Annotated in this window: 112 protein-coding genes and 1 tRNA gene (2 of these 113 cut by a window edge); 44 read left to right on the top strand and 69 right to left on the bottom strand. The window is 65.1% G+C overall.

Annotation, left to right across the window (positions count from 1 at the left end):
- Window positions 1-332 carry the 5' portion of a UbiX family flavin prenyltransferase gene (locus tag ACQY8M_RS29130; protein WP_428663298.1) on the bottom strand. 232 nt of this gene lie to the left of the window's left edge, so the window shows 332 of its 564 coding nt (coding positions 1-332); its start codon is at window positions 330-332; the stop codon falls past the left edge of the window.
- Between the two features lie 105 nt (window positions 333-437).
- On the opposite strand from ACQY8M_RS29130, the gene ACQY8M_RS29125 reads away from it, so the two are divergent.
- Window positions 438-611 (top strand): YdcH family protein, encoded by a 174-nt coding sequence (locus tag ACQY8M_RS29125; RefSeq protein ID WP_428663296.1) that lies wholly within the window; start codon window positions 438-440, stop codon window positions 609-611.
- Window positions 612-695: 84 nt separating this feature from the next.
- On the opposite strand, the gene ACQY8M_RS29120 is transcribed toward ACQY8M_RS29125, so the two are convergent.
- Entirely contained in the window at window positions 696-2,060 is a 1,365-nt protein-coding gene (locus tag ACQY8M_RS29120; protein ID WP_428663293.1) for an SrfA family protein, read from the bottom strand.
- A gap of 68 nt (window positions 2,061-2,128) precedes the next feature.
- Complete coding sequence (locus tag ACQY8M_RS29115) at window positions 2,129-3,793, bottom strand: acyl-CoA synthetase (RefSeq protein ID WP_428675534.1); 1,665 nt, start codon at window positions 3,791-3,793, stop codon at window positions 2,129-2,131.
- A gap of 412 nt (window positions 3,794-4,205) precedes the next feature.
- Between ACQY8M_RS29115 and ACQY8M_RS29110 the strand changes: the two genes are divergently transcribed.
- A complete protein-coding gene (locus tag ACQY8M_RS29110; RefSeq protein ID WP_428663291.1) occupies window positions 4,206-5,129 on the top strand; it encodes a Tim44 domain-containing protein in 924 nt (307 codons plus the stop codon).
- Window positions 5,130-5,188: 59 nt separating this feature from the next.
- On the opposite strand, the gene ACQY8M_RS29105 is transcribed toward ACQY8M_RS29110, so the two are convergent.
- The 3 genes from ACQY8M_RS29105 to ACQY8M_RS29095 form a co-directional block, all read right to left on the bottom strand.
- On the bottom strand, window positions 5,189-5,497 hold the full coding sequence (locus tag ACQY8M_RS29105) for a hypothetical protein (RefSeq protein ID WP_428663288.1): 309 nt from the start codon (window positions 5,495-5,497) through the stop codon (window positions 5,189-5,191).
- 5 nt (window positions 5,498-5,502) lie between these two features.
- The gene (locus ACQY8M_RS29100) at window positions 5,503-6,471 is read right to left on the bottom strand and encodes a Bug family tripartite tricarboxylate transporter substrate binding protein (RefSeq protein ID WP_428663286.1); all 969 of its coding nucleotides are present in this window, start codon (window positions 6,469-6,471) and stop codon (window positions 5,503-5,505) included.
- Between the two features lie 99 nt (window positions 6,472-6,570).
- Window positions 6,571-7,086 (bottom strand): hypothetical protein, encoded by a 516-nt coding sequence (locus ACQY8M_RS29095; RefSeq protein WP_428663284.1) that lies wholly within the window; start codon window positions 7,084-7,086, stop codon window positions 6,571-6,573.
- 65 nt (window positions 7,087-7,151) lie between these two features.
- On the opposite strand from ACQY8M_RS29095, the gene ACQY8M_RS29090 reads away from it, so the two are divergent.
- From ACQY8M_RS29090 to ACQY8M_RS29070, 5 genes are all read left to right on the top strand, one after another.
- A complete protein-coding gene (locus ACQY8M_RS29090) occupies window positions 7,152-8,285 on the top strand; it encodes a peptidoglycan DD-metalloendopeptidase family protein (protein WP_428663282.1) in 1,134 nt (377 codons plus the stop codon).
- Between the two features lie 13 nt (window positions 8,286-8,298).
- Complete coding sequence (locus ACQY8M_RS29085) at window positions 8,299-9,318, top strand: tripartite tricarboxylate transporter substrate binding protein (protein WP_428663280.1); 1,020 nt, start codon at window positions 8,299-8,301, stop codon at window positions 9,316-9,318.
- Between the two features lie 13 nt (window positions 9,319-9,331).
- The gene (locus tag ACQY8M_RS29080; protein WP_428663278.1) at window positions 9,332-11,239 is read left to right on the top strand and encodes a propionyl-CoA synthetase; all 1,908 of its coding nucleotides are present in this window, start codon (window positions 9,332-9,334) and stop codon (window positions 11,237-11,239) included.
- Window positions 11,240-11,402: 163 nt separating this feature from the next.
- Window positions 11,403-12,923 carry a 3-hydroxyacyl-CoA dehydrogenase gene (locus ACQY8M_RS29075; protein WP_428663276.1) on the top strand — a complete coding sequence of 507 codons (1,521 nt, stop codon included), beginning with the start codon at window positions 11,403-11,405 and terminating at the stop codon, window positions 12,921-12,923.
- Window positions 12,924-13,102: 179 nt separating this feature from the next.
- Complete coding sequence (locus ACQY8M_RS29070) at window positions 13,103-13,246, top strand: hypothetical protein (protein WP_428663273.1); 144 nt, start codon at window positions 13,103-13,105, stop codon at window positions 13,244-13,246.
- Between the two features lie 9 nt (window positions 13,247-13,255).
- On the opposite strand, the gene ACQY8M_RS29065 is transcribed toward ACQY8M_RS29070, so the two are convergent.
- Window positions 13,256-15,079: a hypothetical protein gene (locus ACQY8M_RS29065; RefSeq protein ID WP_428663271.1), complete on the bottom strand. Its 1,824-nt coding sequence runs from the start codon at window positions 15,077-15,079 to the stop codon at window positions 13,256-13,258.
- Between the two features lie 144 nt (window positions 15,080-15,223).
- On the opposite strand from ACQY8M_RS29065, the gene ACQY8M_RS29060 reads away from it, so the two are divergent.
- The 11 genes from ACQY8M_RS29060 to ACQY8M_RS29010 all read left to right on the top strand — a co-directional run bounded on the left by ACQY8M_RS29060 (window position 15,224) and on the right by ACQY8M_RS29010 (window position 25,719).
- A complete protein-coding gene (locus tag ACQY8M_RS29060) occupies window positions 15,224-15,463 on the top strand; it encodes a hypothetical protein (protein WP_428663269.1) in 240 nt (79 codons plus the stop codon).
- Complete coding sequence (locus ACQY8M_RS29055; RefSeq protein WP_428663266.1) at window positions 15,453-15,755, top strand: type II toxin-antitoxin system RelE/ParE family toxin; 303 nt, start codon at window positions 15,453-15,455, stop codon at window positions 15,753-15,755. The genes ACQY8M_RS29060 and ACQY8M_RS29055 overlap by 11 nt, the downstream gene beginning before the upstream one ends.
- A 178-nt stretch (window positions 15,756-15,933) precedes the next feature.
- A complete protein-coding gene (locus ACQY8M_RS29050; protein ID WP_428675533.1) occupies window positions 15,934-17,037 on the top strand; it encodes an acyl-CoA dehydrogenase family protein in 1,104 nt (367 codons plus the stop codon).
- A gap of 156 nt (window positions 17,038-17,193) precedes the next feature.
- The gene (locus tag ACQY8M_RS29045; protein WP_428663263.1) at window positions 17,194-18,405 is read left to right on the top strand and encodes an acetyl-CoA C-acetyltransferase; all 1,212 of its coding nucleotides are present in this window, start codon (window positions 17,194-17,196) and stop codon (window positions 18,403-18,405) included.
- Window positions 18,406-18,557: 152 nt separating this feature from the next.
- The gene (locus ACQY8M_RS29040) at window positions 18,558-20,804 is read left to right on the top strand and encodes a 3-hydroxyacyl-CoA dehydrogenase NAD-binding domain-containing protein (protein WP_428663261.1); all 2,247 of its coding nucleotides are present in this window, start codon (window positions 18,558-18,560) and stop codon (window positions 20,802-20,804) included.
- 82 nt (window positions 20,805-20,886) lie between these two features.
- Window positions 20,887-21,330 carry a GtrA family protein gene (locus ACQY8M_RS29035; protein ID WP_428663259.1) on the top strand — a complete coding sequence of 148 codons (444 nt, stop codon included), beginning with the start codon at window positions 20,887-20,889 and terminating at the stop codon, window positions 21,328-21,330.
- 40 nt (window positions 21,331-21,370) lie between these two features.
- Window positions 21,371-22,162, top strand: coding sequence for a 2-keto-4-pentenoate hydratase (locus ACQY8M_RS29030; protein ID WP_428663257.1), 792 nt, complete (start codon window positions 21,371-21,373; stop codon window positions 22,160-22,162).
- Between the two features lie 111 nt (window positions 22,163-22,273).
- Window positions 22,274-22,726, top strand: a complete 453-nt coding sequence (locus tag ACQY8M_RS29025; RefSeq protein WP_428663255.1) for an SH3 domain-containing protein — start codon at window positions 22,274-22,276, stop codon at window positions 22,724-22,726.
- Between the two features lie 115 nt (window positions 22,727-22,841).
- On the top strand, window positions 22,842-23,462 hold the full coding sequence (locus ACQY8M_RS29020; RefSeq protein ID WP_428663252.1) for a 2'-5' RNA ligase family protein: 621 nt from the start codon (window positions 22,842-22,844) through the stop codon (window positions 23,460-23,462).
- 194 nt (window positions 23,463-23,656) lie between these two features.
- Window positions 23,657-24,850, top strand: coding sequence for a M20 aminoacylase family protein (locus ACQY8M_RS29015; protein WP_428663250.1), 1,194 nt, complete (start codon window positions 23,657-23,659; stop codon window positions 24,848-24,850).
- An 83-nt stretch (window positions 24,851-24,933) separates the two neighbouring features.
- The gene (locus ACQY8M_RS29010) at window positions 24,934-25,719 is read left to right on the top strand and encodes a DUF6671 family protein (protein ID WP_428663248.1); all 786 of its coding nucleotides are present in this window, start codon (window positions 24,934-24,936) and stop codon (window positions 25,717-25,719) included.
- A 90-nt stretch (window positions 25,720-25,809) separates the two neighbouring features.
- On the opposite strand, the gene ACQY8M_RS29005 is transcribed toward ACQY8M_RS29010, so the two are convergent.
- The 3 genes from ACQY8M_RS29005 to ACQY8M_RS28995 all read right to left on the bottom strand — a co-directional run bounded on the left by ACQY8M_RS29005 (window position 25,810) and on the right by ACQY8M_RS28995 (window position 28,482).
- Window positions 25,810-26,832: a succinylglutamate desuccinylase/aspartoacylase family protein gene (locus ACQY8M_RS29005; protein ID WP_428663245.1), complete on the bottom strand. Its 1,023-nt coding sequence runs from the start codon at window positions 26,830-26,832 to the stop codon at window positions 25,810-25,812.
- Window positions 26,829-27,605: a creatininase family protein gene (locus ACQY8M_RS29000; RefSeq protein WP_428663242.1), complete on the bottom strand. Its 777-nt coding sequence runs from the start codon at window positions 27,603-27,605 to the stop codon at window positions 26,829-26,831. The genes ACQY8M_RS29005 and ACQY8M_RS29000 overlap by 4 nt, the downstream gene beginning before the upstream one ends.
- Window positions 27,606-27,699: 94 nt before the next feature.
- Window positions 27,700-28,482: a transporter substrate-binding domain-containing protein gene (locus ACQY8M_RS28995; RefSeq protein WP_428663239.1), complete on the bottom strand. Its 783-nt coding sequence runs from the start codon at window positions 28,480-28,482 to the stop codon at window positions 27,700-27,702.
- A 68-nt stretch (window positions 28,483-28,550) separates the two neighbouring features.
- Between ACQY8M_RS28995 and ACQY8M_RS28990 the strand changes: the two genes are divergently transcribed.
- Complete coding sequence (locus ACQY8M_RS28990; RefSeq protein ID WP_428663236.1) at window positions 28,551-29,552, top strand: TauD/TfdA dioxygenase family protein; 1,002 nt, start codon at window positions 28,551-28,553, stop codon at window positions 29,550-29,552.
- A 38-nt stretch (window positions 29,553-29,590) separates the two neighbouring features.
- On the opposite strand, the gene ACQY8M_RS28985 is transcribed toward ACQY8M_RS28990, so the two are convergent.
- Entirely contained in the window at window positions 29,591-29,998 is a 408-nt protein-coding gene (locus ACQY8M_RS28985) for a response regulator (protein ID WP_428663233.1), read from the bottom strand.
- 171 nt (window positions 29,999-30,169) lie between these two features.
- On the opposite strand from ACQY8M_RS28985, the gene ACQY8M_RS28980 reads away from it, so the two are divergent.
- The gene (locus ACQY8M_RS28980) at window positions 30,170-30,571 is read left to right on the top strand and encodes a response regulator (RefSeq protein ID WP_428663230.1); all 402 of its coding nucleotides are present in this window, start codon (window positions 30,170-30,172) and stop codon (window positions 30,569-30,571) included.
- A gap of 22 nt (window positions 30,572-30,593) precedes the next feature.
- Here ACQY8M_RS28980 and ACQY8M_RS28975 read toward each other — a convergent pair whose 3' ends face one another.
- Window positions 30,594-31,574, bottom strand: coding sequence for a TauD/TfdA family dioxygenase (locus tag ACQY8M_RS28975; protein WP_428663228.1), 981 nt, complete (start codon window positions 31,572-31,574; stop codon window positions 30,594-30,596).
- 54 nt (window positions 31,575-31,628) lie between these two features.
- On the opposite strand from ACQY8M_RS28975, the gene ACQY8M_RS28970 reads away from it, so the two are divergent.
- From ACQY8M_RS28970 to ACQY8M_RS28950, 5 genes are all read left to right on the top strand, one after another.
- Window positions 31,629-32,627 carry a tripartite tricarboxylate transporter substrate binding protein gene (locus tag ACQY8M_RS28970; RefSeq protein ID WP_428663225.1) on the top strand — a complete coding sequence of 333 codons (999 nt, stop codon included), beginning with the start codon at window positions 31,629-31,631 and terminating at the stop codon, window positions 32,625-32,627.
- A 10-nt stretch (window positions 32,628-32,637) separates the two neighbouring features.
- Window positions 32,638-33,453 carry an alpha/beta fold hydrolase gene (locus ACQY8M_RS28965; protein ID WP_428663222.1) on the top strand — a complete coding sequence of 272 codons (816 nt, stop codon included), beginning with the start codon at window positions 32,638-32,640 and terminating at the stop codon, window positions 33,451-33,453.
- Between the two features lie 130 nt (window positions 33,454-33,583).
- Window positions 33,584-33,901, top strand: a complete 318-nt coding sequence (locus ACQY8M_RS28960) for a hypothetical protein (protein WP_428663220.1) — start codon at window positions 33,584-33,586, stop codon at window positions 33,899-33,901.
- A gap of 50 nt (window positions 33,902-33,951) precedes the next feature.
- A complete protein-coding gene (locus ACQY8M_RS28955) occupies window positions 33,952-34,194 on the top strand; it encodes an AbrB/MazE/SpoVT family DNA-binding domain-containing protein (RefSeq protein ID WP_428663217.1) in 243 nt (80 codons plus the stop codon).
- A 9-nt stretch (window positions 34,195-34,203) separates the two neighbouring features.
- A complete protein-coding gene (locus tag ACQY8M_RS28950) occupies window positions 34,204-34,611 on the top strand; it encodes a PIN domain-containing protein (RefSeq protein ID WP_428663215.1) in 408 nt (135 codons plus the stop codon).
- Between the two features lie 392 nt (window positions 34,612-35,003).
- Here ACQY8M_RS28950 and ACQY8M_RS28945 read toward each other — a convergent pair whose 3' ends face one another.
- The 7 genes from ACQY8M_RS28945 to ACQY8M_RS28915 all read right to left on the bottom strand — a co-directional run bounded on the left by ACQY8M_RS28945 (window position 35,004) and on the right by ACQY8M_RS28915 (window position 38,633).
- Window positions 35,004-35,627: a hypothetical protein gene (locus ACQY8M_RS28945; RefSeq protein ID WP_428663212.1), complete on the bottom strand. Its 624-nt coding sequence runs from the start codon at window positions 35,625-35,627 to the stop codon at window positions 35,004-35,006.
- Between the two features lie 78 nt (window positions 35,628-35,705).
- On the bottom strand, window positions 35,706-36,170 hold the full coding sequence (locus tag ACQY8M_RS28940) for a glycine/sarcosine/betaine reductase selenoprotein B family protein (RefSeq protein WP_428663209.1): 465 nt from the start codon (window positions 36,168-36,170) through the stop codon (window positions 35,706-35,708).
- Window positions 36,171-36,199: 29 nt separating this feature from the next.
- Window positions 36,200-36,553, bottom strand: a complete 354-nt coding sequence (locus tag ACQY8M_RS28935; protein ID WP_428675531.1) for a redoxin domain-containing protein — start codon at window positions 36,551-36,553, stop codon at window positions 36,200-36,202.
- A gap of 48 nt (window positions 36,554-36,601) precedes the next feature.
- Entirely contained in the window at window positions 36,602-36,850 is a 249-nt protein-coding gene (locus ACQY8M_RS28930) for a hypothetical protein (RefSeq protein WP_428663206.1), read from the bottom strand.
- 12 nt (window positions 36,851-36,862) lie between these two features.
- On the bottom strand, window positions 36,863-37,564 hold the full coding sequence (locus tag ACQY8M_RS28925; RefSeq protein ID WP_428663204.1) for a haloacid dehalogenase type II: 702 nt from the start codon (window positions 37,562-37,564) through the stop codon (window positions 36,863-36,865).
- Window positions 37,561-38,154 (bottom strand): TetR/AcrR family transcriptional regulator, encoded by a 594-nt coding sequence (locus ACQY8M_RS28920; RefSeq protein WP_428663201.1) that lies wholly within the window; start codon window positions 38,152-38,154, stop codon window positions 37,561-37,563. The genes ACQY8M_RS28925 and ACQY8M_RS28920 overlap by 4 nt, the downstream gene beginning before the upstream one ends.
- Before the next feature lie 86 nt (window positions 38,155-38,240).
- Window positions 38,241-38,633, bottom strand: a complete 393-nt coding sequence (locus tag ACQY8M_RS28915; protein WP_428663198.1) for a DUF1330 domain-containing protein — start codon at window positions 38,631-38,633, stop codon at window positions 38,241-38,243.
- A 109-nt stretch (window positions 38,634-38,742) separates the two neighbouring features.
- Between ACQY8M_RS28915 and ACQY8M_RS28910 the strand changes: the two genes are divergently transcribed.
- Complete coding sequence (locus ACQY8M_RS28910) at window positions 38,743-39,660, top strand: DMT family transporter (protein ID WP_428663195.1); 918 nt, start codon at window positions 38,743-38,745, stop codon at window positions 39,658-39,660.
- A 30-nt stretch (window positions 39,661-39,690) separates the two neighbouring features.
- Here ACQY8M_RS28910 and ACQY8M_RS28905 read toward each other — a convergent pair whose 3' ends face one another.
- From ACQY8M_RS28905 to ACQY8M_RS28870, 8 genes are all read right to left on the bottom strand, one after another.
- Window positions 39,691-40,434: an SURF1 family protein gene (locus tag ACQY8M_RS28905; RefSeq protein WP_428663193.1), complete on the bottom strand. Its 744-nt coding sequence runs from the start codon at window positions 40,432-40,434 to the stop codon at window positions 39,691-39,693.
- On the bottom strand, window positions 40,431-40,841 hold the full coding sequence (cyoD, locus tag ACQY8M_RS28900) for a cytochrome o ubiquinol oxidase subunit IV (RefSeq protein ID WP_428663190.1): 411 nt from the start codon (window positions 40,839-40,841) through the stop codon (window positions 40,431-40,433). The genes ACQY8M_RS28905 and cyoD overlap by 4 nt, the downstream gene beginning before the upstream one ends.
- The gene (gene cyoC / locus ACQY8M_RS28895; protein ID WP_428663188.1) at window positions 40,838-41,464 is read right to left on the bottom strand and encodes a cytochrome o ubiquinol oxidase subunit III; all 627 of its coding nucleotides are present in this window, start codon (window positions 41,462-41,464) and stop codon (window positions 40,838-40,840) included. The genes cyoD and cyoC overlap by 4 nt, the downstream gene beginning before the upstream one ends.
- Before the next feature lie 3 nt (window positions 41,465-41,467).
- A complete protein-coding gene (cyoB, locus tag ACQY8M_RS28890) occupies window positions 41,468-43,471 on the bottom strand; it encodes a cytochrome o ubiquinol oxidase subunit I (RefSeq protein WP_428663186.1) in 2,004 nt (667 codons plus the stop codon).
- A gap of 17 nt (window positions 43,472-43,488) precedes the next feature.
- Entirely contained in the window at window positions 43,489-44,601 is a 1,113-nt protein-coding gene (gene cyoA / locus ACQY8M_RS28885; RefSeq protein WP_428663184.1) for a ubiquinol oxidase subunit II, read from the bottom strand.
- Between the two features lie 33 nt (window positions 44,602-44,634).
- Window positions 44,635-45,957 (bottom strand): MFS transporter, encoded by a 1,323-nt coding sequence (locus ACQY8M_RS28880; RefSeq protein ID WP_428663181.1) that lies wholly within the window; start codon window positions 45,955-45,957, stop codon window positions 44,635-44,637.
- A 281-nt stretch (window positions 45,958-46,238) separates the two neighbouring features.
- Entirely contained in the window at window positions 46,239-47,393 is a 1,155-nt protein-coding gene (locus ACQY8M_RS28875; protein ID WP_428663178.1) for a CaiB/BaiF CoA transferase family protein, read from the bottom strand.
- A 98-nt stretch (window positions 47,394-47,491) separates the two neighbouring features.
- The gene (locus ACQY8M_RS28870) at window positions 47,492-48,442 is read right to left on the bottom strand and encodes a hypothetical protein (RefSeq protein WP_428663176.1); all 951 of its coding nucleotides are present in this window, start codon (window positions 48,440-48,442) and stop codon (window positions 47,492-47,494) included.
- Window positions 48,443-48,637: 195 nt separating this feature from the next.
- Between ACQY8M_RS28870 and ACQY8M_RS28865 the strand changes: the two genes are divergently transcribed.
- Window positions 48,638-49,408, top strand: coding sequence for an enoyl-CoA hydratase/isomerase family protein (locus tag ACQY8M_RS28865; RefSeq protein WP_428663173.1), 771 nt, complete (start codon window positions 48,638-48,640; stop codon window positions 49,406-49,408).
- Window positions 49,409-49,798: 390 nt separating this feature from the next.
- Here ACQY8M_RS28865 and ACQY8M_RS28860 read toward each other — a convergent pair whose 3' ends face one another.
- The 12 genes from ACQY8M_RS28860 to ACQY8M_RS28805 all read right to left on the bottom strand — a co-directional run bounded on the left by ACQY8M_RS28860 (window position 49,799) and on the right by ACQY8M_RS28805 (window position 62,875).
- Entirely contained in the window at window positions 49,799-51,727 is a 1,929-nt protein-coding gene (locus tag ACQY8M_RS28860) for a CocE/NonD family hydrolase (protein WP_428663170.1), read from the bottom strand.
- 68 nt (window positions 51,728-51,795) lie between these two features.
- Window positions 51,796-53,889: a glycosyltransferase gene (locus ACQY8M_RS28855; protein WP_428663167.1), complete on the bottom strand. Its 2,094-nt coding sequence runs from the start codon at window positions 53,887-53,889 to the stop codon at window positions 51,796-51,798.
- A gap of 213 nt (window positions 53,890-54,102) precedes the next feature.
- On the bottom strand, window positions 54,103-54,702 hold the full coding sequence (locus tag ACQY8M_RS28850) for a hypothetical protein (protein WP_428663164.1): 600 nt from the start codon (window positions 54,700-54,702) through the stop codon (window positions 54,103-54,105).
- A gap of 269 nt (window positions 54,703-54,971) precedes the next feature.
- Window positions 54,972-55,703, bottom strand: a complete 732-nt coding sequence (locus tag ACQY8M_RS28845) for an amino acid ABC transporter ATP-binding protein (RefSeq protein WP_428663161.1) — start codon at window positions 55,701-55,703, stop codon at window positions 54,972-54,974.
- Window positions 55,690-56,340: an amino acid ABC transporter permease gene (locus ACQY8M_RS28840; RefSeq protein ID WP_428663159.1), complete on the bottom strand. Its 651-nt coding sequence runs from the start codon at window positions 56,338-56,340 to the stop codon at window positions 55,690-55,692. Before ACQY8M_RS28840 ends, ACQY8M_RS28845 begins: the two co-directional genes overlap by 14 nt.
- Window positions 56,337-56,999, bottom strand: coding sequence for an amino acid ABC transporter permease (locus ACQY8M_RS28835; protein ID WP_428663156.1), 663 nt, complete (start codon window positions 56,997-56,999; stop codon window positions 56,337-56,339). Before ACQY8M_RS28835 ends, ACQY8M_RS28840 begins: the two co-directional genes overlap by 4 nt.
- A 93-nt stretch (window positions 57,000-57,092) precedes the next feature.
- Entirely contained in the window at window positions 57,093-57,956 is an 864-nt protein-coding gene (locus ACQY8M_RS28830; protein ID WP_428663153.1) for an ABC transporter permease, read from the bottom strand.
- Window positions 57,953-58,933: an ABC transporter permease gene (locus ACQY8M_RS28825; RefSeq protein ID WP_428663150.1), complete on the bottom strand. Its 981-nt coding sequence runs from the start codon at window positions 58,931-58,933 to the stop codon at window positions 57,953-57,955. Before ACQY8M_RS28825 ends, ACQY8M_RS28830 begins: the two co-directional genes overlap by 4 nt.
- A gap of 87 nt (window positions 58,934-59,020) precedes the next feature.
- A complete protein-coding gene (locus ACQY8M_RS28820) occupies window positions 59,021-60,697 on the bottom strand; it encodes a peptide ABC transporter substrate-binding protein (protein WP_428663147.1) in 1,677 nt (558 codons plus the stop codon).
- Window positions 60,698-60,865: 168 nt separating this feature from the next.
- Entirely contained in the window at window positions 60,866-61,240 is a 375-nt protein-coding gene (locus ACQY8M_RS28815; protein WP_428663144.1) for a DUF333 domain-containing protein, read from the bottom strand.
- Window positions 61,241-61,637: 397 nt separating this feature from the next.
- Window positions 61,638-61,781: a hypothetical protein gene (locus tag ACQY8M_RS28810; RefSeq protein WP_428663142.1), complete on the bottom strand. Its 144-nt coding sequence runs from the start codon at window positions 61,779-61,781 to the stop codon at window positions 61,638-61,640.
- A 152-nt stretch (window positions 61,782-61,933) separates the two neighbouring features.
- Window positions 61,934-62,875, bottom strand: a complete 942-nt coding sequence (locus tag ACQY8M_RS28805; protein ID WP_428663140.1) for a LysR family transcriptional regulator — start codon at window positions 62,873-62,875, stop codon at window positions 61,934-61,936.
- Window positions 62,876-63,006: 131 nt separating this feature from the next.
- On the opposite strand from ACQY8M_RS28805, the gene ACQY8M_RS28800 reads away from it, so the two are divergent.
- From ACQY8M_RS28800 to ACQY8M_RS28790, 3 genes are all read left to right on the top strand, one after another.
- On the top strand, window positions 63,007-64,644 hold the full coding sequence (locus ACQY8M_RS28800; protein WP_428663137.1) for an arylsulfatase: 1,638 nt from the start codon (window positions 63,007-63,009) through the stop codon (window positions 64,642-64,644).
- Window positions 64,645-64,724: 80 nt separating this feature from the next.
- On the top strand, window positions 64,725-65,252 hold the full coding sequence (locus ACQY8M_RS28795; RefSeq protein WP_428663134.1) for a hypothetical protein: 528 nt from the start codon (window positions 64,725-64,727) through the stop codon (window positions 65,250-65,252).
- 32 nt (window positions 65,253-65,284) lie between these two features.
- The gene (locus ACQY8M_RS28790) at window positions 65,285-65,674 is read left to right on the top strand and encodes a hypothetical protein (protein ID WP_428663131.1); all 390 of its coding nucleotides are present in this window, start codon (window positions 65,285-65,287) and stop codon (window positions 65,672-65,674) included.
- Window positions 65,675-65,986: 312 nt separating this feature from the next.
- Here the strand turns inward: ACQY8M_RS28790 and ACQY8M_RS28785 are convergent, their stop codons facing one another.
- From ACQY8M_RS28785 to ACQY8M_RS28770, 4 genes are all read right to left on the bottom strand, one after another.
- Window positions 65,987-66,904, bottom strand: a complete 918-nt coding sequence (locus ACQY8M_RS28785; protein WP_428675529.1) for a formylglycine-generating enzyme family protein — start codon at window positions 66,902-66,904, stop codon at window positions 65,987-65,989.
- A 26-nt stretch (window positions 66,905-66,930) separates the two neighbouring features.
- Window positions 66,931-67,281 (bottom strand): hypothetical protein, encoded by a 351-nt coding sequence (locus ACQY8M_RS28780; RefSeq protein ID WP_428663129.1) that lies wholly within the window; start codon window positions 67,279-67,281, stop codon window positions 66,931-66,933.
- Complete coding sequence (locus ACQY8M_RS28775) at window positions 67,281-68,279, bottom strand: HAD family hydrolase (protein WP_428663126.1); 999 nt, start codon at window positions 68,277-68,279, stop codon at window positions 67,281-67,283. The genes ACQY8M_RS28780 and ACQY8M_RS28775 overlap by 1 nt, the downstream gene beginning before the upstream one ends.
- Window positions 68,280-68,394: 115 nt before the next feature.
- A complete protein-coding gene (locus ACQY8M_RS28770) occupies window positions 68,395-69,177 on the bottom strand; it encodes an orotate phosphoribosyltransferase (RefSeq protein ID WP_428663123.1) in 783 nt (260 codons plus the stop codon).
- Window positions 69,178-69,317: 140 nt separating this feature from the next.
- Between ACQY8M_RS28770 and ACQY8M_RS28765 the strand changes: the two genes are divergently transcribed.
- Window positions 69,318-69,992, top strand: coding sequence for a DUF1345 domain-containing protein (locus ACQY8M_RS28765; RefSeq protein ID WP_428663121.1), 675 nt, complete (start codon window positions 69,318-69,320; stop codon window positions 69,990-69,992).
- Window positions 69,989-70,462: a TspO/MBR family protein gene (locus tag ACQY8M_RS28760; protein WP_428663118.1), complete on the top strand. Its 474-nt coding sequence runs from the start codon at window positions 69,989-69,991 to the stop codon at window positions 70,460-70,462. The genes ACQY8M_RS28765 and ACQY8M_RS28760 overlap by 4 nt, the downstream gene beginning before the upstream one ends.
- On the opposite strand, the gene ACQY8M_RS28755 is transcribed toward ACQY8M_RS28760, so the two are convergent.
- The 3 genes from ACQY8M_RS28755 to ACQY8M_RS28745 all read right to left on the bottom strand — a co-directional run bounded on the left by ACQY8M_RS28755 (window position 70,457) and on the right by ACQY8M_RS28745 (window position 72,940).
- Window positions 70,457-70,876, bottom strand: coding sequence for a tripartite tricarboxylate transporter substrate-binding protein (locus tag ACQY8M_RS28755; protein ID WP_428663115.1), 420 nt, complete (start codon window positions 70,874-70,876; stop codon window positions 70,457-70,459). The two genes, ACQY8M_RS28760 and ACQY8M_RS28755, sit on opposite strands and share 6 nt — an antisense overlap.
- Window positions 70,877-71,393: 517 nt before the next feature.
- On the bottom strand, window positions 71,394-72,122 hold the full coding sequence (locus ACQY8M_RS28750; protein WP_428663113.1) for an ATP-binding cassette domain-containing protein: 729 nt from the start codon (window positions 72,120-72,122) through the stop codon (window positions 71,394-71,396).
- Window positions 72,123-72,139: 17 nt separating this feature from the next.
- On the bottom strand, window positions 72,140-72,940 hold the full coding sequence (locus ACQY8M_RS28745; RefSeq protein ID WP_428663110.1) for an ABC transporter permease: 801 nt from the start codon (window positions 72,938-72,940) through the stop codon (window positions 72,140-72,142).
- Window positions 72,941-73,366: 426 nt separating this feature from the next.
- Between ACQY8M_RS28745 and ACQY8M_RS28740 the strand changes: the two genes are divergently transcribed.
- Window positions 73,367-74,233: a polysaccharide pyruvyl transferase family protein gene (locus ACQY8M_RS28740; RefSeq protein ID WP_428663108.1), complete on the top strand. Its 867-nt coding sequence runs from the start codon at window positions 73,367-73,369 to the stop codon at window positions 74,231-74,233.
- Between the two features lie 346 nt (window positions 74,234-74,579).
- Here the strand turns inward: ACQY8M_RS28740 and ACQY8M_RS28735 are convergent, their stop codons facing one another.
- The 5 genes from ACQY8M_RS28735 to ACQY8M_RS28715 all read right to left on the bottom strand — a co-directional run bounded on the left by ACQY8M_RS28735 (window position 74,580) and on the right by ACQY8M_RS28715 (window position 83,490).
- Window positions 74,580-75,389: a hypothetical protein gene (locus ACQY8M_RS28735; RefSeq protein WP_428663105.1), complete on the bottom strand. Its 810-nt coding sequence runs from the start codon at window positions 75,387-75,389 to the stop codon at window positions 74,580-74,582.
- Window positions 75,390-75,493: 104 nt separating this feature from the next.
- Window positions 75,494-76,285 carry a class I SAM-dependent methyltransferase gene (locus ACQY8M_RS28730; RefSeq protein WP_428663103.1) on the bottom strand — a complete coding sequence of 264 codons (792 nt, stop codon included), beginning with the start codon at window positions 76,283-76,285 and terminating at the stop codon, window positions 75,494-75,496.
- Window positions 76,263-80,195 (bottom strand): glycosyltransferase, encoded by a 3,933-nt coding sequence (locus ACQY8M_RS28725; RefSeq protein ID WP_428663100.1) that lies wholly within the window; start codon window positions 80,193-80,195, stop codon window positions 76,263-76,265. Before ACQY8M_RS28725 ends, ACQY8M_RS28730 begins: the two co-directional genes overlap by 23 nt.
- Before the next feature lie 140 nt (window positions 80,196-80,335).
- Window positions 80,336-81,964: a hypothetical protein gene (locus tag ACQY8M_RS28720; protein ID WP_428663097.1), complete on the bottom strand. Its 1,629-nt coding sequence runs from the start codon at window positions 81,962-81,964 to the stop codon at window positions 80,336-80,338.
- A 1,452-nt stretch (window positions 81,965-83,416) separates the two neighbouring features.
- A tRNA-Gln gene (locus ACQY8M_RS28715) sits at window positions 83,417-83,490 on the bottom strand.
- A gap of 439 nt (window positions 83,491-83,929) precedes the next feature.
- Here ACQY8M_RS28715 and ACQY8M_RS28710 point away from each other — a divergent pair.
- Window positions 83,930-85,003, top strand: a complete 1,074-nt coding sequence (locus ACQY8M_RS28710) for a Ppx/GppA phosphatase family protein (RefSeq protein ID WP_428663095.1) — start codon at window positions 83,930-83,932, stop codon at window positions 85,001-85,003.
- Between the two features lie 4 nt (window positions 85,004-85,007).
- Window positions 85,008-85,700 (top strand): RlmE family RNA methyltransferase, encoded by a 693-nt coding sequence (locus tag ACQY8M_RS28705; RefSeq protein WP_428663092.1) that lies wholly within the window; start codon window positions 85,008-85,010, stop codon window positions 85,698-85,700.
- Window positions 85,701-85,850: 150 nt separating this feature from the next.
- Here the strand turns inward: ACQY8M_RS28705 and ACQY8M_RS28700 are convergent, their stop codons facing one another.
- The gene (locus tag ACQY8M_RS28700; protein WP_428663089.1) at window positions 85,851-86,855 is read right to left on the bottom strand and encodes an SGNH/GDSL hydrolase family protein; all 1,005 of its coding nucleotides are present in this window, start codon (window positions 86,853-86,855) and stop codon (window positions 85,851-85,853) included.
- Window positions 86,856-86,996: 141 nt separating this feature from the next.
- Between ACQY8M_RS28700 and ACQY8M_RS28695 the strand changes: the two genes are divergently transcribed.
- Together ACQY8M_RS28695 and guaB are read left to right on the top strand one after the other, a co-directional pair.
- Window positions 86,997-87,506, top strand: a complete 510-nt coding sequence (locus ACQY8M_RS28695; protein ID WP_428663087.1) for a DUF1993 domain-containing protein — start codon at window positions 86,997-86,999, stop codon at window positions 87,504-87,506.
- Between the two features lie 123 nt (window positions 87,507-87,629).
- Entirely contained in the window at window positions 87,630-89,093 is a 1,464-nt protein-coding gene (gene guaB / locus ACQY8M_RS28690; protein ID WP_428663085.1) for an IMP dehydrogenase, read from the top strand.
- A gap of 73 nt (window positions 89,094-89,166) precedes the next feature.
- Here guaB and ACQY8M_RS28685 read toward each other — a convergent pair whose 3' ends face one another.
- Genes ACQY8M_RS28685 through ACQY8M_RS28675 form a run of 3 tightly spaced genes read right to left on the bottom strand, consistent with a single transcriptional unit; the run spans window position 89,167 to window position 92,404 of the window.
- Window positions 89,167-90,228 carry a hypothetical protein gene (locus tag ACQY8M_RS28685; protein ID WP_428663082.1) on the bottom strand — a complete coding sequence of 354 codons (1,062 nt, stop codon included), beginning with the start codon at window positions 90,226-90,228 and terminating at the stop codon, window positions 89,167-89,169.
- Window positions 90,228-91,307 carry an SGNH/GDSL hydrolase family protein gene (locus ACQY8M_RS28680; RefSeq protein ID WP_428663080.1) on the bottom strand — a complete coding sequence of 360 codons (1,080 nt, stop codon included), beginning with the start codon at window positions 91,305-91,307 and terminating at the stop codon, window positions 90,228-90,230. The genes ACQY8M_RS28685 and ACQY8M_RS28680 overlap by 1 nt, the downstream gene beginning before the upstream one ends.
- Window positions 91,307-92,404, bottom strand: a complete 1,098-nt coding sequence (locus tag ACQY8M_RS28675) for an SGNH/GDSL hydrolase family protein (protein WP_428663078.1) — start codon at window positions 92,402-92,404, stop codon at window positions 91,307-91,309. The genes ACQY8M_RS28680 and ACQY8M_RS28675 overlap by 1 nt, the downstream gene beginning before the upstream one ends.
- Window positions 92,405-92,526: 122 nt before the next feature.
- On the opposite strand from ACQY8M_RS28675, the gene ACQY8M_RS28670 reads away from it, so the two are divergent.
- From ACQY8M_RS28670 to guaA, 3 genes are all read left to right on the top strand, one after another.
- Window positions 92,527-93,825 carry an RsmB/NOP family class I SAM-dependent RNA methyltransferase gene (locus ACQY8M_RS28670; protein ID WP_428663076.1) on the top strand — a complete coding sequence of 433 codons (1,299 nt, stop codon included), beginning with the start codon at window positions 92,527-92,529 and terminating at the stop codon, window positions 93,823-93,825.
- A complete protein-coding gene (locus tag ACQY8M_RS28665) occupies window positions 93,822-94,391 on the top strand; it encodes an N-acetyltransferase family protein (protein WP_428663073.1) in 570 nt (189 codons plus the stop codon). Before ACQY8M_RS28670 ends, ACQY8M_RS28665 begins: the two co-directional genes overlap by 4 nt.
- Before the next feature lie 292 nt (window positions 94,392-94,683).
- Window positions 94,684-96,234 carry a glutamine-hydrolyzing GMP synthase gene (gene guaA / locus ACQY8M_RS28660; RefSeq protein WP_428663070.1) on the top strand — a complete coding sequence of 517 codons (1,551 nt, stop codon included), beginning with the start codon at window positions 94,684-94,686 and terminating at the stop codon, window positions 96,232-96,234.
- A 3-nt stretch (window positions 96,235-96,237) separates the two neighbouring features.
- Here the strand turns inward: guaA and ACQY8M_RS28655 are convergent, their stop codons facing one another.
- The 4 genes from ACQY8M_RS28655 to ACQY8M_RS28640 all read right to left on the bottom strand — a co-directional run bounded on the left by ACQY8M_RS28655 (window position 96,238) and on the right by ACQY8M_RS28640 (window position 103,280).
- Window positions 96,238-97,413: a hypothetical protein gene (locus ACQY8M_RS28655; RefSeq protein WP_428663068.1), complete on the bottom strand. Its 1,176-nt coding sequence runs from the start codon at window positions 97,411-97,413 to the stop codon at window positions 96,238-96,240.
- A 167-nt stretch (window positions 97,414-97,580) separates the two neighbouring features.
- Window positions 97,581-99,605 (bottom strand): hypothetical protein, encoded by a 2,025-nt coding sequence (locus ACQY8M_RS28650; RefSeq protein ID WP_428663065.1) that lies wholly within the window; start codon window positions 99,603-99,605, stop codon window positions 97,581-97,583.
- Window positions 99,606-100,114: 509 nt separating this feature from the next.
- Entirely contained in the window at window positions 100,115-102,130 is a 2,016-nt protein-coding gene (locus ACQY8M_RS28645) for a hypothetical protein (protein ID WP_428663062.1), read from the bottom strand.
- Between the two features lie 367 nt (window positions 102,131-102,497).
- Entirely contained in the window at window positions 102,498-103,280 is a 783-nt protein-coding gene (locus tag ACQY8M_RS28640) for a DUF3883 domain-containing protein (protein WP_428663060.1), read from the bottom strand.
- An 87-nt stretch (window positions 103,281-103,367) separates the two neighbouring features.
- Between ACQY8M_RS28640 and ACQY8M_RS28635 the strand changes: the two genes are divergently transcribed.
- Window positions 103,368-103,748 carry a DUF2188 domain-containing protein gene (locus ACQY8M_RS28635; RefSeq protein ID WP_428663058.1) on the top strand — a complete coding sequence of 127 codons (381 nt, stop codon included), beginning with the start codon at window positions 103,368-103,370 and terminating at the stop codon, window positions 103,746-103,748.
- A 53-nt stretch (window positions 103,749-103,801) separates the two neighbouring features.
- Entirely contained in the window at window positions 103,802-104,332 is a 531-nt protein-coding gene (locus tag ACQY8M_RS28630; protein WP_428663055.1) for a Fic/DOC family protein, read from the top strand.
- Between the two features lie 71 nt (window positions 104,333-104,403).
- Here the strand turns inward: ACQY8M_RS28630 and ACQY8M_RS28625 are convergent, their stop codons facing one another.
- Together ACQY8M_RS28625 and ACQY8M_RS28620 are read right to left on the bottom strand one after the other, a co-directional pair.
- A complete protein-coding gene (locus tag ACQY8M_RS28625; protein ID WP_428663052.1) occupies window positions 104,404-104,826 on the bottom strand; it encodes a type II toxin-antitoxin system VapC family toxin in 423 nt (140 codons plus the stop codon).
- Between the two features lie 27 nt (window positions 104,827-104,853).
- Window positions 104,854-105,120 (bottom strand): FitA-like ribbon-helix-helix domain-containing protein, encoded by a 267-nt coding sequence (locus ACQY8M_RS28620; protein ID WP_428663049.1) that lies wholly within the window; start codon window positions 105,118-105,120, stop codon window positions 104,854-104,856.
- Window positions 105,121-105,342: 222 nt separating this feature from the next.
- Between ACQY8M_RS28620 and ACQY8M_RS28615 the strand changes: the two genes are divergently transcribed.
- Window positions 105,343-105,696 (top strand): YciI family protein, encoded by a 354-nt coding sequence (locus tag ACQY8M_RS28615; RefSeq protein WP_428675527.1) that lies wholly within the window; start codon window positions 105,343-105,345, stop codon window positions 105,694-105,696.
- Between the two features lie 171 nt (window positions 105,697-105,867).
- Here the strand turns inward: ACQY8M_RS28615 and ACQY8M_RS28610 are convergent, their stop codons facing one another.
- The 8 genes from ACQY8M_RS28610 to ACQY8M_RS28575 all read right to left on the bottom strand — a co-directional run bounded on the left by ACQY8M_RS28610 (window position 105,868) and on the right by ACQY8M_RS28575 (window position 109,766).
- Window positions 105,868-106,530, bottom strand: coding sequence for a DUF3883 domain-containing protein (locus ACQY8M_RS28610; RefSeq protein WP_428663047.1), 663 nt, complete (start codon window positions 106,528-106,530; stop codon window positions 105,868-105,870).
- A gap of 45 nt (window positions 106,531-106,575) precedes the next feature.
- Window positions 106,576-107,073: a DUF3368 domain-containing protein gene (locus ACQY8M_RS28605; protein WP_428663045.1), complete on the bottom strand. Its 498-nt coding sequence runs from the start codon at window positions 107,071-107,073 to the stop codon at window positions 106,576-106,578.
- Window positions 107,070-107,405 (bottom strand): type II toxin-antitoxin system prevent-host-death family antitoxin, encoded by a 336-nt coding sequence (locus ACQY8M_RS28600; RefSeq protein WP_428663043.1) that lies wholly within the window; start codon window positions 107,403-107,405, stop codon window positions 107,070-107,072. Before ACQY8M_RS28600 ends, ACQY8M_RS28605 begins: the two co-directional genes overlap by 4 nt.
- Before the next feature lie 110 nt (window positions 107,406-107,515).
- Window positions 107,516-107,974, bottom strand: a complete 459-nt coding sequence (locus ACQY8M_RS28595; RefSeq protein WP_428663040.1) for a DUF3883 domain-containing protein — start codon at window positions 107,972-107,974, stop codon at window positions 107,516-107,518.
- Window positions 107,947-108,456, bottom strand: a complete 510-nt coding sequence (locus ACQY8M_RS28590) for an OsmC family protein (protein ID WP_428663037.1) — start codon at window positions 108,454-108,456, stop codon at window positions 107,947-107,949. The genes ACQY8M_RS28595 and ACQY8M_RS28590 overlap by 28 nt, the downstream gene beginning before the upstream one ends.
- Window positions 108,457-108,831: 375 nt before the next feature.
- Window positions 108,832-109,050 (bottom strand): addiction module protein, encoded by a 219-nt coding sequence (locus tag ACQY8M_RS28585; protein WP_428663034.1) that lies wholly within the window; start codon window positions 109,048-109,050, stop codon window positions 108,832-108,834.
- A 63-nt stretch (window positions 109,051-109,113) separates the two neighbouring features.
- The gene (locus tag ACQY8M_RS28580; protein WP_428663031.1) at window positions 109,114-109,524 is read right to left on the bottom strand and encodes a type II toxin-antitoxin system VapC family toxin; all 411 of its coding nucleotides are present in this window, start codon (window positions 109,522-109,524) and stop codon (window positions 109,114-109,116) included.
- The gene (locus ACQY8M_RS28575; protein ID WP_428663028.1) at window positions 109,524-109,766 is read right to left on the bottom strand and encodes an antitoxin; all 243 of its coding nucleotides are present in this window, start codon (window positions 109,764-109,766) and stop codon (window positions 109,524-109,526) included. Before ACQY8M_RS28575 ends, ACQY8M_RS28580 begins: the two co-directional genes overlap by 1 nt.
- 135 nt (window positions 109,767-109,901) lie before the next feature.
- On the opposite strand from ACQY8M_RS28575, the gene ACQY8M_RS28570 reads away from it, so the two are divergent.
- Window positions 109,902-110,833 carry the 5' portion of a cation:proton antiporter gene (locus ACQY8M_RS28570; RefSeq protein ID WP_428663025.1) on the top strand. 388 nt of this gene lie beyond the right edge of the window, so only the first 932 of its 1,320 coding nucleotides appear in the window; the start codon lies at window positions 109,902-109,904; the stop codon falls past the right edge of the window.

Genomic DNA, 110,833 nt, shown 5'->3' with positions numbered 1-110,833 from the left:
TCGGCGGCTCGTGTCAGCAGGTTGCTGGTGATGCCGTGGGCGATTTCGCCAAGGCTGCGCATGGAGCAGGGGGCCACGATCATTCCGGTCGTTCGGAAACTTCCACTCGAAATCGCGGCCGCGAGATCGTCGATCCGATATGCCACATCCGCGAGCCGCCGGACGTCGTTCACCTTCAGATCCGTCTCGTGCGCCAGCGTGACCTCGGCGGTCCGCGTCATGACGAGGTGGGTTTCGACTGGCAGCTCGTGCAGCGCCTCGAGCAGGCGGATGCCGTAGATGACGCCCGAAGCGCCCGAAATCCCCACGATCAGCCTCGGACGGTCGGTCATGCCCGCCATCCTACAGCGTTGTGAACAACGCGGGGAGCGCGGGTTGATTCGCCTTCACCGAAGAGTCACATTTTACAGTGTCGCCACACAGCACGGAGGTTGTCTATGAGCACCGTAGATCACGTCGAAGCGCTGAAGGCCAAGCATGCGTCTCTCGAGCATGCAATCAGTGAAGAGACTGCGCGACCGTATCCCGACGACGATGCGCTCTGCAGCCTCAAGAAGAAGAAGCTCCAGATCAAGGATGAGATCACGCGGCTGATCGCAAAGCCGCACTGACTTCGGATCAGCTTTCACCTCTGAAACCGTCGCCGGTGCGCGTCGCCCACGCACCGGTGATGGCTGCGCCACGGAGCGAAGGCGCTAATTGATCCTGTGCAGGTTCACACGCCAGGAGACCGGGCCGAACCTGCCCTGGGAACGGCCCACACAGTCGGCCACTCCATCGGCGCCGCGCTGGCAGACCAGCTGGTCGGCGTACCAGTGCGAGCCGTCATTGCAGGTCGAGTCCGAGTCGCGCAGCGCGAGGCTGGGGCCGTTGAACTGCGCACGGGCGCGCGTGCGGCAGGCGGTTCGGCCGCGCCGCCATTCGAGGCTGCCGTTGCCGTTGGCGTCGAAGCAGTACGACGAGATGCCGAACTCCGGTTGCGATACCTCGTGCTTGAACCGGTCGGTGCGCCAGCAGCCCTGCATGAAGGAGTAATCGTTGGTCGGTCCCGCCGGCATGCGCATACGCCCATCCGACGGGCGCGGCGGCGGAGCAGGGGCCGGCGCAGGCCTGGGCGGCGGCGGTGGGACGGCTTTTGCAATCTGCGGGGGCTTGGGCGCTTCTTTCGGTGGTTCCTTCGGCGGCTCCTCTTTCGCGACCTCCGGCGGCTTGCAATTGGCGATCCGCTTCTTCAGCTCGCCCTCGATCGTCGCGAGCTCGAGCCGCAGTGCCTTGGCGCGCGCTTCCTCCGAGGACAGCGAGGCCTTCATCGCCGGCGACGGATCCGGCAGCGGAAGTGCAGCGGATGGCGCCGCCGGTCCTTCGCGCGTCGCCATCGCGAGGTCGGGATCGGCTGGCAGCAGCTCGCGCAGCAGCCACGCGCCGCCGAGCAGCAGGAGCAGCAGCGGCAGCGCCAGGAGCAGCGACCGGACCCATGGGATCGTCACCGGCGCGGCGCGCACCGCCAGCGCGGTCGACATCGGCGGAGATGACGGCGCCGCCGGCTCGAGCACCGACCGCCGCTCGCCCACCGGCTGCGGCGCGCGGGGCAGGGCAGGGCCCATCAGGCTCGCAGCCGCCTCTTTCTCGTAGCCCCAGCACACGACGACCGGGCGGTCGCCGACCAGGAACACGAAGGATTCCGCCGGCTTCCTGGCCGCGAGCTGCAGCGAGCGGCCGACCACGCCGATGTCGTCGCCGCTGCCGGCGGTGGTGAGCGTGCCGCCCAGCCTGGCGATATCGGCGAGCGTGGCGTCGACCCGGGCGAGGACCTCGCCGCGCTGCGTGGGATCGAGATCGGCGACCCGGCGCACCTCGCCGGTCCAGCCGGCGTACCAGTCGATCGTCTTGCCGTCCTCGTGGAGCTGCGGCTCTGCCAGCAGATCGCCTGCGGGATCGCCCAGGCGGCGGCGTACGACGCGGCGCAGCTGGCTCGCCGCATTGTGCAGCGGCTCGCCGCGCACGCCCAGCGGGCGGACGCCGGTACGCGTGGTTACGATGAGCGTGCTCTCGCCGGACATTCCGCGCCGAGATTAACCGGCCGATTGTGGCACCGTCATGCTCTTCCGGACTGGTCCAAATGAAGCCGTCAGGCCGACTTCGCCCAGTCGCGCAGGACGTATTTCTGGACCTTGCCGGTCGAGGTCATCGGCAGCTCGCGGAACACCACGAAGCGCGGGCATTTGAAGGAGGCGAGGTTGGCGCGGCAGTGGGCGATGATCTCCTCGACCGTGGCCGACGCGCCGGGCTTCAGCACGACGAATGCGCAGGGCGTCTCGCCCCACTTCTCGTCGGGCTTGGCGACCACTGCGACATTGGCGACGGCGGGATGCTTGATGATCACGCCCTCGACCTCGATGGTCGAGATGTTCTCGCCGCCTGAGATGATGATGTCCTTGGAGCGGTCGCGCAGCTCGATGTAGCCGTCCTCGTGCATGACGCCGAGATCGCCCGAGTGGAACCAGCCGTTCTCGAACGCTTCCTTCGTCGCCGTCGGGTTCTTGAGATAGCCCTTCATGACGAGGTTGCCGCGGAACATGACCTCGCCCATCGTGCTGCCGTCGCGCGGCACTTCTTCCATCGTTGCCGGATCCATCACCGTCACGCCGTCCTCGGCGGCGTAGCGCACGCCCTGCCGGGCCTTCAGCCGCGCACGCTCGCTCGAGCCCAGCGCATCCCATTCCTCGTGCCAGGCGCAGACCGTCGCCGGGCCATAGACTTCCGTCAGGCCATAGACGTGCGTGACGCGGAAGTTCTCCTTCTCCAGCGCCTCGAGCACGGCAGCAGGGGGCGGCGCCGCGGCGGTCATGAACTCGATCCGGCGCGGCAGCGTGCGGCGCTCCTCGGGCGTGGCGGCGATGATGAACTGCATGATGATCGGCGCGCCGCACATGTGCGTCACGTCATGGTCGACCAGCGCGTCGAAGATCGACTTGCCGCTGATTCGCCGCAGGCAGACCGACGTGCCGGCGACCAGGGCGAGTGTCCACGGGAAGCACCAGCCGTTGCAATGGAACATCGGCAGCGTCCAGAGGTAGATCGGATGCAGGCCGATAGGCCACTGCGTGGCGTTGCCGTAGGATGCCAGCGTGGCGCCGCGGTGGTGGAACACTACGCCCTTGGGGTTGCCGGTCGTCCCCGAGGTGTAGTTGAGCGAGATCGCGTTCCATTCGTCGGAGGGATACTGCCAGGCGAAGTCCGGGTCGCCGGTGGCGATGAACTCCTCGTAGGTCGTGTCGCCGATCGGCACGCCGTCCTTGAACTGCGGATCGTCGATGTCGACGACGAGCGGCTGGACCGTGGCGATCGCCAGCGCCTCGGTGGCGACCCGGTGGAATTCGCGGTCGACGATCAGGACCTTCACCTCGCTGTGGTCGAGGATGAAGGCGATCATCGCCGCGTCGAGGCGGGTATTGAGGCAGTTGAGCACCGCGCCGGTCATCGGGACGCCGAAATGCGCCTCGTACATCTCGGGGATGTTGGGCGCCATGATCGCGACCGTGTCGCCGACGCCGATGCCGATCCTGTCGAGTGCCGAGGCGAGCCGCCGGCAGCGCTCGTAGGTGGCGGCCCAGGTCTGCCGCCGCGGCCCGTGCACCAGCGCCAGCCGCTCGGGATAGACGCTGGCGCTGCGCTCGAGGAACTGCAGCGGCGTCAGCGGTGCGTAGTTGGCGGCGTTCTTCTCGAGGTCGCGCTCGAAGATGCCGCCGGCCAGCGGCGTCGTCTTGTGCGGCGCGGGCCGGGGGCTCGGCATGCGCGTCACGGGGCGGTCCTTCACCGGACGGCGCAGCGAGGGGCGGGGGACGCTCTTGGCTGCAGCCTTGGCGGCCGGCTTGGGCAGGGCGGCCTTCTTCTTGGCGGCCGGCTTCCTCACCGCCGCCTTCTTCGCCGCCGGCTTGCTGGCTTTGGCGGCCTTCGGCTTGGTGGTTCCGGCCTTGCCCGAACCCGTTTTCGATGTCTTTCTGGCCATAACCCCGTCCTCTTCGCCCCAGCGAGGCACTTTCTCATGAAGTCCGGTGGAGAACACCACCCCGAATTCGCACAAGGTCAGCAAAAGCGATCTTGAACCGCGCGGTCAGGCGTCACACATTGCTGGCGCCGTCAATGACCGGCAACAGGGGTGCTTGAAAATGAGAACAAGTCGTTTGCTTGCGGCGGTGGCCGCGATGATCCTTCTGGTTCCCGCCTTGGCCGACGCCCGCGTCGGCGGCGGGACCAATAGCGGCAGCCGCGGCAGCAAGACCCAGCAGGCGCCGGCGCCGACCCAGACTGCGCCCACGGCCAAGCCGGTCGAACGCTCGGCGACGCCGACCCAGCAGGCCCAGGCGCGGCCGGCGGCAACGCCCGCTGCAGCGCAGGGTGGCTTCTTTGCCCGCAATCCATTCCTGTCCGGCATGATGGGCGGTCTCATAGGCGCCGGCCTGATCGGCATGCTGTTCGGCGGCGGCTTCGGAGGCTTCGGCGGTATGGCCGGCATGCTCGGCCTGCTGGTTCAGCTCGCGCTGATCGGCGGCCTGGGCTATCTCGCCTATCGCCTGTTCAAGGGCCGGTCGGCCGCCCCCGCGGCGCCGAGCCCGGCCTATGCCGGCGGTATGCCGCGCCCTGCTGAGGCGCCGATGGGCCGTAGCCTGCTCGCAGGCATGGGTGGTAGCGGGGCCGGTGCCGCTGCAGCAGCCGCTCCCGCGGGCCTCGCCATCGCGGCGGAGGACTTCAACTCCTTCGAGAAGATGCTGTCCGACATCCAGTCGGCCTTCAGCCAGGGCGACCTCGCCAAGCTCAGGGCAATGGTTACGCCCGAGATGCTCGGCTACTTCTCCGAGCAGCTGTCGGCCAACGCCAGCCGCGGGGTCGAGAACAAGGTCGACGCGGTCAAGCTCGAGCAGGGCGACCTGTCGGAGTCGTGGAGCGAAGGCGGCATCGACTACGCCAGCGTCGCCATGCGCTTCAGCATGATCGACGTGACCCGCCGCATCGCCGACGGCACGATCGTCGAGGGCAATCCAGCGGTCCGCACCGAAGCGACGGAAGTCTGGACCTTCCTGCGCAGCCGCGGCGGCAGCTGGATCCTGTCGGCCATCTCGCAGGGCTAGCAATCGGTCTTCAAGGGGCGCGCCGCTTTCGGGTGGCGCGCCCTTTTGCGTTCTCCGGCCTACAGGATCTCGATGGGATTGGTGCGGATGACGAGCTGCTCCTGCCGGAAGGTACGGGCCAGCTCGCTTCGCATCTTTCGCCACCAGCGGCGATCGAGGCGCTCCGTCATGACCTCGAAGATGACGATCTCGTCGTGGCTCGCCGCGCCGGTCGGTCCGTGCCAGGCGCCCTCCGCCGGCGAACGGACATAAGCCGTCACACCGCCGAATTTCTTGGTGAAGGCCGTCTTCACGATAAGATAGGCCGCCTGCTCGAAGGCCTGGCCGTTGTTGTCGTACAGGGGCAGCAGGACTTGGACCAGGTGCATCGTTCCTACTCGAGCTTGATGTCGAGCTCCTTGATCAGACCGGCAAAGTAGACCCTGTCCTCGCTCACCTGTCGCCCGAAGTCGGCGGGCGATTGGTGCTGCGCAATCTGCGCCACGCCCACCAGCTTCTCCTGCAGGTCCGGTTGGGCGGCCGCCTTCGCGGCTTCCCCGGAAATGCGGTCCAGCGCGTCCTGCGGTGTGCCCTTGGGCGCAAGCAGACCGAACCAGCTGCGCTCGCGGAAGCCCTTGAGATCGAGCCCGGCCTCGCGCGCCGTCGGCACGTCCGGCAGGTCGGGCAGGCGCATCGCTCCTTCCTGCAGAACGGTCCGCACCTTGCCGGCCTTGTGGTAGGGCACGAAGGACGGATCGAACACCATCTGGATGCGGCCGTCGAAGATGTCGCCCGTGGCGTCGACGATGGTCTTGTAGGGCGCGTGCTGCATCTTGATGCCGGCGGCACGGGTCAGCACCTCGCCGGTAAGGTGCGTGATCGTGCCCAGCCCCGACGAGCCGTACCAGTATTGCCCCGGATTCTGTTTGGCGAGTACTACGAACTCCTGCCAGCTCTTGGCGCCGAGCTTGGTGGTGATGGTGACGGGCAGCACCGGCGTCGACAGCCGGCACACCGCCGTCAGCGCCTCGGGATCGTACGGCACTTTCCGCACCGACGGCGTGATCGCCATGATCGCGGTCGGCGACAGCAACAGCGTGTAGCCGTCGGGTGCGCTACTGGCGACCATCGCCGCGCCGACGCCGCCCGAAGCGCCGGGCTTGTCCTCGACGATGATCTGCTGGCCGAGCGCCGTGCTCATCTTGTCGGCATAGAGCCGGGCCACCTGGTCGGCCGAGCCGCCCGGTCCGTAGGGCACGATCATGCGGATCGGTTTGGTCGGCTTCCACGTGCTTTGGCTTCGCGCGGCCAGCGGCGCCAGCGTGGCAAAACCCGCGGCGAGCGCGGTCCGGCGTCGGATCATCTGTTCCTCCCATTCGTTCTTCTTGCTGGAAGGATACGGCCAGCGCGCGACGCTGGCGAGATCCGCAGTGCACCCGAGTCAGGGGCGCCGATCGCTTGGTTACGCCTTGATCAGGCCGAACGAGTCGAAGAACTTGCGTGTGTCGGGTTTCACTTCAATGCCCGGCGCGCCGCTGACCATGAGCTGATAGAGCTTGCCGCGGATCCAGTAGATGCGGACCGCGATGTTGAGGGTCGGGGATTGGACGACCGTGAACTCGCGGCCGGGGAAACGGCCGAGCGTGAGCTTGGTCTCGTTGCGATAGCTGCTGCCCGTCGACATGTTGTTGCGGAAGGTGTCGAGCATCACGTCGGCCGATGCAGCGCCGGCGATGCGCGGCGGGTAGACGATGAAGGACGCCTGGTAGGTCGCTCCCCGCGTGCTCATGACGGCCTCCTTCATCGGCGCCGTCTCTTTGTTGCCGATCGGAATGTCTGCCGTGTTGAGCTTGGGCGTTCCCGGCATCTCGACGTGGAAGTTGCCTTCCTCGTTGCGGTAGTTGGACCAGCCTTGGGCCGAGGCAGCGCTACAGGCCAGAAGGGCGGCAGATCCTGCCAGGAATGCCCGTTTTTTCATCGTGCGATATTACTCCATGCCCTCTATTCTGACCCGGCTTCGGGGGGAGCAGAGGGGATACATCGATGCGCCACTTTCGGCGGAAGGCTGGCTGGCTGGTCGGCGGGCTCTGTGTTGTAGCGCTGGGTGCCAGCCTGGTCGCTGTGGGATTCTACCATCGCGCGCTCGAGCGGGCCGAACGCGAGGTCGGCGCCTTGCGTGGCGAGGCAGCGTGGCGCGCGCAGGCGGAGGCGGAGCGTTCGGCGCAGGACCGCGCGGTGGTGGAGCGTCTCTCCGCCGAGCGCGAGCACGCGATGGCCGCGGTCGAGGCGCAGGCGCAGATCGTTGCCGAGCAAAAGGGCCGCATCGAACGGCTCGCCGCCGAGCACGCCATCTCGGTCAGTTTCGCCGCCTCAGAGCAGGCGCGGCTTCTCGCCAAGCGCGATGCCGCGCTCGAGGAAATCGCCGACGAACGCGCGCAGCTCGCGCGCGAGCGCGACCAGGCGCTGGCCGAGCGCGATGCGACGATGAACGAGACCCGCTGGGCGCTGCGCGAGCTCGATGCGCGAGCCCAGGCAGCGACGGCCGATGTCGAGAAGGTCATCGTCTCTGCCGGCCTCGATCTCAGCCGGATCGTGCCCGAGCCGAACCGGTTCCGCCGCATCGGCGCGCGCGGCGGCCCCTATATTCCCTGGAAGCAGCAAGTGACGTTGGCCGAGCATGCCGAGGCCGCGCAGTTGCGCACGCTGACCCAGCAGCTCGACCGTCTGAGGTCGCTGCGCGACGTCATGGTGCGGCTGCCGCTGGTCGCGCCGGTGACGCATGCGATCCTGTCGGACGGCTTCGGCTATCGCCGCGATCCGGTCAACGGCGGCGGCGCGCGGCACGAGGGGCTCGATCTGCGCGCGGTGCGCGATTCGGCGGTCATCGCCCCGGCCGCGGGCACGGTGGTCGCGGCCGGGTGGGACGGTGCCTTCGGCAACATGATCCAGATCGACCACGGCTTCGGGGTGGTCTCGCGCTATGCCCATTTGTCCCGCATGCTGGTCCGCAAGGGCGACGTGGTCGCCCCGCACGATCAGATCGGCGTGGTCGGGGCCACCGGCCGCGTGACCGGCAAGCATCTTCATTACGAGATCTGGATCGACGGGCAGCCGCGCGATCCGATGCGGTTCATAACCGCGGCCTCCCGGTCGTTCGTCGGTTTCGTCCGGCGCTAGCACACGGCGTCGCATGTGGACGGCATTGGTCGCAGACGCGATGATGCCGGCGATGAAATGGACATTAATAGGGAGCCTCGCGCTCGCGCTCGCGCTCGGTCTCGGCGCGGGCGGCGCTGACGCGCAGAGCTGGCCCGACAGGCCGGTGCATATCGTCGTGCCGCTGACCGCGGGCAGCGCCACCGATATGATGGCGCGAATCGTCGCCCGGCAGCTCAGCCAGCAGCTCGGCCAACCCTTCATCGTCGAGAACAAGCCGGGGGCGGGCGGCACGATCGGCACGGCCGCGGTCGCACGCTCGAGGCCCGACGGCTACACGCTGCTGGTCCAGTCGGCGTCCTACACCGTCACGCCGACCACCTATCCCAACACGCCCTACGACACTCAGCGCGACCTGATGGGGGTGACGCCGCTTGGCCTGCTGCCACAGGCGCTGGTGGTCGCACCGTCGCGCGGCATCGACTCGGTGCAGGGGCTGGTCGCCGCGGCGAAAGCCAAGCCCGGCACGCTCAACTACGGCTCGGCGGGCATCGGCACGGCCAACCAGCTCAATGCCGAGCGCTTCCGCATCGGCGCCGGCATCGATGCCGTGCATGTGCCGTTCAAGGGAACGCCCGAGGTGTTGACCGAGGTGATGGCAGGACGTCTCGACTACTTTTTCTGTCCGGTGAATGTCTGCGTGCCGATGATCCGCGAGAAGCGGCTGCTGGGGCTGGGCATGGGCAGCAGCAGGCGCTCGGCCGCGCTGCCCGACCTGCCGACGACGCTCGAGCTCGGAGTGCCGAACTCGGATTATAATTTCTGGGTCGGCCTGTTCATGCCGTCCGGCACGCCGCGCGACATACTCGGCAGGCTCTACGCAGAGACCGCAAAGGCGATCGAGAGCCCGGACCTGCGTCAGGAAATGGCGAAGCTCGGTGCCGAGCCGAACCTGATCCCGCCGGAGGCCTACAACCGGCAGCTCAAGCAGGAGATCGTCGACAATGCCGCGCTGGTGAAGGCGGCCGGCATCCCGATCGGCGGCGCACAATAAGAGGATGGAGACGATGGCGACGGGAGACATCTACCGAGCGCTGCATGCGCGCTCGTTGAACGACCCGGAAGGATTCTGGGCAGTGCAGGCCGAAGCGATCGATTGGAGCAGGCGCTGGGACGCCGTGCTCGATTCGAGCAACCCGCCGTTCTATCGCTGGTTCAGGGGCGGCGAGCTCAATGCCTGCCACAACGCGCTCGACCGGCATGTCGAGGGTGGCCGCGCCGAGCAGACCGCGCTGATCTACGATTCGCCGGTTACCGGCACCAAGGCGAGCTTCACCTTTCGCGCGCTGCGCGACCGCGTGGCGGCGATTGCCGGCATGATCGCGGCGCAGGGCGTCGGCAAGGGGGACCGGGTCATCCTCTACATGCCGATGATCCCGGAGGCGGTGATGGCGATGCTTGCCTGCGCGCGGCTGGGGGCGGTGCATTCCGTCGTGTTCGGCGGCTTTGCCGCCAAGGAGCTGGCCAGCCGCATCGACGACTGCAACCCCAAGCTCGTGCTGACGGCGTCGTGCGGCATCGAGCCCAACCGCATCGTCCACTACAAGCCGCTGCTCGACCAGGCGATCGAGATGGCGACGCACAAGGTGCCGCGTGTCATCCTTCTGCAACGCCCGGAGGGCGAGGCAACGATGATTGCCGGCCGCGACCTCGACTGGGTCGAGACGGTGAAGGGCGCCGCGCCGCACGGCTGCGTGCCGGTGCAGGCGACCGATCCGCTCTATATCCTCTACACCTCGGGCACGACCGGGTACCCGAAGGGCGTGGTGCGCGACACCGGCGGCTACTGCGTGGCGCTCCATTGGTCGATGAAGAACCTCTATGGCGTGAAGCCGGGCGAGGTCTACTGGTGCGCGTCGGACGTGGGCTGGGTGGTGGGCCACAGCTACATCGTCTACGGCCCGCTGATCTACGGCGCGACCACGATCCTCTACGAGGGCAAGCCGGTCGGCACGCCCGACGCCGGCGCCTTCTGGCGCGTGATCTCCGAGCACAAGGCGATGGCGCTGTTCACCGCGCCGACCGCGTTCCGCGCCATCAAGCGCGAGGACCCCGACGGCAAGCTGCTCGAGCAGTACGATCTGTCGAACTTCCGCACATTGTTCCTTGCCGGCGAGCGCGGCGATCCGCCGACCGTGGAGTGGGCGCAGAAGCTGCTCGGCGTGCGCGTCGTCGATCACTGGTGGCAGACCGAGACTGGCTGGGCGATCTGCGGCAACTTCGAGGGGCTCGATCCGATGCCGGTCAAGCTCGGCTCGACCTCGGTGCCGTCGCCCGGCTGGAAGCTCGAGGTGATGGACGACCAGGGCCGGCCGATGAAGCCGGGCGAGGTCGGCGCACTGGCGGCGAAGCTGCCGCTGCCGCCGGGCACCTTCCCGACGCTGTGGAACGCCGCCGAGCGCTACAAGCAGGGCTACATGACGGAGTTCCCCGGCTACTACAAAACCGGCGACGCGGGCTTCATCGACGAGGACGGCTACGTCTCGGTGATGACGCGGGTCGACGACGTGATCAACGTCGCGGGCCATCGCCTCTCGACCGGCCAGATCGAGGAAGTGCTGGGCAGCCACAACGACGTCGCCGAATGCGCCGTGATCGGCGTCGCCGACGAGCTGAAGGGCCAGGTCCCGCTCGGCCTGCTGGTGCTGAAGACCGGCGTCAACCGGCCGAACGAGGAGATCGTCGGCGACGTGGTCCGGATGGTGCGCGACCGCATCGGCCCTGTCGCCTTCTTCAAGTCGGCGCTGGTCGTGCAGCGCCTGCCCAAGACCCGCTCCGGCAAGATCCTGCGCGGCACCATGCAGAAGATGGCCGACAACCAGCCCTGGACGATGCCCGCCACCATCGAGGACCCGGTCGTGCTCGACGAGATCAAGGGCGGGTTGAAGGATGCGGGTTACGCCGCCAAAGATTGATCATCGCTGGGAGCGCGGGTCTCCAGACCCGCTCAGAAACTTGAGCGGGTCTGGAGACCCGCGCTCCCAGCGATGACACGCCGCTGGAGGGACGCGGTCCCGGCCTGCTAAGACGGTCGCGTCTGCGGCGACCGTGCGCAAGATCGAAGAAGAAATAGAGGACATGACGATGACTCTCGACATCAACCGCTCCGATCTCACCGTGGGCGTGGTCGGCACGGGCGCGATGGGGCGCGGGATTGCGCAGGTGACGGCGCAGGGCGGCATCAAGGCCATCATGTATGATGCTGCTGCGGGCGGAGCGGCCAAGGCGAAGGCCGGCATCCTCGAGACATTGAAGGGGCTCGTGGCCAAGGGACGGCTGACCGACGCGGACCTCGCAAAGACCGAGGCGAACCTCGGCATCGCCGAGGCGCTCGAGGACCTCAAGGGCTGCCATGTCGTCGTCGAGGCGGTGTTCGAGAACCTCGAGGTGAAGCAGAAGCTGTTCGGCGAGCTCGAGGCCGTCGTCGCGCCCGACTGCATTCTTGCCTCCAACACGTCGTCGATCCGCATCGCCTCGATCGCGCGCGCGCTGAAGCACCGCGACCGCGTCTGCGGCATGCACTATTTCAATCCCGTGCCGCTGATGAAGCTGGTCGAGGTCATCCGCGCCGCCGACACCGCGCAGTGGGTGGTCGATGCCATGGTGGCGATCGGCAAGCGCCAGACCCGCGTGCCGGTCGTCGTGGGCGACACGCCGGGCTTCCTGGTCAATCTCGGCGGCACGGCGATCGGAACCGAAGGCCTGCGCATCTACCAGGAGGGCAGGGCGAGCGTCTCAGCCGTCGACGCCGTGATGCGCGACAGCTGCGGCTTCCGCATGGGCCCGTTCGAGCTGATGGATCTCACCGGCATCGACGTGAACTTCCCGGCGCGCAAGATCATCTACGAAGGCTTCTTCCACGACCGTCGCATGACGCCGAGCCCGTATCACGAGAGCCTCTATGCGGCGGGCAAGCTCGGCCGCAAGACCGGCGGCGGCTGGTACGGCTACGACGCCAAGGGCGCCAAGGTCGACCCCGGCGCCGATCATCTGCCGTCGGTGCAGCCGGCGCCGAGCGCAGTGGTGATGGACAGCCACAACGAGAAGCTGATCGCGCTCCTCGTCGCGGCGGGCTGCAACATGCTCGCGGCCGATGATGGCAAGAGCCCGATCCTGGTCGCGCCGATCGGCAAGGATGCCACGACCACCGCGATCGAGCGCGAGATCGATCCGACGCGCACGGTCGCGGTCGACCTTACCGGCGACGCCAACAAGCGCATCACGATCATGATGCCGCCGAACGGCGACCCGCTGGTGCGCGACGCGGCCGCAGCGATGTTCGCCAAGGCCGGCACCAAGGTGACCCTGATCAAGGACTCGCCCGGCTTCATCGCGCAGCGCATGGTCGCGATGATCGCCAACCTCGGCTGCGAGATGGCGATGATCGGCATCGCCTCGGCCGCCGACGTCGACACTGCGATGACGCTCGGCCTCAACTATCCGCGCGGGCCGCTGGCGCTCGCCGACTGGCTGGGCGTCAAGGACTGCCACGAGATTCTGGTGCAGCTCCAGGCGATCACCGGCGACGACCGCTACCGTCCGAGCCAATGGCTGCGCCGCCGCGCGCTGCTGGGGATGAGCGCGACGACGCCGGAGTAGCGACATCGGCCCGTGCCTGATCGTTCGGCGAATTCACGTTCGCCTTTAGTGGCGCGGCCTGCGCGGGCCTTGGTCATCTGCGCGCTTTCGTCCTGTCTTGATGACGGGCGGATGTGACCTACGTCAGGTGCTGGGACCGGGAAGCGTCCGGCCGCTGTCTCATGCCGGAGGAGAAATCCGTGAGCGCCTTCGCCACTCGTTGCATGTTCGGATTTCTTCTGCTGGCGGCAGCATTCGGGCTCACGGCCTGCAAGGATTTTCCGGGCGCCGACGGGCGCTACGCCACGCACGACCGCGGCCAGAACAACCGCGGTTCGCCGTGAGCGGATGGCCTACAGCAACCCGGCCTCGGTCAGCTCCTTCTTGAAGTCGCTCACGATGCCGTCGGCGAGGGTGTCGACCACCCTGGGCACGGCGAGGATCTTGAGCAGCAAGGGCAGGGCGCCTGTCAGGTTGTCGTCGACCAGCTTGTCGACCACCGCCTTCAGGCGGTTTTTCAGCATCGGCGTCAGCGTGTCCGGGTCGTATTGACCTTTCGGCCATGCCGGCAGGGGGAGAGGCCCGCGTTGAGTCACGTCGGGAAGGATCGGCAGATAGTAGTCCTTCGGCGGCGTGCCGGCCTCGACATCGATCCGCTCGGAATTCCCGTCGCGTGCGAAGTCCTTGCGCTGGTCGATCGTCCAGCCGTCGAACAGCGGATTGTCGGCCTTGAGCATGAGCTCGCGCTGCAGGTAGGCCTGCATGTTGTGGCGGCCCAGCAGGAAGTCGTGGGCGCGGAAGGCGCGGCAGCACCAGCCTGCGGCGGCGAACAGCGACGTGCCGGCGAGCGCCGGCTCGCCGACCTTGGCGGGCCCGTCGGCGGATTGCGGCCGGAACGGCACGAGCTGATAGCGGCTGTAGACGTCGTCGTCGGCGAACAGCTCCATGTCCGCCGTCTGGTAGCGGCTTTCGGCGATGAAGGTCGGGACGATGTTCTTGACGACCGAGAACAGGCTCTTGCCGACATTGCCGATCGGCTGCGGCTTGTCGGCCAGCGGATCGATCATGAACATCGCGCGCGTGGCGCTGGAGCTGTCGGGCGGGTTGCGGCCGATCACGCCGGCGAGCGCGGTGTGGACCAGCGCGACGGGATCGTTGTTGAAGGTGCCGCCGTCGACGCTGGTGAGCGTGTAGATGCCCGTTTCCTCGGTCGCGGTCAGGTGCGACCAGCCCGGGTTGGGCCAGCGCACCTTGCGCCAGGGCGCCTCCGGCAGGGCATGGACCTGCGGCCGGTAGTGATAATGCTCGGCGGGGCGGACGAGCGCCCGGGCGGCCAAACCGAGCGGCATCGCGGCACTCGCCGTGGCATAGGCAACCAGCACGCCGTAGCCGGCGAAGCCCGCGCCGGCGTTGCCGTCGTCGAGCCAGAACTCGTCCTCGCGCTTGCCGATCGATGTCGCCGTCGGCTGCGGCAAGGCGCCGTTGGGAAAGGCGAACCAGGCGAAATCGTCGTGCTGCACGAAGGCCGCACCCGTGAAATCCATGATCGAGGGGATGCCGCGGACCTGGTAGGGAATGCCGCGCAGGTTGGCCAACGTGACGGCGGCGCGGAACGGCGCCGCGAAGTAGCCGAGCGTCGTGGCGGGAGAGGTGCCGATCATCGCGAGCTTGGCGCCGGACTCGTCGATCATCCTGCAATTGATCAGGGCGGGAACGTGCTGGACGGGGGTGGCCGGCGGGATGCCTGACCCGGCATCGGCGTCCTCGCCGAGATCGTCGGTCTGCAGGAGCTTCGCGATCTGGAAGTCGTTCACCCAGAGATCCCAGAGCGGATTGTTGGTTGCCTGCGGATTGGCTTCCTGGCCGGGCGGCGTCGCGTCCTGTGACACGTGCGGCACGACGCGACTGGAGAGCAGGCCGAGGATCGACGCGCACACCGCACCGCCCGACGTTCCTGCCGCCGTCTTGATCACAACGCGATGCGGCGCCTGCGGGTCGGCATGCCAGGCCTCGAGCGCCTCGAGCAGGAAGTCCAGCGCGCCGGCGGTATAGGAGCCGGCCGACACGGTGCCGCCCAGCACCATGCCGAGCTCGAACGTGCGCGGCGGCGGATCGTCCGTAACCTCGGGGAAGAGCTGCTTCAGCCGGGTGTCGTCTGCACGAGGAGGAATGGTCATGACGGGACCCTTTCTTCGCTTGGTGTCGAGGACGAAGCTTAACCCAAGCGCAGCCGAAGTTGTGGCATTTGCCACGGCTGGTGAAAGTTGGCGCGAGCCGATGTCTTCATGGCATCATGAACAGCTCGCTTGGGAGGATATACATTGGGATCGCTTTCGAAGCGCATGCAGCAGGCACTGGAGGCCGTCAGCAACGTGTCCATCGAGCAACAGGACCTGCTTGCTGCCGAGCTTATGGAGCGGCTTCGACTGCTGGAACAGCCGCAGACCCGGCTCTCACCCGAAGAGCGGGTCGAGCTGGAGGTAGGGCTCGCTGCCGCGCAGCGTGGCGAGTTCGCCAGCGACGCCGAGGTGGAGGCAATGTACGCGAAGCATGGCCTATAGGGTTCGCTACCTGCCGAAAGCCGTCCAACAGCTCGACGCCATCTTGAGTTATCTCGCTGCTCGCAATCCCGGCGCAGCTCGTCGTGTAGGCGAGGCGATCCGCCGTGGAGTCGAAAGGATCGCTCACTTTCCCAGTAGCTCCCGGCCAAGTGAAGTTCCCGGCGTTCGAGAGCTGCCGATCGTGCGGTACCCGTACATCGTGTTCTACGCCGTCGACGATCATGCTCGCGAAATCCAGGTCTTGCGTGTGCGCCACACGTCGCAAGATCCGGCACGTCATCTTGCTGACTGAAGAACGGACGATCGAAACAAGGTCTTTGAGATTGACCTTTACGTAAACGTAAACTACCTAACCCTTACTGGCGGAGCCACGTTCGCCGGCTCAAAGTCTGCGCAAGACAGGCCCCGACACCTCCAGAGGAAACCCGCTCGTGACCGCACTGGCCGCTCATTACACGCCCGAACACGAGATGTTCCGCGACACCTGCCGGCGGTTCTTCGAGAAGGAAGTCACGCCCTTCCACATGCAGTGGGAGGAGGAGGGCATCGTGCCGCGCGAGCTGTGGCGCAAGGCGGGCGAGCAGGGGCTACTGTGCACGGCCATGCCGGAAGAATACGGCGGCGCGGGCGCCGATTTCCTCTACAGCGCGATCCTGATCGAGGAGCAGGGGCGGGCGATCGCGTCCGGGCCGGCCTTCTCGCTGCACAACGACATCGTCGTTCCCTACCTGCTCCGCTACGGCACCGAGGAGCAGAAGAAGCGCTGGATCCCCAAGGCCTGCTCGGGCGAGCTGCTGACGGCGATCGCCATGACCGAGCCCGGCACCGGATCCGACCTGCAAGGCGTGAAGACGTCTGCGGTGATGGACGGCAATCACTGGGTGATCAACGGCTCGAAGACCTTCATCTCCAACGGCCAGCTCGCCGATCTCGTGATCGTGGTCGCCAAGACCGATCCCAAGCTCGGCGCCAAGGGCACGTCGCTGATCGTCGTCGAGCGCGGCACCGAGGGCTTCAAGCGCGGCCGCAATCTCGAGAAGATCGGCATGAAGGCGCAGGACACGTCGGAGCTGTTCTTCGACAACGTGCGCGTCCCGGCGGATCACTTGCTGGGCGACGGCACCGGCATGGGCTTCATCCAGCTCATGCAGCAGCTGCCGCAGGAGCGGCTGGTCATCGCCATTCAGGCGATTGCCGCCATCGAGGCGGCGATGGAGCACACGCTCGCCTACGTCAAGGAGCGCAAGGCGTTCGGCAAACCGATCATCGATTTCCAGAACACCCGCTTCAAGCTCGCCGAGCTGAAGACCAAGGCGCTGGTCTGTCGCACTTTCGTCGACGACTGCACGGCCAAGCACCTGAAGGGCGAGCTCGACGTCGCCACGGCGGCGATGGCCAAATATCACGCCACCGACCTGCAATGCGCGCTGATCGACGAGTGCCTGCAGTTCTTCGGCGGCTACGGCTACATGTGGGAGTACCCGATCGCGCGGCTCTACGCCGACGCGCGCGTGCAGAAGATCTACGGCGGCACGAACGAGATCATGAAGGAACTGATAGGGCGCACGCTCTGAGCAAAGATCCCTCGCTGCGCTCGGGATGACACCGGGGTTGGTGCGACACCGACCGTGTCATTCCGAGCGACGACACCGGGGTGGTGCAACACCAACCGTGTCATCCCGAGCGGAGCGAGGGATCCCCATCTTTCAAGGATTCGAAGGAGAGACACCATGACCGACGCATATATCTACGACGCCGTCCGCACGCCGCGCGGCAAGGGCCGCAAGGACGGCTCGCTGCACGAGGTCACGCCTGTGCGCTTGGCCGTTACCGCGCTGCAGGCGCTGCGTGACCGCAACAACCTCGACACGAAGCTGGTCGACGATGTCGTGCTGGGTTGCGTCATGCCGGTCGGTGAGCAGGGCGCGGACATCGCCCGCACCGCCGCCGTGCGCGCGGGCTTCGACGAGACGGTGCCGGGCGTGCAGGTCAACCGCTTCTGCGCGTCGGGCCTGGAGGCGACCAACATGGCGGCGGCGCAGGTCATGTCGGGCCAGAGCCAGGCCACGATCGGCGGCGGCGTCGAGAGCATGAGCCGCGTGCCGATGGGCTCGGACGGCGGCGCCTGGCCGGTCGATCCGGCGGTCGCAATCCCGATGTACTTCCTGCCGCAGGGCATCTCGGCCGACGTGATCGCCACCAAGTACGGCATGAGCCGCGACGATGTCGACGCCTACGCCGTCGAATCGCAGAAGCGCGCCAAGGCTGCGTGGGATGCCGGCTACTTCAAGAAGTCGATCGTGCCGGTGAAGGACCAGAACGGCGTCGAGCTTCTGAACCATGACGAGCTGATGCGGCCGACCACGACCATGCAGACGCTCGCCGCACTCGAGCCCAGCTTCAAGATGCAGGGCGAGGCGATGCCGGGCTTCGACGCCGTGGCGCTGCAGCGCTATCCCGAGATCGAGAAGGTCGTGCACGTCCACCATGCCGGTAACTCGTCCGGCATCGTCGACGGCTCGGCCGCCATCCTGATCGGCACCAAGGAGTTCGGCGAGAAGGCCGGCCTCAAGGCGCGCGCCCGGATCCGCTCGTTCGCGTCGATCGGCTCGGAGCCGGCGATCATGCTGACCGGCCCGGCGCCGGCCTCAGAGCGGGCGCTGAAGCGCGCCGGCATGGACGTCAAGGACATCGACCTGTTCGAGCTGAACGAGGCGTTCGCCGCCGTCGTGCTGCGCTACATGCAGGTGCTCAAGATGCCGTACGACAAGATCAACGTGAACGGCGGCGCGATCGCCATGGGCCATCCGCTCGGCGCCACCGGCGCGATGATCCTGGGCACTCTGCTCGACGAGATGGAGCGCCGCGGCCTGTCGACTGGCCTCGCCACGCTCTGCGTCGGTGCCGGCATGGGCACCGCCACGATCATCGAGCGGGTGTAGGCACCTCGAACGCTGCCCACCCTTCGAGACGGCCGCTTCGCGGCCTCCTCAGGGTGAGGTGGTGGTTGGATCGGACAAATACCTCACCCTGAGGAGCCGAGCGTAGCGAGGCGTCTCGAAGGGTGGCTACGCGAAGAATTCGGAGACCCACCATGATCAACTACAACGTCGATACCGACGGCATCGCCACCATCACTTGGGACATGCCGGGCCGCACGATGAACGTGCTGAACGAAGGCTCCATCACCGCCTATGCCGGCGCGCTCGAGACGGCGCTCAAGGACGAGAAGGTGAAGGGCATCATCGTCACTTCCGCCAAGGCCGACTTCATCGCCGGCGCGGACCTCGAGATGCTGCTCAACGCCGACACCTCGGATGCGGCAAAGCTCACCGAGCAGTTCAGCCAGCTGCAGAAGCTGTTCCGCAGCCAGGAGACCGGCGGCAAGCCGATCGTCGCGGCAATCAACGGCACGGCGCTGGGCGGCGGCTTCGAGATCTGCCTCGCCTCTCACTACCGCATCGCCGCGGCCAGCCCGAAGGCCAGGGTCGGCCAGCCCGAGGTCAAGCTCGGCCTGCTGCCGGGCGCCGGCGGCACGCAGCGCATCCCGCGCCTGATCGGCGTGATGAATGCCGCGCCGATCCTGCTCGAGGGCAAGGACCTGCCGGTCGAGACGGCCAAGGGCATGGGACTGATCCATGAGGTCGTGCCGGCCGGCGAGCTGCTCACGCGCGCCAAGGCGTGGCTGACGGCCGAGTCCAAGGAGACGGTGGTGCCGGCGTACGCCGGCAAGGGCGCCAAGCCGATCGACGCGCGCGCAGTCCAGCCGTGGGATAAGCCCGGCTTCAAGGTGCCAGGCTTCCCCGGTGGCCAGGTGTGGGGCCCGGTCGGCGTGCAGACCTTCATCGGCGGCAACGCGATGATCGCCGGCAAGACCAACGGTGTGTATCCGGCGCCCAAGGCGATCATGTCGTGCGTCTACGAGGGCCTGCAACTGCCGTTCGACACGGCGCTCAAGGTCGAGACGCGGTACTTCGTGTCGCTGCTGCGCGACCCGGTCGCCAAGAGCATGATCCGCACGCTGTTCTTCGGCCTGCAGGAGGCCAACAAGCTCGCCCGACGTCCGAAGGGCGTGGCGAAGCAGGACTACACCAAGATCGGCGTGCTCGGTGCCGGTTTGATGGGTGCGGGCATCGCCACCGTCTCGGTGCAGGCCGGTCTCGACATCGTGCTGATCGATCGCGACCAGGCGGCTGCCGACAAGGGCAAGGCGCATATCGCCGACGAGCTTGGCAAGCTGGTGAAGCGCGGCCGCCTCACGAAGGACAAGGCCGATGCGCTGTTGGCCAAGGTCACCGCGACGCCGGACTTCGGTGCGCTCAAGGACTGCCAGCTGGTGATCGAGGCGGTGTTCGAGAACCGCGAGGTCAAGGCCGAGGCAACGAAGAAGGCCGAAGCCGTGCTGGCGCCCGGGGTGGTGTTCGCGTCCAACACCTCGACCCTGCCGATCACCGGCCTGGCCGAGGCGTCGTCGCGGCCGGATCATTTCATCGGCCTGCATTTCTTCTCGCCGGTCGAGAAGATGCCGCTGGTCGAGATCATCGTCGGCAAGAAGACCTCGCCCGAGACGCTCGCGCGCTCGATGGACTTCGTGCAGAAGATCCGCAAGACGCCGATCGTGGTCAACGACAGCCGCGGCTTCTTCACGAGCCGGGTCTGCGGCGCCTTCATCAGCGAGGGCCATCGCCTTCTCAAGGAGGGCGTGCCGGCACCGATGATAGAGAACTGCGCGCGCTTTGCCGGCATGCCGGTCGGCCCGCTGTCGCTCAACGACGAGGTCGCGATCGACCTGTCGTGGAAGATCATGGACCAGACGCGGCGCGACGCGGCCGCGGCCGGCGAGACGTACGAGGGCACGGGCGGCGACGACATCCTCGAGCTGATGGTCAAGAAGCTCGAGCGCTTCGGCCGCAAGAACGGCAAGGGCTTCTACGACTATCCGGCCGACGGCAAGAAGCGCCTGTGGCCCGACCTGCAGAAGCATTTCCCGGCCGATCCCAAGCTGCTGTACGGCGAGGGCGAGGAGAAGCGCGCCAAGGAGACCGAGATCAAGAAGCGCCTGCTGTACGTGCAGGCGGTCGACACCGCGCGCTGCCTCGAGAGCAACGTGCTGACCGCGCCGCAGGACGGCGACGTGGGCTCGATCATGGGCCTGGGCTTCGCGCCGCAGACCGGCGGCGCCATCAGCCTGATCGACCAGGTGGGGGTGAAGCAGTTCGTTGCCGAGTGCGACGAGCTCGCGAAGAAGTACGGCAGGCAATTCGAGGTGCCGAAGCTGCTGCGCGACATGGCCGCCAAGGGCCAGAGCTTCTACGGCAAGCCGACGGCCAAGGCGGCCTGATCTGCGTCATGTTCTTCTGGACCGCGAGCCTCCGGCTCGCTCATGAGTCTGAGCGAGCCGGAGGCTCGCGGTCCGGGAGAGCATGAGCGCGTTGTGGGTTCGGCTGGAGGGGCTGGGCGTCCGTATCCTCGGGTGGTTCGGCCTCTCCGCCACGACCGCGCGCCAGCTCATTCGTTTCTTCATCGTCGGCGGATTCGCCGCCATCGCCTACGTCGCGGTGATGGCGGTGGTGGTCGACGGCTTCGGCGGCCGCGTGCTGCTCGGGGCCTTCCTCGCCTTCGTGCTCGCGACGCTGGTGTCCTTCGTCGGCAATGCGCTGTGGAGCTTCGGCGCGCGGCTGACGCCCGCGAAGGCCGCGATGTTCTTCGCCGTCAATACCGTGGGCCTCTGCCTCAACATGCTGATCGCCTGGCTGCTCGAGCGCGCGGGCGTGCATTATCTGCTGATCAGCCTCGCGGTCCTCGTCGTCGTTCCAATGTTCAATTTCGCAGGGCACCGCCTCATCACCTTCGCCCGGCCGGGTTGAGCGGCTATGATTGCGGCGTAAAAGCATCGGAGGAACGCCCGTGGACGCCCAGCAAATTTCCGCCATCGCCGACGAGATTGCCGCCGGCCGGCGCACCAGGAAGGTGATGGACATCGCCGCGGCGTGCTCCGGCCTGTCCGAGGCGGACGCCTACAAGGTCCAGTTCGCCGTGCACGACAAGCTGACCGCGGGCGGCGCCGACAAGATGGCCGGCTGGAAGATCGCGCTCACCCTGCCGGCGCAATACGAGCCGCTCCGGCTGTCCGGCCCGGTCTTTGCCGGCATCTACCAGAGCGGCATCCGCCAGAGCGGCGCGGTGTTCGAATCGGGCTATCCGATCAAGCCCGGCATCGAGCCCGAGCTGGTCGCGCGCATGGCCAAGGATGCGCCCGCCGGTGCGGCGCCCTACACTGCCGACAGCATCCGCGCCTATGTCGCCAACCTCTATTGCGGCATGGAGCTGGTCGACAACCGCTATGCCGACGTCACCAAGATGACCGGGCCCGCCCGCATCGCCGACGACGTGCTGCAGGCGGCTTGCGTGGTCGGCACCGAGATCCCGGGGTGGCAGAAGCTCGACTTCCCCAACCTCAAGGGCCGCTCGCTGCTCGACGGCAAGCAGCTCGCCTCGGGTGCCGGCACGGCCGTGATGGGCAGCGCGCTGATCTCGCTCGCCTGGCTCGCGAACGCGCTCAACAAGCACGGCATGCACCTCAAGGCTGGCGACCTTATCCTCACCGGGTCGGTCCATCCGCCGGCCTTCCTGCCCGGTACCGGTGTAGCGCGGACGGAATTCGAGGGGCTGGGCGGGACGGAGATCACGATCGGGTAGGGAACAGGCGCGGCAACGCTCGAGTGCCCTGTGCCGGCAGGCGCTGGCGCCAGACGCGCGCCGGCGAGCTGGCGGGTTGCGTTCGCCGTCCCTCTCGACGAAAGTCGGGGAATGACCCGCGTCCTCTCTCACGCCCTCTATGTCCTGTCGGCGCTCCTTCTCCTGGCGGCAACGGAAGCCGCCGCGCAGCGCATGGTCAGCGTGTCCCGCGACGATGTGAACCTGCGCTCGGGAGCCGGAACGCAGCATCCTGCCGAGTGGAAGCTGGGATCGGGCTTTCCGCTCAAGGTCGTCGGCAACCGGGGAAGCTGGCTGAAGGTGACCGACTTCGAGAACGATACCGGCTGGATCTACCGTCCGCTCACCAATCAGACGCCGCATCACGTCGTGAAGGCCAAAATCGCCAACATGCGCAGCGGGCCGTCGATGAGCAGCCGGATCGTCGCCAAGCTCGCCTACGGCGACGTGCTGAAGACGCTCACGCACAGTGGCGACTGGGTCAAGCTGCAGCGCGAGGGCGGCCTCCGCGGCTGGGTGGCGCGACGCCTGCTGTGGGGCTGGTAAGCCTCGGACCCCGGCCCCGCGCCGCCCTCGTTCTTTGCCGTCGATGACAATCCCCATTCTGGGGTTGTTTTGTATCGAAAAGAACATATAGTGAACATGCACGCAGGAGAGACCCATGCAGCACATGTTCGCAACGTCGTTCGCGGGACAGGAAAAGCCGCCGGCCCTGATGATGCGCCGGCTTCGGCGGCGACAGGAGGCCTTGGTTGGCCGGCCGAGAGGACGGCTGTTTCTCGCGGTGCTGCCGGATGCCGAAACGTCTGCGCGCATCGCCCAGACGGCGCGCCACCTCCGCATCAGCCATGGGCTCGCCGGCAAGCCGCTGCCGCCGGAGAACTTCCACGTTGCGTTGTGCCGGATCGACGAAGGGGTCGATCTTTCGCTCGGGAGGATCGAGTCCGTGAAGGAGCGCGTCGCGCGCATCGTGATGCCGTCGTTCGCGGTCGGTTTCGATCGCGCGGAGAGCTTTCGGAATGGCGCACTCGTCCTGCGTGGCGAAGACGGGGTGATGGGCCTCGATATCCTTCAACAGCGGTTGAGCGACGTGCTCGACGGCCGGCCGGGTACGGCGCGGCCCTTCACGCCGCACGTCACCTTGTTGCGCGACGCCCATCTCGTACCCGAGCAGCGGATCGAGCCGATCGAGTGGACGGTTCGCGAGCTTGTGCTCATGCACAGCATGATTGGCCGCATGGCGCCCCGCCAACTTGCCCGCTGGTCTCTCGGCGAGGGCTGAGGGGGCGACCTCGAACGACGGATCTCTTTCTTGCGGCTGCGCGCTTGTCCTGCCGGTTGAAATCGTAGGACGGCTCGCTCGACGGGAAATTCACCGAGCCCGCGCAAAGCTGCTGCAGCGGTTGCCCGCTTGACCATCGTGGCTGCTCCCGTACCATCCGCGGCCGAACAATCATTCGTTTCCGGAGTACCCGCATGCCGGTCATCAACCGCATCGCCTCGTATCACAAGGACATGACCGCGTGGCGGCACGACATCCACAGCCATCCCGAGACCGCCTTCGAGGAGGTGCGGACGGCCGACGTGGTCGCGGCCAAGCTCGAATCCTTCGGCATCGAGGTTCATCGCGGGCTGGCAAAGACCGGCGTGGTCGGCGTGCTGCGCTCGGGCAAGTCGGGCCGCGCCATCGGGCTGCGCGCCGACATGGACGCGCTCGACGTGCACGAGACCAATTCCTTCGATCACAAGTCGACGATCCCCGGAAAGATGCATGCCTGCGGCCATGACGGCCACACGGTGATGCTGCTGGGCGCCGCCAAGTATCTCGCCGAGACCAGGAATTTCGACGGCACGGTCTATTTCATCTTCCAGCCGGCCGAGGAGAACGAGGGCGGCGGCCGGGTGATGGTCGAGGAGGGGCTGTTCGAGAAGTTCCCGGTCGAGGGCGTCTACGGCATGCACAATATCCCGGGCATGCCGATCGGCCGTTTCGCCGTCCGCCCGGGCCCGATGATGGCCGCCTACGACATCTTCGAGATCGTGGTGAAGGGCGTCGGCGCGCACGGCGCGATGCCCCATCATGGCATCGACCCGGTCGTGATCGGCGCCCACATCGTGACCGCGCTGCAGTCGATCGTGGCGCGCAACATCGATCCGATGGACACCGCCGTCGTATCGACGACCCAGATTCATTCCGGCGACACCTGGAACGTGATCCCGCAGGAATGCACGCTGCGCGGCACCGTCCGCACCTTCAAGAAGCCGGTGCAGGATATGATCGAGGCGCGGATCGAGAAGATCGCGCGTAACGTTGCGGCGGGCTTCGGCGCGGAGGTCAGCAAGTGGCGCTACGAGCGGCGCTACCCCGCGACCGTCAACAGCGCGAAGGAGACCGAGTTCGCCGCGCACGCTGCCTCGGCGCTGGTCGGGACCGAGAACGTCAACCGCAACCCGACGCCCGCCATGGGCAGCGAGGACTTCGCCTGGATGCTGCTGAAGCGGCCGGGATGCTACATCTGGATCGGCAACGGCGACGGCGCCGGCTCGTGCATGGTCCATAACCCGGGCTACGACTTCAACGACGAGATCCTGCCGATCGGCGCGTCCTACTGGGCGACGCTGGTCGAGCAGCAGCTCGCGCGCCAGGCCCTGCCGCAAGCCGCGGAGTAACCCGTCCGTCCATCGCTGTGGCCGGACATCCTTATGCGGGCCAGCGTATCGGGCTCGCGACCATGCACGAGAAGGAGCGGGCCTTGGCGCCCCCCTTCCGCCGCGTGCTGGGCGCGGAACTCGTCGTGCCGGCGCTCGACACCGACAGGCTCGGCACTTTCTCCGGCGAGGTGCCCCGGCCCGACGCGCTGGTCGAGACCGCGCTGCTCAAGGCCGACATGCTGTTCGAGGCGATGCCCGGCCTCGATTGCGCGCTCGCCAGCGAAGGCAGCTACGGGCCGATCGACCGGGTGCCGCTCAATCCCGGCGGCGTCGAGCTGCTCGCCTTCGTCGACCGCACGCGCGGCATCCGCCACGTCGAGACGCTGCCGACGCACCGCACGAGCTGGCGGCTGCAGCGTTTCGCGGCCGGCGATCCCGCGCGCCTGCGGGCATTGACGGAGATGGGCTTCCCGGCGTTCGGGGTGTTCGTGGTCTGCAGCAGCGACATGAGCCAGCCGATCAAGGGGCTGGCGACCGTCGAGGCGGTGATCGAGGCGATGGACCGCGAGGCGCGGCGCTCGGAGGACGGGCTCGCGGTGCTCTACTCCGACATGCGCGCGCACAAAAATCCGCTGCGCATGAAGGTGCTGCGCGCCGCCGGCTGGAAGCTCGCCCGGCGCCTGGCGACGCTCTGCCCGAAGTGCCACGCGCCGGGCTGGGGCTGGATCGACTCGCGCCGCGGCTTGCCGTGCGAGGCGTGCGCGGCGCCGACCCACTGGATCGATTTCGAGATCGACGGCTGCCCCGTCTGCGGCCACGCAGCCGCGCGGCCACGCAAGGACGGCCGGCGCACGGCGTCGAGGCTGTCCTGCCGGGCGTGCCGGTAGGTCGCCGGGAGCGCGGCTCTCCAGAGCCGCTCATGGGATGTAGCATGGGGAAGGAAGAGCGGCTCTGGAGAGCCGCGCTCCCAGCCGCGCTCAGGATAGAGGCAGGTCCGTCGCGAGATGGAACAGGCAGTCGCCGCGCTCGCAGCGGGCGGGGACACGTTTGCACAGGACCAGGCCGTCGCGCTTGAACAAGAGCGTCTCCGGCTCGCGCCACGGCGTGTGGTGGAAGTGGATGCGCGCGGCCGGCTGGTCCTTCTTCACCTCGTCGCCGAGATCGACCAGCGGCTCGAACAGGCCGCCATCGGAGGCGTAGACGTAATAGTCATCGCCGCCCAGCTCGGTGAGCCGTGTCGGCGTCGGCGCGGGCACGGCGCCTTGCAGCAGGCCGATATGGGCGAGCACGCGGCGCATCCCGTCCTGCGCCACCTTGAGCGAGTGCGGCGTCACCAGCCCGCCGCCGCCCAGCTCGGTGCCCATCGAGACGACACCCTGGCGGAATGACGCCGAGGTGAAGGTGCGGCCGCCGCCCTGCGGCGCTGCCGCGAGGTAGCTCACCGGCGCACCGAAGGCCTTCAGCATGCCGATCACCTTCGCCATGCGCGCCTCGTCGCCGTGGCGCGGCGCTAGCGCGCTCGGGATGTAGGCGAGCGAGCTGCCGCCGGAATGGAAGTCGAAGCTGTAGTCGAAGCCGGGCAGCAGCACGTGCTCGATGAAGTGCGCGATCTGCTCGGTGATCGTGCCCTCGGGATTGCCGGGGAAGGTGCGGTTGAGGTTGCCGTCGTCGATCGGCGAGGTGCGCTGGCCGGCCATCGCCGCCGGGAAATTCGCGGACGGCAGGATCACCAGCCGGCCCCTGATGTCCTTCGGCTCGAGGCTACGGATCAGGTTGCCGAGCCCGATCTGGCCTTCCCATTCGTCGCCGTGGTTGCCAGCCTGCATCAGCACGTGCGGTCCGTCGCCGTTCCTGATGCGCACGATCGGGATCGGGATCCAGCCATAGGCCGAGCGATGCACCGAGTGCGGCACGCGCACGAAGCCGGTCGCCTTGCCCTCGGCCATCAGGTCGATGTCGGCCGAGAGGCGGCTCATTGCCGCGAAGTCGGTCTTGCTCAAATCGGCTCGCTCCACAGACGGTCGTTGACCAACGCTTCGGCCACGTCGGCCGAGATCGCGGCGAGCAGCTTCTCGCCTTTCTCGGCGTTGGCGGTCGAGGCATCCCCGATCACGCCGATCGGCGAGCGGCTCGAAAGCTGGCGCCAGCGATAGACGCCCTCGTTGACGCCGGGGATGGCGGCGAGGCCGGGGATGTAGGGCCCGTGCATCTGCGACAGCTCGTCGGGATTCACCAGCTCCGGCGCCATCGCCATGATCATCGAGGTCTCGGCTTCGCAGGCATGCAGCAGCGCCTTCTGCTTCTCGAGCAGGCCGGCGATCGACTTGGCAGCGATGTCCCAGTAGGTGCCGGTGGCGAGCGGCAATTTGTATTCGACCGTCAGCTCGCCGATCATGTTCTGCAGCGCCGTGGTATTTCCGCCATGGCCGTTGAGCACGAAGATGCGCTTGAAGCCGTGCCGGATCGCCGAGGTCACGACGCAGCGGATCACAGCGAACATCGTCGCGTAGTCGAGCGTGATGGTGCCGTTCAGCGACATGTGATGCTCCGACATGCCGTAAGGGATGGTCGGGGCGACCACCACCGGCGTCGACTTCTCGATGATGCGTGCGGCGCGGTGCGAGACCTCGTGCACGCAGCGCCAGTCGACCATGCTCGGCAGGTGCGGGCCGTGCTGCTCGGTGGCGCCGATCGGCACGATGACGATGGCGTTGCGCTGGGCGAGGCCCTTGATCTCCGAGGCCTTCAGCCTCGACCAGTCGATTTCGGTCATTCAACCCTCATGGCTGGGAGCGCGGCTCTCCAGAGCCGCTCTTTTTCGGATTGTTCCATCCCATGAGCGGCTCTGGAGAGCCGCGCTCCCGGCGTTACAATGACGGCAGCGGCGCGAGCTTCATGCCGAGGTACTTCTGGTGCAGCCGGTCGATCTCGCCGTTCATCATGTTGAAGAAGATGAAGCTGTCGAGCCAGCGCACCAGGTTGTGCTCGCCCATGCGCACGCCCATGTGGGCAGGGCTGCGGCGGATGGTGAACTTGAGCTCGAACTCCTTGTTCGGGTTGCGCTTCTGCAGGTCGGGGATGATCAGGCTGTTGGTGGCGAAAAGCTCGGCCTGGCCCGAGACGTAGGCGGCGGCGGCGGTCGCGTCGTCCTCGGTGCGCATGATGGTGGCCTTGGGCGCCATCGCCGACAGCGCCAGCTCCTGCGTCGTGCCCTTCGCGGCGGCGATCTTGAGGCTGCCGATCTCGGCCGCCGACGTCACCTTGGCGCTCTTCGGCCCGAACACCGCGAGCTGGGTGTCGGCATAGGGCGAGGTGAACATGACCTGCTTGGCGCGCTCGGGTGTCAGCCCCATCACCGAGATCACGACGTCGACCTTGTTGGTGATAAGGAAGGGGATGCGGTTGGCGCCGGTGACCTGCTGCAATTCGAGCTTCACGCCGAGCGCCTTGGCAACCATGCCGGCCAGCTCGATGTCGAAGCCCTCGGGCTCGCGCTTCTCGTTCTGGGAGCCGAAGGGCGGCACGTCGAGCGGGGTGGCGATGCGCACCGTGCCCTTCTTGAGGATGTCCTCGAAGGCGTCGGCTTTCGCCGCGGTGCCGGAAAGGGCAGCAAGGACCAGCACGGCGAGGCCGGCAATCAGGCGTCTCATGATTTTTCTCCCTCCGATTTCCCCAATTCGGCATCGATTTTGAATTACGATGGGGCAGAGAGGAAGCAATGACTGCACCCATCGACGTTGCGAGACCACTCCCCGGCGCCGCCTTTGGCGCCACCGTTCGTCTGCCGAAGCCGCTGAGCGAGGGCATGCCCGAGGGCTTGCCGCAGGCGCTGGCCGACGCTGGCGGTTTGCTGCTGCTGCCGGGCCTCAGCGAGATCACGGAGGACCCTCAGCTCCTCGTGACGATGAGCTATCTCTTCGGCCTCGAGGTCGAGGATTACCGCACGCTGCTGACGAGAACCTCCCAGGCGCATGAGACCGTGCCCGAGATCTTCATGGTCACCAACATGATCCCGAACTACCGCCAGCCGCCGGCGCTGCCCGAGCCGCCGCTGACGGCCGACGGCAAGTTCCCGGTGCAATATCCGCATCGCAAGGGCTGGCACACCGACCAGAGCTACCGCCGTCCGCCGCCCGACATCTCGCTGTTCTACGCCGTGTCGCCGGTGGCGAAGGAGCGCGGCCAGACGATCTTCGCTTCGGGCACGCTGGCCTACGACGCGCTGCCGGCCGATCTCAAGGCCAGGGTCGAAAGCCTGCAGGGCCTGCATTGCCAGCCCGGCACCGGCCGCGGCCGTACCGACGCGGAAGCGGGCAAGACTCCGCCCGCCATCCTGCCGCACCAGCGCTCGCAGCCGCAGCCCGTGGTGCGCACCCATCCGGTCACCGGCAGGAAGGCGCTCTATCTCTGCGAGCGCAGCCAGATGGACTGGTTCGACGGGCCGTTCGTCGGCCTGGAGCCCGGACCGTATGGCGAGGGCGCAAGGCTGCTCGATGCGCTGATGACCCACTACACCCGCCCGGAGTTCATCTACGTCCACGAATGGACCCAGGGCGACGTGCTGGTCTGGGACAATCGCTGCCTCATCCATACCGCGACCTGGTACGACGCGGAAAAGGAGCAGCGCATGATGTGGCGCACGACGGTGCGCGGCAATCCCGGCGCGCTCTACGCCGGCGAGAAGCGCAGCTGGATTCCGGAAGAGGTGGCGGCCGAGTAGGCCACCGGGCGGCTGGAGAGCCGTGCTCGCCGCGAACGTCAGGTCGCGAGGAGACGGCGAATCTGGCTTTCGAGGTCGCGGTGATCGTAAGGCTTGGCGAGATACGGCCCTTGCTCGCAGAGGTCGCCTGCCGTCGCAGCGGTGCGCCGCGCGCCGGAGGTCAGGAGCACTTTTACGTCGGACCTCACCGCGCGGATCCATTGTGCCAGGCCGAAGCCGTCGATCTCGTCCTTGATATCGAGATCGATGAAGGCGACCTGGGGTGCCACGCCGGCCTCGAGCAGGCGCTTGGCCTCTGCCGCGCCGTCGGCCTCCACGACCTGGTAGCCGCAGTCGCGCAGATAGCCCGCGACGGCCATGCGCGTGAGCGCATGGGCTTCGACGAGCAGGATGAGGGGGGCGGGCGGCGAGGCCGGCTTTGCGGCGGCGGAACGGACAGGGGACATTGCGGCGCTAACGCGGCGGGCAATGGCGAGTTCCCGGGCCGATGGCTGGAATCAAAGTTGTTGCGCCGCACCCCGGAAAATAGAGAGTATGCGCCGCCGGCGTCATTGCCGGCTTGGGATCAGCCCCCAAGGATTTCCTGCGCTTCGTGTTGTCAGTTTACGTGGTGAAAAATGAGCGGGGAATGTCAGCCGGGGCCACAAGCACCGGCAGGGGCTGCGCCGCCGGTGGTGCTGGTCGTCGAAGATGAGGTCGTGTTGCGAATGGCGGTTTGCGCCCATCTACGCGATGCGGGCTTCGTGGTGATCGAAGCCGTCGATGCTGCAGAGGCCGTCGAGCTGCTGAGCGCCAACAAGTCGATCGCGCTGGTCTTCAGCGACATCAACATGCCCGGTCCGGCCGATGGCAACGACCTTGCCGCCTGGATCGCCAGCGGGTATCCCGACATCAGGGTGCTGCTGACCTCGGGCATTGCCCGGGAGGGCGGCCCGCCGTTCATCGGCAAGCCCTATTCCTTCATCGAGCTGCAGCGGCGTATCGAGGCGATGGTGCGAAACGGCCCGCTTCCTCCGTGAAAGCGGGGCAATAGAATCGGCTTCAGCCGATGTAGCCCTGAGCGCCCTCATTGCGCATCCAGATGCGGATCAGCAGGCGGCGCCGTTCCGTCTCCTCGTAGTCGTGGAACTCGGTGCGGCTGTGGCCGATCTCGCGGTTGGCGACGTACTGGATGTCGCCGGCCTGCAAGCGGAAATGGAACTGCAGCGACTCGTCGGCGAAGACGTCCTTGATCGCCTCGACCGCGGCAGTGGTCTCGTTGTCCATCGTGCCGCCGCGCAGCGCGTAGCCGCCACGGATCTGGTGCAGCGACAGGCGTGCATGCAGGCGCTCGCCGTCGCGGATGAAGAGCGGCGCGGAAAAGGTCGACTCCTCGCCGGGATGGAACTCACGCTGGCGGTCGAACCAGAACGGCTGGTAGAGGCGGGGCAGCACGTCGCGATGGCGCTCGCGCAAGGCATTGTGCGCGGTGGCGAAGCTCATCACCCGGCTCGTGCCGCCCGCCCTGGCCTGCCGCACGCAGAGCAGCCCGACATACTTCGGCATCAGGAAGTTGTAGGCGTTGTCATTGTGGAACTGCAGGTCGATGTTGGTCTTGTCCGGCCGTATGCCGCTGCCGGGCAATGCCTGCTGGCCTGTGTCATGCACGTCGTAGACGATCGTGCCGTCGAGCTTCTGCGCGACGGGCCGCTCGAGCATCGCCGACAGGATCCAGTACAGCGCCTTCGCCTCGTCGAGCGACAGCTCCTCGATGGGCAGGCGCTGCAGCAGCGCGAAGCGGATGCCGCCGGTCAGGATGGCGCGGACCTCTTCCATCGCGGCACGGCAGGCCGGCAGATCGAAACTGTCGGGGCGCAACGCGAGCAGCGGCACCGGTTGGCGGCGCAGGCTCTTCACGGCGTCCATCAGCTCGGTTTGCGCCGCCGGCGACAGGACGACGCGGTAGTCGGCGTCGTTGATATCGGTGCGCGTCCAGGCCTCGCGGCCGGTGATGGGGCGATCGACGATGGCGGTGTGTTCCATGCCAGGAATAATGCCGCGAAATGACCGGCCATGCCACGCTGCAGAAGGGTCGCCTTGACCGCCACCAGGGGTGCTCCCACGCTCGCCGCCATGAAGTTGTCGAGACGCCGCGCCGCCGCATTGCTCTCCATCCTTGCCGCGCCTTCGGCGGCGTGGGCGCAGGCCTATCCGTCCCGGCCGATCCGCATCGTCGTACCGACCGGGCCAGGCGGCATCACCGACATCGTTGCGCGCATCGCCGGCCAGCGCCTGTCGGAGCGGCTCGGCCAGCCGGTCGTGATCGACAACAAGGCTGGCGCAAGCGGCATCATCGGCACCGAGGTCGTCGCCCGTTCGGCACCCGACGGCTACACGCTGCTGATGGTCTATCCCAGCCATCCGGTGAACCCGGCGCTGAAGCAGCAGCTTCCCTACGACACGATCCGCGACTTCGTCGGCGTCACCACGCTCACGACGGTGTCGCTGGTCCTGCTGGTGCCGCCGGCGCTGGCGGCGCGCTCGGTCCAGGAGCTGGTCGCGCTCAGCAAGCGCGAGCGGCTGACCTACGCCTCCGTCGGCAGCGGCAGCCTGGCGCATCTCGGAGCGGAGCTGTTCCGATCGAAGGCCGGCATCGAGCTCACCCATGTGCCGTATCGCAGCGCGCCCGCGGCGCAGCAGGCGCTGATGGGCGGCGAGGTGTCGATGTTCTTCGACACGCCGATCACGGCCGTGCCGCTGGTCAAGGACAACCGCCTGCGCGCCTTGGGCGTCAGCACGCTCAAGCGGTCGGACCTGCTGCCCGACGTGCCGACCATCGACGAGGCGGGCGTGCCGGGCTACGAGGTGCTGGGCTGGAACGGCATCCTCGCGCCGGCCGCGACGCCGCAGCCGATCGTGCAGAAGCTGAACCGGGAGCTGCGGGCGATCCTGGCCGAGCCCGAGATCCGCCAGAAGCTGGCACTGCAGGGCGCCGAGCCGGCGCCGATTGATCCGGAGAGCTTCGCCAGATTGATCCGCGACGACATGGCGAAATGGACCGAGGTGATCCGCAGCGCCGGCATCCGGCCGGAGTAGGACGAAACCCATGCCGCTCGCCCGCATCACGCCCGATCTGGAGATGCACTATCGCGACGAGTGTTTCGTCGATTCCTGGCGCACGCCCGAGAAGATGCTTCTGCTGCACGGCAATGCCGAGAGCGGCGAGGCGTGGAATGCCTGGCTGCCGATCATGGCCCGGCGCTTCAGGGTCGTGCGGCCCGACATGCGCGGCTTCGGCCAGTCGACGGCGATGCCGCTCGAGTATCGCTGGTCGGTCGAGCGCATCGTCGACGACTTCCTCGCGCTGGCGAACCACCTCGGCTTCGACCGCTTCCATATCGGCGCCGCGAAGGTCGCCTGTCCGATCGCGTTGCGTCTTGCTGCGCGCCATCCCGACCGGGTGCGCTCGCTCGCCGTGCTGGGCGGCATCGTCTCAGGCGAGGTGTCGGTCGGCCCGCGCGCAGCGTCGTGGCTGGAACATATCGAGAGCAAGGGCGTCGAGAGCTGGGCGCGCTGGACCATGCCGGGGCGCCTGGGCAGCTGTTGCGACGCCGGGATGATGGAAGGCTGGGCGAAGCTGATGGGCCGGACGCCGCTGTCGACCCAGCTCGGCTTCATCCGCTCGGTCCCGGCGATCGACGTGCGCGCGGACCTGCCGACGATCAGATGCCCGACCCTGGTGGTCACCACCGACGGCAGCGGGCTGGGGTCGGTGGAGGCGGTGCGCGGTTGGCAGCAGATGATCCCCAATTCGGAGTTCATGGTCGTGCCCGGAGACTCCTATCACGTCGCCGCCACCCATCCGGAGCTGTGCGCGCGGGCAGTGCTGGACTTCATCGACAGGCGCACCGGCTCGCCCTAGCCAGCCCGGAGTCCCCATCTTCGCGTGCTGCCGCGCTGGATAGGCCCACTTCGCGGGTTGCGGCCGCCGAGGCGATGCCCGTCGATGAGTTTCCTTCATCGCAGACGTCTGGCTGTAACAGAGCGGGTCGATGGTTCGCCGGTTGTGCGAAAACTGCTCCGCCTATGTTGCGCGCGTGCCGCGCGCCCGGCTCGCCGGCAGGGCGTCACCCAAGCCGTTCCGCTACCGCGACTTCGGCACCATGGCCACGATTGGCCGCCGGGCCGCCGTCGCCGACTTCGGCTGGCTGAAGCTCGACGGCACCGTAGCCTGGCTGCTGTGGGGCCCGGTGCACGTGTCGTTCCTGATCGGTTTCCGCAATCGCCTGATCGTGATGCTCGACTGGGTGTGGTCGTACGTAACCTTTCAGTCCGGCGCGCGCCTGATCACCGGGCCGGGCTCGCATTGACCGACACTATTCTCGATTGCAGTAATTCTTCTTTTCAGTAGAAACGCCTCATGAAAGCAACGGTAACCATCAACAGTCGCGGCGTCGTGACTTTGCCGGCCAAGCTTCGTCGCGCCGCGGGCATTCGACCGGACGATCAGATGATCGTCGAGACGACGCCCGAGGGGCTATTGCTGCGGCCGGCGGTTACGCTGCCGATCGAAATTTATAGTGAAGCCAGGTTGAAGGAGTTTGCCGAAGAAGAGGCGAAGCTCGAGACGGTCTTCGCCCGGCGAGGCAAGCGTCGCGGCTGAAGCCGCGCGATGCGCATCTTCCTGGTCGCCAATATCGTCTTTGCGGCGTGTTGGTCGAATGGCGCTATCAGAAGGCTTCTGCGCGAGTTCCTTGCCAAGGGTCACTCGCTGCTTGTGGATGAGTACGTTCTGATCGAGGCGCGACGGAATCTGGAGGCGAAGTCACGCGATGGGATGCGCGAACTCGATCTCTTGACGCCCAAGCTGGAAACCGTGCCGTTCATGCTGCATCTGGACCCAACGATTGAAGCTGCGCTGCCGGAGAAAGACCGCCTCGTACTGGCATCCGCCATTCACTCCTCATGCGACGCGCTGGTGACCGGCGACCGCCGGCACTTCGGCCGGCTTTACGGTCGCACGATCCGCGGTGTCGCCATCCACGACCCGGCGTCTCTTGCTGAGGCATTGCTGTTGTAGAGGTAGCGAGGCTGCGTCTCGGACCGATAAGACGTGCAGAACGGTTCTCACGCTCATCCTTGTCATCCTGAGAGCTTGTGACTCCTTCAGACTGCTGGGAGCGCGGCTCTCCAGAGCCGCTCATGGAATGTTGCAACCAGCGTATATGAGCGGCTCTGAAGAGCCGCGCTCCCAGCGGCATGACCATGAAGTGGGTTGCGTAGGCAAGCATTCACGGTCTCTGAGCGCAGCGAAGGATCTTGCCGAACGATCAGACACAGGCCGCGGGGCTGGCGTGAGGTCCTCGCTGAAGCGGGGAGGTTACTCCGCGCGACTCAGGACGACCGGGGAGAGCTTGTATTCAACATGAGGAAGTTGACGCATTTGCATCAAGTTTGAAGACTCAAACGGACCTATCCGAGGCGATGTCTCTCCGTCGCCGGAATGAGCGTCAGGTTGGCAAGGATCTTGTGCTGCGGGTCGGCGCTGGCGGCGAGCTTGGGCTGCAGGGCCAGCATCGCCTGCGCGAGCCTCGTCTCTTCCCAGAACCATTTCTTGCGCGTGGCGGACGTGCCGGGATCGGGAAAGGCCGAGGCGGCTTCGAGATAGTAGGCGCGCAGGTCGTCGATCGCTTCCTTGAGTGCCTGCGCCTCCGGCAGCTCGCCGTCGAGGGCGTGGCTGACCAATGCACCGGCGGCCGGCATGTCGAGGCCCGAGACGCCGACCGTTGTCCGGCCGAGGTTGGCGACCGAGCGGTCGTACCAGGTCGCCAGCCGGTCGATCTCGGCGACGAGCGAGTCGACTTCGCTCGGCGCGAGATTGATCGGACAGGCCCAGCCGCTGAAATCCGTCATCTCCGGCACATGTTCAGGATAGTCGGCGATGAGCGGGCTGTCGGTCCGTGCCAGCAGATCGAGCGCGGCCTTCACGACGCGGCGCTGGAACGGCGGATCGTCGGGAACGCCCAGCGGCCGGCCGAGGTCGAAGGTCACCCACAGCGCTCGGGGCGGGCGGACGGTCTCGGTGTGCTCACGCACCAGGCTGATGCCGGTCGTGGGAATGCCCTGGCGTTCGAGGAAGTGGCCCAGCGCGCCGACGGCGCGCGTGCAGGCGGGTCAAACCGGAACGAGCAGGACGGCGTCGATCTTGTCGGCCTTGAGGAGACCGGCGAGATGCTGGGCATGCGGCTCGGCCGCGGCAGGCGGGAAGGCGCCCATGAAGGAATAGTGGACCGTGGCCATCGAGCCGACCGTGCCGTCGGCCACGAACTCGCGCAGCCGATCGATCGGGAAGGCCGTGTTGAGATCCTGCTGGAAGCCGGTGCGGTCGAAATTGACCGATATGTGGCTCATCACCAGCTCGTTGGCCGCGGTCTCGGCCGGGATGACGCGGTAGCTGCCGTCGCCGGGCCGGAACGGCCGGTCGCCGCGCTTGTGCAGGCCGGCCGTCGAGATGATCGCGACGCGGCGCTCGGCGAGCGGCTTGCCGGGCAAGGCCGGCGTGTCGTCGTAGGTCGGGCATTCGATGCGCCGGAGGTGGTTGGCCTCGACCTCCGGCATGTCGCTGAGACGCTTGACCATGACGTTGCCTTCCGTTCATCCGCTGAGGGTCAGCCCACGACCTTGCGCAAGGCTTCGAGCGTGGTCTCGGGCTCCGGCCGGTAGGTGTAGTCGGGATCGGCCTGGACGAAGCGCACGATGCCGCTGGCGTCGACGACGAAGCGGGACGGCACCGGCAGGCGCCACGACGGATCACCGTTGCGCACGGCAAGGTCATTGCCGAAGCCGAGGTAAACCTGCCTCAGGTCGTCGGGCAGGGTGAAGGCGAGGCCGAAGGCTTCGGCGACGATGGAGCGCTCGTCCCACAGGATCGGGAAGGTGAGCTTCTGCTTGGCGGCCATGTCTGCCGTGCGTTCCGGCAGCTCGGGCGAGATCACGACAAGCGAGGCCCCGAGGGCGGCGATGTCGGCGTAGATGGTGTGCAGAGCGTCCAGCTCATGTCTGCAATAGGGTCACCACGACCCTCGGAAGAAGGAGAGGACCAGAGGTCCGCCGGCGAGAAGATCCTCCGACGCGACGCGCCGTCCGTCGTGATTGGCGAGGTCGAAGTCGGGCATCGGGCTGCCGACCGGCACGATGCGGTCGAGGATGCCGGAGTTGCGCAGGTCTTCCGTTGCGCGGTGCATGATTGCCTGGCGCTCGGGCGGGATGCGGGACGCCGCGCCGGCGCGGGTTGCGGCAAGCTTCTCTTCAAGCGACATCTGTCTCTCCTGTCAGCAGCCGAGCCGGTCTGCAAGCTGGCCGAAGTCGTCGACCACGATGTCATGTGCCGGATCGGGCGTCGGATCCGGCGGGCCGGCAACACCCCACTCATCGGGGCGTCGCACGAAGGCCGAGCGGTAGCCGACCTTGCGTGCCGCGAGCAGGTCGAAGTTGTGGCAGGCCACCATCAGGACCTCCTCGGGCCGGAAGCCGAGCCAGCGCGCGCAGGTTTGGTAGGCCTCGGGATTGGGCTTGTAGCTGCCGATCATCTCGCACGAGACGACGCAGTCCCAGTCGAGGCCGTTGCGTCGCGAGACGTCGACGATGAGCGACGTGCTGAGGATGGTGAACGAAGCGACGACGTGCCCGCGGCGCAGGCGGGCGAGGGCGGCCGGAAAATCGGGCCAGGCGTCCAATGCGTGCCAGGCGCGCTGGATGCCGGCGCGGTCTTCCTCGGTGAAGGCCGACCAGCCCAGCTCGGCCGCCAGCTCGTCGAGCACGCGGCGATGCACGCCGTCGATGTTGAAGTCCGGCCGGATCTGGCGGGTCATGCCCTTGAGCGCCCGGCGGCGATATTCGTTGGTTGCCGCGGGCCAGTCCGCGACGATGCCGTGCCGTGCCCCGGCGGCGGCAAGAGCAGCGGCAATGCCGCGATGCCAGTCGAGGATCGTGCCTCCGGTGTCGAAGGTGAGGGCCTTGATTGCAAGCGTCATCGCGCTTTCCCGTCGAACAGGTCGATGGCCGGCTGGGCCACGCCTTCGAGCACTTTCCGCTTCGCGCCGGTTCTCGCCAGCACGCGAATGCCCAGCACCACGCCCAGCAGGTGGGCCGACATCGACTCCGCATCCATCCGTTTCGGCACCTGGCCCACCTTGTGGGCGGCCTCGATGTTGCGGCGGAAGAAGGCGCGGATCTCGCCGAGATAATCGCCGACTGCCTTGCCGATCTCGGCGTCGTGCGGAGCGACGTCGAGCGCGGAATTCACCAGCAGGCAGCCCTTGCGGTCGGGATCGGCCACCGAACGGTCGATGATCTCGGCCAGGAAGGCCAGGATCGCTTCCTTCGGCCGACGATTGGCCTCGAGACGGGCGATGCGCTCGCGCATCGAGCGGTTGGCGTAGCGCTCGAGCGAACGCACGAACAGTGCGCGCTTGTCGCCGTAGGTATTGTAGAGGCTGGCGCCGCCGATCCCCATCGAGTCCGCGAGATTGCGCACGGACGTGCCCTCGTAGCCGCGCGACCAGAAGCAATCGACCGCCAGGTCGAGTGCGCGATCCTCATCGAAGGCTTTGAGGCGGGCCATGGTTCAGTCAAGCACGATTCTGGAGCGGGTGCTATAAAATAAACCGGACGGCGACGAGGCGCCTTCGGCACTGTTCCTCGGTCCCATCAGCTTTCGCGACGCTTGTAGGTCTCGCGAACCGCGATGATGGTATGGGCCGCGCAGCCGTTTTCGCGCTCGACGTTGGACTGCGCGTATTCCGGCGACGTCATCATGGCGATGAAGGCCTTGCGCGAGGGATAGCGGACGAGCGCCACGTAATCCCATTGGTTCTCATCGGGCACGCCCAGCGCCACGGCCTCGGCGCTGCCGGTCCAGGTGATCGTGCCGCCGACACCCTTGATCAGCTTGATGGTGAGCGCGCTGTAGCGAAGATAGGCGTCCCAGCCGCTGCCGTTGCCGTCGAGCGACTTGTCGCGGAAACGCATGAGGTTGAGCATCGTGACCGGTGCATCGTCCGGCAACGCTTCCAGCGCCTCGACATTGAGATGATCGATCATCGCGTCCGCTCCTGCAGGCTGCCATCAGAGCGCTATTTTGGAGCGCATGCTACAAAAATATTGGGCCGATGGCCCGGTCCGTGCTAGCCGGAGACAGATGACGGAAACAATGACCGACGCGTCGCGCGCAGCGAAACGCCAACGCCTCGGCATACTGTCCGGCGCGATCATGGCACTGGGCGCCTCGCTCAGCTTCGCGGCGGCGCGAGCGGGCATCCTCGGCGGCCTGCTGCCGGTCGACCTGATCTTCGCGCGCTTCATCGTTGCCGGGCTGATCATGCTGCCGGTGCTGCTGCGCTTCGGCATGCGCGATCTGGCGGGCATCGGCTGGCGGCGGGGCTTGATCCTCACGGCGCTGGGCGGTGCGCTGTTCGCCCTGCTGCAGACCGGCGGGTACGGCTACGCACCGCTGGCGCACGGTGCGGTGATCGCGCCGTCGACGGTGACCATCGTGAGCACGATCGGCGCCGCGCTGTTCCTGCACGAGCGCCTGAGCCGCAATCACCTGATCGGCGCCGCCGTCGTGCTCGGCGGCATCGTGCTGATCGGCTGGGACGGCCTGGTGCAGCCTGCCGGCGAACGCGCGTGGCTGGGCGATCTGCTGTTCTTCACCTCGAGCATCCTGTGGGCATGCTTCACCCTGTTGCTTCGTCATTGGCGCGTGCCGGCGTTGCGCGCTACCGCGGTGGTGTCGGTGCTGTCGTGCGCGATCTCGACGCCGGCCTATCTGCTGTGGGCCGGTTCGGCGCATCTTGCGGCGCTGCCGCTTGCCACATTGGCATTCCAGGGCCTGATCCAGGGTGGCCTGCAGGGCGCCATCACCATGGTCGCCTACGGTCAAGCCGTCGCGTTGCTGGGTGTGAGCCGTGCCGTGCTGTTTCCCGCCATCGTTCCGGCGATGTCGGTGCTGGTCGGCATCCCGATCGTCGGTGAGATTCCCAGCCTGCTGCAGATCGGCGGGCTCACGCTGGTCACGCTCGGGCTGCTGACGACGGTCGGAATGTTCCGCCGCCTCGGCCTGCGCTGAGACGGCCTCTTGGGCTCTTCAATGTGAGCGTTACCCACCGTCCGCGTCGAGACGGGTGCGACGTCCTCTGAGGACATCGATGTGAACGAAGAGGGCGCCTCCCGCGGCCATGACGGCCAGGGCCGCCCAGGTGAGTGCGTAGGAAAGGTGATTGTTGCTGAAGGTCAGCACCGTCAATCCCGCGATGGGGATGCCTTCTTCGCCCGGCTGGCGTTCTGCGTCGATGAAGTAGGGCACGACGTTCCTCAGCCCCCGCGCTTCGGCGATTTCCTGCACGTCGCGCGAGTACCAGCGGTCGGTGGCGGGATCGTTGGTCTGGAGAAGGGTGCCGCGCGGCTCGGTGAGTCGAAGCAGGCCGGTGACGCTATCTGCCCGCCCGGGCAACGGTCGCCAAGACGCGGGATCGCGCCGATCCGACGGCACGAAGCCGCGGTTGACGATGACCGTGGTTCCATCGTCGCGCAGGAAGGGCGCCATCACCCAATAACCGCCGCCGTGCTCGGTCACGGCCCGCACGAGGGCCGGGGGATCGCCGGCCCATTTCCCCGTGATTGCGACGCGCCTGTACGCAGCGGCGGCGGAGATGCCGGGCCGTTCTTCCGGGCCGGGCGCGGGCACCGCGGGCGCGTGCACGTGAGCCTCGACGCGCGCGATCAGGTCGAGCTTCCAGGCTCGGCGCTGGAACTGCCAAACGGATAGGGCCACCAGCGCCGCGACGATCAAAAGCGCGGCGAGATCGAACAGGACGAGCGCCGCGATCTTCCTGAAGGTCAAGGATGCGTCGCTGCCCCATGCGAAGACATCGGCATCATGTTCGTGTCGAGGTGATACATCACCCAGATCGAGCCGATCAAAGCCACCACGACGAGGGTGAGGGTGAAGGCCAGCGACATGAAGGTCCAGCCGCCCTCCGACTTCGTGTTCATGTGCAGGAAGTAGATCATATGGACCACGATCTGCACGGCTGCGAACGCCATGATCGCGATGCTGGTCGCCAGCTTGTCGCCGAGCGGGTTGCCCATCACCAGCCAGAACGGGATCGCCGTGAGGACGACGGCAAGGACGAAGCCGGTGAGATAGCTCCGCATCGTGCCGAGGGGATGTTCATCGCCGTCGTGCGCCGGCACGGTACCGTGCCCGTGCGGCGCCCGATGGAGCGCCGATTCGCCCGTCTCGCTCATCGCATCGATCCCATCAGGTAGACGAAGGTGAACACCCCGATCCAGACCACGTCGAGGAAGTGCCAGAACAGGGACAGGCACATCAGCCGCCGCCGGTTGTCGGCGATCAGGCCGAATCGCCTTACCTGGACCATGAGGACGATGAGCCAGACGATGCCGAAGGTGACGTGCAGGCCATGCGTGCCGACCAGGGCGAAGAACGAGGACAGGAAGGCGCTGCGCTGCGGTGGCGCCCCCTCCCGGATCAGGTGAGTGAACTCGTAGAGCTCGAATCCGACGAAGGCTGCGCCGAGCACGCCGGTCAAGGCGAGCCAGGCCAGGGTCGCGCCGGTCCTGTTCCTCGCCATATCGAGCATGGCAAAGCCGTAGGTGAGGGAGGAGACGAGCAGCAGGCTGGTATTGAGCGCCACGAGCGGCAGGTCGAAAAGGTCGGCTCCGGAGGGGCCCGCGGCGAAGTTGCTGCCGAGCACGCCGAAGGTGGCGAACAGTGCGGCGAACAGCAGGCAGTCGCTCATCAGGTAGAGCCAGAACCCGAAGAGTGTCGGGTTGCCTCCATGCGCCTGCTCTTCCAGGGCGTAGAAGACCGGCGCGGCTGCTCCGGGCGGAGGGGTGGTCTCGTGCATCGATCAGTCCCCCCCGGCGAGCTGTGCCGTGCGCCGCGATTCGAGTCGCGCGACATCCTCGGCCGGCAGCCAGTAGTCCCGGCTGTAGTTGAAGGTGTGCCAGATCGCCAGCCCCAGGATCGCGAGGAAGCTCACGGCGGCCAGCCACCAGATGTGCCAGATGAGGCCGAAGCCCAGCGCGGTGCTCAGTCCCGCCAGCAGGATACCCGTGGCTGTGTTCTTCGGCATGTGGATCGGCCTGAAACCGCCGACCGGCCGTATCGAGCCGCGCTTCTTCATGTCCGACCATGCATCGAGGTCGTGGACGACCGGGACGAAGGCGAAATTGTAGGGCGGCGGCGGGGAGGAGGTCGACCATTCGAGCGTGCGGCCGCCCCACGGATCGCCGGTGACGTCGCGCAGCTCGTTGCGCCGGAAGAAGCTGACCACGAGCTGGATGATGAAGGCCAGGATGCCGCAGGCGATGATCGCCACGCCGATCGCGGCGATGGTCAGGTAGGGCTGCACGCTCGGATCGTCGAAATGCTGCGTGCGGCGCGTGTAGCCCATCAGCCCCACGGCATAGAGCGGCGTGAACACCGTCCAGTAGCCGATCAGCCAGCCCCAGAACGACATCTTGCCCCAGAACGGGTCGAGCTTGTAGCCGAAGGCCTTCGGGAACCAGTACTGCACGCCGGCCATCAGGCCGAACACGACGCCGCCGATGATGACGTTGTGGAAATGGGCGACCAGGAAGAGGGTGTTGTGCAGGATGAAGTCGGCCGGCGGCACGGCCAGCAGCACGCCCGTCAATCCGCCGACCACGAAGGTGGGAATGAAGCCGAGCACCCAGATGAAGGCGGGCTCGAAGCGGATCCGGCCGCGGTACATGGTGAACAGCCAGTTGAAGACCTTCGCCCCGGTCGGGATCGAGATGATCATGCTGGCAATGCCGAAGAAGGAATTGACGGTCGGGCCCGCTCCCATGGTGAAGAAATGGTGCAGCCAGACCAGCCAGGACAGCAGCGCGATCACCATGGTCGCATAGACCATCGAGGTGTAGCCGAAGAGGCGCTTGCCGGAGAAGGTCGAGACGACTTCCGAGTAGATCCCGAACGCCGGCAGGATGAGCACGTAGACCTCCGGATGCCCCCAGATCCAGATGAGGTTCATGTAGTGCATCGAGTTGCCGCCGAAGTCGTTCGTGAAGAACTTCGTCCCGACATAGCGGTCGAGCGCCAGCAGCCCGAGCGTGGCGGTGAGCACCGGAAAGATCGTGAGGATGATCGCGTTGCTGGCGAGCGTCGTCCAGCAGAACACCGGCATCTTCATCATGCCCATGCCCGGTGCGCGCATCTTGACGATGGTGGCGATGAGATTGACCGCCGACAGCGTCGTGCCGACGCCGGCGATCTGCAGCGCCCAGAGATAGTAGTCGACCCCCACGCCGGGGCTGTATTCGGCGCCCGACAGGGGCGGGAAGCCAAGCCAGCCCGCCCGCGAGTACTCGCCCACGAACAGCGACGCCATGGTCAGCAGGGCGCCGCCGACCGTCATCCAGAAGCTGAAATTGTTGAGGAAGGGGAAGGCGACGTCGCGCGCCCCGATCTGCAGCGGCATGACGTAGTTCATCACGCCGGTGACGAACGGCATCGCCATGAAGAAGATCATGATCGCGCCGTGCGCGCTGAAGATCTGGTCGTAGTGATGGGGCGGCAGGTAGCCTTCGGAGGCGCCGACCGAGAAGGCCTTCTGGGACACCATCATGATCGCATCGGCGAAGCCGCGCAGCAGCATCACGATGGCGAGGATCACGTACATGATGCCGATCCTCTTGTGATCGACCGTCGTGAACCATTCGCGCCAGAGGTAGCCCCACTGGCCGAACCAGGTGATGGCGCCCAGGAGCGTCGCGCCGAGCAGGGCGACGACCACGAAGGTCCAGACGAGGATCGGTTCCTGGTACGGGATCGCCTCGATCGTGAGGCGGCCGAACAGGAACTGCTGGAGGTCGAAATTGGCGAACATGGCTGTACTCGTCCCGGTCAGTGCCGATGTCCGGCAGGCGAGGTGGGGGATTGGGCTGGGGCGAGCTTTCCGCCGGCACCGTCCGAGGTGCTCTCCGACTGCTGGCTGCCCGAAGGCAGGCGGCGGTTGTCGTACTGCAGCCGCTTGCGGTTCGCCTCGCTGTCGGCGGCATTGCCCCCTCGCCGGTCGAGATGGTGCATTTCGCCTATGCACATCTGTCCGGGCCTGACGCACATGCCGAGGATGGCGTCGAAAAGCCCCTTCTCCACGGTGCCGTAATAGCGCACCGGGTTGCCTTCGCTCGGCTTGTCGAGCTCGAGGTAGGCGTTGCGGTCGAGCGTATCCTGGGAGGCCTTCGCCTTCTGCACCCAGTCGTCGAAACCGTGCGCGGAAAGGCTGCGGAACGCGAAGTTCATGCGCGAGAAGCCGGAGCCGCTGTAGTGACCCGACAGGCCCCGGAATTCGCCTTCCCGATTGGCGACCGCGTTCAGCTGGGTCTGCATTCCCGGCATGGCGTAGATCATTCCGGCGATGGCCGGAATGGAAAGCGTGTTCCAGACCGACGACGAGGTGATCCGGAAGGTGATCGGCCGGTCGACCGGCGCGGCCAGCTCATTCACCGTCGCCACCCCAAGCTCCGGGTAGATGAACAGCCACTTCCAGTCGAGTGCGACTGCCTGCACTTCGAGCGGCTGCACGCCGGCAGGGATCGGGCGGTTCGGGCCGAGGCGCGACAGTGGCCGGTAGGGGTCGAGCGTGTGCGTGCCGATCCAGGTCATCGCCCCGATGGCCATGATGATCAGCAGCGGGACGGTCCAGATCACGACCTCGAGCTGGGTCGAATGGGCCCAGTCGGGCTCGTAGGCCGCCTCGGGATTCGAAGCGCGGTAGCGCCGGGCGAACACGAAGGTGGCGATGATGACCGGCACGATCACCAGCAGCATCAGCGCGGTGGCGGCGAAGATGAGGTTGCGCTGCTGCAGCGCGACATCGCCCGACGGGTCGATAATCACCATCTTGCAGCCGGCGAGGGCGCCACAAGCACCGAGCAGGGCGAGACGGCGGATGAAACGTGTCGCGCGCGCTTGCTTCGGGGCGGCGCCGGGGATGGTCGGGGCAAGGTCTATCATGCTCGCTCCAGGATGTATCGGCGCGGGCATCGCTCAGACCTGCCGGACTTCGGAACGCGACAGGCTGAGCACGAGAAGGGTCGTGACAGCACCGGACAGGAGATAGAGGCCCACGCAGGCGAGGCCGTAGCGGGACGAAAGCGCCAGCACGATCAGGGGTGCGAAGGCGGCGCCCAGCAGCCAGGCGAGATCGCTGGTCAGGGCGGCGCCGGTGTAGCGGAAGCGGGGCGCGAGCCGCGCCGTCACCGCGCCGGAGGACTGGCCATAGGACAGGCCGAGAAGCGCGAATCCCGCATTGACGAAGATCGTCTGTCCGATCGCGTTCTCCTCGATGAGCAGCGGCGCGATCGTGCTGCAGATGGCGAAGAGCGCGATCAGCCCCGCCGAGATCATGAGGAGCGACCGGCGCCCGATCTGGTCGGCCAGCAGCCCGGAAGCAACGATCGCACCGGCGCAGATGAAGGCTCCCGAACACTGGATCATCAGGAACTCGCCGACCGAACGATGCGTGTAGAGGTTGATCCAGCTGATCGGAAACACCGTGACCAGGTGGAACAGCGCAAAGCTGGCGAGCGGGATCAAGGCGCCGATCAGCAGTTCGGGCGCGTGGTTGCGTACGAGCGGAATGACAGGCGCGGGGGCGAGCCGATCCATCTCGATGAGCCGTGAAAACTCGGCTGTGACGACCAGCCTAAGGCGCGCGAACAAGGCGACGACGTTGACCGCGAAGGCGCAGAAGAAGGGATAGCGCCAGCCCCAGTCGATGAAGTCGGCGTCGGACAGGTTGAGCAGGAAGAAGGAAAAGAGCACGGCCGCGACGGTGAAGCCGAGGGGCGCTCCCAGCTGCGCGATCGCCGCGTAGAGACCGCGCCGTTCGACCGGCGCATTCAAGGCGAGCAGTGACGCCAGCCCGTCCCAGGCGCCGCCGAGCGCCAGGCCCTGCCCGATCCGCAAGACGCACAGCAGATGGATCGACCAGACACCGATATGCTCGTAGCTCGGCAGGAAGGAGATCGCCATCGTCGAGAAGCCGAGCAACAGGAGCGCCGCCGTCAGCTTGACGCCGCGGCCATGCCGCCGGTCGAGCTGGGCAAACAGGATCGTGCCGACGGGCCGCGCCACGAAGGCGAGCGAGAATATTGCGAAAGCGTAAAGGGTTCCGGTCAACGGGTCGGCGAACGGCAGGAAGACCTTGGGGAAGACAACGACTGACGCGATCGCAAATACGAAAAAGTCGAAGTACTCGGCGGCGCGCCCAATGATCACCCCGATGGCGATCTCGCTGGGGGCTATCTTGTGATCGGCGGATACAAGGCGTGCGTCGCGTTCGGCAGGCTCTGAAGAAGGGAAAGTCATCGTTCGACCCCGCAGCGTGGCCTTATCGTAGCCAAGTTCGTGCCTTGAAGAAACCTAATTGCCCAGGGCAGCCGCCTGATGGCGGCCTGACGCTTCACGGTCCAAAATAGCGGACACGCGTGAAGCTTCGATGTCGACGTGATTGTGCGCGATGGGTGCGCCATTCGCGTGTCTCACCCGCGGCGCACGAGGGCTCCCACGACCCGGCGTGATCGTGCGAGCATCGTGCTCCGCCGGCAGGCCGACGGGCCGTCCCGGCCCAACGCCGAGGATTTGGCTCGCTAGAGCTCGCCGAGCACTTCGTTCGTGTGCTCGCCGAGCCTAGGCGCGGAGCGCGGCGAGACCGGGCGCTTGCGGTCGAAGGTGATCGGCAGACCGACGACCTGCGGCGCCGACGTCTCGCCCGGCCGCACCGGCAGCTGCACCATCATTTCGGACGCGGCAAATTGCGGCGTCGCGGCAAGCTCGCCGATGTCGTTGACGGGGCTGCACGGCACGCCGGCCTTCTCCAGCGCCTCGACCCAGTCGGCGCGAGAGCGGCGTTTCATCGCGGCGGCGATCATCGGCAGCAGCTCGACCTTGTTCGCAACCCGCGCCGAGCTCTTGGCGAACTTCGGATCGGTCGCCCAGTCGGGATGGCCGAGCACGACGGCGCAGCGCGCCCACAGCCGGTCGTTGCCGGGCGCCAGGCAGAGCGCCAGACCGTCGGCGCAATCGAACGTCTGGTAGGGCACGATCACGTTGCCGCCGGTGCCGTGCCGCTTCGGAACGGTCCCCTCGGCGAGATACGAATTGATCCCGCCCTCGACCCAGTGTAGCGCCGAGTCGAACAGCGAAGTGTCGACCAGGCAGCCCTTGCCGGTCTTGTCGCGCTGCCGGAGCGCTGCCAGCGCGCCGATGGTGCAGAACATGCCGGTCGCCTTGTCGTTGATCGAGGCGCCGCAAAAGGTCGGCGGATCCTCCGGCCGGCCGGTGACGCTCATCATGCCGCCGTAGGCCTGCAGCAGCGGATCGAAGCCCGGCTTCAGGCGCATCGGCCCCTGATAGCCGAATGCCCAGATCGAGCAGTAGATCAGCCGGGGGTGGCGCGCGAGCATCGCCTCGGGGCCGATCCCGATCTCGTCGACCACGCCGGGCCGCAGGTTCTGGATCAGTATATCCGCCGTCTCGCAAAGTTGGTTGAGCTTCTCGATGTCGGCCGCGAGCTTGAGGTCGAGCACGACCGAGCGCTTGTTGCGGTTCTGCGAGTAGAAATAGAGTGAGGTCTCGCCGTCCGGCCCGTAGGGCGGGCCCCAGATGCGGGCGTCGTCGCCGCCCTCCGGCTTCTCGATCTTGATCACGTCGGCGCCCATGTCGGCCAGCAGGACGCCGGCCAAAGGGCCGGCGAGAGCTTGTCCAACTTCGATGACGCGTACGCCTTCCAACGGCAAAGTCACGGCGACCCCCACTCATGAGTCCTCCCCTTCGCCGGGTCGGCGAAGGGGAGGTGGCTGCATTTTACGCCGACAGTGGGATAGTAGGCTAGCGAGATGGCCTACCAGAAGCGGCGTGAACCGAAGAACGCAACCGCCGTATTCTCGGTACGATGCGTGGCGCCGGCCGTGGCGCCGACGCAAGCCGCCGCGCAACCGAGCAGCAAGGTCGCCGCCGCCGCGAAAGCGGTGATCAGGCCTGCCCTGCGGGCCGAGTCCGCCGCATCACGGAGCTTCTGCTCTGCGGCCTTCAACTCGGTGTAGGCATCATCGACGCGTTTCTCGGCTTCGGCCTGGGGCATCCCGGTGCGCTCCATCACCATCTGCACCAGCATGGTGCGATCGCGAGGGTCGAGCTGGCCGCTCTTGAGCGACGCGGCGAAGACGCGAGTCATCGGACCGGCGAGATCGGCGCGCGTCGGAGCGGGACCCGCCGCGGGGGCACCGGTCGCCGGCGCAGCACCGGCCGGAGCCGGGGCCATCAGACGGTCGATCGCATAGTCGGTCGGCGACATCGAGAGAGCCGCCTGGCCGAGTGCCGGATTGGAAGCCGCGCCCGCGGCGGCAGCACCGCTGACGGCCGCGGTTGCCTGCACCGCGGTCTTGAGCGCACCGCTCACGCCGGAGATTGCCACGACACCGCCGATCACTATGCCCAGCGCCCAAACGGCAAAGCCGTGCGCACCGTCGCGGAACTCATGCTCGGCGAGTTCCTGGGTGGCGGGCAGGCGCATGCGGCCGGTGATGTATCCGCCGGCGCCGAACGCCGCGACCATGGTGATGGCCAGATAGAGCGCCGATATCACGGCGATCGCCTTGCCGGACGCGCCGGCATAGGGCTGCGCAGAAGCGGCGGAAAGACCGAGGCCGGCCCCGAAGGTGAGCAGCACCATCGAGATGGCGGTGGCGCCCAGGGCGCCCAGGATAACCGCGCCCCACTGGACGGAGCGCACCGGGCCGCCCGCGCCGATCACGGCGGAGGGGGCAGCGGCGACTGTGGTGGTGATGGCCATGATCTTTCCTCGACTCAGCGGAGGCCGATGAAGGACAGGATGAACATCACGACAACGATCAGCCCTACGATATAAATGACGCCGTTCATTTGGTCGTTCTCCTGCGGAAGCTATTGACGGGGGGCGGAAGCACATCCCTAACGGTGGAAATACCGGCGGGTTGCGTGAGACAGTGAAGTTGCACCGGAGAACCTCTTGAAATTCGATAATCTCGACTACTTGGTCACCGACCGTGTCGCGGAGATCACAATGCGGCGCGCGCCGGTGAATGCGATCGATCACGGGCTGATCGAGGACATCAACAACGCCTATCGCCAGGCCAAGGCGGATCCCGCCGTGCGCGCCGTCATCCTGACCAGCGCTTTCGACCGATCGTTCTCGGCCGGCATGGATCTCGCGATGATCCAAGGCAAGCGCGGGCTCGACCTGCGGCGCTACCTGCAGAAGCTCTATTTCGAGATGCACGACCTGCAGTACCGCATGGGCAAGCCGACCATCGCCGCCCTGACCGGCCCGGCGCGCGCCGCCGGGGTGACGCTCGCGGTGTCCTGTGACTGCATCGTGGCCGCCGACACCGCGAGCCTCGGCTATCCCGAGATCGTGGTCGGCGTGATCCCGGCTATGCACTTCGTCCACCTGCCGCGCCAGATCGGCCGCCACAAGGCGTTCGAGCTGCTGTTCACCGGCAAGCCGATACCGGCCCGGGAGGCGTGTGCCATGGGCCTGGTCAACAAGGTGGTGCCGGCGGCGCGCGTGAAGGACGAGGCCCGTGCGCTCGCCCGCGACTTCGCCGCCAAGTCGCCGCTGGTGATGGAACTGGCCCGCGACGCCTTCATGCGTGCCAACGATTTCGAGTATCGCCGCGCCATCGAGAGCACGGTCGAAACAATTTGCAACATCATCGAAACCGACGATGCGCAGGAAGGGCTGGCGGCGTTCAACGAGAAGCGCGAGCCGAACTGGTGACGTCGCATCGATTTCGCCAAGCGCGAGGTCCGCTATTTCGCCCAGTACGACAAATGTCCGTCGGCCCGTTTGCTAATTGCAGATGGTGTGATATTGGGACTCCGTCATTCCCGGTGTGTGAGTAGCTCGTCGTCGGCTCCCCCGAAAAGACGGCGGTGTGGGGATTGACCGGATGGCCTGCGAACCAGCCCCGGTTCGCGGGCCATTTTTTGTGGGCGCTGTCGTGCTGCGCACACGGTCGTCCTGAGCGAAGCGAAGCAAGGACCTTGCGTTAGTTAAAAGTACGCCGCTGAGGTTAACGCGAGGTCTTTCGCTCCGCTCAAAGCCTGTAAACGCTTGTCCGCGCTCCCAGCAGTCTGGAAGAGTCACAAGCGCTCAGGCCAAAGGGGACTAAACCAGGTCGCGCGGGATCGAGTGGTCCCATTCGCGGCGGCAGACCTCCTCGTCGCCGTCGAACGCACGAACCGACGCCTCCAGCCGGAACGTCTCGCGCGTGCAGCTCATGCGCATCGACGTCTCGACCCGCACCCGCCAGCCATCGCGCGAGACGGTCAGGCTGCGGCGCATGGCGGTGGTGGCGCTGAGCGGATCGTCGCCCTGGATGTCCTCGCTGAAGCTTCCTTCATTGCCGACCTCGAGCCCGATGCGATCGAAGCGCACGACGCCCGGCCGGACCGCGCGCGACTTGTCGGGCGGCGCCGACTCCGGCGGCAGGAGCGGCGGCAACGACTCGCCGGCCCGCACCGGACGCACCGGCAGGTCGAGCGCGCCGCCGAGGATCGTCACCGTCGCCGTCTCGGGCGCGGGCCAGACCATCGGCCAATAGGCCGTCGAGAGCGCCAGGCGGATCCGATGCCCGGCCGGAAAGCCCGAGCCGCAATCGTTGAGCTGCAGCCGCACGCGGTAGTTCTGTCCCGGCACCAGCGCCGACGGCGCGGCGGACCCGTCGCGATGGGTGAGGTTCAGAACGCCGAAGCTCACCCGCAGCGACGTCCCGTCGGGATGCACGTCGCACAGCCGCGCGATCAGCTGCGCCACCGGCCGGTCGGACGCGACCTCGAGGGTGACGACCGGTGCGCCCAGGATCTCGACCGTCTCGGCCAGCGGCGGCGTCTCGAATGCCAGCGAGAGGGCATCGTCCTCGCGCTGGTCGTCCGCCTGGTCCTTGCCGCGGCCGAACGGGCACCATTGGCCGGCGTGGCGGCCAACCGCCAGCGGCGAGCAGATCGCGTGCGGGGCGAGCGGCGCGGGCGCAGCCAGCAGGCCGGCGTCGGTCAGGAACAGACGTTGCGGCGCACGCTGCGGCGGCGGCCAGGCGGGCTCCGTCACCCAGCGGCCGGGCAGGGTCTCGTGATGCGCGGCCGGCGCGTGGCTGTCGGTCATCCAGGCGCGCAGCATCGGCTCGTCCATCACGCCGGTGTCGCGGCCCTTCAGCCAATGATCCCACCAGCGCAGCATCTCCTGCAGGAAGCCGACCTGCGGCCCGGGCAGGGCGAAATGCGGATAGGCATGCGCCCACGGCCCGATCAGCCCCTTGCGCGGCGCCGACAGATGCTCGAGCAGCCGCGGGACGGCGTTGGTGTAGCCGTCGGTCCAGCCGCCCACCGCATAGACCGGACACTCGATCGCGGCATAGTCCTCGCACACCGAGCCGTGGCGCCAATAGGCGTCGTAATGCTGGTGCTCCAGCCAGCGCTCGAGGAACAGCGGCAGCCCGCGCAGCCGCTCGAGCCACAACGCCCGCCAGCGCTCGCCGACCAGGGCAGGATCGGGCGGATGGCACATATCGGCGAAGAAGAAGCCCGCCCAGCCGAAGCCGGCATTGAGCTTCGCTCCGCCCATGTAATGCACGTCGTCGCGATAGCGGTCGTCGGTCGAGCACAGCGTGACGATCGCCTTGAGCGCCGGCGGCCGGCGCGCCGCGACCTGCAGCGCGTTGAAGCCGCCCCACGAGATGCCGAACATGCCGACCGCACCCGAGCACCACGGCTGGGCCGCCAGCCATGCGATGACCTCGAGCGCGTCGTCTTGCTCCTGTTGGCTGTACTCGTCGGACAGCACGCCGTCGGACTCGCCGCTGCCGCGGATATCGACCCTCACCGAGGCGTAGCCGTGGCCGGCGAGATAGGGATGGGTGAGCGCGTCGCGCTCGGCCGTGCCGTCGCGCTTGCGGTAGGGCAGGTACTCGAGCAGGGCCGGGACGGGGGAGCGCTCGGCGTCCTCCGGCAGCCACAGGCGCGCGGCGAGGCGGGTGCCGTCGGCGAGCGGGATCCACGCGCTCTCGATCTCGCGGACGGGGCGGGGGAGGGAGGAGATCAAGCAGCGGGCTCCAGCGAGGAGCGTCGGTCATAGCACGATGCGGCTCGGAGCCCTCATTCATCAATGGATCATTGCCCCGTCGCGCCGTCTCCAGACTCGAGATCTCTCACCAGTCCTTCCACCCATGCTTCCGTATAGGAAAGCCGCACCGGCGAGTATCTGAAGTCGTCGAATGCCGCTTCACCCGATTGCGTCAGGGATCGAAGATGATGCAGTCCTATACCCAGGCAGTTCGGAAGGTTCGACACGTACCTCGGGCCGAACCTTGCCCGCAGCCTGCCGAGGAATTCGGCGTCGGCGCCGACCCTGACGGCGTCGAAGGAACCGGCCACTTCGAAGAGGCGCCTGTGCTGGAACGTCGAAGCGGGATTCACGTGCGTGTAGGGGCCGCCCTGACGGACCTTGATATTTCCGGACGCGTCCATTCGGATCCAGTTCGACGTCGAGCAGGCGACATTCGAGTTCATCGACTCGAGGTGGGTCGCGAGCCTTTCGGGATGCATCCAGTCATCCGAGTCGTGGAAGGTGACGTATTCGCCGGTGCTTTCGGAGATGCCGCGATTCCTGGACACGTACGTTCCGACGTTTTCGCTGTTGGACAGTATCCTGATCCTGGCATCGCGGGACGCGGCGGCTGAAAGGACATGCGGCGTCTCATCCGTGCTCGCGTCGTCGACGACGATCAGCTCGATGTTCTGAAGCGTCTGGCTGAGCACGCTGTCGATAGCCGCCACGATGGTCTCGGAGGCGTTGAAGGCGCTCATGATGACGCTGATCCTGGGATGGTCGCTGGTCCGGGACAACGGCTGCATGCGTATCGAAAATGGCCTGAGCTCGATCGAACGATCGACGGCGACGGTGCTGGTGGTTGCCATCTCGAAGAAGCGGCGAACGTGACGGTCCCATCCGTCCGGGTTCGTCATGGCGAGCGACAGGTTGGCGAGCCCGAGCTGAACGTCTCCCGACGACGGTTCCTTCTGGGCAGCCTGGAGAAGGGCGGCACAGGCATGGTCGAAATCGCCTGCCGTCGCCAGGATGTCGCCGAGAAAGATCGTGTCCGTTTGGGAAATGGCATAGTTGTCGATCAACGCGGCTTTGGCGAGCGTGCGCGCTAGTGCCGGTTCGGCCACCAAGGTGGCGCGGACGGCATTCATAAGGGCGAACGGCGATGCCGGAGATTCGGCAAACAGGTCGAGATAGAGGGAAATTCCCCGCCGCGTCTGCCCGCTCCGGAGTGCGCTGCGCGCCAGAAGATGCCGGGCACGCGTCTTTTCGCCGGCGGAGAGCTCGTCCCGCAGTCCTTCCTCCGTGACGAGAGACTCGGCAAGCCGGTAGCTGCTGGCGACGGCGTTGATGCTGAGATACAGACGGACCGCAAACATCTTCAAGATGGCTTTCGCCTTTTGGCTGGCCAGAAGGGTGCCGGCATCGACCCGGCGCCAGAGGACAACGACGTAAAGCGGTACCTGCGAACTCGTGAGGCCGCTCAGCTGGGCATTGCACAGCCGGCTGTCCCCGCTCCGCAGAGTGGCTTCCAGTTCGGGCAGAGAGCCCAGCCGCACTTTGCCGTCGTGCTCATAGCTGAAGACGACCTCTCGGTATCGCGTCGTGCCGCCGGCCGTACGGATGCGGGGGGCGCCAGCGGAGGGTTTGCTCGCCGATGCAGAATCCGATGTCGATACGCCCGCAATTATTCTTTCGACCTCCATCCGGGAAACGACGGGCGACAGCTCCGTGCGCACGAAGCCGCGAAAGACCCTGTCGGCAAAGAGATGGCCGGCAGCTTCTCCGATGCCTTTGGCCGATGCAACGAGCGGGCGGGTATCGGCCCTGAGGTGCTGCATCTCCGAGAGCTTCCGCGCGAGCTTCGGTGCCAATTCATCGACGTTTCGGTTTTGAACCGGTCGCCTGGTTTCGAAGGCAATTCGCAAGCTGTCGATGAAACGGGCATCGAGAGTACCGTCCTTCGCGAAAGTCCGATCCGGTATTTGCGCCAGGATGCCAAATGCCGTCCTCACGATGTCGGAGCATTGCTCTTCGACCGGCGGCAGACCGTGCTTCGTGGCCGGTCGAGCCCTCCGCGCGGCACGAAGGATGCGAAAGCGCCAGCTCGTCATCAACCCGCGAAAATGGCCGGCCCACTTCTCGAGCTTCCGCTGCATACTTTCCCCGGATGGATAGTTGAGACCGATGGACGAGCCAGGCGCCTTCGCGCAGGGTTACGCCGCATCGATGTAGGGCAGATCGGAGATTATTGACAGCACATCCCGGTCAAGCGTTCCCGGCAATCCGCGCCCGTGATCCGGGCGGACAATCCAGTGCCTGGCGCGAAGCCTGCCGACGCCGCGGGCGCGGGCCGATCCGTCGTCCATCCCCTACTGGATCGGCTTGATCTCGACCGCCGTCGGTTCGGTGAAGAGCAGGGTTACCATGTCGCCCGCCTTGAAGGTCTTCAGCGCGGCGACGCCGGCCGCGGTGCGGATGGTCGGCGTGCGGTAGATCATTCCGCCTTGCGCCACATCCACCTTGTCGGCAGCGGTATCGATGCGCGCGGCAACGCCGCTGGCACCCCATAGCCGCGTCTTGAGCTTGGTGCCGGGGATATCCGGCGCCTGGCTGGGGTCCTGCAGCAGCGCACGCACATGGCTTCTCACCTGAGGCGTCGTCTTGGCCACCATCACGTCGACGACGCGATAGAAGCGCAACTCGATCTTGGTGCCGACCTTGAGGGTGGAAAATCCCTGCACGCCGTCGAGCACCGGGTAGGCGATGTCCCCGCCGTCGACCGTCTCGACCACCATCGTGCGTGTCTCCATGTCGATGGCGAGAACGGTGCCACGGTCGGACTGCAGGTCCGCAGCGGTGAGCGCCCCTGCCTCCGCCCGCGCCGACGGTGCCTCGATCAAGGTGGCGACGATTGCAATGGCGATCGCCAACGCCGTCGCCGCGGCGATGCCGGTCAGCTTCTTCAGCATACGTGACTCCACACTCAGCCCGGCGTCCCACGGCCAGGCACCCGCCGGGTACCTAGCGGCGTCGGATCGCCCGCGGCAGGGGGAATGAGTGGCTCTCGGCTCGTCCGCTGGGCGTACCCCCAATGAGAAAGCCCAGCTTCGTGCGGTCTGCCGGGAGCGCGGCTCTCCAGAGCCGCTCATGGGATGGGGCAAGCCGAAGGAGAGCGGCTCTGGAGAGCCGCTCTCCCAGCGGACCAAGGGGTTGGCGCCTATGAGTGGCGCGCTGCCGGCTAATGAAGAACGGCGCTGAGGAAAGTCTCCAGCTCCGGCGTGCGCGGCCTGGCCAGCGTGTCGGCGGCGGGACCTTCTTCCCAGATCTTGCCGCGATGCATGAACACCACGCGGTCGGCGACCTTGCGGGCGAAGCCGATCTCGTGCGTCACCAGCATCATGGTCATGCCCTCGCGCGCCATCTCCTCCAGCGTCTTCAGCACCTCGCCGACCAGCTCGGGGTCGAGCGCCGAGGTGATCTCGTCGAACAGCATCAGTTGCGGCGACATGGCCAGTGAACGGGCGATCGCGACCCTCTGCTGCTGGCCGCCGGAGAGCTGGTCGGGCCAGGCATCGATCTTCTCGGCGAGGCCGACCTTGCGCAGCACGGTTTCCGCCAGGGTCCGCGCCTCGGCCGGCGCCATGCCCTTCACGACCTTGGGCGCCAGCGTGATGTTCTTCTCGACGCTGAGGTGCGGGAAGAGATTGAAGCTCTGGAACACGATGCCGACGTGCTGGCGGAGCTTGCGCAGGTCGGTGCCGGGGTCGTTCACGATCGTGCCGTCGAACGCGACCGTGCCGCCCTGGATCGGCTCGAGCCCGTTCACGCAGCGCAGCATGGTGCTCTTGCCCGAGCCCGAGCGGCCGATGATGGCGATGATCTCGCCCTTCTCGACGGCGAGCGAGACGCCGTCCAGCACGGTGTTGGTGCCGTAGCGCTTCACCACGTCCCTAAGGTCAACGAGCGGCATGCAGCCTCCGTTCGAGCCGGCGGCTTGCCTGCGTCAGCGGGAAGCAGAGCAGGAAGTAGAGCGCGGCCACGGTGAGATAGACGGTGAAGGGGCGGAAGGTCGTCGCCGTGGTGAGCTGGCCCTCGCGGGTCAGCTCGATGAAGCCGATGACGGCGGCGAGCGAGGTATTCTTGATCAGCTGCACGAGGAAGCCGACGGTCGGCGGAATGGCGAGCCGTGTGGCCTGCGGCACGATGATGTAGCGCAGTTGCGGGGCCATCGACAGACCGAGCGAGGCGCCGGCCTCCCATTGGGTCTTGGGGATGGCCTGCAGGCAGCCGCGCCAGATCTCGCCCAGGAACGCGCCGGCGTAGATCGAGTAGGAGGCGGCCGCCGCAATCCAGGGCGAGACCTCGACGCCCAGGATCGACAGGCCGAAGAAGAACACGAACAGCCAGGCGAGCAGCGGAGTGCCCTGCACGACCAGCACGTAGATCGTGCCGATCCAGCGCAGCGGCGCGAGGGGCGACACGCGCAGCAGCGCGATGGCGAGGCCGACGATGCCGCCGCCGATGAAAGCGATCGCCGTCAGCGCCAGCGTCCAGCGCATGGCGGCGATCAGGTAGAGCACGTCGGTGAAGCTGAACTCGCGGATCATCGGCGAGCGAAGATCAGCTGGTAGAGGCCGGCGAACAGCAGGCGGAAGACCAGCGCCAGCGCGAGGTAGACGGCGGCCACGACGATATAGACCTCGAAGTCGCGGAAGGTGCGCGACTGCACGATCGAGGCGGTATGGAACAGGTCCTGCGCCGAGATCTGCGACACGACCGAGGTCGCCAGCATCAGCAAGATGAACTGGCTGGCGAGCGCCGGATACATCAGCCGCAGCGCGGGAAAGACGATGACATAGCGGAATATCTGGACGTTCGAGAGGCCGAGCGACTGGCCGGCCTCGATCTGGCTCTTCGGGATCGCCTCCAGCCCGGCGCGGACGATCTCGATCGTGTAGGCGCCTAAATTGATCGACAGCGCCACCATCGCCGCGGTGTCGGCGTCGAACTTCAGCCCGGCGCTGGGCAGCCCGAAGAAGATCAGGAAGAGCTGCACGATCAACGGCGTGTTGCGGATCGCCTCGACATAGACCGCGATCGGCGCCGAGACCCATTGCGGCCCGTAGACGCGACCGGCCGCACCGGCGAGGCCGATGATCAAGCCGACGACCATGGTCACCAGCGACAGCTCGAGCGTGAGCACGAGCCCGTCGAGCAGGAATTCCCACGCCGCGAAGACGTCGCGGAACTGGAGGCTGTAGTTCATGCTCTTCCGGACCGCGAGCTTCCAGCTCGCTCATGAATCATGAGCGAGCTGGAAGCTCGCGGTCCGGAAGAGCATGACGTCATGGCAGAGAGTCTACCGTCGCTCGCTGCGAGGATCGAGCGTGTCCTGCAGGCCGTCGCCGAGGAAGTTGAAGGCGATCACCGTCAGGAAGATCATCAGCCCCGGCCACAGCGCCAGCACCGGCGCGTCCTGCAGCAGGTCCTGCGCGTTGGTCAGCATGTTGCCCCAGCTCGCCGCCGGCGGCTGGGTGCCGAGCCCGAGGAACGAGAGCGTCGATTCGAGCAGGATCAGGCTGCCGATCGACATCGTCGTGGCGACCACCACCGAGCCCATCGCGTTGGGCAGGATGTGGCGGAACATGATGCGCAGCGGCCGCGCGCCCAGCGCCTGCGCCGCGCGGGTGAAGTCGCGCGCCTTGAGCGACAGCGTCTCGGCCCGCACCAGCCGCGCCACGGTCGTCCAGCCGGTCAGGGCGACGATCACGACGATGCGGTACAGTGAGAAGGTCTCCGACTGTGAGATCGCGGCGGGGATGCCGACCTTCTGCGGGTCGATCGCCGCCAGCACGATCAGCAGCGGCAGCAGCGGCAGGGCGATGACACCGTCGGTCACCCGCATCAGCACTGCGTCGAGACGGCCGCCGAGATAGCCCGCGACCACGCCGATCGCGGAACCGATCACCGCCGACAGCAGCGCGCCGCAGAAGCCGACCAGCAGCGACACCCGGCCGCCGTCAAGCAGGCGCTGGAACAGGTCGCGGCCGAGCTCGTCGGTGCCGAGCCAGAATTCGGCCGAGGGCGGCTCGAAGCGGCGCAGCAGGTCGGTCATGGTCGGGTCGATGCCACGCATCCCGGCGATCAGCGGCGCCGTCAGTGCCAGCACCAGCAGGAGGACGAGGAAAGCGAGCGAGGCCTGGGCCAGGCGGTGGCGCTTCATTCGCGGCGGCTCGACAGCGAGACCCTCGGATCGACCGCGACCAGCGCGAGGTCGGCCAACAGGTTGCCGACGATGGTAGCGAGCGTCGTGATCAAGAGGCCGACCAGCGCGAGATTGTAGTCGTTGTCGAGGATGCCCTGGTAGATCGCCTTGCCCATGCCCGGCCAGGCGAACATCGTCTCGGTGATCAGCGCGCCGGAAAAAAGCGCGCCGAAGGAGAGGCCGAGGATCGTGAGGACCGGCGCCAGCGCATTGACGAAGGCGTGGCGCCACAGCACGCGCGGCTCGGACGCGCCCTTGGCGCGCGCGGTGCGGACATAGTCCTGCCGCAGCGCCTCGATCATCGCGCCGCGCATGAAGCGGGTGTAGCCGCCGAGCTGCAGCAGCACGAGCGTGGCGACGGGCAGGAGGGCAAAGCGGATCTTCTGGCCGAGGGCGTCGGGCCACGAGGTGCCCGGCCGGAGGTCGGCCATGCCGCCGGCGGGCAGGATGCCTAGCTTCACCGCGAACAGCGTGATCAGCAGCAGCGCCAGCCAGAACGGCGGCGTGCTGATGCCGGCGAAGGAGAAGAGGTTGACGAGATAGTCGGCGCGGCTGCGCGGACGGGCGGCGGTCCAGACACCGAGCGGCAGGGCGATCGCGATCGACAGCAGGAAGGCTATGCCGGCGAGCTCCAGCGTGTTCAGCATGCGCGGACCCAGCACCGTGAGCACCGGCTGGTTGAAGGAGCGCGAGTAGCCGAAGTTGCCCTGCAGCGCCTGGCCGGCCCAGGCGAGGTAGCGCTCGAGCAATGGCTTGTCGATGCCGTAGACCGCGCGCAGGCGGGCCGCGTCCTCGCTGGTCATCTTGGGATCGCCCGCGATCATCATGTCGATCGGATCGCCCGGCATCATCCCGATCAGCAGGTAGACGACGAAGCTCATCAGCGCGAGCGTGACGACGATCTCGACCAGCCGGCTGACGAGGTAGCGGCTCATGATTCTTCCGGACCGCGAGCGTCACGCTCGCTCATGCGCATGAGCGAGCGTGACGCTCGCGGTCCGGAAGACGACGACAGGCCCGTTTCATTCTTCCCAGCGCCATTGCTCGATCCAGAGCGTCGAGCTGTTGAGCGTGCCGGTCGGCCGCACGCCCTTCAGTGCCTTGGGGATGACGAAGGGATCGACGCGGAAGAACAGCGGCAGCACGGGCAGGTCCTCGGCATAGAGCTTCTGGATCTCGCCGAACAGGGCGCGGCGCTTCTCCCTGTCGAGCTCGCGCTCGGCGCCGTCGAGCGCCTTGTCCATCTCGGGATTGGCGTAGGCGGGATAGTTCTGGCCGCTCCAGGCGTTCTTCGCGGTCGGGATCTCCTGAGAATGAAGCGTCGAGCGCGGCACGCCCTGCGGGCGCGACACCCAGGCATACATGGCAAGCCCGGTGAAGTTCCGCCGGTTCAGCGCCTCGGAGAAGATGCGCGGCGGCTCGGCCTTGAGCCGAAGCTCGATGCCGACCTGGCGCAGCTGGCTCTGGATGACCTGCGCCACCTGCTCGCGGATGCGGTTGCCGGCCGTGGTCGTGATCTCGATCGAGAAGCGCTCGCCCGCGGCATTGGTGCGGAAGCCGTTCCTGATCGTGGCGAAGCCCGCCTCCTCAAGCAGCTTCTTCGCCGCCGCGGGGTCGTAGCCGTAGTGCCGGGCTGTCGGGCTGTACATCGGATCGAGCGGGCTGATGTCGCTGTTGGCGACCGGCTGCTTGCCTTCGAACAGCTTCTCGCTGATCGCCTTGCGGTCGATCGACAGCAGGATCGCCTGGCGCACGCGCCGGTCCTTGAGGAGTGGGTTGTCGAGATTGACGTCGATATGCTCGTAGATCAGCGCCGGCTTGTAGAGGACGTTGTACTTGTCCTTGTGCCGCTTCTCGAAGGCCAGCGCCTGGTCGAGCGACAGGCCGAGCTCTCCCAGCACGTAGTCGACGTTGCCGGAGATGAGATTGGCCTCGAGCGCGGCGGTGTTCTCGATGATCTTGACGACGATCCGCTCGAAATGCGGCTTCTCGCCGGTCCAGTGCGGGTTCTGTGCGAGCACGATGCGGTTTCCCGGCACCAGCTCGGCGATCCGATACGGGCCAAATGCGAGGCCCGGATTGGTCGAATCCGTATCATATGCGGTCTTGTTGCGGTACTCGGCCGGGTTGGCCTCGAAGATCGGCTTCTCGATGTGAGCCGGCAGGATCTGGAAGTCGAAGCTGTTGTAGTCGAATGTCACGCGGTCGGTCGTGACGGTGAAATGCAGGTCGTCCTTGATCTCGAACTTCACGATCCGCCTGTAGCCCTCGGACGAGGCGACGCCCGACAGCGGATGCTTGCCGACCTCGAGCGTGAAGGCGATGTCCTTCGCCGTGACCGGCGTGCCGTCGCCCCATTTCATCGGCTTCAGCGCCACATCGGTCTCGATGCCCTGCCTGCCGTCGGCCAGGGTGACGATGCGGGCGGTCTTCTTCTCGATGCTGGGCAGCTCGACGCAGACCAGGCAGACCAGATTCCAGTCCGGATCGTAGGCCGTGACCGGCCGCGCGATCATGTTCTGGATCAGCGACTTGGCCAGCATCGAGCTGATCAAAGGATTCATCGTGCCCGGCGCCTGCGTCATGGCGAGCACCAGCTCGTCCTTGGCGAAGGCTGGGAACGAAAACAGCGTGAAAAGGAGCAGGAGGAGGCGACGCATCATCGACGGCAAGGTCGCATTGCCGGCGCCGAACCTCAAGGATGCCGCGGATGGAGCACGGGCAGCGCGGTTTCGACGCGGTGGCGTCAATACGTCTGTTCGCGCGGCAGCTGGGGGAAGACCCGGCCTTGGCCGACGCCGCTGCTCGCGGTACAGCGCGACCAGCCGGGCGGCGCAGGCGGGCCGAGAGCAGGGAGAACGCCGCGCTCACTGGCGTGTGCAGGTTCCGGCGAAGTATGCCGCGGCATCGCAGGTCTTGCCGCCTGGCAAGGCACAGCTGCCATCGGCATCGGCGTAGTGCCCGCCGGTGATGGCGCAGTAGCGTGCTGCCGGCGACAGGTAACCCGCTACCCGCAGACCGCCGGCAGGGCACTCGACCCGGAACATTGCCCACTCCTCGCATTGGCGGTTGTCGGTGAAGACGCACACTCCGAACTGCCCGCCGTCCGGACGCTGCTCGATCTGGAGCACACCGCCTTCCTGGACGCAGCGCTCCGAGGCCGGATTGGTGAGCTGAGCCTGGGCCAAAGCGCCGCCGCAGCTCGCGAACCACAGCACCGCGCAGGAGATGAGCGTCTTCACCAGTGCGCCCCGGCGGCGGGTTGACCTCTTCCGGCGCCTCGCGGATCGAAAGCGAGGCTGGCCGCACGCGTGGTAGGAAGTCCCTGTGGCTTCCCATGCCAGCCTGCCGTCGACATGTGGCGGCGCTTGGCATCGATCCTCCTCGATCTGTCGCCCATGATCCTTCTCCTCCATCTGACTAGAGCGTCGAGACGCTGCCGCATGTGCTCGGCCAGCTGTTCAATGTCGCGGCTTGGCTCCCCGCTGGTTCGGGGAAATTACCTGGAAGGTCAAGCTACCCGCTGACCTGATCCATTGAAGGTTAGAGGAAGTCGCTGTCCGATGCGAACCAGTCATTGCGTGGACGGCGAGCGTCTGACTGGTTCCAACCCTGGTCAGACGCGTCTGTTCACCGCGGCTATCCCGCCTTGCCGGAAAACGTGCAGCCGAGATTGTTGCCGACGACCGATAGCGTCCTGGTTGCGAGATCGGCGGTATAGTCGAAGCGCTGCCGGGAAAGCTCGAAGACGCCGTGAATCTGGTTCGGTGCCGACGGCGTCATCTGAAAGCTGATATCTGCAATCTGCAGCTACGCGAGGCGTGGCGTCGATCTTTGCCACGCGGAACTTTCAATCCAAAAGACCTCACCCGATACTGTTGCGAAGCTCGCCCGCTCGCTCTGCCGAGGCCTGAGTGACGGGACCCGCCTGGCTGTCAGCCCGTCACCGATGCCATTTCGCCGCGGGAAGGAAACCGGTGATCGGCGAGGAATTCCTGCTTCAAGTCGATCAGCAGCTTTGCAACGCGACGGGCCGGCAGGCTGAGCGGACGGTTGGTGCTGGTGGCGAGCACGACCTTCTGGGTGATCGAAGGACCTATGATCCTCGCGGCCTTGAATTCACCTGCCGCAAGCCGCGCCGAAACCGCGTGATACGGCAGCGGGCAGTAGAGCCCGCTGCTCGCGACGAGCGTGTGAAGCACGTTCGCCGAATCGGAGCGTGCCTCGACACGGAGCTTCAAACCCCTTCGTTGAGCGATCCTTTCGCACAACATCGTCAGGTTGTTGGGTGAGACGGTGAAGCCGAGCGGAACGTCAGCCAAGCGCTCGAAGGCGATGGTCGGCCCGTCGATCACGGTCGAATCGGCCGGGCCGACGAGCATGATTTCGGACGAGAACATCGGCTGAAAGCGGATCGCGTTGTCGGACCGGTAGCTGTTGAGGACGCCGATATCGATCCTGGACGTGGCGAGCCACGTTTCGATCTCGCCGCTGTAGCCTTCGAGGATGCTGAGCCTGATCTCGGGAAAGGTCTGGCGCAGGCGGTTGAACAGCAGGCTACTGAGGCGCGTCGCGACGGCCGGCACAAATCCGACGGTGACCACCCCGCCTGACGTGCCGGCGCCCGCCTTCACGTCGTCCGCGAACTGCCTCATCTCGGCGACCAGGGCGGTCGCCCGGGGCAACATGGATTGCGCGAAGTCGGTTGGAACCAGCCCGCGTCCGGTCCTGTGGAAGAGGCGCTGGCCAACCTTGCCTTCCATGTCGGCGACTTGCCGGCTGATGGCGGACTGCGCGACACCCAACATGGTCGCCACGTTGGTCACGCTGCCTCGCTCGGCAAGCAGCGCAAAAATCTGCAGTTCTTTGAGCGTCATACAGCAGCACCCCGCGAGCGCTTCTGCTCGATTTCCGAATGCTGTTATCTGCAATTCTGGCGTACGAAAAGGACAATCCCGGCCGTACCGTCACGACCACGTCGCGAGCTGCGCCTTGGGGGAACGGTCATATGAAACGAGATATTTTCGGTGCCGCCATCCTGGCGACCGGACTGGCGTTCGGTCTCGCGGCCCAGGCGCAGACGCCGGTCAAGAAGCCCAACATCCTGGTCATCATGGGCGACGATATCGGCTGGTCGAACCTCGGCTCCTATCACCAGGGCCTGATGCTGAATGCCACGCCGAACCTGGACAGGCTGGCGGCGGAAGGCATGCGCTTCACCGACTACTACGCAGAAGCAAGCTGCACGGCGGGTCGCGCCAACTTCATCACGGGTGAGCTGCCGATCCGGACCGGGCTGACGACCGTCGGCCAGGCCGGATCCACGCTCGGCATGCCGGCGCAGGCGCCGACCATCGCCACCGCCCTGAAGTCGATGGGCTACACAACGGGCCAGTTCGGCAAGAACCATCTCGGTGATCGCAACGAGTTCCTGCCGACGGTTCACGGCTTCGATGAGTATTTCGGCTACCTCTATCATCTGAATGCGATGGAGGATCCATTCTATTCGACCTATCCGACGGAGTGGAAGGATACGGTCGGGCCGCGCAACCTGGTCCACAGCTATGCGACGGAGACGGACGATCCGACCGAGCAGCCGCGCTGGGGCAAGATCGGCAAGCAGCGGATCGTCGACGAGGGCCCGCTGCCGCCGCGGCCGATGCCGGGCATCAAGTACGACATGACGACGTTCGACGAGGTCATCACCGCGTCGACGATCTCCTTCATGGACAAGGCGAAGAAGGACGGCAAGCCGTTCTTCGCCTGGATGAATCCCACCCGCGCGCACGTGAACACTTACCTGTCGCCGAAGTACGAGGCGATGCGCAACCGGGAGACGGACTTCGGCCTGGAGGAAGCCGCCCTGAAGCAGATGGACGACAATGTCGGCGACGTCCTGGCCTGGCTCAAGGACAACGGCCTCGAGCAGGATACGATCGTGATCTTCACGACCGACAACGGAGCCGAGGTCTATACATGGCCGGATGGCGGCACCACGCCGTTCGCCGGCGCCAAGGGCCAGGTGACCGAAGGCGCCTTCCGTGCGCCCGCCATCATTCGCTGGCCGGGCGTCGTCAAGCCGGGCTCCGTTTCCAACGGCATGATGTCCGGCCTCGACTGGTTCCCGACCCTGGTGGCCGCCGCCGGCAATCCGAACATTGGCGCCGAGCTGCTGAAGGGCAAGCAGATGGGCGACCGGACGTACAAGGTCTATCTCGACGGCTACGACCAGACCGACCTGATCACCGGCAAAGGACCTTCCAAGCGTCACGAGGTCTGGTACTTCGCCCAGACACAGCTCGGTGCCGTGCGGGTCGACAACTACAAGTACCAGTTCATCGACCAGCCGCTCGGCTGGATCGGACCGGTCGAGCATCCGAACATGCCCAAGCTCACCAACCTGCGGCACGATCCGTTCGAGCGTATGAACTGGCCCGCGCGGGGATTCGCCTCGGGCTCGATCGCCTACTATGAATCGTTCAAGCATGAGATGTGGCGCTTCCAGATACCGGCGCAGGTAATCGCGAAATACCTGCCGACATTCATCGAGTATCCCCCGATGCAGGCCGGCGGAAGCTTCACCATCGGAAACCTGAAAGAGAAGGTCGAAGAGGCGATCAAGGCCTCCCGGGCAAACCAGCGCTGAAGTCAACGCCGTTCCCCGCGTTGCTGCCGCGAAGGCGGTAGCGCGGGAATTACCATTATCCAGCACCGATAGAGATCTTCTTGAACAATCCACTTCTGCTCGCAGCGGTCGCCTGCGTGCTCGGCCTGTCGGCTTCGCTTGCCCAGGCCCAGGTGGCGCCCACGGCGGCGGACGCCGACCAGGCGCAGGCGCCCGCTACCGACAAGCCGAAGTCCGGTGACGGCAAGTCCGACGACGACTGGCGGTTCGGCTTCACGGGCTATGCCTGGCTGAACGGCCTTGCAGGCAACGCCACGGCACGCGGCAACACCATCAACTTCAATGCCAGCATCGTCGACCTCTTCCAGAAGAGCAGCTCGCTGGCCGCCTGGGACAGCTACTTCGAGGGGAGGAAGGGACGCTTCGGCTTCTACGGCGATCTGGTGTGGGCGAAGCTCGGCGTCCCGACCTCGGAGGCGTCCTATGCCAACCCGATCCGCGGCGTGACGCTCAGCACGCAGTCCAACGCGGCCGTCACTACCTCGCTCACCATCGTCGAGGCCGGCGCCCTCTACGAGGTCGCGCGCTGGCCGGGGAACGATCAGTCCTTCACCGCGCTCGATGCCTAGCCGGCATCCGCTACTGGAACCTCTCGACCCAGGTGAACCTCGATCTCACCGGCACCCTCTATCTATCCGATCCGCGCCTGTCCCGCTTCGACCGCTCGAGAAGCGTCGGCGTCGCCGACAGCGGGACGCTGCAATGGGTCGATCCCCTCTTCGGCTTGCGGATGCGCCACCAGATCACGCCCAGCCAAGAGGTCATGCTGAAGGGCGACGTCGCCGGCTTCGGCATTTCCGGCAGCTCGACGTTCTCGTGGCAGGTCGCTGCGCTCTACAGCTACACATGGCCGTTCGACGGCTATGCGATCGCCGCCCTTGGCGGATACCGCGCGCTGTCGACCAGTATCAGCCTCGACAGCGGTGCCAATGTCTTGGGGCTCAATCTCACCCTGCATGGCCCGCTCATCGGAGTCACCGTCAAGTTCTGATCAATCCCACGGAGCGAGAGACGCTTCTTTCGGCTGTGGCGCTGATGCTTGTCGAGGACTGGCGTTCGTGCTCCACATCGTATGGGCGCAATGGCCGATCGATCCAATGCGGGAGCGCGTTGCCGCTTTCGGTCCCAGAACCGATGTCGTCGCCGAAGATCACGAGGAAGCAGGCATCATTGACAGCGGCTGCGGGTGCAGGTCTCTGAGTGTGGGCCGGCTGGGTCGCGACGCCGAAGTCTCGCAGTGGCGAGGACCGGCGGTATCGTGCCCCCGGCAGAGAGTTCGGGCGGCGGCTCTTCTTGTCGTCACTTATGTTGGCCTCCTCGAGATGCAGCGAAATCCGACATGGCTCGTGGAGGTATCGACCGGTTCGGCGTGGCGCGCGGCGGGACGATAGCGCCTGCAATAGCTCGGCGCGCAAAGATGCGAGCCGCCCTTCAGCACCTTCCTGGGAATACGGATCGTCGGCTGGCGCGGATCGTAGCTGCCCTCCATCGGCGCGCCGCGCGGGTTCTCGGGGATGCAGCAGGCCTTCGGCGCGTCGTCGGCGTGCTTGGGCGAATACCAGTCCGCCGTCCATTCCCAGGTGTTGCCGATCATGTCGTGCACGCCATAGCCGTTGGCCGGGAAGGCGCGCACCGGCGAGGTGCGGGCGAAGCCGTCGGCCTGGTCGTTCTCGACCGGGAAATTGCCCTGCCAGGTGTTGGCCATGTGCTTGCCGCCGGGCGTGAGCTCGTCGCCCCAGGCGAATTCCGCGCCGTCGATGCCGCCCCGCGCGGCGAACTCCCACTCCGCCTCGGTCGGCAAATCCTTGCCGGCCCATTGCGCGTAGGCTTCGGCATCCTTGTAGGCGATCTGCACCACCGGATGGTCGTCCAGCCCGCCGATGTGGCTGCCCTTGCCGTAGGGCCGCCGCCAGGTCGCGCCGAAGGTGAAGCGCCACCACTGGCTCCAGTCGCGCAGGTCGGCGATCTTCTTCGGCGGCGTGAAGACCAGGCCGCCCGCCTTCAGCATGCCGGGCCTGGCGCCGGGATAGTCCATCGGATCGGGATCGATCTCGGCCCAGGTGACGTAGCCGGTCGCCTTGACGAACTCCCGGAACTGCGCGTTGGTGACCGGCGTCGCGTCGATCCAGAACGGATCGACGGTGACACGGTGCGACGGCGCCTCCTCGGGATAATGCCTGTCCGACCCCATGCGGAAGGTGCCGCCGGGGATGGCAATCATGCCCGTGGCAGGGCCGCCCACGGCTGCTAGCTCGCCGGGCCGGTGAACTTGCAGCCGAGATTGTTGCCGACGACCGACAGGGTCTTGGTTGCAAGACTTACCGTGTAATCGAAGCGCTGCAGGGAGAGCTCGAAGACGCCGTGGATCTGGTCGGGCGCCGACGGGGTCATCTTGAGGCTGATCCCGCCGGACGACGTGAGCGTGCCGCTGCCGCCGGCCATGACAAGCGTGAACGGCATCTCGAACGAAGGCTCGAGCCCGATGCAGGAAGTCATGTTGTTGGGATCGGGCAGCAGGTTGAAGGTGTAGGTGCCATCGGGCATCTGCGCTGCCGCCGGCGCGGCGAGCAAGGTGAGCAGGAGAAGGGTCTTGCGCATCATTTCCTCTCGAAGGGATAGATCGTTTTCCAATCGGCCTTCATGTCGACCACGGTCCACTTGCGTTGGACGGCTTCGTCGAGCGCCTTGTCGAGCTTGCCGATGTGCGATTGCCGGTCATAGGCATATTCGCGCACGGCGTCGGTGTGATGGACAAGGCCCATGAAGCGCAGGCCGTCACCGCCCGCGGTGTATTCCAGCATCTGCTGATCGCCGTCGGAATTGCCGAAGGCGAAGACGGGGCGGCGGCCGATGAAGCGGTTGATGCCGACCGGCTTGCCCGGCCCGTCGTCGATGAACTCGACCTTGGGCTCCTTGATCAGCACCGGCTTGCCGTCGCGCAGCTCGAACTTGACCATGCCGGAGGAGCCGACCACCTGCTCGGGCGGGATGCCGTAGACCTTCTCGGTCCACGGCCGCATGAACTCGATGCCGCCGCCCGACGCGATGAAGGTCTTGAACTGGTTGGCGCGCAGGAACGTCATCAGCTCGAGCATCGGCTGATAGACCAGCTCGATATAGGGCCGCTTGAAGCGCGGATGCTGCGCCGTGGTGATCCACTCCAGGACGGTCCTGCTGAACTCCTCCGTGATCATGCCTGTGTGGGTGGCGGCCATGATCTCAAGCAGGCCCTTGTTGCCGGTCGCCACGATGCCGGGAATGTCGTCGGCCAGCGCCGACTTGAACGGCTCCTGGTCCTTCCATTCGGGATGCTGCGGCGCCAGCGCCTTTATCTGGTCGATCGCGAAGGCGAACTGGAAGTAGATCGGCTGCTCGGTCCACAGCGTGCCGTCATTGTCGAACGTCGCGATACGCTGGTCGACCGGTACGAAGTCGGCGCTGCCTGCGGCCGTCGTGCGCGAAACGAAGTCGAGGATCGCCTTCTTAGCGGCGCCATCGTTCCACGAGGGCAGGGGATCGGCCTGCGCGAACGAGCTTGCGCCACCGCCCAGGAGGCCGGCGGCCGTCCCGAGGGCAAGGAACCTGCGCCGAAGCATGCAATCAATCCCGTCAATGACGTGGCTACTCTACTGGGCACCGGGAAAGTAGCGAATTAATTAGCGTGGAGTGTGCGATAAATTGATCTGCGGTCGGCGCCACAAGATATGCGCTTTACCGGCCGAGGCTCGGGCGCGACGCAGGGTGACGGCCGCCATGGCTCGCCGACCATTTCTCCGGCGCCTCCAGGAAGGCGCGGGTTTCGGCGAGGCCCTTCTCGTCGAAATACTTGCCCTTCTGCGCCGCCTCGAGCGCATCCCACCAGGTCGCGAGCGCATGCAGCTTCACCCCCGCGAGCGCCAGTGTTTCGATGCTCTGCGGGAAGATGCCGTAGTGGAAGACAACGAAGCAGTCGGTGACCTTGGCATCGGCCTTGTTCAGCGCGTCGATGAAGACCAGCTTGCTGCCGCCGTCGGTCGCGAGATCCTCGACCAGCAGTACGCGCTTGTTCGGCTTGAGGTCGCCTTCGATCTGCGCCATGCGGCCGAAGCCCTTGGGCTGCTTGCGCACGTATACCATCGGTTTCTTGGCGAGGGCCGCGAGGAAGGCGGCGAAGGGAATGCCCGCCGTCTCGCCACCGGCCACCACGTCGATCTTGCTCCAGCCGATGTCGCGCTCGATGCTCTTGAAGGCGTGCTGCATGATCTTGGCACGCGCCTCCGGGAAGGAGATGATCTTGCGGCAGTCGATATAGACCGGGCTGGCCCGGCCGGAGGTGAATATGTAGGGATTGTCTGGCCGGCAATGGATGGCCTCGATCTCGAGCAGCAGCCGGGCAGTGTCGCGCGCTTCCACGGTGCCCGTCGACCGACTGTCAGGTGCATGACCGTTGAGCTGTTTTGCAGCCGATTTCGGGGCGGGCCGCGACGCCGAAGTGGTCTTTTTCTTCGTCGCCATGCTGCTTTTCCCCCCGCGCCGCTTGCGACAAAATGACGGCGTGTGTTTAGCGTTCATACACAGGACCGGCAAGGGCGGGGAGATGAATTGAGGTCTGCAATCATACACTTTCGTGTTGGTCTTCCAAAAGGACTGACAAATTGATCCATCCAGTCGCGGTTCGTTCTCGATTCGGCAGGTTTCTCGTCGCCCGGCGCCGGCTGCTGGTGGCGATCGCCGCCGGTATCGCCCTCGCCATGGTCCTGCCGCCCACGACCCGGGGCGCGACGCGCTTCCTGCTGGGCTGGGACCTGACGGCCTTCATCTATGTCGCTTTCGCCTTGCTGATGGTCGCCCGTTCCACGGTCGAGACCTGTCACGCCCGGGCAGCGCTTTACGACGAAAGCGACTGGGTGATCGTGACCCTCGTGGTCGGCAGCGCAGCGGCGAGCTTTGTCGCGATCTTCGCCGAGCTGGCGGCGATCAAGTCCGGGGAGGCGCCCGCCGTGATCAGCCTGGTCATTACCGGCCTCACCGTGGCGCTCGCCTGGACTTTCACGCACGTTATCTTCACGCTGCACTATGCCAATCTCTATTACCGACCGCGCAAGGGCGGCGTGCCCGGCGGCCTGGCCTTTCCGGGCGACGAGCCGCCGGATTATCGCGACTTCCTCTACTATTCGTTCGTCATCGGCTGTGCGGCCCAGACCGCCGACGTCGCGACGACCTCGCGCGACATGCGCCTGGTCAGCCTGGCCCACGGCGTCATTGCCTTCGCCTTCAACACGGCGATCCTCGCCCTCATGATCAATGTCGGCGCGAGCCTGCTGTCATGAGGCGTATCGCGGCCCTCGTGGTCTGCGTCGGCCTGTGCCTCATGGTCGGCGCGCTGGGCGGCTGGGTGACGGCCGGCAGCGTCAAGGACTGGTACCCGACGCTGACCAAGCCGTCGTTCACCCCGCCGAACTGGCTGTTCGGTCCGGTCTGGACGGTCCTCTATGTGATGATGGGCGTCGCCGCCTGGCGGGTATGGCTCGAGGCGTGGGGCGACAGGGCGCGCGGGCCCCTGACCCTGTTCGCCCTCCAGCTCGCGCTCAATCTCGGCTGGAGCGTCGTCTTCTTCGGACTGCACGCGATCGGCGCCGCGGTTGTCGTGATCGTTGCGCTCGAAGCGGCCATTCTGGGAACCATGTTCCTGTTCCGCCGGATCGACGGCCTCGCCGCGGCACTGCTGGTGCCCTATGCGCTATGGGTTGCTTTTGCGACGCTGCTGAACGTCACGATCTGGCGCCTCAATCCTTCATGATCTTCCGGACCGCGCATAAAGGAAGACCTGTTCGAGCACGAGGCTGGCGGCCTTGATGACCTTGCCGATCCTGTCGGTGTCGGCAGCGATCAGGCGAGCGAAATCGGCCGGAGAACCGGGGAGGGGCGTGCCACCGAGCTCGGCGAGCTGGGCGCTGAACGGCGGATCGGCAAGCGCCGCGCTGACCTCCCTGTTCAGCAGATCGACGACATCGGGCGGCGTGGCCTTCGGCGCGCCCAGCCCGTACCAGGCGCTGAATTCGTAGCCGGGCAGGACCTCGGCTATGGCAGGCACGTCCGGCAGCACCGGCGAGCGGGTGTGATCGATCTTGGCCGCCGAAAGCCGCTCGGTCAGCCGCTGCATCAGCTTGGGGTCGGCGCAGGACTTGATGCCGTCGAGCGCCTCGAACGCCACGGCGCGGCGGGCGAGCTGGCGCTTGAGATATTCGTGGCCGTTGATGCAGAGCTTGGCATTGTACGACCATCACCAGGTCGACGCCGTGGTCGGCCACGAACTGCTCGATCGCCGCGACGAACGCCGTCGTCATGGGCGCCACCGCAGCCGTCGACGCGAAGCGCTGGCCGTGATGTTTCCTCAAGTAGCCCGCCACCGCTCCCGCCGTCTGCAGGTGCGGCACGTAGGCATTGAGATACATACAGTTGGGTCCACTTCAGCCCGACATGAGCCGCACGTTCCGGCAGGATGTCCTTGATACTGTCCCATTGGTCATCGCGAATGGCGTAGCGACGTATCAGTCAGCTCCCGGCACCCAACTGTCAGCATGAGTTTCGACAGGCCTTGAGCAGGTCGAGCCAGCGAACAAGCAGCATCGACGCCGACAACGCAAGATCGATTCAAAATCTGGACCGAGCGGATTCCGCTATTACGCACATTCTCCGCCGAATTGAAGACAGGCTAGACCAAACCCGAATTAGATCAAGAAATCGTCGTCTTCATTGGGCTCGCTCTGCTCTTCCACTACCCCTCTTCTATAAGGGTCTACTGGCTCCGCCGGCAGTCTCTCAAACAGGGCGATAGCATCTTCCAACGAATCGAAGAGAAAAATCTGCCCTTCATGCAGCACAACGCCTTTTCCGCCGAATTCACGTGCGGCACGAGCGCTTGATGTGGCAAATATCATGCCTGATTCGCGGCGTCGCCGTTCAAACACCTCTGTAACGCGCTCCCGCACCACTCCCTTCCCTGTGGGAATTCTAGAGTCAAACAGGTAATAGTCGCACGGGAGACCATAGTACAATCCGTAAGAAAAAAGCTGTCGAACCTGTCGCGGCAATGAAACGAGAGGTATGCTCATCACCTCCTTTATGCCGACAAATTCGACAATGAAGGCCTCCAAGTGGGATGGCTCAACGTGAAAGACCGTCGCCAGACGGCGAACCAGTTGCTTTCCAACCACCGAGCCGCGAGCCGAACGCATAAGGTCGACTGGCGGCGAAAGGACCCCCCGACGCTCCACCCACCCCGACGTCGGAGGTTTGATTCCGCTCATGACATGGAGAAGTGTGGTCTTGCCGGAACCAGGGTGTCCAAGGATCACATATTGCGCCCGCCGCGGGATCAGCCAATTCACGTTATCCAGGACGGTCCGCTTTTGCGATGCCTTGCCAACAATCTTGGTTACCGAGTGGAAGACGATCACCGCTCAACCTCGTCGGGCTACCTGACGTAGCGTAGCGTAGAATAGTGGACCAAGATGCCAAGGAAAAGAGCGCCGACCGAACATCCAATGAGGTAACCCACATCGAGAGTGTGGATGGGATATCGGCCATAAAGTCCCAGGCGAAACCACTCTATGGCGTGAGCAGTCGGAAACCAGACAACGATGCTCCTCAAATAAGGTGGCATCAGGTCGACCACCCAATAAATGCCCGACATGAGCATGAGAAAGCGGCTGAATCGGGGGTATATGTATTTCCAAATAGTAAATCGTCGATACACAACCGAATTTATCAAGCCGACCCCAACCCCGAGCATTATAAGGAAGAAGCAGGCCGCCAGGCAAATGCCCAACGAAGTCGGAACCGCTTCTTGTTGCCCGCAGAGCCACAAAATGACGAACCAAACGAGTGCGCTGGCAACTATGATCGCTGCTTCCGATGCTGACGAGGCGATAACCAGCTCGGTACTGCTTACGCGCGGCAACCGCCTCGCGGCCTCGTATTGCACTCGCGTTCGGGCCGAAACACGCAGGAACATATAATAAGGGAATACGCCGGATGAATAGAAAACCCAGACGGATGTCCCATATTCGGGAAAGCGGCCCCTGAATACGCCTCGCATCAGCACGAGCAGCAAGACGAGCAGCAGCGGCTCGCAGAACGCAAATATCGCCGCCATTCGGCTTCCGCGAAAACGCGCACCTGTTTCAAGGACCATCAGGTAAGTGATCACCTGGCCCCAATTCTTCAGCGCTGTAAGGTAGTCCTTTCGAAGGGGTCGCGCGGCGATCATCACCATTCCCGTCTGATGTATCAGGACTGCTTGGGAAATAGTCATTGTCCTGCTGTCGTGTCAATATGACAGATTTCCCGACGCCGAGGACGCAAGATTTGCTCCAATGATGCAAGAATTGTTCTCGACGTCGAGCGACAACAGAACTGCATCACCTGGCGCCAGCGACTTGCACCGCCCTCGGTTTCATTTTTCGGCAGTGCCCGGATGCAACTCGCCAGGCATCGACATGGAACTGCATCTGGTTCCGGTTTTGTTTGCGTTTGAGGTTTATCAGGTATGAGGGGCTGCGCGAATGGTAAGTTGAGCGCCGCCTTGGTGAATCTTTTCGGTTGCGCGTTGGACCCCTTCAGGTCATATCTCGCTGAGGATTTTTGTGATCCCCGCCGCATCACTCTCATCTGATCGCATTCGCAATGCTTGGGGAATAGTATGTACATTGACAGCAGTGTCGTCGTCGGTTCCTGGGCGAGGGGCGGAAAAGTTGGAAACAACTGGGGCGATCTGCTGAATGGGCATCTCATGCACAGCCTTTCGGGTCGCCCCGTGGTTCATGTGCGTGATGTGAAGGGGTGGGCGGGCCGTCCAGTTTATCGGGTCATCGGCAGCGGCCTTGGCTCCATGAAATCCTACCACGTCATTTGGGGTATGGGGTTCATGGACGGTGTCGTTGTCCCCTCGGAAGCGGCGTCGATGATTTGCGCAGTTCGAGGGCCGCGGTCCAGGGCGCGCCTCCTAGAATTGGGTATTGGCTGCCCGGAGATCTACGGGGATCCTGCAGTATTGTATCCGATGATTTACAATCCCAAGGTGGAAGCTGTTCATGACTTTGGGATTGTTCAGCATTTCAGAGAGTCGAATAATGCACTTGAACCGGTGAAGCCTCCCCAAGGTGCGACTTCCATAAATATTGATATTTGTTCCGGTCTGAAGACCGTCGTTGATCAGATCAAGTCTTGTCGGGCGATCATATCGAGCTCTCTTCACGGTTTGATCTGTGCTCATTCTTATGGAATTCCCGGGTATTGGCTCAAAGCCAGCGATCTTCCAAAAGGCGACGATTTCAAGTTCTTCGATTATTACGCCTCAATCGGTTTCAATGAGGTCGAGCCTGCGGTTGTCGGTCCGGACGGAATTGTCGATTTCCGGAATTGCCCGGCCATGCCGACAGAACCGTTAATTCGATTTCGTGCTCTTATCGATAGCTGCCCGTTTGTCGATCCGATGAGGAAGGACGAGCTTATTCGTGCGTTTGGAAAGCGCAAGAAAGCAGGGGCCCAGGGAACGATTTTCTTGTAGGTTGTGGCGCGGCCATTAGGGGAAATCGTGCCGGACAGATGTTGGCGTGAGTTTTTTCCACCCGCGCTGGTTACGCGTGCACGCTGATAGGTGTCCGAAGAATAGGAGCAGCGGCGTAATTGCGCAGGATGCTGTGTTGCACGGGCGCAAAGGTTAAGCCGAGCTTCAATTTCGAAGTCAGCGGCGCGATGGGGCGCCGACCGATCCATTGTTCCTTATGTGTAGCCGACGGACATGGGCCATGCCCACATCCTCGACATGGCGATCGGCCCCGTGATGTCGACCTGCAGGTCATGGCCTGAGGCGGAGGGCACTGCAGGCCCAGGCCGCTCGATTCGCGCTCGGCCTAAGTACCTAAATTCCGGAACACGGGGTTCTTTCGAATTTCATTGAATAACTCTGGATTCGTGTAACGATGAAGGGCCGGAGTGGAGGCGGGGATTCGAAGCTCGGTAATGCGTTGTACAACATGCATCCTCTTCTCTCCAATGATCTCGTAAGAGATATTGATGCCGTTGTTGACGACATATACGGCACCTCGAAATGGAAGAGGAGCGAGAATCCTATTCGATTTGGTCGTATTGTCCAAAAGTCGCGTGTGCGATTGCGTCTTGGTGAACAGAGACGTGTCGTTCTCGCCGTCACCTTGCGGAAAGTCTTGGGGTTCCAAATAGACTATTCCACTGCTGCCGCATATTTTGTGGAAGGGTGAGTTCCAGACGCCCGGAATCGGGGCAATGAAGCCGCTTCGAAAATCCAGGGCATAACCCTCGTTCACGTAAAAACCGGCGTTGTTGCTTTTTGTGAGAACGTGCTCTACGCATTTGCGATGGATGAGATCGTCAGCATCCAGGGCCATATAATAGAGTGGGGCCAGGTGCTGAACATGTCGGGCGATGACCAGCCGCTTGCGATGCTTGTCGGCGCGGAATTCCTGACTGGACGTTGGCGGTGTATAAGTAACTTCGAGCCAGATCACGTTAGGATGACGCGCGAGCGCCCGCTCAGGGCGGACGTGACCGCACACGACGGCCATGTAGTCGCGGCTCGTCTGGCGGGCGACGGATTCCAGCGTAAGTTCCAAGAGTAGATCGATCCGCAGGCGCTCTTCTTCGTTCTGCGGACACTTCAGCGGGATGGCGAACACCACCTGCATTTATTGCGTTTCCTCTCCAGCAGCTTTAAGACGATCCCGGAAGGCGGGAACGGCGTCACAAGCTCGCCTTCCCGGGAAGTCAAATGCAGTTTTGCTTCTTGGAATCAATCCATCACGGCATTGTCCCTGGCGGCCTTTTTGTCTCGCATTACGAGCCGCGCTCTGCGTCCAAAAATTTGAGGAGATCTGGTCACGTTGGAAAACATGGATGTGGTCTCTGAATAATAGAGCTTGTACATATTTGAAGGGCAGAGCCAAAGTCGCTTCGAATCGATCATGAAGGCGCAAAACGCGTCTCCGCGGCTTTTGACCTCTTCGACGACTGCCTCCGTAACTGCTGGATGAGTAGGCGAAAGATAGTCGTTGCAGACTACCACTCCTTGGGACGAGACCATGTCCAACGCCAACGCAACGTCATTACGGCAGGTGGCGTAGTCATGTCCTCCATCAATGTAGACAAACCGCGGGCGACTGTCGCCGATGGCGCTGAGGATCGTAGAACGGTCAGCAACCGTATGTGCCTTTATGATCTGGACCTTATCGACGAGCTTGAGTTCGGAAAGATTATTCTGGAAGACGGCTGGATCATTGTATTGCTTGTGGGTCGGCTCGCGCAAGTCGAATAGGTCGACGGCGAAGACCTTCTCATTCGACCTGGCCATGTTTGCCAACAGAAACGTTACCCGGCCTCTCCAGACACCGATATCGAGCAAGTCGCCTCCGATGTCGTTCGCTCGCTGCACATCGTCTACGAAAGCCATATACATGGCATCTCTCGGCGTCAGATAGCCCTCGATTCGAGCCATGTCGCGCTTAAGATAGTCGCGGACCTGCCGTACACCAGCCCTGTATCGGCCAGTTTCTTCATAGAAGTTACCCTTGATCGTCCTTGCCATGCTTACTCCCCCAAACAGAACTCGAATCACTTAGCACAGTAAGACCCAATTGCTTCAAGCGTGCGACGTGGGCGCCATAGCTGAAGTGATCGCGAACGAACTCGAAGCCCCGGCGGCTCAGTTGCTGAAAGAGATCGGGTGCATCGTAGATGGAGCTCACAACCGAGCCGACATCCTGGGGCTCGCAATAGGTCACGCTGTCACCGAACAGGGGCTCGAAGCTTCGTGGCAAGATGACGACACAGCCCGAGGCCATGGCTTCGATTACTGTACGCCCGAACGCCTCGACCCGCAGAGGATGGTGAAAGAACACGAAGAAATCGACACCCTGCAGAAATTGCTGAGGAGGGACTGAATTGAATGGATATACCGTCCAATTTTCCGGAGGGGTGGCACCGACGAGGCCCGCTATGGATCCGATACCACCGAGTATTCGGACGTCGAACTCGGCGCGTGCTGGATAGGCACCGAAAAGATCCTCGAGCCGATCGGGCCATTTCGTATAGTCGTCCCGCGAGTGGCGACCGATGACCGGGCGGTCGGAAACAAAGGCGGTGCGAGGGGCGCCCCACTCATCGAGATCGATTATATTGAACCAGTCGGTTTCCGTCATGTCCTGGGAGCGAATGAACGGCTCCACGGCTTCCCGGACACTCGGTCCGATCGGCGCCCAGAAATGCGGGACGCCGAACAGTGCATCGATATTTTCCGAAACGGTGCGTACATCGTAGCGCCGATCCCGCGAATCCTTCTCCGTCGGTGGCTGGTTGAGAACGACACGAACGCTCTTGGCCCGTATGCCGCTCTTCAATCGTTCTGCAAACTGAAAAACGCCGGGATAGCGAATGGTCAATATGTCTGCTTCCACCTGGTCCGCGAGATCGATCCAGTCGACAGCACCTGCCGAAATCAGTTCCTGCACCTTCGGATCTATGAACTCTTTGTGCAGGAATCCTTTCCGGAATGCGCCGACCTGGCAGATCGCCGTCGTGATTCCCGCGGCGACCTGGCACTTCATCTCTTCGATTGTGGAGACGGTGTTTCCGCCCGCCATTCGAAAGTCGCTGATCATCACGACATTGTAGTGGCGCGGCGCCGGTGCCGGCGTTGCCTCCACCAATGACGGCCGGTCGGGTGAAAGGGACAGGGGGATGCTGAATACCCTGGAAGACGGATCGAGCTGGACGTAGGGGCTCGCTTCACCACCGGAAATCTTGTCGTGCCACGCCCGCCAGGCGCTTCTGTAGACTTTGCGCTCGTGTGAAAACCAACCGCGGCCCAGGGAATTTGCGGTAAGCGCCTGGTCGTGCATGAGGCCGAATGCCAGCGGCAACTCTATGGCGACGAGGCTCTGCTTGCCGAAGGCGAGTTCCATCCGGTGCTTGAACTCGGAATCCGCACCGGTACGAACGGAATCATAGTATCCGATTTTTTCCAGGATGGATCGGCGACGATACAGCAGCGATGACGGATTTTCATAGTTCAGATATCCTGCGGCGCTGAACATCTGGAACTCCAGCATCGCCGAGCTGCGTACCCAATTCGAATAGCACGCGATGTCCTCGTCCCCCAACGCTTCGACTTGACACTCGATCTTTCGCGGATGGGACCAGTCATCCGAATCATGGCACGTAACGAACTCGCCGCTGGCGACGTCCAGGCCTCTGTTCTTGGAGGCGTAAGTACCCATGTTCTTGTCGTTGCGGAGAACCTTCACGCGCGGGTCCTGGAGCTCCCATCGTTTCACGTGCGCAAAGCTTTCCGGCGTGCTGCAATCGTCGACGATTATCAATTCCAGGTTCCGCCAGGATTGGTCCAGAACCGCTTGCACGGCGACGTCCAGATCCTTTTCCGGGTTGAATGTCGTCATCAGCACGGTGACCAGCGGACCGTCGGCAATGAACCGATCAAGCGGCCCGGTGGCGAGACCGCCGAACGCCGTGGCGGCCTTCGTGACGCGAACATCCTCCAGGCCGTTCTTGCGATAGAGGAGATTGAGTGCGTACAAATGCTCTCTCGGGGGGACGGTAAGGTCGCCGGCCCGGATGACGTTAGATGCAAGCAAGGCGAATTCGATGGGATGAGACTGTTGAAGCCCCGACGATTCTAGCGCCGATTGGGCCGCCGCCACGTCGCCCGCCTTTAAATGCAGCAGGATCAGCTGGATCCAGTCGATTTCGCGAAGCTCCGCGCCGTCGGTGGCGCGGACTGCGCTGTAAATGTCCAGGGCGTGCCTTGGATCTTCCTCCGCCAGGCCCTGGTTCGCGACCGCTCGCGCGAGCGAGAGGAGGGCGCGATAGTTGGGGGCGGCGATACCCATCGCGGCTCTTAGATTGGAGCCGGCCTGGGTCCGGCAAAGACGCTGGCAAACCCCGAGCAATCCTTCGAAATCCAGCGCCCCCTCACTGGCGACTTGAGCCAGCAGCTCGCGCGTGCGCCAGCTGCGTTCCCGGAGAGCCTGGCGTTCCAATCCCAAAATCTGGCCACGAAGGACAGAAAAGTAATCATTGAAGCACGCGGCCGTCTGAAGGGACGCCCCGTAGCGTGAGCTGCGGACGAACGACGGCCGTTGTGCCCCGGGCACGCTCCGCTTTGTGCCCTTGGCTGCAGCGGGATCCTTGCTCTGTTCCGGGCGGGCCACGGTATTTGAAGAAGCGCCTTTCGATGAGACGGCTTTCGACGAAGTCGTGCTCGGTGAGGAAGGCTTTGCCGGAGGAGCCAGTTGCTTCAACACCCGCACGTAGAGGTCGAGGTCGCGACCACAAGCCGGCTCGTAGATTCCCATGCTCGTGATCTCTGCACGACTGAACTTGTGCAGCTGATCCCTGACGTCCGGCTTGGTGCTCTTCAGGGAATCGGCGATCATCTGGCGCCACTGCGGCCCCGCGGCTGCGAGCTTCTGGAAGGTTTCTTGAACAATGTGACGCAGCGCCACGGTGTCGGCGATCGTGTCGAGTGCAAACTCGAAGCCAGGCTGGCTGTTCGGATCCCTTAAGAGCGATATATCCTCGATGATGAAGTCCAGACCTTCCTCATCTGGCTCGAAATGGCGCTGGACGAGGCGCTCGCCATCGCCTTTCAGCAGATCTGCTCTCAACAGTTTGGCTTTGCTGCGAGCGATGCTTTCGAGCCCGTGAAAGCTTTTCGCTTCGGCGGCGCCCCGCGCAAACCGTACCGTCGCCATTCTCAAGGCGATGCGTTCCGCCATGAGGCGACGGACTACCGTCCGGAGATCGTCCTGCGCCGAAAGCGTTTTCCGCTGATTCTCCAGCTTGACGTCAGTCAGCAGGTACGGCGTTGAGGTCGCGTCGAAGGTAAAGGCAAGGAAAAGTGATTGGCCTTCTGAATTTTCGGCAGAATTCGCCGACGCTTGAATGGATGCGCGGCATTCCCTGCTCAAGGCGATCGTGTGGCGTCTGGGTTTCTGGTCGATGACGACGTCCGACGCAACGGTCGTGACAACCTTTATTTCCCTGGCGACGCGGCGGAGGATTTGAATACTGCGGACAAGTCCCTTGACGCCAACGATGCGATTTTCGACCGGCCAGCGGGCGGCGGCGGTAAAGCTGAGGAGATTGACCGGTGTCGCCGCAAGCCGGTCCACGTCAAGCGCTGCTTCCACTCGTGTCCATCCCTGGGCTCCCGAAACTTCAAGAGCAGGCAGATGAACGCGATCTTGGGTTTCGATCTCGACACAACGGGCTCCCGCTCCCGATGCCTCGGTTTGGGTGGTGAGATACCAATCACGCGCCAAACGGCTTCGACGCGTCCGCGGCTTGAATTCCCGCCCTGCAGGCCACTCGGCAAAGTTCCCGTTCTTGACGATATCCGAGGGTTCAGCGGGGACTGGGCCGTCCGGAACGCCAGCGGTCGGGACTGACTGACCAGAAGAGAGGAGGGCATCGGTCATTTGCTGGGTCCGGGGCCGTTCTGCTAGGCGCTCAACAACAAAGGCGAACAGCCACGTCGAGTCGACCGCACTACATATCTGCCATACCGATCATTTAACATGGAATTTCCGATCGCTTAACATGAATTCGCGGGTGGCCATTAAGTCAGATGCTCTCGCAGGGAGCGGATCAAAAGCAGCCCGACAAGCCAAACCAGGAAAAATCCGAAGGCTGCGACACCGATGGAGAGGAAGCGCGCTGGATACGTCGAGCTCTGGGGCAGAGCGGGTCTCACATATGGCGTCACGTAGACGTGCTGCTGTATTGCGTTGGCCTTTGCTTGGGCAAGACTCTGCATGGCCGATATTGTCTGGTTTTGAGCAAATTGCCGTTCGAGCTCCAATTCGTCGTACTTCGCCACGACCTTCGACAGGGGATTGTTCGACCCCAGCCCCCGGGCGTTCGCTACCTCAGATTCAACCTTCGCCAACTGCTCCGTCGTCGATTTGATGCGCGCCTGCAGGCTTGCGCCGAGCGAAGAATTGGCACTCAACTGCTGACTCCGGAGGGAGCCGAACTCGGTCTGGAGCTGAATCAGGTTTGCGCGAAGCGTTTGCGCCATGAGGGCGTTCGAGGTCACAATGCTGGACTGAGGATCGATCAGCATCTCGGAGTTTCTGAACTCCGTCATCTGATTGCGGACATTGCGCAAGCGGTCTTCAGCCTTCTTCAATTCGCCTTCTGCAAAGACGACCGCATCGTGCTGTGGACGCATCGCGATCTCGTTTATCAGTTCTTCCGACATGCGAGCAAGAGAGTTGGCAATCAAATAGGCATCTTCCGGTGTGAACGCCCGGACTTCGACGCTCCCCAAGCCCGTGATCTGGTCGTAGCTTGCCGTCATCATGCGCTGCCAATAGGAAACAAATCTTTCTATCGGCCGGACCTTGTTGAAGCGCGCCCACCAGTCGATATCGGGACTGCTGTAGCGACTGATGATATCGATCCGCTTTTGCAGCTCATCTATGGCTTGGCGGCTCGCGACGAAATCGGCAACCATGTAATTTTCTGAGGGATTTGGCGTCGCCGACATCCCGATCAGAGATGTCATCCCGCCGCCGGCTGCTCCGCTCGATATGCCTGACGCGGCCATTTGCGCATCACGCACCGTATATCTGAAGCCCGACGCATACTGATTGCTGGCGTAGCCGAAGAAATAAACCGCAACCAGTGCCGTAGGAAGGACCACGCAGATCAAGAACGACAAAAGTCCAGCATGTGAGCGCTTCCGCCCACGTCTGGGCAGCGACGCGACTTGCATCTTGTAGAGGAGTTCCGCAGCATCGCCGGCGGGCGGCTGCCTGAGTCGTGGAGTGGGACTGGCCCGATCTTCGTTGCCCGCTTTCGCGAGCGTCTTGCCGCCTTCATCGCCGGGCATCACTCGGCCAGCCGCCGCGTCTCTCGCCGCCGAACGTGCCCGTCTGGCCGCGCGAGCCGCCCCGGGTGCGAAGGCTTCACTTCCCGTGGCCGGACCCCCGTGCTCTTTTCTGCCGTCGGCAGCAGGCTGAACCGAGCCGCCGCTTTCGGCCGAGGAAGACCTGTTTGCATCGGACGACTGCGTGTCGGCGGACTCAAGCAGCGCGAGTTGACGCCGCCGCCGGATGCGTTCCGACCTGGCGGCCGAGCTTGCCGTTTCTCCGCCTTGAGCGGCTGTTTCTCCGCCTGGAGCGACGGAATCGGTCGGGGATTGAGCCAGAGCTACGCCTCGCAATTTTCCAGAATCAGACATGAGTTCCTAACCCCAAAAAACCGCGAGCATTAGACCAAAGATCCATTCCACGCTCAAATCTGAGGCTCCAATGATGCGTTGCTCCGCTGTGTCTATGATGGTGCATTTATCTCGTGGACAAGGCTCCGAATGTCACGAGTGCTGCAGAGGGCCAGCTTTGGTCACAGCTGCGCTGGCGCTGTGGACTCTTAAGCTAAAGGGCCACCCTGCAGTCCGCAACCTCGATGGCATTTCACTGCGACGCTTTGCTGTTGCTGGCACCGGCCCTACCTTGGCCTCTCGAGGATTGACACAATCTGCTTCCGTGGAAACTCGGCCTGTTCTTTGTGTCCCGTTCCCCACGACCTCCGCGGCGAAGCTCGATCCCCCCACGCGGCAGCCGCAACAGGCATCTTGCGAACGACGGTCAAGTGTCTGCTTGTCTGCCGAAGGAACTCACATAGCCAGGTTTAGGTTCCTCTCTCGATCAGCCCATTATTTGCGCACCTGCCGTCCACGGTGCCTCAAAAAACTCTCACCTCATCCTTCCAAAGAGACTAGAAAGCTGGGGCGATCTGAGGCCTTTGCCAAAAGGATGTTCCTGACGGCCAAGCAACATCTTTGCCAATCATTGTACCGCATTTTGCAAACAGTGGCCACGCCTGCCCCGGCATACCGGCCACCCTGGGGCGAGTGGGTGCCGCCGCCGCGCTAGTTGGTTTTCGGACTGCCAATTGCGGGTGCGGACGTGCTCGGCGGAGGACCGATGGTCGATCCGAACGGCGTCCCTGTCGTGCTTCCAAAAGGCGAGCCAAACTGGCTGCCGATTGTCGAGTTGTAAGGTTGGCCTGGGGGAGGGCTATAGACTGGCGGCGGTTGAAAGGCGGGGTCTGAATCGGCCGATTTCGATTGCGCCATGCAGGGAGTTGCGAAAAGCGCCAGCGCACCGGCGATCGCCAAATGAAGGGACGGCTTGATCACGTGCATGGGTGGAGCCTATTCGAACTGGTCGTGCTTTGCCATGGGGCCGCGAACCGGCTCCGACGCGGTTGGCATCGTGATGAGGTGCGAACCCCACTCGACAATTATTTTGGCGGCGCGGTCGACTAAGCCGGTATATCGGGCGTCAACCGATGATCGACTGGTTCCAGGCCGCGGCGGTAGCTCCAAACGAAGGTTCCGTACGTGGGATTCTCGCTCTTCGTGATCCAATGAGAATCCGGCACAGTATTGCGCGCCGAATTCGTCGAAAGATCGAGGATTCTGGTGCTCACGGGTGACAATTGGATGTCAAACACCAATTCAAACGTCGTTTGGCCGATGGCATTCGGCACAAAGTTCGTCAGTCAGAAGGCATCTGCAGGCACCCGCACGTAGCCGGTGTCCGCAAGTTCCAATTCGATTAGCGGTCTCCGCGACAACCGAATCGCATAGCGCAGGGCGGAACCGTTCGCGGCTTCGGCTCGTCCACAATGGCTGGGGGACCAGGATTCGAACCTAGACTAACCGGGTCAGAGCCGGTTGTTCTACCGTTAAACTATCCCCCATCGGGCGCCGGAAACACCGGGCAGGCGGGTGGATTTAGCGACGCCGGGCGGTCTTTGCAAGAGTTTGCTCGCAGTTCCCGAAATGCCGCCAAAAGGATTGTCCGACCCGCCACTTTGCCGTGGGATGTTGAAGGCGGCAGTCGGCAGTGGATAGATCATGCGGATGGCGGCGGCCTGCTGGTGGCGTCGAGGGCTCGACGCCCGGGTCGGTCGATTGATTTCCCGGTGAATCCCAACTTACTCGTCGATCGGAGCTGGCTGGAGCCGCGTCGGAATCACGCCTTCCCGGGTCGACGCGCGAGTGCAACATCAGAACGATCTACCCGAGATCGAGGCGCCGCTCGCCGCTTTCTTCGCGGAGGCGCATGGATGCGCGATCCTGGTCTTTGCTGCAGGGCTTGTGTCGGTTACCATTGGTCCAGGGAAGCGAGAGCTTACAATGGACTCCACGCCACGGCAGGGGACAAGGGGAGGCTGGCATAGTGGGCGCTTTGCGCACACGTTCGCGGCGATCGACCTTGGCACCAACAACTGCCGGCTCCTGGTGGCGCGAGCCTCCGTCGAAGGCTTCGACGTCATCGACGCCTATTCCCGGCCGGTCCGGCTGGGGGAGGGGGTGGCGTTGAGCGGGACGCTGTGCAGCGATGCAATCGATCGCACGCTCGATGCGCTGGATGTCTGCGCCGCCAAGATCGAGCGCAATCGCGTCACGCGCGCGCGGCACATCGCCACCGAGGCCTGCCGCCGCGCCTGCAACGGCGAGGATTTCCTCGCCCTGGTGAAGGCGCGCACCGGCCTGTGCTTCGAGGTGATCCCGCCGTCGGAGGAGGCGCGGCTTGCGGTGGCGAGCTGCGAGAATCTCATCGACCCGGATATTCCCCATGCGCTGCTGGTCGACATCGGCGGCGGCTCGACCGAAGTCAGCTGGCTGCGCATCGGACGCAAGTCCGGCGGCTGCGGCGGCCTGGCCATCGAGTTGATCGACATGATGTCGGTACCGTGGGGCGTCGTCACGCTGACCGAATCCTGCGTCGTCGGCCAGCCGCGTGGCGAGCCGGTCGCGCGCACCTGCTACGACGACATGGTGGAGCGGATCCGGGCGGGGTTGAAGCCGTTCTGCGCCAGGCATGGTATCGGAGGGGCGATCGCGCGGGGTGAGGTCCAGATGATCGGCGCGTCCGGCACGGTCACCACCGTCAGCGCCCATCATCTCGGGCTGAAGCGCTACAACCGCACCATGGTCGACGGTTCGCGCATAGGCCGCGAGTCGATCCTGCGGATCTGCGACCAGCTCTCCGTGCTCTCGGTCGCGGAGCTCACGACCCTGCCCTGCATCGGCAGCGACCGCGCCGACCTGGCGCTGGCCGGCGGCGCCATCCTCGAAGCCATCTGCCGGCAATGGCCGGCGCCGATGGTGCGGGTCGCCGATCGCGGCCTGCGCGAGGGCGTGCTGATGGACCTGATGCGGCAGGCCGATCGCGAATCCGATCCGCGTCACCAGCGCCCCTGCTGACGCCATGAGCCAGGGTCCCAAGGGAAGTCGGCCGACGGGCAGGGCAGCCACCGTGCGCGTCAAGACCGCGCGCGGCCGCACGACGTCCTCGCAGCGCTGGCTGCAGCGCCAGCTCAACGATCCTTACGTGCTGGAGGCCAAGAAGCGCGGCTACCGCTCGCGTGCTGCCTTCAAGCTGCTGCAGATCGACGACCAGTTCCGGTTCCTGAAGGTGGGCGCGCGGGTGGTCGATCTCGGCGCCGCGCCGGGCGGCTGGACCCAGGTCGCGGTGGAACGGACGAAGCCGGAGCGCGGCGGGGCGGTGGTCGGTATCGACATCACCCCCGTCGAGCCGATCGCCGGCGCCACGGTGCTCGCCAAGGATTTCTACGACGACGATGCGCCGGCGCTGCTGCAGGAGCATCTCGGCGGACCGGCCGATGTGGTGCTGAGCGACATGGCCGCTTCGGCAACCGGCGATTCGCAGATCGACCATCTGCGAATCATGGGCTTGGCCGAGGCGGCGCACGACTTCGCTGCACAGGTACTGAAACCGGGCGGCACCCTTGTCGCCAAGGTCCTGCGCGGCGGCACCGAGCGCACGCTGCTCGATCTCCTCAAACGCGATTTCGCCAAGGTGCGGCACGTGAAGCCGGAATCGAGCCGAGCCGATTCCGCGGAGATGTACGTCGTCGCCACCGGCTTCCGCCGAAAGTGATCTTATGCTGGGAGCGCCAGTCTCCGGACCCGCTCATGATTCCGAGCGGGTCTGAGACCCGCGCTCCCAGCAAGATCATGAGAAGACGCGTCACTCGAGTGACGCGTCTCCAGCGTATGACGATGATCTTTCAATAAGTCCCGGCGCCGATCAGCAGCCCTTGCTCTCGGTGCGGCAGAGTTCGTCCAGCATTGGCAGCAGCTCGCGGATCATGCCGTCGGCAAACGCCGTATCCGCCTTGGCGTTGGGATGCGGGTCGGGGACCGTGACCCACAGGCTGGCTGGGTCCATGTTCTCGACCGTCGGCAGCAGGTCGACGAAGCGCAGGCCGTTCTCCTCGACGACTTTCTTCACCTTCGCGGTGACGTCGGCGAACGGATAGGGCTTCAATTCGCGGAGCTCGGGCAGGTGGAAGACCACGATCTTGACGCCCGTCGTGCGGCTCACCTCGGCGAAGCCCGCGATTGCCTTCTGCGTTGCCTTCCAGCCGGGCGCGTTGTCCTCGTAAAGATTCCGGTAGTACTGCTTCCAGTCAGGTCGTGGGCCGAACTGGCGGATCAGCGAATCGAGCCGGTAGTTCAGCACGATCCACGCCGCCGAGTGCAGGTCGAGCCAGCTCTCCTTCGGATAGGTCGGCATCGGCTCGCCATCGTTGATGAAGTAGGTCAGCACGACGATGTCCGGCTTCATCTTCAGGCCGGTGTCGACGAAGTTGGTGAGTTCCTGCGTCGTGTTCCAGTTGCCGACGCCCTCGTTGAAGCCGTCGACCTTGCGGCCCTGCTTGACGAGTTTCTCGATCACCTGGTGCGCGAAGGTGTCCTTCTCGGCCACGCCCCAGCCCATCGTCGTCGAATCGCCGACGAAGGCGATGCGCGCGACACCGGGCGCTGCCCGCTCGTCGATGGCCGGTCCCCTGAAGCCGTGCGACTCGGTCCGTACACCGACGTTCATCAGCGTCGTATTTCGGTCGGGTCCGTGCTTGTGGCCCATGTCGGGACGCAGGTCGCGCACCTTCACGTCGGTGGCGTACTTCCACATCTCTAGCTCGTACGATACGCCGTCGTCGACGAACAGGCGCGTCATGACTTCGAGGAGGAGGGCGCAGACGACCAGGACGACGGCTACGAGGATGGCGTTCTTGAATGCGCCCTTCATCTTCGACGGTATCTCCATTCTCGCGGTGTGGCCAAAAAAGCGGCGGCACCATACGCCTCGCGCAGACCGATTTCCAAGCTACGCAATCGTCGCGTCCGCGAATAGGTTTGCCGCCTTCTGTCCCAATAGGAGGAGTTCCTCATGGTTTTCGGCATGTATGCAGCATCGGTTCCCGTCTACCAGCGCCAGCTCGGCGCGATCTCCAAGGTGCTCGAGAAGGGCTCTGCCTGGGCCGCTGCCAGGAAGGTCGACGAGGCCGTCATCATGGGCACGCGCCTGATCCCCGACATGCTGCCGTTCAGCCGTCAGGTGCAGATCGCCTGCCGCTTCGCCGAGGAGAGCGTGGCCCGCCTGGCGGGCGCTGAGGTGCCGAAGGCGCCGGAGAATGCCGAGAAGACCCTCGCCGAGCTGCGCGCGCGCATCAAGGCGGTGCTCGACTTCATCGAGGGCTTCAAGCCCGAGCAGATCGACGGCAGCGAAACCCGCGAGATCACGCTCACCATCGGCGGCAACCCGATGACGTTCACGGGCGCGCAGTATCTCACGCACATGGCGATGTCGAACTTCTATTTCCATTGCACCACCAGCTACGCAATCTTGCGCCAGTGCGGCGTCGAGATCGGGAAACGGGATTTCCTCGGCAGCATCTGAGCTTCTGTGGACAAGCCGTCATCGCCAATTCGCTTGGTTTGTCCGCGGCAATGTGTATAACGGCTCGCCAACCCGGCGGCCCCCAAAGGGGCCGCCGTTTTGTTTCTCCTCCCGGAGGTTGGCATGCTGTTTCAGGAAGCGCTCACATTCGATGACGTCCTCCTGAAGCCTGCTGCTTCGTCGGTGCTTCCCACCCAGACCGACACCCGCACACGGCTCACGCGCACCATCGAGCTCGGCATCCCGTTGATGTCGGCGGCGATGGACACCGTCACCGAAGCACCCATGGCGATCGCCATGGCGCAGGCCGGCGGCATCGGCGTCATTCACAAGAACCTCGATGCCGAGGCGCAGGCCAACGAGGTGCGCAAGGTCAAGAAATTCGAATCGGGCATGGTGGTGAATCCCGTCACCATCCACCCCGAGCAGACGCTGGCCGACGCGCTGGCGCTGATGGCCGCGCACCAGATCTCCGGCATTCCGGTCGTCGAGCGTGGCAGCGGCAAGCTGGCCGGCATCCTGACCAATCGCGACGTGCGCTTCGCCACCGACAACTCCACGCCGGTGCACGCCCTGATGACCAGCGAGAAGCTGGTCACCGTGCGCGAAGGCGTGACGATGGAGGAGGCCAAGAAGCTCCTGCATCAACGCCGCATCGAGAAGCTGGTGGTGGTCGACGGCGACTATCGCTGCATCGGCCTGATCACCGTCAAGGACATCGAGAAGGCCAACCGGTTTCCCGGCGCCGCCAAGGACGAGAAGGGCCGCCTGCGCGCGGCCGCGGCGACCGGTGTCGGCGACGACGGCCTGCATCGCGCGCAGCTGCTGATCGATGCCGGTGTCGACGTGATCGTGGTCGACACCGCGCACGGCCATTCACGTGGCGTGCTCGACGCGGTGACGCGGGTGAAGAAGCTCAGCAACTACACCCAGGTCATGGCCGGCAACGTCGCCACCGCCGAGGGCGCCAAGGCGCTGATCGACGCCGGCGCCGACGCGGTGAAGATCGGCATCGGTCCGGGCTCGATCTGCACCACGCGCATGGTGGCGGGTGTCGGCGTGCCGCAGCTCACCGCGATCCTCGAGGCCGCCGAGATCTGTCGTGCGGCCGGCGTGCCGGCGATCGGCGACGGCGGCATCAAATATTCGGGCGACCTCGCCAAGGCGATCGCCGCCGGCGCCGACTGCGCCATGATCGGCTCGCTGCTGGCGGGCACCGACGAAGCGCCGGGCGAAGTGCTGCTCTACCAGGGCCGCTCCTACAAATCCTACCGCGGCATGGGCTCGATCGGCGCCATGGCGCGCGGCTCGGCCGACCGCTACTTCCAGCAGGAAGTCGAGAGCTCGCTGAAGCTGGTGCCCGAGGGCATCGAGGGCCGCGTGCCGTACAAGGGCCCCGTCGGCAACATCATCCACCAGCTGGTCGGCGGCCTGCGCGCCGCGATGGGCTACACCGGCAATCCCGACATCAAGGGCATGCAGACCAACCGCCAGTTCCTGCGCATCACCGGCTCGGGCCTGCGCGAGAGCCACGTGCACGACGTCGACATCATGCGCGAGGCCCCGAATTACCGCGGCGGGATGTAGTCATTTTCCATTTGAGCTTCCCTCCCCGCAAGTTGGGCAGGGAGATGTGAAGGAAAAGTGCTCCTCGACAGTCCTACGGCGCATCCGGCGGGATGTGGCGCTTCTGCAGCTCGGCGGCGATACGGCGGGCGCTGATCTCGGCGCCGGCGGGCGCCGGATGGTGCTGGCGATAGATCGTGCGCAGGCCGCGCGTGCGTACCGCCTCGTCGATCGTGTCGAACAGGTCGAGCGTCGCCAGCCCGGCAGCGCTCGCGCAGGCCAACACGAGATCGTCGGCGTGGCGCGTCACGGATCGGTAGCCGTCGTCCAGCCAATGGAACGGGTCGTACTCCGCGACCACCAGCACCGGCACGCCGAGCGCCGCCAGCCGCTTGAGCAGCGGGCAGACGAGCCTGTCTCCCGTGCCGCGCGGCAATGCGCGCTCGTCGTCGATGTACCAGTTGTAATGCCAGTCGAGGGCATGCAGCACGGTGTCGAAGAGCAGGGAGCGCCCGAGCAGGACGCGCCAGATGTCGAGCGTCGAGCCGGGTGCGGGTGGCAGCGGCACCGGCACGTTGCGCTCGACCAGCTTGCCGTCGACCAGCTCGAAATACGGCTTCTCCGCGCCCCACACGCGCTTCATCTCGGTGCGCCGCACGTCGTCGGCGATGAAGCTCATCACGATCGCGGCGGGCTTCACCTCGGGCACCAGGACCTCGGCGCGCAGCACCATCTGGTCGATGCCGTAGGCGCTCATCGCGCCGTTGACGACACGCCGGTGGATCAGCGGCTGCAACTGCGCGGCCCACGTCTCGCGGTCGGTGACCTCGTCGCCATGGGCGTAGGAATCGCCGATCACCAGGATCGGCGGCTCGGCCAATACCATGCCCTCCGGAGCGGGTGTGCGGCGCAGCCCGCGCGCGTCGTAGCTGATCCCGTCGCTCGTCGTGTGATTGGGTCGGCCGATGAATCCGAGCCGCGGATCGTGCACGGCGCGGCTGACGTTGCCCGTGACCCAGCCCAGGTTGCGGGCCTGCTCGACCAGGTTCGGCCAGTGCGTGAGCCCGTCCCAGCCGCGGGTGGCCCGCAAGCCGAGCTCGAGGATGATCAGGCCGAACATGATCGATCCGACCAGCAGGGCGATGCGGCCCCGCATCAGTTGCCGCCGTTGCCGAGTGCGGCGGCGATCAGCCCGGCGGTCAGTCGATTGCCCGCATCGTTCATGTGCCACTCAGCGTAAAGTGATCTGGCCGCGCCCTTGCCGCCGTGCGCCGCGAGCGCATCGAAGGTGTCGAGCACCTCGAGGCCCTGCTGGCGGCTGCAGTCTAGCAGGCCTTTCGTAAGCCGGCGTTGCTCGGCGGCGAAGCTTGCGTCCCGCCAGACGACCGTATCGTACTGCGCGACGACCAGGACGCGCGCGCCGCTCCGCCGCTGCAGATCGGCGAGCCGGTGCGTCAGCAGGCAGGAGATTTTCTCCCCCATGCCGGACGGGTGGACGCGGATATGGTCGCTGTGCCAGTTGTCGGTCAGGTCGAGCCGACTCAAGATGAAGTCCAGCAGGTAGGAATAACCAAGGGTACGCTCGAGAAAACCAAGACTTGTGTTCGGGTCGGGTTGCGGGACGGAAACGCGGTGAAGGACCAGCGCACCGTGCTGGATGTCGAAGTAGGGCTTCTCGGCGCTCCACCGCCGGCGCATCTCGGTGCGCACGATGTCGTCGGCGATGAAGCCGACGACGATCTTCGACGGATGAAGGTCCGGCACGACCTTCTCTGCGCGCAACACGATCTGATCGAAACCGTAGCCGCTCACGCCGGCGTTCAGCACCCGTCTGCCCAGCAGCTGCTGCAGATAGGCGGGCCAGGTCTCGTCGTCCTTGACCTCTTCGCCGAACGTGAAGGAATCACCCACCGCCAGGATGACGCCCCCCTCGGGCGTCGCCTCCCCATCAGGCGTCGCGCCCTTGTCGGGCATCGCGGCGGAGCGACGAAAGCCCTCGGCATCGATGCCGAAGCCCTTCACGCTGGAGTTGGGGCGTGGCACGTAGCCGAGTGTCGGATCCTCGACATAGCGGCTCTCGTTGCGCGCTGCCTGGACCTTGCGCGATTCGAGCACGAAGTTCGGCAAGGACGTGGTCCAGGCGTTCGTGACCAGGCGCACGCCGAGCTCGAGTGCGCCGAGCGTCACCACGATCGCGCCCAGGACAAGGCCGATCCGTAGGACCCATTCCTTCATTATCGCGTCGGGGTCATGTGAAGGCGCTCGACCTCGGCGGCGATCGCCTCGGCGATCAGGCGGTAGCCGGCAGGGCTGGGGTGCCACGTGAGGTAGAGCGCGTCGTGGCCGCGCGCGCGCACCGCCTTCTCGGTCCGGTCGTAGAGATCGAGGCTGGCGAGGCCGGCGGCGTCGGCGCATTTCAGCACGTCCTGCGAGATCCGGCGCTGCTCGGCGGCGAATTCGGCGTTCTGCCAGACGTAGAAATCGTACTGCGCCACCACCAGGGTCGGCACGCCGAGGGCGGCGATCCGGCGCAGCAGGGGACACGCCAGGCGTGTGCCGGTGCCCGGCGGCGTGGCCCGCCGATGGTCCACCAGCCACTCGTACTGCAGGCCCCGGTGGATCAGGATGGTGTCGAGCAGCACCGACCAACCGACCGCTTTTTGCCGGAAATCGAGGGTGTCGCGTGGGTCCGGCGAGGCTGGAACCGGCACATTATGCAGCTCCTCCACCCCGTTCCGCACGGAAAAGTACGGTTTTTCCGTCCCCCAGGTGCGGCTCATCTCGGCCCGCCGCAGGTCGTCGCCGATGAAGCCCAGGACGATCAGCCCCGGCTTCACCACGGGCACGAGCTGCTCGGTGCGCAGCACGATCTGGTCGAAGCCGTAGGCCGCGACGCCGGCATTGATCGTGCGGCGGCGCAGCAGGCCCTGCAGCTGCGCCGGCCAGGTATGATCGTCGTCGACTTCGTCACCCTGTGTGTAGGAATCGCCGGTCGCGAGGATCGGCGGCCCCTCCGCCGCATCGGCGGGCGGCGGCGGCATCCGGCGGAAGCCATGCTCGCCGAACGCCATCAGCCGGTCGGAGTAGCCGTTGCGCTGCACGTAGCCCAGCAGCGGATCGTAGGTGAAGCGATGGCCGATGTTCTGGGCGGACATCTCGAGCCGCTTCACCAGCACGATGTTCCTCCAGTCGAGCAGCGCTTCGGGCCCGCGCATCAGGCGGCAGCCGATCTCGAGGAGGAAAAGCGTCGCCAGCACGGAACAGACGAGAAGCGTGAGACGGCCGATCATCGATTCGCGCGGCCGGCGTGCTGGAAGAGCAGGGGACGACACGGCTCCTCCAATAGGGATATTTCCCGCGCCATGCCAGAGGGCCCGAAGGATGCGCCTCCCGGACGCAGGCGTTGCACTCGGGCGGCATTCAGCGTAGCGGCAGGGCGACCAAGGAGAACGATGTGACACCGGGCGCGCGGATCGCCGCGACCATGGAACTGCTCGACGAGATCTTCGGCCGCCAGGAGCGGCCGGCCGACGGCGTCGCCAATGCCTTCTTCCGCGCCCGCCGCTTCATCGGCAGCGGCGACCGCCGCGCCGTGTCCGACCGCGCCTGGAGCATCCTGCGCCACTACGGCCAGCTCGCGTGGTGGCTCGACAGGACGCGCCATCCCGACCGCGGCGCCCGCGCCATCGTCTCCGCCGATCTCATGCTGCAGGACGGCCTCACCCTCGAGCAGATCGAGGCGATGTATGACGGCGGCACCTACCGCCCCGTGCCGCTCGACGACGGCGAGCGCCGCGCGCTGCGCCAGATGGAGGGCCATTCGCTGCCCCATCCCGAGCAGCCCGACTGGGTCCGCCTCAACGTCCAGGAATGGGTCGCGCCGCATCTGAAGGAGGCCTACGGCGAGGCGTGGGGCCGCGAGATCGCCGCGCTCGAAACGCCGCCGCCGGTCGACCTGCGCGTCAACCGGCTCAAAGCCACGGTCGAGGAGGCACGGGCCGCCCTGCATCGCGAGGGCATCGAGACCGAGCCGATGCGCTACGCGCGCGACGGCCTGCGCCTCAAGAAAAGACTCTCGATCGTGATGGGCCAGGCGTTCCAGGACGGGCTGGTCGAGATCCAGGACGAGGGCTCGCAGCTCGTCGCCGCGCTGGTCGACGCCCAGCCCGGCATGCAGGTGGTCGACTATTGCGCCGGCGCCGGCGGCAAGACGCTGGCGATCGCGGCGGGCATGAACAACAAGGGCCGCGTCGTGGCGATGGACGTGCTGGAGACGCGGCTCGACCGCTCGGCCCAGCGCCTGCGCCGCGCCGGCGCGCACAATGTCGAGCGCCGCGCGCTCGGCGCCGACAGCGCCAAATGGGTCAAGCGCCACAAGGAGACGTTCGATCGCGTGCTGGTCGACGCGCCCTGCACCGGCACCGGCACCTGGCGGCGCAATCCCGACGGCCGCTGGACGCTCACGCCGAAGGACCTCGAGGAGCTCGTCCCCAAGCAGGCCGCGATCCTCGACGCGGCGGCGCGGCTGGTGAAGCCGGGCGGCGGGCTCGTCTATGCGACCTGCTCGGTGCTGCCGGCCGAGGACGAGCGCCAGATCGAGGCCTTCCTCGAGCGCCATCCCGAGTTCTCGCTGGTCCCCTCGGCCGACCTCGGCCTGCCGACCGAGACCACGGCGGGGCCGTACCTCCGCCTGTCGCCGCTGAAGCACGGCACCGACGGCTTCTTCGCGGCCGCGATGGTGCGCAAGTCGTGAAGATCCGGCGCGCCGCCCCGCGCGATGCCCAGGCGATCGGCCGCGTCCATGTCGAGACCTGGCAATCGACCTATGCCGGCCTGCTGCCTGACGCGATGCTGGCGCGCATGTCGGAGGCCCGCCAGGCCGCGTGGTGGCAACGCGCGCTGGCCGACCCGAAGGAGGCGCGCGGCATCTTCGTGGCCGACGACGACGACATGGGCGTGGTCGGCTTCGGCAGCTGCGGCCCGGTGCGCGATCCGCCCGACGGGCTGAACGGCACCGAGAGCCGCGTCGGCGAGGTCTACACGCTCTACGTCGAATCGGATTTCCAGAACCTCGGCCTCGGCCGCCGCCTGCTCGACGCCATGTTCCGCCAGCTCCGGGCCGACGGCTTCGACACCGTCGTGCTGTGGATGCTCGCCCGCAACTCGACCCGCTTCTTCTACGAGGGCCTGGGCGGCGACCTGGTCGGCCAGCGGACCGACCGCATGGGCGGCGAGCCGGTCGACGAGGTCGCCTACGCCTGGCGCGACCTCGACGTGCCCCTGGTCCGCCGCAAGCTGGCGCCGGAGGAGGAGGGGTGAACGTGACCCAGGGAATTCCTCCCCCGCTTCGCGGGGGAGGTGTCAGCGTCTTACGCTGACGGAGGGGGAAGGCAACGGAGATGGTGCGTCACGCCCCCTCCGTCGCGGATTACCGCGCCACCTCCCCCGCAAGCGGGGGAGGAGGGGTGAGAGTCACCGCTTGAAGGGCACTCATGCTCTTGCTGGGAGCGCGGGTCTCCAGACCCGCTCATGAGTCTGAGCGGGTCTGGAGACCCGCGCTCCCAGCGATGATCCACATTGCGGGGCGGGTGGCAGCCCCTTATATCGGCCCATGAGCGACCGACTGCTGATCGTCGATTTCGGGTCCCAGGTCACCCAGCTGATTGCCCGGCGCGTGCGCGAGGCCGGGGTCTACTGCGAGATCCATCCGTTCCAATCCGTCGATGCCAGGAAGATCGAGCAGTTCGATCCCAAGGGCATCATCCTGTCCGGCGGGCCGGCCTCGGTGATCGAGGGCCAGTCGCCGTCGGCCGATCCCGCCGTCTTCGCCGCCAAGGTCCCCGTGCTGGGCATCTGCTACGGCGAGCAGACCATGGCGCAGCAGCTCGGCGGCCAGGTCGAGGCGGGCCATCACCGCGAGTTCGGCCGCGCCGAGGTCGAGGTCAAGGCGAAGTCGGCGCTGTTCGACGGCGTCTGGCAGCCGGGCGACCGCAAGCCGGTGTGGATGAGCCACGGCGACCGGGTGACGAAGCTGCCGCCCGGCTTCTCCGTCATCGCCACCAGCGAGAACGCGCCGTTCGCGGCGATCTCCGACGAGCAGCGGCGCTACTACGCCGTGCAGTTCCATCCCGAGGTGATGCACACGCCCGACGGCGCCAAGCTGCTGCGCAACTTCGCGCTCCGGATCGCGGGCTGCAGCGGCCAGTGGACGATGGCCGCGTTCCGCGAGCGCGCCATCGCCCAGGTCCGCGCCCAGGTCGGCACCGGCAAGGTGATCTGCGGCCTGTCGGGCGGCGTCGACTCCTCGGTCGTGGCCGTGCTGCTGCACGAGGCGATCGGCGACCAGCTGCAATGCGTGTTCGTCGACCACGGCCTCTTGCGCAAGGACGAGGGCGAGCAAGTCGTGCGGCTGTTCCGCGACAGCTACAACATCCCGCTGGTCCATGCCGATGCGTCGGAGCTGTTCCTCAAGGCGCTGGCCGGCGTCACTGACCCGGAGACCAAGCGCAAGACGATCGGCGGCCTGTTCATCGACGTGTTCGAGCAGGAGGCGAAGAAGATCGGCGGCGCGGCGTTCCTCGCGCAGGGCACGCTCTATCCCGACGTGATCGAATCGGTGTCGTTCACCGGCGGCCCGTCGGTGACCATCAAGAGCCATCACAATGTCGGCGGCCTGCCCGCGCGCATGAACATGAAGCTGGTCGAGCCGCTGCGCGAGCTGTTCAAGGACGAGGTGCGCGCACTCGGCAGCGAGCTCGGCCTGCCCGCCGACCTGGTGAACCGCCATCCGTTCCCCGGCCCGGGCCTGGCGATCCGCATCCCCGGCGACATCACCAAGGAGAAGCTCGACCTCCTGCGCGCGGTCGACGCCGTCTATCTCGACGAGATCCGCAAGGCGGGGCTGTACGACGAGATCTGGCAGGCGTTCGCGGTGCTGCTGCCGGTGCGCACGGTCGGCGTGATGGGCGACGGGCGGACCTACGACCAGGCGTGCGCGCTAAGGGCGGTGACGTCGACGGACGGGATGACGGCGGACTACTATCCGTTCGAGCACGCGTTCCTGGGGCGGGTGGCGGCGCGGATCATCAACGAGTGCCGCGGGATCAACCGGGTGACGTACGACATCACGAGCAAGCCGCCGGGGACGATCGAGTGGGAATAAATCCTATTTGGAAGACTTTGTTTTGATGAGCTCAGTCAGTTTTTGGAAGCACTCTCTCAATTGCTGCATGAGGCTACGGTAGACATCGGCAAGTCCACTATCTTGGGGAATGCCCAGTCGAGACGCAATCGCGGCAAGCGAAGTTGCTGATTTGTTCGATGATGTGAGATGGGAGTAAATCACACGCAGATCATACAGTACAAACAGCGGCGATAGGATTTGTGCGACATTCTCCGTGGGTGCGATCTTCTCAAGAATAGATTGTAAACGTTTTAAGCTCCCACTGCCAAGATTGCGTGCGCCAATCGACGAACTGATCTTGTCAAGAGCGCCGTTATCGAGTGATTCCAAGTAGATCTTGTTTAGGACGTCTGCGACGTGACGACGTTCCTTAGGCGTGTCTACTAAAGGAGGGTTGAATACCTGGGCCAACTCTAGCGCTTCTTGATCAAGGTGCGCGATCTTAACCCCGAACCGGCTAAAGCAGGCGTCAACAAATTCTGACCTCTGCGCGAACAAATTGTTCTCGATCGACGGATCAGTAAATTTAACCTCAATCTGTCCGTCGTAAAATTCACTGCCGATAGAATGGTCGGACGGGATATTTTCTGATCTTAAGTAGTACTGCTCGGCTTCCGGCAGCTTGGCAATATCGCCCAGCCACATTACGACGTTGCCGTACTGATTAATCCCGAAGGAAATGTATTCAGAACCAGTGTAGATGGTGCCGTATGTAGTAGACGCAAACTGCACACTATATTCTGGTGAGTTGTCGTATTTGAGAAGCACTCTGCGACTGAAAAAGACCGGTTGCAGGAACCCTTCGTCCCATGGTCTCGTCAGTCCGGGAATATAGAAGTAGTCGTCTGGATCATACTGAAACTTTACGGTGGTGAAGCCGAAATCGTTCGTACGCTTTCGGCGCTGTACATTGACACGAGGCGAGTTCTTCTTGGTTGCTTGCTCGTGCGTATGCAGAATTGCCGCTTGCGAAAGGTCGGGCAGTTGCTCCTTGCTACAAGCCTTACATCGCAGCATTGGGAGGCCCTCAATCTGGATATGAATGCCAGAGACGACCTCGTCGAATCTAACAAAGGTTAGCTCCGTGTGCCTGCCGCAGGCCCGGCAATAAATGCTTTGAGACTTTCCGACTGCCGGGATGAGTTCCGAGATTTCCATAGAAGCAATAATACAGCACTTGTTTCTAGCGAGCATCCTGTATTGCAATTACAAACCAACCGTCAGAATTCGGATAGTAGACTCTTCAGGCAACATCGTCCGAAGCGTTCTGGACCATCCCACAAGCCGAAGATCGGTCTTCATCCGGGGTCGATTACGCAGATGTGTCATAAGCTGGGATTGTCCTTCCTCAGGTCGACTACTCTGCTTTTCTGTCTTCCCGCTTCTGCCTGCAGCTCGGCGTAGTCCGCTCGCACGATCGGAGGACTCGGGACAAGGGAGCAACGGGTTCCCCGAATATTCCCGTCGGTGTCGTAATCAAGCACCACCACCATTGTTTCTGGACTTTGGAACGCCAAGGACACAATCTCGCCCTGGCGCTTTATTTCCGCCGCTGTTGGCCTTGCGAGCTCGCGGGACAACCATATTTGCAACGGCGTGCCTTCGCCGACAGAGAAACGGCGCATTCCCGTCTGCGGTAATGTCTCTTCCAATGCTCGTAGTTGCCTGGCGACGTTCTTGCGCCCCTCGTCGCCGAAATCTCGCAACGCTGAATCGATCCGAAGCCATCCAGGCGGCCGTGAGAGATCCAGAGCATCTAGGAGTTTCAGGAAGTTAGCCGGAAACGGCTGTGCCGGAATTGGCGCGTTGTGCCAGTCCTCCCGCTCGAAGTGCCGATCGATTGTGTGACTGAAGGAATCCCACATGACCATGATGTGGCTGGCAAGTTGTTGCCGCATATCTTGATCGAATCGGTTCTTTTGAATGTAAGCGCCGAGATGGTCCATTTCGTCGAACATGCGGGCGAGCGGGAGGCCCGCAACAGCTTGGCGCACTTCAAGGTAGTGAAACAGAATTCCTGTCGTCGGCAGGAGCCGTTTCAGGACAAAGATGTCGTCGACCGAGAGCGAGATGAAAGGATGCATCCCCAGAATCGGCTGGATCTGGGGTAACTCTTTGCACATCGCCGAAAATGGCGAGAACGACTCAATCGTCAATCCGAGGGGCAGAAGTTTGCGAAAGGACGCCTTGCGCAAGCGCGCCACCTCAACATGCTTTCCTGACCGAAGCGCGAAAAGCGGAACTTCTGGAGCACTTGCGAGATATTCTAGGAAACGGCGGCATTGCTCGTAGGCACTTACAACAAGATTTCGGATCGTTCTCACATGTACGTCGAAGCTCGTGGCCGGTGAATGCATCGCCATCACACCTGCCTTAGCCTCCACCACGAAGAGAGTGTCATCGACGACACCCACTAAATCGGTCTCTACCCATTGCCCCGTCGAGGCATCCTTGAAGTACACCTCGCGAAAGAGCTGGGCATCACGCAGCTGACTAGACAGGACTTCAGGAAACGCGTTCTCGACCTGCGTCTTTTGGTTCTGGGTCCAGCTTTGCCGATAGCTTGGGACCCTCGACAGCAGGCCCCACTGAATGGCCCGGTACGCCGTGTCGCGCACGAACTGCCCGTCGGTGGCATAGTACCCATCGTCAAGCTTAACCAGCGGTTTCACCCGTGCTGGCAGCGCGCGATAAGGCGTGCCGACGAATTCCCCGGGCGCAAAGAACTTCGCCTCGCCGCCAAGATCGTATGCCAAGTCACGAAGTAGTGGTTCAGGAAGTGCTGTATGTCTCGACAGGTTACATATGCCACCTTGAATCATGTCGTCCCATGCCGCAGCCATGGTGTCAGCGAAGGAGGGATTCTCAGACCCAAGTCTCGCTATAGCGGCTCCTGGCTCAAGGCGCTCATCTTCAATGAAATCTTGATAGCGCTCGAATTGTCGACCGAACACCTCGACTGCTCGACCGTAACCGATGCGAAATGAATCGGCGATCGATTGGATACCGGTTGCGATTTCAGAAGCCCCAATACCGTATGCGGTCTTGAGCGCCGCCTCATGCGGGGAGAGAGCAAACCGGAAGAATTCCTCCTCGAGAACTTGGTAGCGGTGTCCTCGAATAAGTATCCAAGTGTGCTTCGCCTGTACCTCGACGTCTTTCGAAGCAGATCCAAAAGCGGCTTCTGTGCTTGCCAAGCTGCTTGCCATCGCTTGGAGCATGGACTTGGTGATCAATTCATCGCAAAGCTCGATCAGGTGGTTTGCCTTCGTCGTATCTACTGACCCACTCGGATATGGGCCAGCGTGAGTGGTCCAGATGGCGTGGACGTACTCCAAGACGGCTTGCATTTTCCTAGCAAGGGCAGAATCTGGCGGACTCTCGCCGCTCTTCTCATGGTGCCGAAGCGCGCCCAATGAGAACTGCGTCCACAGGTATCCTAGCAGTCCCTTTTGGGGCTGTGCCAGAATCAGATCGCGAATCTCTCGTGCTGTCTCCTCCATCTTTCGACGGAATGCTTCCGCAGCCTTCGCGGAGGCTGCCGGACTAGAGGGATCCCAAGATGAGGTCGGTTTGTCGGAAGGCATGTTCGCGCGTACGTGAAGGCCGGAGGTGTGGGGCGAGAGCATAGCACCGTCAGGGATGGCTCGGCAGGAAACTATTGGAAAGCCGCGCTACTAAAGAATCACCCTTGGCCGGTATCACCGACCCGACGAAGAGGTGCAGGTCGATGCGCTGTTCATTTCGTGTTTGACGGCGACACGAGTAAATCGGAGCGACTGTGTCGCCGCAGCTCACAGTGTGCCGGACTCATCCAAGAGCAAACGTCGTCAATCAGCCTTAAACTTAAGGCGCCGGCCTAGCCGTTCACCCGTCCGATCAGGCTCTTGGCCTGAGCCAGCTCTAGGCCAGACATGTCGTCGACAAATGGCGAAATGATCGCGAGCGGTGGCCCTTTAGGCATCGGCACGAGGGTAGAACGAAATTTGACGCGCTCAAGATGGCGCGTGAGCACGTACGGCGCGCGCATCTCGGTGTCGAACCGGCGTGCCGCCTCAACCTCGCTCGAATAAAAGGATACGGTAGAGGTGGCTGCTTTCACCTGCTTGGTCGAGTATGCCATTCCGCTTACCATATCGTCGCCACTTAAGTAGGTGAGCAAGAACTTGGCATCAACCACGCGGGCGCCGTTCACCTCCAGTGAGAATGCGAAGCCCTGATTGGTGACTACTATCGGGCGCAATTCCAGCGCCTTCGCCGCATCCTCGTCGGTGCCGAGCGCCTTCGCGACGATGTCGCGACGCGCGTCCAGCGCCGCAGCCTTGCGCACCGCCTGCTGGGCCGCGTCTTCTAGCTTGCCGAAGTAGCGGGCGCGTTCGTGTGGGTCCGCTGGCGTCAGGAAGAACTTGACCTCACCCACTAGGCACAGGCCTCCAAAAGCGATCAATAGATCGATTTGTTCAGGAAAGGCCGCTGTGCTCTTAATGCCGTTTGGTGCACATGCAGCATTCACGAAAGTCGGGTTTGTGGCGACCGCTTCGCAGATTGATTTGCGATAGCTGGCTTCGTACTGGTCTCCCCTCGATGTAACCGCATTGCTGTCATCGATACCGCCGCGTTCGAGCCAAGCTTCCATTCGGCGCAGCGGATTGCTTGTGAGCAACGCGGTCAGCGGCAGCGCAATTAGGTCGGTTGTTGGGATCGGCACCAGTGGTGCCGCCCACAAGCCCTTGTGCCCTTTCGCGTCCTTGCTTGCCGGGTAGTAAACTAGGAAATCGATCAGCGTTTCTGCGCAATTTCTGTCGATACGGAGGGACTTCTCGAGGGCGGCGCGAAGTCGCGCGCGCTGCACTACGAGCGACTGGGTCATAACCGATTTGGCGTCCAGCGTTGTGGTCAGGGGCGTGATCCTTTCGATCGCCTCCGCTGCATCTCGGATCACGTGCCACGCGCGGAGTACGAGCATGGGCGTCAACAGCTGGTGGAGTGGCATCTTCGTGTCGAGAAACTCAGCAAGATAACTGCCCTCGAGGCCGCCCTTCTCCACTACAAATGGGGGAAGATGCCGCGATAGATGCGGAAGCTGACCGCTCTTGAGGTTGACTTCCACGCCGCGCCGTACTGCCTCTATCACCGACTTCGGCATGCTCAGCTGGCGGCGGCTGGCGGGTGACAGCAGCGGCCAGGCCTGCCGATCGACCGTTGGAAAGTTAAGTAGGTTCAATTGTTGTCGCTGCAGGCAGGCCGCGATAAGCTTTTCAAGTTCATGGTCGCTCGGTCGCCAGAATGCTGCCGCATCGCTTTCTTCAACAAACCAGCCCTGATGCCGCGCGTCGTTCCATAACGCGTTCATTGCCTTGCGCCAAGTGTAGGCGCGGATCCCCTTAATCGCGGTGACGGTGAGATCGCCAGTAGGCTCGCTTGTGCCCGGTGTTTGCAGCGCATCGTAGATCCAAGACTCGATTGCATCGATGCTTGTTTCGTTGGCGTCATCGACACCGAGGGGGACACCTGCGCCCCCCCGAATTTGCTTGTTGCTAAGGTCGTCGAGAATCAGGGAGTCGCTGTCGTCTGCCTCAAGTTGCTCCCGGAGAAGCGCCTTGCCGGTCCGGAACTCGCGGTTAACACTGGCGACGGCAAGCAGTATGCGCCATTTGGAGTTCAGGGTATCCAGTTCAAGTGTGGTCAAACGTGACCGTGCGCTAGCGAACTTATCGGCAATCCACACCGCCGTTTTGACGAGACGCTCCGCTTGGGGGCCGGCATGCGGGTTGTCGCGCAACGCCTTTTCCCACAACAGCGAGTCAAAGTCCTTCGATGTAGGCGGTTTGAGCCCGCGGATAGCCTTCTCAAAAGGCTTTGAGAGCTTGTACAACTAAAGCCTCACTGAAGCCGAGACGGTTGGGCAAGGGCTTTACCCTGGTAGCGATCAATGTAGCACAGCGATGTAGGTGTGATGGCAATATAGCACTAGTCGTGATGATCGTGCTGCTCTTCCCGGTACTGCAAGCGTATTTGGTGGCAACCAGTGCGAAGTGGCTTCTGTGATCAGTGTCTCTACCTTCGCGAGGACAACGTGGGTGACGCGTTTCGTCGGCATATGTTCAACGGTCCGATAGCCCGAGGCGTGGAGGTCCAGGCCGCTGAATAGCAGCTCTCCCTGGCCGAGCAGATTGGCGCCACGGCGGCTGTGGATTTAATCGACATAGCAGGGCATCGGGCCTAACCTGTCGCAGCGCGTTCTACAGGAAGCTTGCCTGAAAGCTCGTCGCCAGGAGCGAGACGTGCGCCTCCAGCGGCGGTCGCAGCTCGAACGCCTTGGGGGCCCGCGCGAAATTCCAGAGCCGCACCAGGTGCCAGTCGCTGCGCCGCTCCTCGGCAACGGCCAGTTCGTTTCGCGTGATGTGGAACGGCGTCCGCTCCCAGCCATTCGTCGTCTGAACGTCGAGCAGCCGATCCCGGCCGGCGGTGTCGAAGCTCAGGATGTCATAGCCGGCGCCGTCGCCCTCTTGGTGCGACACCCAGCGGATGCGCTCGGCGAGATCGGTCCGGCCAGCGGCGCGCAGGCTGGCGCGCTCGTGGACGAGGACGCGCTCTTCGCCGGCACGGCCCAGCGCGCGATTGCGCGCATCGCGCTCGGCGACGTCGTATTTCCGGGCAAGGGCCGTCATCTGCTCGAGCTCGTCGGGCGGCGGCGCATTGCTGTGGGTCGGCGGCGGACCGATCCACTGCATCGGTTCTTCCCGCAATTCCGACGGCGCCGGACCCATCGCCCGCCGCGCCGGCTGGGCGAGCCACGACGGATGCCGATCGAGCCAGCGCACCACCGCCTCTCCGAGCGAGGCCTGGAAGTTGAAGGCGGACTTGTAGCCGGGGATCCAGTCCTCCCCCAGGCCCTTCAGCACGGCGCTGATGTTCCGGTGCTTGTATTCGATCGAGCCGCGCGGGCGGCCGATCGTCGCCTGCAGGAGGCGATTGTGCCCGGCCTTGCTGTAGAGACGCCCGGCGACATCGTCTGCGAGCATTGCGAAATAGTCCGCGACGATCGCGTCGTTTTGCCCGTCGCTCCAGTGAGCGGGAAGAGGGGACGGCTTTGTGATAGGATGGAATCGATGACGAGTCGCAACATCTCCATGTCTCCGGTGACCAAGGGTCGGACCTGTGTCCATGTGGTGCCCACGGAGGACGGCTGGCTGGTCAGGCGCGACGGCGCGGATCGCGCCACCGGCGTTTACCGCACGCAGGCCGAGGCGACCGAGGCTGCACAATCCGTCCTTCGCCGCTCGGGCGGCGAGGTGAGGGTCCAGGGCCGGGACGGGCGTATCCGCGAGAGCATGACGGTCGGACGCGAGTCGATGGCGAGGATCGCGGCGGTCGAAGGAATCCATCTGTCGGCGGAAGCGAAGCGAACCCTCGCGGATTTCGATCGCGCGGGCGCCTCCGGGGACGAGCGCCGACGGTCGATCGCCCGCCAGTTCGGGAAGAAGGCCTGAGCGTCGACTTCTACGACGCGGAGCCCGACCGGTACTGCTACGCCGGGACGACGGTGCTGAAGAACAAGCTCGGCTTGCGCTACCAGGGCCAGCTCAGCGCCTTCGAGGCGCTCAGCGTTGCCGTACGGGCTGAAGAGCCGCTTCCTCACGGCCGCTTTTCCGCCGCGCACTATTGCGCGGTGCATCGGCATCTCTTCCAGGATGTGTACGGGTGGGCGGGACGTTACCGGACCGTTCGAATGACCAAGGATCGAAGCCCGTTCTGCTTTCCCGAGAATATCGCCGGTGAGATGCGGGCGCTGTTCGCCCGGTTGCGGGACGCCGATCTCCTGAGGGAAAGGGAGGCGAAGGCTTTCGCCGAGGAGGCCGCCGCGTTCCTTGCCTACCTGAATGCGATTCACCCGTTCCGGGAAGGCAACGGGCGAACCCAGCTCACCTTTACCGCGCTGCTGGCGGCACAGGCGGGCCATCCCCTCGACCTTTCGCGATTGGAGCCGGCGAGCTTCCTGCAGGCGATGATTGCCAGCTTCTTCGGAGACGAGGCGCCGTTGCGCCGGCACCTTTGGACACTCGTCGGCGACTGAGCCTTGTCCCCTCCCAGGGAAGGGACGAAGCGTACTTCGGGACGATTCGAGCGGGCCTTCGCAAGTGCCGGTCAGCTCGCCGCCGTCCAAGGGTCGATCACGGTGAGGCCGGCAGCCGTGAAGGCGCTGGCATCGCGCGACGCCACGGCGAACCCGTGTGCGGCGGCGACTGCCGCGATGTAGCCGTCGGGGATGGGGAAGCCCTTTCCGGTCCGGCGCGCCATCACGGCGAGGTCCGCATAGTGCCGCGCCGCTGGGGTATCGAAGGGCAGGATGCGGCCCGCGAACTGGTCCAGCAAGCCGTCGATCCGCGCGGCCAGCATGTCCTTTCGCCTGCCGTCCGGCAGAGTGCGGAAGCCGAAGAGGAGTTCGGCCACGGTGATGCTGGAGAGGAACAACGTTTCGGCCGTCTGGACGTCGAGCCAGGCGAGGACCGATGGGTCAGGTTCGGGTTTTATGCTCTCGGAGACGACATTGGTGTCGAGCAGGATCATTTGAAGCGCCCTCGTTCGGGCGGCCGATCAGTCGAACTTGAGCGGCTCGGCGGGCCGCTTGTCGCGGACCTGCTCGAGGGCTTCCTGGAAGGCCTCGATGTCGGCATTGGTCAGGCCCATCTTCCGGCTCGCTTCGGACAAGGCGGTGCCAAGCCGCACCCGGCCCTCGGGAAGCACCGCAGCCTCCAGGATGGCGCGGATTTCCGCTTCGGTGCTGCGATTGTGCTGCGCCGCGCGGGCTTTCAGGGCGCGATGCGCCGCCTCAGAGAGGTTGCGGATGGTGACGGCGGCCACGATGGTGTCCTCGTAGGATGATTGCTATGATAGCAATATGAGATAAGTGATATCATTCTTCAAGAGAGGCGGCGCTTGCGCGCCGCGGAACTTTTAGACCGGGATGCCGGTCTTCGCGCCGAGGGGTGGTATCGGATAGCGTGGGATGCGTCGTTCAACATTTTCCAGACGAAGGCTATCGATAGTTCTCGGCTCCTGCTCCCGCCGTTGTCGCCCGCCAGAATGTCGAACGGAGACCAAACAATGCCTAGGTTCGTCACGATCGGATATGGTGATCAGACTGGATACGATCGTACACCCCAGGCTGTGAGAGATGCTGCCCACGCCCAGGACGCCAAACTGCGCTCGGAGGGCACTCTGATGGGTATTGCGGGTAGGCCGGTGCAGGTGCGCAATCCAGAAGCGGCCCATCTTGAAACTCGCGATGGCCCATTCATGTCGTCCGCCTTGCCAATCGCAGGTTTCGCCGTAATCGAAGCCGCAAGCCTCGCAGAGGCCGTGGAGAAGGTCTCTCATGTTCCATGCGCCGTTGCGCATGGTGTGGTCGAGGTTTGGCCGCTAGAGGAGAGCAAGTGACGGTAGTTTTTCGGTCGTGCCGCATTCGTCCACGCGAGGCCGAATTCAAAAATCGTGGACCGGGTCGAACAGGATGCGGCCGAAAATGAAGGCGCCGAACCCGTCCATGGCGCGCCGGGCGAAGCGGTCGTCGACGCCGGTCTCGCCGTCGTCCTTGCCCTGCGTCCGGTCCTACGGGAAGCTTGCCTGAAAGCTCGTCGCCATGAGCGATACGTGCGCCTCCAGCGGCGGTCGCAGCTCGAATGCCTTGGGCGCCCGCGCGAAATTCCAGAGCCGCACCAGGTGCCAGTCGCGGCGCCGCTCCCCGGCAACGGCCAGTTCGTTTCGCGTGATAGGGAACGGCGTCCGCTCCCAGCCCTTCGTCGTCTTCACCTCGATCAGCCGATCCCGGCCGGCGGTGTCGACGCTCAGGATGTCATAGCCGGCGCCGTCGCCCTCTCGGTGCGACACCCAGCGGATACGCTCGGCGAGATCGGTCCGGCCGGCGGCGCGCAGGCTGGCGCGCTCCTGGACGAGGACGCGCTCCTCGCCGGCACGGCCCAGCGCGCGATTGCGCGCATCGCGCTCGGCGACGTCGAATTTCCGGGCAAGGGCCGCCCTCTGCTCGAGCTCGTCGGGCGGCGGCGCGTTGCTGTGGGTCGGCGGCGGACCGATCCACAGCATCGGTTCTTCGCGCAATCCCGACGGCGCCGGTCCCATCGCCCGCCGCGCCGGCTGGGCGAGCCACGACGGATGACGATCGAGCCAGCGCACCACCGCAACGACGAGCGACGCCTGGACATTGAAGGCGGGCTTGTCGCCGGGGATCCAGTCCTCCCCCAGGCACTTCAGCACGGCGCTGATGTTCCGGTGCTTGTATTCGATCGCGCCGCGCGGGCGTCATGCTTCGCCGGCGCGTTCGAGGATGGCTCTAACCACGCTCGGCGACAGGAAATAGCCGGACTGGCGCCACTGTTCGAGGATCGGCGCCACGGCGGGGATCAGGTCGCGTTTCCTGGCCACGAGCAGGAGCCCGGCGCTGCCGATCACGGGGATACCCTTGCGCTTCGCCATCTGCCGTCCGAGACGTTCATCCATCAGGACAGGGCAGTCCAGCGCCACAGCCATGTCGATCGCGGCGCGCTCGCCGGCCCCCAGGCCCGCCAAACCGTCGTCGGGGACGCCGTCCGCCCTCGCGATGTCGGGCCGCACATGGATCTGCCCGCTCTCGACAGCGGTGCGGACGGCCTGCGCTCCGGGCAAGGCGATATCGACCGTGCACTCTGCGTAGACCGTTCCGGGGATGATGATCTCCTTCACGAGGCGGGTCAGCACGGGGATGAGCCCGCTCTTCGCGATCACGATCAGCGGTGAGGCGTCGGAGACGACGAGCTTCACCGATCGTGGGTCTCGAACGCCGCCAGCTCCTCGTCGACTTCCTCGGGCGGGTAGTCGACCGCCGGGATGCCCCGCGCGGCCAGATGCTCGATAAATGTCTCGAGGGGGAGGTCGGCCAGCTTTGCGGCCTTGCCGAGGCTCACCGCCTTCTCGGCGAAGAGGCGGATCGCCAGGGCGACGGCCACGCCTTCCCTCAGGAGGTGCTCGTCCAGGGGGACGGCGACGAAGAGCGGCCGCCCGTGCTTGGCGACGATCGACAAATGCCCGGCTTCGGCCTCACGAACCAGCTCGCCGCTGCGCTCCCGCAGATCGCGTATCGAGAAGGTTTCCATGACGGCTCCAGATTTGTTCCCCAATTTGATAGCACACTTGTTCGGGCCGTTCACGACTTTTGGGCACGCCGCTGCGCAATCGTCGCGGCGCGGCCGGGCTCGGTCCGGCCCTACGGGAAGCTTGCCGGGAAGCTCGTCGCCATGAGCGACACGTGCGCCTCCAGCGGCGGTCGCAGCTCGAACGCCTTGGGCGCCCGCGCGAAATTCCAGAGCCGCACCAGGTGCCAGTCGCGGCGCCGCTCCCCGGCAACGGCCAGCTCGTTTCGCGTGATGGGGAACGGCGTCCGCTCCCAGTCCTTCGTCGTCTTGACTTCGAGCAGCCGATCCCTGCCGGCGGTGTCGAAGCTCAGGATGTCATAGCCGGCGCCGTCGCCCTCTTGGTGCGACACCCAGCGGATGCGCTCGGCGAGATCGGGCCGGCCAGCGGCGCGCAGGCTGGCGCGCTCGTGGACGAGGACGCGCTCCTCGCCGGCCCGGCCCAGCGCGCGATTGCGCGCATCGCGCTCGGCGACGTCGAACTTCCGGGCAAGGGCCCCCTGACTTACGTGCCAGAGCGAACCTCGACCCACTGGTCCTTGATCTTCAGCCGGTGACGGACGACACCCGGCTTCAGCGCGGTTTCGATGAAACAGCCCTTCTCGGCCGCCGCGAGCAGCCGGCGCTGATCCGCCTCCGGCACGGTAGCGCCGAGGTTGATATCCATGGTGAAGGCGACCGGCGCGCTGACATAAGGCGCGCCGCCCTGCTGCACGCGTTCCCAGTGGCAGCGCGTATCCACCGCGATGTCGGCCACCTCGATCTTCAGGCGTCGCGCGAAGGCACGGAGCTGCACCATGACGCAGGCGGTCAGGGCGGAGGTGAAATACGCCAGCGGATAGGGTGCGCTGGAATTGCCGCCATGCCCGGGCCCTTCGTCGGTGGGCAGGTCATAGACCTCGCTGGGGCCGCCGCCGGGCCGGCGGACGGTGATGTCGTTGCGGAAGCCGCCGGTGTTGCGGCCCTCCGCGTCAAAGATGACGTCGCCGCGGATCGTCGTCGGTGCGTCGGCCATGCTGGTCTCCTCCTCGTGGCGTTACGGGCATACTCCAGCACGGACAGGGCATCCGGACCACCTTGGCCGGCTGGCCCCGCTGATGAAGCCATCCGACCATGACATCGGTTTGCCGATGAGGGCCACGGTTGCCGATGTCCGGATGGAAGAGGGCGATGGGCGGAGCGACGGCCCGCGGCCAATGCGGGAGTGTCGCCTGAACACGACGCCCGCCGCGAGGGCGTCATGCTGCGCCGGCGCGTCAATTTGCCCGTCTGTCCGGTCACCGCCCACGACGTCCCCAACCAGGGGCGGCGCGGCAGGGGAGGACCTGTTGCCTGTGCCAGTCGATGGCCTCGTCGAACTCTATCTCGGCAATCTCGAGGAAGCGTACCGTCACGGCCTGTATTTTGCGACGACCGCGCTCAGGTCCCTGGTGGCAAGGTCGCCACGGCGATAGGCCGCGACACGGTCGGCGGCCTCACGCGCCCATAGCCCATCGATTGCGGGATCGGCACGGTCCAGGCTGTCGAGCATGTCCTCGACCAGGGCAATGCGATCCTCGGGCGGCAGAGCGCGCGCCTGCTCGATCAGGGTTCTGATATCCGTGTTCATTCGGGTCCCTTTTGCAGCCTCACGTTAACGCCACACTTCTCACACGGGACGTGGCCGTGCACTTCAAGAGGACCAGTCGACGACCTGAAGGCCCGGCACGCGCGCAAACTCTCCGGTATTGGCGGTCACGAGCGGCGCGCCGGCTCGGCGGGCCTGGGCCGCTATCAGCACGTCGTAAGGGCCGATGGGGGTGCCCTGCCGTCTCAGATGGGCGCGAATGTCAGCCGCTTCGCCGGCATCCGCTTCGTCGAACGGGAGGAGGGCAATCCGGCCCGCGACGATGAACAGGGCAATCTTCTCCTCATTGGCGCGCCGGTGCGCGCTGGCGGCCGCGCCGTCCATCAACTCGTGGTAGACGATGCTCGACAGCCCGAGCGGGGTTCCCGCCTCGCGTGCCGCATCGAAATGCGCGCGGACCGGCGCGGGCTTTCCGTTCAGAAGCGCTATGGCGACGTTCGTGTCGAGGTGGAGCATCACTCGAAAATGGCGCGGTCCGCCGGCATCGCGGGCTGCTCGCGACCCTCTGCCATGAAGGGCCGGTCGCCCAGCGTATCGAGCTCGGCCCACGGCATGGCGTCCGTGGCGCCGACCGGTTCCAGGATCACGCGGCTGCCGATCCGGCTGACGCGGACTTCCGTGCCTTCGAAGCGGAACTCCTTGGGCAGGCGAACCGCCTGACTGCGCCCATGGGTGAACAGCTTTGCCGTGGCGCTCATGGAAGGGCTCCGTGGTGGTGTCTATCGTGTGGTAGATACCAGAATGAGGGTGTGTCCGTCCACCTTGCGAGAACGATGTCGATGGCGCGCGCCGAGGTCAGTGCATCGAAAGGCAGCCCGTCCCGTTAAGGGCGGATGTTTGATCTCAGCGACTGGTCACCCGACCCCTATATTCTCGTGCTGACGGGGGTCGGCGTCCTCATCGCGCTCGTGGCCTGGTTGCCTTTGGCGCTCAAGCGCCTGCCGCTCTCGCTGCCCATCGTCTGTATCGCGATCGGCGCGGCGGTGTTCCTGATCCCGCAGGTGTCGGGGGAGCCGCTGCCGCTGGCCTATCCCGAAGTCACCGAGCGCTTCACCGAGCTGGTGGTCATCATCGCGTTGATGGGGGCGGGGCTGAAGCTCGATCGGGTCTTCAACTGGCGGCGATGGGGTGTGACCTGGCGGCTGCTGGCCATCACCATGCCGCTCAGCATCGCGGCCATCACGATTCTGGGGGCATGGGGCCTCGGTCTGCCCTGGGTGATCGCCCTGCTGCTGGGGGCAAGCCTGGCGCCGACCGATCCGGTCCTCGCCTCGGACGTCCAGGTCGGCCCGCCGAAGACAGGCGAGGAGGACGAGGTCCGGTTCGGCCTTACCTCCGAGGCGGGACTGAACGACGGGTTGGCGTTCCCGTTCGTGAATCTCGCCATCGCGCTGGGCCTTTACGCGGCCAACGGCGAGCCGTGGCTGGGCCAGTGGATCGCGCATGGCGTTCTCTGGGAGATCGGTGCGGGCGTGGCCGGCGGCTGGCTGGTCGGCCGCCTCTTCGGCTGGCTCACCTTCCGGGTGCCGGCCGAGACCAGGCTCGCCAAGACGGGCGACGGCCTGATCGCCCTTGCCGCCACGTTCGTCTCCTACGGCGTCACCGAGCTCTTCGAGTGCTATGGCTTCCTGGCCGTGTTCATCACCGCGCTCACGCTACGTCAAGCGCATCGCGAGCACGACTTTCATCGCGAGATGCACGACTTCGCCGAGCAGATCGAGCGCCTGATGATGATGGTCGTGCTGGTGCTATTCGGGGGAGCCCT

This window comes from Reyranella sp., assembly GCF_965279465.1.
In the GTDB taxonomy this organism is placed as follows: Bacteria; Pseudomonadota; Alphaproteobacteria; order Reyranellales; family Reyranellaceae; genus Reyranella.
The sequence above is the reverse complement of the archived record's forward strand: the minus strand, read 5'-3'. Positions and strand labels throughout refer to the sequence as shown.

Bases quoted from the DNA above. Each gene is read 5' to 3' on its own strand.
- ACQY8M_RS29125 (WP_428663296.1), top strand. From the start codon at position 438: ATGAGCACCGTAGATCACGTCGAAGCGCTGAAGGCCAAGCATGCGTCT.
- ACQY8M_RS29120 (WP_428663293.1), bottom strand. From the start codon at position 2,060: ATGTCCGGCGAGAGCACGCTCATCGTAACCACGCGTACCGGCGTCCGC.
- ACQY8M_RS29115 (WP_428675534.1), bottom strand. From the start codon at position 3,793: ATGCCGAGCCCCCGGCCCGCGCCGCACAAGACGACGCCGCTGGCCGGC.
- ACQY8M_RS29110 (WP_428663291.1), top strand. From the start codon at position 4,206: ATGATCCTTCTGGTTCCCGCCTTGGCCGACGCCCGCGTCGGCGGCGGG.
- ACQY8M_RS29105 (WP_428663288.1), bottom strand. From the start codon at position 5,497: ATGCACCTGGTCCAAGTCCTGCTGCCCCTGTACGACAACAACGGCCAG.
- ACQY8M_RS29100 (WP_428663286.1), bottom strand. From the start codon at position 6,471: ATGATCCGACGCCGGACCGCGCTCGCCGCGGGTTTTGCCACGCTGGCG.
- ACQY8M_RS29095 (WP_428663284.1), bottom strand. From the start codon at position 7,086: ATGAAAAAACGGGCATTCCTGGCAGGATCTGCCGCCCTTCTGGCCTGT.
- ACQY8M_RS29090 (WP_428663282.1), top strand. From the start codon at position 7,152: ATGCGCCACTTTCGGCGGAAGGCTGGCTGGCTGGTCGGCGGGCTCTGT.
- ACQY8M_RS29085 (WP_428663280.1), top strand. From the start codon at position 8,299: ATGTGGACGGCATTGGTCGCAGACGCGATGATGCCGGCGATGAAATGG.
- ACQY8M_RS29080 (WP_428663278.1), top strand. From the start codon at position 9,332: ATGGCGACGGGAGACATCTACCGAGCGCTGCATGCGCGCTCGTTGAAC.
- ACQY8M_RS29075 (WP_428663276.1), top strand. From the start codon at position 11,403: ATGACGATGACTCTCGACATCAACCGCTCCGATCTCACCGTGGGCGTG.
- ACQY8M_RS29065 (WP_428663271.1), bottom strand. From the start codon at position 15,079: ATGACCATTCCTCCTCGTGCAGACGACACCCGGCTGAAGCAGCTCTTC.
- ACQY8M_RS29055 (WP_428663266.1), top strand. From the start codon at position 15,453: ATGGCCTATAGGGTTCGCTACCTGCCGAAAGCCGTCCAACAGCTCGAC.
- ACQY8M_RS29050 (WP_428675533.1), top strand. From the start codon at position 15,934: ATGTTCCGCGACACCTGCCGGCGGTTCTTCGAGAAGGAAGTCACGCCC.
- ACQY8M_RS29045 (WP_428663263.1), top strand. From the start codon at position 17,194: ATGACCGACGCATATATCTACGACGCCGTCCGCACGCCGCGCGGCAAG.
- ACQY8M_RS29040 (WP_428663261.1), top strand. From the start codon at position 18,558: ATGATCAACTACAACGTCGATACCGACGGCATCGCCACCATCACTTGG.
- ACQY8M_RS29035 (WP_428663259.1), top strand. From the start codon at position 20,887: ATGAGCGCGTTGTGGGTTCGGCTGGAGGGGCTGGGCGTCCGTATCCTC.
- ACQY8M_RS29025 (WP_428663255.1), top strand. From the start codon at position 22,274: ATGACCCGCGTCCTCTCTCACGCCCTCTATGTCCTGTCGGCGCTCCTT.
- ACQY8M_RS29020 (WP_428663252.1), top strand. From the start codon at position 22,842: ATGCAGCACATGTTCGCAACGTCGTTCGCGGGACAGGAAAAGCCGCCG.
- ACQY8M_RS29015 (WP_428663250.1), top strand. From the start codon at position 23,657: ATGCCGGTCATCAACCGCATCGCCTCGTATCACAAGGACATGACCGCG.
- ACQY8M_RS29000 (WP_428663242.1), bottom strand. From the start codon at position 27,605: ATGACCGAAATCGACTGGTCGAGGCTGAAGGCCTCGGAGATCAAGGGC.
- ACQY8M_RS28995 (WP_428663239.1), bottom strand. From the start codon at position 28,482: ATGAGACGCCTGATTGCCGGCCTCGCCGTGCTGGTCCTTGCTGCCCTT.
- ACQY8M_RS28990 (WP_428663236.1), top strand. From the start codon at position 28,551: ATGACTGCACCCATCGACGTTGCGAGACCACTCCCCGGCGCCGCCTTT.
- ACQY8M_RS28985 (WP_428663233.1), bottom strand. From the start codon at position 29,998: ATGTCCCCTGTCCGTTCCGCCGCCGCAAAGCCGGCCTCGCCGCCCGCC.
- ACQY8M_RS28980 (WP_428663230.1), top strand. From the start codon at position 30,170: ATGAGCGGGGAATGTCAGCCGGGGCCACAAGCACCGGCAGGGGCTGCG.
- ACQY8M_RS28975 (WP_428663228.1), bottom strand. From the start codon at position 31,574: ATGGAACACACCGCCATCGTCGATCGCCCCATCACCGGCCGCGAGGCC.
- ACQY8M_RS28965 (WP_428663222.1), top strand. From the start codon at position 32,638: ATGCCGCTCGCCCGCATCACGCCCGATCTGGAGATGCACTATCGCGAC.
- ACQY8M_RS28960 (WP_428663220.1), top strand. From the start codon at position 33,584: ATGGTTCGCCGGTTGTGCGAAAACTGCTCCGCCTATGTTGCGCGCGTG.
- ACQY8M_RS28955 (WP_428663217.1), top strand. From the start codon at position 33,952: ATGAAAGCAACGGTAACCATCAACAGTCGCGGCGTCGTGACTTTGCCG.
- ACQY8M_RS28950 (WP_428663215.1), top strand. From the start codon at position 34,204: ATGCGCATCTTCCTGGTCGCCAATATCGTCTTTGCGGCGTGTTGGTCG.
- ACQY8M_RS28940 (WP_428663209.1), bottom strand. From the start codon at position 36,170: ATGGTCAAGCGTCTCAGCGACATGCCGGAGGTCGAGGCCAACCACCTC.
- ACQY8M_RS28930 (WP_428663206.1), bottom strand. From the start codon at position 36,850: ATGTCGCTTGAAGAGAAGCTTGCCGCAACCCGCGCCGGCGCGGCGTCC.
- ACQY8M_RS28925 (WP_428663204.1), bottom strand. From the start codon at position 37,564: ATGACGCTTGCAATCAAGGCCCTCACCTTCGACACCGGAGGCACGATC.
- ACQY8M_RS28920 (WP_428663201.1), bottom strand. From the start codon at position 38,154: ATGGCCCGCCTCAAAGCCTTCGATGAGGATCGCGCACTCGACCTGGCG.
- ACQY8M_RS28915 (WP_428663198.1), bottom strand. From the start codon at position 38,633: ATGATCGATCATCTCAATGTCGAGGCGCTGGAAGCGTTGCCGGACGAT.
- ACQY8M_RS28910 (WP_428663195.1), top strand. From the start codon at position 38,743: ATGACCGACGCGTCGCGCGCAGCGAAACGCCAACGCCTCGGCATACTG.
- cyoD (WP_428663190.1), bottom strand. From the start codon at position 40,841: ATGAGCGAGACGGGCGAATCGGCGCTCCATCGGGCGCCGCACGGGCAC.
- cyoC (WP_428663188.1), bottom strand. From the start codon at position 41,464: ATGCACGAGACCACCCCTCCGCCCGGAGCAGCCGCGCCGGTCTTCTAC.
- cyoB (WP_428663186.1), bottom strand. From the start codon at position 43,471: ATGTTCGCCAATTTCGACCTCCAGCAGTTCCTGTTCGGCCGCCTCACG.
- cyoA (WP_428663184.1), bottom strand. From the start codon at position 44,601: ATGATAGACCTTGCCCCGACCATCCCCGGCGCCGCCCCGAAGCAAGCG.
- ACQY8M_RS28880 (WP_428663181.1), bottom strand. From the start codon at position 45,957: ATGACTTTCCCTTCTTCAGAGCCTGCCGAACGCGACGCACGCCTTGTA.
- ACQY8M_RS28870 (WP_428663176.1), bottom strand. From the start codon at position 48,442: ATGGCCATCACCACCACAGTCGCCGCTGCCCCCTCCGCCGTGATCGGC.
- ACQY8M_RS28855 (WP_428663167.1), bottom strand. From the start codon at position 53,889: ATGCAGCGGAAGCTCGAGAAGTGGGCCGGCCATTTTCGCGGGTTGATG.
- ACQY8M_RS28850 (WP_428663164.1), bottom strand. From the start codon at position 54,702: ATGCTGAAGAAGCTGACCGGCATCGCCGCGGCGACGGCGTTGGCGATC.
- ACQY8M_RS28845 (WP_428663161.1), bottom strand. From the start codon at position 55,703: ATGCCGCTCGTTGACCTTAGGGACGTGGTGAAGCGCTACGGCACCAAC.
- ACQY8M_RS28840 (WP_428663159.1), bottom strand. From the start codon at position 56,340: ATGATCCGCGAGTTCAGCTTCACCGACGTGCTCTACCTGATCGCCGCC.
- ACQY8M_RS28835 (WP_428663156.1), bottom strand. From the start codon at position 56,999: ATGAACTACAGCCTCCAGTTCCGCGACGTCTTCGCGGCGTGGGAATTC.
- ACQY8M_RS28830 (WP_428663153.1), bottom strand. From the start codon at position 57,956: ATGAAGCGCCACCGCCTGGCCCAGGCCTCGCTCGCTTTCCTCGTCCTC.
- ACQY8M_RS28825 (WP_428663150.1), bottom strand. From the start codon at position 58,933: ATGAGCCGCTACCTCGTCAGCCGGCTGGTCGAGATCGTCGTCACGCTC.
- ACQY8M_RS28810 (WP_428663142.1), bottom strand. From the start codon at position 61,781: ATGACGCCGTCGGCACCGAACCAGATTCACGGCGTCTTCGAGCTTTCC.
- ACQY8M_RS28805 (WP_428663140.1), bottom strand. From the start codon at position 62,875: ATGACGCTCAAAGAACTGCAGATTTTTGCGCTGCTTGCCGAGCGAGGC.
- ACQY8M_RS28800 (WP_428663137.1), top strand. From the start codon at position 63,007: ATGAAACGAGATATTTTCGGTGCCGCCATCCTGGCGACCGGACTGGCG.
- ACQY8M_RS28785 (WP_428675529.1), bottom strand. From the start codon at position 66,904: ATGATTGCCATCCCCGGCGGCACCTTCCGCATGGGGTCGGACAGGCAT.
- ACQY8M_RS28780 (WP_428663129.1), bottom strand. From the start codon at position 67,281: ATGCGCAAGACCCTTCTCCTGCTCACCTTGCTCGCCGCGCCGGCGGCA.
- ACQY8M_RS28775 (WP_428663126.1), bottom strand. From the start codon at position 68,279: ATGCTTCGGCGCAGGTTCCTTGCCCTCGGGACGGCCGCCGGCCTCCTG.
- ACQY8M_RS28770 (WP_428663123.1), bottom strand. From the start codon at position 69,177: ATGGCGACGAAGAAAAAGACCACTTCGGCGTCGCGGCCCGCCCCGAAA.
- ACQY8M_RS28760 (WP_428663118.1), top strand. From the start codon at position 69,989: ATGAGGCGTATCGCGGCCCTCGTGGTCTGCGTCGGCCTGTGCCTCATG.
- ACQY8M_RS28745 (WP_428663110.1), bottom strand. From the start codon at position 72,940: ATGGTGATGATCGCCGCGCGACCCCTTCGAAAGGACTACCTTACAGCG.
- ACQY8M_RS28740 (WP_428663108.1), top strand. From the start codon at position 73,367: ATGTACATTGACAGCAGTGTCGTCGTCGGTTCCTGGGCGAGGGGCGGA.
- ACQY8M_RS28735 (WP_428663105.1), bottom strand. From the start codon at position 75,389: ATGCAGGTGGTGTTCGCCATCCCGCTGAAGTGTCCGCAGAACGAAGAA.
- ACQY8M_RS28730 (WP_428663103.1), bottom strand. From the start codon at position 76,285: ATGGCAAGGACGATCAAGGGTAACTTCTATGAAGAAACTGGCCGATAC.
- ACQY8M_RS28725 (WP_428663100.1), bottom strand. From the start codon at position 80,195: ATGACCGATGCCCTCCTCTCTTCTGGTCAGTCAGTCCCGACCGCTGGC.
- ACQY8M_RS28720 (WP_428663097.1), bottom strand. From the start codon at position 81,964: ATGTCTGATTCTGGAAAATTGCGAGGCGTAGCTCTGGCTCAATCCCCG.
- ACQY8M_RS28710 (WP_428663095.1), top strand. From the start codon at position 83,930: ATGGACTCCACGCCACGGCAGGGGACAAGGGGAGGCTGGCATAGTGGG.
- ACQY8M_RS28705 (WP_428663092.1), top strand. From the start codon at position 85,008: ATGAGCCAGGGTCCCAAGGGAAGTCGGCCGACGGGCAGGGCAGCCACC.
- ACQY8M_RS28700 (WP_428663089.1), bottom strand. From the start codon at position 86,855: ATGAAGGGCGCATTCAAGAACGCCATCCTCGTAGCCGTCGTCCTGGTC.
- ACQY8M_RS28695 (WP_428663087.1), top strand. From the start codon at position 86,997: ATGGTTTTCGGCATGTATGCAGCATCGGTTCCCGTCTACCAGCGCCAG.
- guaB (WP_428663085.1), top strand. From the start codon at position 87,630: ATGCTGTTTCAGGAAGCGCTCACATTCGATGACGTCCTCCTGAAGCCT.
- ACQY8M_RS28685 (WP_428663082.1), bottom strand. From the start codon at position 90,228: ATGCGGGGCCGCATCGCCCTGCTGGTCGGATCGATCATGTTCGGCCTG.
- ACQY8M_RS28680 (WP_428663080.1), bottom strand. From the start codon at position 91,307: ATGAAGGAATGGGTCCTACGGATCGGCCTTGTCCTGGGCGCGATCGTG.
- guaA (WP_428663070.1), top strand. From the start codon at position 94,684: ATGAGCGACCGACTGCTGATCGTCGATTTCGGGTCCCAGGTCACCCAG.
- ACQY8M_RS28655 (WP_428663068.1), bottom strand. From the start codon at position 97,413: ATGGAAATCTCGGAACTCATCCCGGCAGTCGGAAAGTCTCAAAGCATT.
- ACQY8M_RS28650 (WP_428663065.1), bottom strand. From the start codon at position 99,605: ATGCAAGCCGTCTTGGAGTACGTCCACGCCATCTGGACCACTCACGCT.
- ACQY8M_RS28640 (WP_428663060.1), bottom strand. From the start codon at position 103,280: ATGCTCGCAGACGATGTCGCCGGGCGTCTCTACAGCAAGGCCGGGCAC.
- ACQY8M_RS28635 (WP_428663058.1), top strand. From the start codon at position 103,368: ATGACGAGTCGCAACATCTCCATGTCTCCGGTGACCAAGGGTCGGACC.
- ACQY8M_RS28625 (WP_428663052.1), bottom strand. From the start codon at position 104,826: ATGATCCTGCTCGACACCAATGTCGTCTCCGAGAGCATAAAACCCGAA.
- ACQY8M_RS28615 (WP_428675527.1), top strand. From the start codon at position 105,343: ATGTCGAACGGAGACCAAACAATGCCTAGGTTCGTCACGATCGGATAT.
- ACQY8M_RS28600 (WP_428663043.1), bottom strand. From the start codon at position 107,405: ATGGAAACCTTCTCGATACGCGATCTGCGGGAGCGCAGCGGCGAGCTG.
- ACQY8M_RS28590 (WP_428663037.1), bottom strand. From the start codon at position 108,456: ATGGCCGACGCACCGACGACGATCCGCGGCGACGTCATCTTTGACGCG.
- ACQY8M_RS28585 (WP_428663034.1), bottom strand. From the start codon at position 109,050: ATGAACACGGATATCAGAACCCTGATCGAGCAGGCGCGCGCTCTGCCG.
- ACQY8M_RS28580 (WP_428663031.1), bottom strand. From the start codon at position 109,524: ATGCTCCACCTCGACACGAACGTCGCCATAGCGCTTCTGAACGGAAAG.
- ACQY8M_RS28575 (WP_428663028.1), bottom strand. From the start codon at position 109,766: ATGAGCGCCACGGCAAAGCTGTTCACCCATGGGCGCAGTCAGGCGGTT.